This window comes from Amycolatopsis camponoti, assembly GCF_902497555.1.
Lineage (GTDB): Bacteria > Actinomycetota > Actinomycetes > Mycobacteriales > Pseudonocardiaceae > Amycolatopsis > Amycolatopsis camponoti.
On the sequence record NZ_CABVGP010000002.1, the window covers coordinates 867,927 to 980,906 of the forward strand.

Genomic DNA, 112,980 nt, shown 5'->3' on the forward strand with positions numbered 1-112,980 from the left:
CCGACGTGATGACCTCCCCGCAGACGGAGCTGCCCGCCCCACCCCGGCGGCGCAAAGCCGGCTGGCTGCGCGAACTCGCGCTGCTGCCCGCCCTGATCGTCGTGTTCGTCATCGGCGGCCTGGTCGACGACACGTTCGTCGGCTGGAGCAACATCGTCAGCATCCTGACCGCGTCGGCGGCGCTGTCGCTGGTCGTGCTCGGCGAGTCGCTGGTGCTGATCACCGGGAAGTTCGACCTGTCGCTGGAGTCGACGATGGGCCTGGCGCCCGCGCTGGGCGCGATGGTCGTGATCCCGGCGGCGTCGGCGGGCTTCGGCGTCGAGCTGCCCGCCGCGATCGGCCTGCTGGTGATCCCGCTGTGCGGCGCGCTCGTCGGGTTCGTCAACGGCTTCCTGATCGTGAAGCTCAAGCTGAACGCCTTCATCGTGACGCTGGCGATGCTCACCGTGCTGCGCGGCGTGCAGGTCGGGTCGACCAAGGGCAAGACGCTGTTCAACCTGCCGGACTCGTTCACGAACCTGGCGACCACGACGTTCGCCGGGCTGCCGATGTCGGTCTGGCTGGCGGCGGTGCTGTTCGCGATCGCCGGCTGGGTGCTGCGCTACCACCGCGTCGGCCGCGCGCTGTACGCGATCGGCGGGAACCGCGAAGCCGCGCGGGCGGCCGGTGTCCGCGTCGACCGGATCGCGTGGGCGGTGTTCGTCGTCGCCGGGATCCTCGCGGCGATCGGCGGGCTCGCGTACACGGGTTACGTCGGGGCGCTGGGCGCGAACCAGGGGTCCGGGCTGATCCTGCAGGTGTTCGCGGCGGCGGTGATCGGCGGCGTCTCGCTCGACGGCGGCAAGGGCACCCTGGTCGGCGCCCTCACCGGCGTCCTGCTGCTGTCGTCGGTGTCGAGCCTGCTCAACTACGCGCACGTGACGGCGGAGTGGCAGGGCGCGATCTACGGCGCCATCATCCTGGTCGCACTGATCATCGCTCGCTACGCGGGCGGAAAGCCGCAAACCTGACCAACGCGCTGTGATCATCCGACCACTGCGAGGAGAAAGAGCGTGTCAGGAGGCTTCCGCGGCCGGCTCGGCGTCCGAGTCGGGCACCGTCGGGTCGTCCGCGGTGCCCAGGGCGTTGCGCAGCCACTGCTCCACGCCCGCGACGTGCACGGTCGCCCACGAACGCGCCAGCTCCGGCTCGCGCGCCGCGATCGCCTCGTAGATCGCCGAGTGCTGTTCCCGGGTCTTCGCGACCGCGCCCTCCTGGGTGAGGCCGCGCCAGATCCGGGCGCGCGCGGTCGGCCCGGAGAGGCTGTCGAGCAGCGAGCAGAGCACCGGGTTGCCGGAGCCGTCGGCGATCTTGCGGTGGAACTGCAGATCGTTGGCGACCAGCGCCTCGACGGTCGGCGAGTCTTCCAGCTCGCCGAGCAGCTGGCCCAGCTCGGTGATGTCGTCGTCGCTCATGTGCAACGCGGCCAGCGCGGTCGCGGCCGGCTCGAGGATCCGCCGCACGGCGAGGAAGTCGAGCACGGTGTCGTCGCGGTGGAAGTCGACCACGAACGTCATCGCGTCGAGCAGCAGGTTCGGCTCGAGGCTGGTGACGTACGTGCCGTCGCCCTGCCGGACGTCGAGCACCCTGATCAGGCACAACGCCTTGACGGCCTCCCGCAGGGAGCTGCGCGAGAGCCCGAGCCGCTGGGCCAGCTCGGCCTCCTTCGGCAGCCGGTCTCCCGGCGCCAGCTCGCCGGAGATGATCATGTCCTTGATCTTGTCGATCGCGACATCGGTGACGGGCATCGCGTCCGCCCTCCCTGCAACAGACCTCGGATGTTTCGGTGTTGCTCCCCAGCGTGCCATGTCCCGGCGAAGGAGTGGTGATGACCCACCAGCCCGCACCACAAAGAGTGGCGCTCCATACCCGCCTGAAGCCGGGGAAGGAGGCCGAGTACGAGTCCGTCCACGCGGTCATCCCGCCCGAGCTGGACGTCGCGCTGCGCGAAGCCGGCGTCCGCACCTGGCGGATCTGGCGTAACGGTCTCGACCTCTTCCACGTCGTCGAAGTCGACGACTACGCGGCGATGCGCGCGGCGTTGCGGGACCACCCCGCGAACGTTCCGTGGCAGGCCCGGATGGCCGAGCTGCTGGCCGTCGAAGACGACTACTCCGGCGGTGACACCGGCATCGGGCTGGTCTGGGAACTGCCGGCGAAGGAGTGACGGCGTTGGAACTCTCCCTGTCCCCGCTGGGTCTCGGCTGCGCGCAGCTGGGCAACCTCTACCACGCGATCAGCGACGAAACGGCGGCCGCGACCGTCGGGCGCGCGTGGGACGAGGGCATCCGGTACTTCGACACCGCCCCGCACTACGGCCTCGGCCTGTCGGAGACCCGCCTCGGCGCGGCCCTGCGCGCGCACCCCCGCGACGAGTACGTGCTCTCGACGAAGGTCGGCCGCGTGCTCGAACCGAATCCGGACGGCGCCGGCGCGCGGGACGACGAGGGCTTCGCGGTCCCGGCCGCGTACCAGCGCCGCTGGGACTTCAGCCGCGACGGCGTCCTGCGGTCCCTCGAGGACAGCCTGACGCGGCTGGGACTCGACCGCGTCGACATCGTCTACGTGCACGATCCCGACGACCACTTCGAAGAAGCCCTGCGCGGCGCCTTCCCCGCGTTGCGCGAACTGCGCGAGCAGGGGGTGATCGGCGCGTTCGGCGCCGGGATGAACCAGGCGCCGATGCTCACGGAGTTCGTCCGCCGCACCGACCTCGACGTGCTGCTGGTGGCGGGGCGCTACACGCTGCTCGACCAGCCGGCGCTCGACGAGCTGCTGCCGCTCTGCGTCGACCGCGGCGTCTCCGTCGTGGCCGGCGGCGCGTTCAACGGCGGCATCCTGGCGACCGCGGAGCCGGGCGGCGTCTACGACTACGCGGAAGCCCCGCCGGAGCTGGTCGAGCGGGCCCGGCGGATCGCCGAGGTGTGCGCGCGGCACGGCGTCGAGCTACCGGAAGCCGCGCTGGCGCTGCCGATGGCCCATCCCGCGGTGGCGTCGGTGGTCGTCGGCGCGCATGATCCTTCGCAGGTCAGCGTGAACGCGCGGCGCGCGCGGGCCGTCGTGCCACCCGAGCTGTGGACCGACCTGGTCGACGCGGGCTTGCTGCGCGCCGACGTCGTCATCGCCGAAGGAGTCTCATGATCGACGCCCACCACCACCTGTGGGACCCGTCGCGGCGCGAGTACCCGTGGATGGCGGGGGCGGCGCTCGACCCGATCCGCCGTCCGTACACCGTGGACGACCTGCGCGCGGTCACCAAGGCGGCCGGCGTGCACGCGACGGTGCTGGTCCAGACGGTGTCGTCCGCCGAAGAGACGGCGGAGTTCCTCGCGACGGCGGCCGCGGAACCGGTGATCGCGGGCGTCGTCGGCTGGGTGGACCTGGCGGCCCCGGACGTCGTGGACCGGCTGGCCGCGTTGCGGGAGCAGGGCCCGCTGGCCGGGATCCGGCACCAGGTGGAGACCGAGCCGGACGACGACTGGCTGCTGCGCCCGGAGATCGTGGCCGGGCTGAGCGCGGTGGCGTCGGCCGAATTGGCGTTCGACCTGCTGGTCCGCCCGGCGCAGCTGCCCGCGGCCACCGAGCTGGCGTTGCGGCTGCCGGAGCTGCGGCTGGTGCTGGACCACGCGGCGAAGCCCCCGATCGCGGCGCGGGAGTGGGAGCCCTGGGCGTCCGGCGTGGCGGCGCTCGCCGCGCGGGAGAACGTCGTGTGCAAGCTCTCCGGGCTGGTCACGGAGGCGCACTGGACGGGCTGGGAGGTCGGGCACCTGCGCCGGTACGTCGAGCACGTGCTGGACGTGTTCGGGCCGGAGCGGCTGGTGTTCGGCTCGGACTGGCCGGTCTGCGAGCTGGCGGCGTCCTACGAGGTGGTCCTGGACGCGGCGATCGCGCTGACCGGCGGGCTTTCCGACGCCGAGCGGCTGGGCGTGTTCGAGTACAACGCCCGCCGCGTCTACGGCTTGGATGCGAGCGGGGAGACCTCCTCCAGGGGGTAGAGGAGGTTTCCCCGCTCGCGGCTGGGGAGGCTCAGAATTCTTCGTCGCGGATCATGCCGCGCAGCCGGGTCAGGGCGCGGTGCTGCGTCACGCGGACGTTGCCCGCGGAGATCCCGAGGGCTTCGGCGGTCTCCTGCGCGGAGAAGCCGACCGCGATGCGCAGGGTCAGGATTTCCTGCTGCACGCGCGGCAGCGAGGCGAGCAGCCGGCCGAGGCGGGCGCCGAGGTCGAGGTGCAGCGCGTGGGACTCGGGCTCGTTGCCGGCGACGAGCGGGCGCTCCGGGAGCTCGGGGACGGGCTCGGAGCGGTCGCGGGCGACGGCGCGGTAGGCGTCGGCGACCTTGTTGGCCGCGATCGCGTGGACGAGGTAGAGGAAGGAGCCGCCGCGGTCCTGGTAGTCCGGGAGGGCCTTCAGCACCGCGAGGCAGACCTCCTGGGCGACGTCGTCGGCCGAGAGGTAGGAGAGGTCGCGCCCGCCCATGCGCGCCCGGCAGTACCGCACCACGACCGGCTCGATCATCTGGAGCAGGCTGTGGATGGCGGCGGGGTTGCCCTCGCCCGCGTCCTTGACGAGCGGGTCGAGGTCCTCCTTGGTGAGCCGCCCGCTGGGGCGCGGCAATGACTCCGGAGTCCGATAATCGCGAACGCCGCTGTCCGATTGCCCGGTGGTCCTCGTCGGTGCTGTCATGAGTCGTCTCCCCGGCCGACCCTCGACCGCCGCTGCCGGTGATCAACGCTCTGTGATGTTCCGATCGCAGATACTCCGGGAGATCCGGGCTTACCTGCGTTCCGTGCGACGCTGGGTAATCGTAAGCACCTCATGGCGCATCAGTCCAGATTTCAACGACCAATACCCCGTTAGCAGCAGCGGTCGTGATGTTCCCGCGACCAGACCCTGCACATTGCGATTAATCGGTTTCAGGATGTGCCGACTTCACCCGTCAGTGGAGAACGGCCACGGAAGCGGCAGTCACGGTCACGGCCAGCGACACGACGGCGGGCAGGACCGGGCTCATGGTGGCCGGCCGGCCGGTCCGCAGCACCCGTTCGCGCCGCACGGCCACGCCCGCTAGCAGGGCGGATGTCACGGCGGCGAGCAGCGCGGGCACCAAAGAGACACCCCAATGGCGCTGGGAGGCGGCGTGCAGGAGAAGTACGGTGCAGGCGGCGGAGGCGAGGGCGGTCCGCCGCCAGGCGAGCCCGGTGCGCTCGGCCTGCGCGCCGTCGGGCGTGGTCACGGGATTACCGGCAGGGCGATGACGGTACTTCTGACGTCGTGATAATCGCGAAGCAGCGGTATTCGGGGGACGTGGTGAGGCCCGGCGGCGTTGCGTCGAATGGCTGGAACGGCTTCCGGCGGGGTCCGGCGGCCGTGTTCGGACGGCCTAGCGCCGTGTGCGGTCCGTGGCGAAGCGTGCGGCTTCGGTGGGGCCGGGGCGGGCGCGAGCGGCGATCGTGAGTCGGCGGCCGGCGGTATTCGGTTGCTCCGGTCGCAGGGGAGCTGTGTGGTCCGGGTGGCCTGCCCGGCCCGGGACGTGTCCCGCTCGCTCACGACACCACCAGCAACACCGCCGCCGCCACGGTCAGGGCCAGCAGGCCGCCCGTCAGGGCCACGATCATCAAGCTTCGCGGCAGCGGCTCCCCGGCTCGCATCGCGATCTGCACCCGGCGCCACCGCGGGTAGGCCGTCGCGGCCAGCGCTGCCGCCAGGACCACGCACAGCCCGGCCAGCACCGCGCCGGCCGTGGCCGAGGCCGGGACCAGCTGGTGCACCGCCACCCCGCCCGCCAGCAACCCCAGCGCCGTCCGGAGCCACGCGAGGAACGTCCGCTCGTTGGCGAGCGTGAAGCGATAATCCGGTTCGGTGCCGCCCGTGTGGGGCTTGATGTCGTCCGAGGCCACGTCTCCAGACGCTAGCCGCTGTGCGCCGGCGTGGCCGCTCGGTGCGCGAACACCCACCAGCGCAGCACCGCGAACCGCACGAACCCGCCGACCAGGCTGGCCAGCAGCAGCGTGCCGGTCTCCTCCCACGACGTCGGCCGGTCGACGACGGCGTCGAGGATCGCCAGCACCGCCGAGCCGTACCCGGCGTAGAAGGCGAACGTCAGCAGGTCCTGCAGGTGCCGCTTCCCGGCGTTGCTGGGCCGCCCGGCGAAGGTGACGCGGCGGTGGAACTCCGTGTTCCCGATCGTCGTCAGCGCGATCGCGACCAGGTTCGCCACCTGGGAACCGAGCTCGTCGCGCAGCAGGAGGAACAGCGCCGCCTGCACGCCCGTTGTCACGACACCGGCCACGACGTACCACGCGGCGTGCGTGCCGAGCTCGTGGTGCCGCTCCGGGTCGGTGGCGAGCAGCCGGTGTCCCGGTGCGCACCTGGTGGTGGCCATGATCCGAACCTACTCTGCGTTCACAAACTTGTGAATATGTTAAACCCGTTGAAGAAATGTGATCCCGGTGACACCGCCCGGGTTTGAAGTCCCCGACGCCCCGGGTAGGTCACCCGCGATGACGGGAGAGAACCAGTGAGTGAACCGGAGAGCTTGGAGCCCAGTGAAGCGCTGGACGAGGACGAGCTGCGCGTGGACCCCCTCGAAGCGGGCATCGACCCGCCCGAGCACTGGAGCGCCGCCGACCGCTTCGGCACCACGCCCAGAGAAGCGCGCGAAGGCGAGCCGATGGAGCAACGCCTCGCCGAAGAGGTTCCGGACACCGAGCCGGAGCCGGTCCCGGAGCGCCCGCTCGCGGTGACCCCGGCCGACCAGCTCGACGAGACCGTCGAAGACGCGCCGGCGGACTTCGAGCAGGTGACGCCGGACGACGAGGTCCCGCGCCGCCACGCCGACCCCGATCCGCGCGAACAAGCGGACTACGCGGGCGGGTCCGTGGCGGACGCCATCCGTGAGGCGCGGCAGGGCTGATCCGCTCAGACTGCGCGCCCGAACGGACGCCCCTAGCGTGGGGCACCACAGTGCATCGGACCGCGACGAAGGGAAGGCCGAAAGATGCTGACCGTGACCGAAGCCGCCGCCGAGGCGATCACCGCGTTGACCAGCCAAGGGGAAGGTGAAGCCGGGCTCCGCCTGGCGGTCCAGAACGCCGACGGCGAAAGCGCCCAGCTGGCGCTGTCCGTCGCCCCCGAACCCGCGGCGGGCGACAGCGTGCTGGGCGCCGAGGAAGGCCCGAAGGTCTTCCTGGAACCGCAGGCCGCGGCGTTGCTCGACGACAAGGTGCTCGACGTCCAAGAGGACGAAGCCGGCGGAGTCGCCTTCGCCGTGCTGCCGCAGCACACGAGCTGACCGCCGCGAACGGGCCTTTCGCAGCGCCGCGAGAGGTCCGTTCGTCAGCGGGGCCGCCAGCCGCGGACCAAATCCGCGGCGCGCTCCCGCAGCAGTTCCGCCGCGTGCGCCCGCGCGTGGTCCAGCGACGGCGCGTGGTCGATCAACGCGCTGCTCGCGACGACGCCGAGCCGGGCCAGCCCCGCGGCGTCGAGCTGGATCCGCCCGGCCAGCGCCATCAACGGCACCCCGCGCGGCCGCGCCCGGTCCGCGATCCCGGCCGGCGCCTTGCCGTTCAGGCTCTGCTCGTCGAGCGAACCCTCGCCGGTGATGACGAGATCGGCGCCCTCCAGGGCTTCGTCGACGCCGGTCAGCCCGGCGATGAGGTCGAACCCGGATTCGACGGTCGCACCGAGGGCGATCGCACCGGCGGCGACCCCGCCACCGGCCCCCGCGCCCGGAATCCCCGAGACGTCCGGAGCGCCGCCCACCCGCAGCGCGTGCGCCCACCGGCCGAGCGCCTCGTCGAGCAGCCGCACCTCCGACGGCCCCGCGCCCTTCTGCGGCCCGAACACGGCCGCCGCGCCCGAGGCGCCCAGCAACGGGTTCGTGACGTCGGTGGCGACCGAGACACGCACGCCGTCGAGACGCTCCCGCACCGGCGTCAGCTCGGTCGACGCCACCCGCGAAAGCGTGCCGCCGCCGAGGCCGACCGGCGCGCCGAACGCGTCGAGCACGCCGGCGCCGAGCGCGCTGAGCATCCCGGCACCGCCGTCGGTGCTGGCCGTGCCGCCGACCGTCAGGACGAGCCGGCGAGCGCCGTGCACCAGCGCGTCGGCGAGCAGTTCCCCGACGCCCCAGGTGTGCGCGCTCAGCGCGGTTTCCGGGCTGGGCTCGACGAATTCGATCCCGCACGCCCGCGCCGATTCGACGTAGGCGGTGCCGTCGAGCACCGCGTAAGAAGCCTTGACCGCCTCCTCCAGCGGCCCGCGGACCGTCAACCGGACGATGCGCGCGCCCGCCGCTTCGAGGACGTCGAGGGTGCCTTCGCCGCCGTCGGCGACCGGGCAGGTGACGATCTCGGCGTCCGGCAAGGCGTCTCGCACACCGAGGGCGATCGCTTCCGCGGCCTCGACCGCGGTGAGACTGCCCTTGAACTTGTCGGGCGCGATGACGACACGGGTCACGGCTTCACCTCCGTCAGCGGGGGACGCCCGGCGAGCACCGCCGCGACGTTGCGGGCCGCCAGCACGGCCATCGCGGTCCGGGTTTCGACCGTGGCCGACCCGAGGTGCGGGCTCAGCACGACGTCTTCGCGGCCGAGCAGCCGCGGTTCGACGTCGGGCTCCTTCTCGAACACGTCCAGCGCGGCGCCCGCGATCTCCCCGGCTTCGAGCGCGTCCGCCAGCGCGGCTTCGTCGACGACCGGGCCGCGCGTCGTGTTCACCAGGTACGCGCCGGGTTTCATGGCGCGCAACGCGGCCGCGTCGATGAGGTGCCGCGTCTCCGGCGTCAGCGGGCAGTGCAGCGAGACGACGTCCGAACGCGCCAGGAGCTCTTCGAAGGACACGTATTCCGCGTCGAAGTCCTGCTTCGACCGTCCTGAGTAGACGATCGACATCCCGAACGCCCGCGCGCGCCGGGCCATCGCCCGGCCGATCTGGCCGAGCCCGACGATGCCGAGCGTCTTGCCCTGCAGGCCCGAGCCGAGCAGGAAGCCGAGGTGGAACGACCACGGTGTGCGCGAACGCAGCAGCCGTTCCCCTTCGCCGATCCGCCGCGTGACGGCGAGCAGCAGGCCGAACGCGAGGTCGGCCGTGGCGTCGGTCAGCACCCCGGGCGTGTTCGTGACGACGACCCCGCGGGAGGCCAGCGCCGGGACGTCGACGTTGTCGTACCCGACGGCGACGTTCGCGACCACCTTCAACCCGGGCCCGGCGGCGTCGGCCAGCGCGCCGTCGAGCCGGTCGTGCAGCATCCCGACGACGGCCGAAGCGCCGGAGACGAACTCGTGCAGTTCGTCCGGCGCCAACGGCCGGTCGGCGGGCGACACCACCACGTCGCCCGCCTCGGCGAGGAGCTTCACCGCGTCGTCCGGAATCCATCGGGTCACCACGATCTTGGTCACCCCGACAGGCTAGTTCACCGCACCGACAGTTCAGCCCCGCTGAACGGCGTCGAGAACGATCTCCGACTGCGCGGCGGCCCCGGCGCCGTTGGGGTGGAAGGGGAACGCGAGCAGCAGCGGGTTGCTCGTGGAGATCGGGATCAGGCCCTCGACGTACCGCACAGTGGGCGCCTCGCACGCGTCGTGCCCGAGCGTGGGGGAGTAGGTGTCGACGAGTTCGACGCCGTTGTCCGCGGCCACGCGCGCGAGCATGGCGTTCATCGAGAGGAACTTCGCCTGCAGGTACGCGACGTCGCCATCGGCGATCGGGATGACCGGCCAGCAGCCCTTCCCGCTCGCGGGCAGCCCGGCGAGGTAGTTCACGAGCAGGATCCGCGCCTGCGGGGACCGCTCCTTGATCGCCTGCAGCGATGCCGCGATCTTCGGTTCCGTCGCCTTGACTGCGTTTTCCAGCTGGTCGACGCCGCCCGCGGTGAACTTCGCCTTGCACGTGCTCACCGGGAGGAGGGTGAGGCACTTGGTCACGGCGGAGGCGAGCCCGATGTCGTTGCCGCCGATCCCGACCGTGACCAGGTCCGTGGTCGCCGTGAGCCGGTCGAACTGCGGCGGGTTCGTCCCGCCCAGCGGCAGCTTCTGCGGCTGGGTGAAGTCCGTCGTCGTCGCGCCGCCGCAGCTCGCGTCCCGGAAGGTTTCGACGCCGAGCGCGCCGGCCACCTCGTGCGGGTAGTCCGAAGTGGACTGTGCGCAGTCGAGCGGGGTGAACCGCGTGGTGGGCGGGAAGGTGACGAAGACGTCGGCGGTCCAGGAGTCACCGAGGGCGACGTACTCCCGGTAGGGCGTGCTCGCCGCCGCCGGGGCGGCGAAGGCAAGCGCGGCGAGAACGGGCACGAGCAGGACGGTCAGGCGCTTGCGCATGCTGCCTCCGTTGGCAACTGAAGTGAAGGACTTTCACATTCGGCTCGTGTCCGGTGAAAAGTCAATCCACCTCACCCGTCCTGGTGACGCCGGTCGGCGTGGGTATTCAGACCCTGCTCAGCCGCACGACGGCGCTCGCGTAGCCACTCCCCGGCAGGTCGACGTCGAGGCCGTGGCTCAGCAGCACCGCGCCGTCGTGGACGACGCCGCCCGAGTCGCGGTACCGCGCGGACGGGTCGAGCCCCGCCAGCCGCGGCGGGGTGACCGGCCGCGCGAACTCCGCGGGCCGCCGCCAGAAGAACACGACCACGTCGTCGTCCAGGACGTACTGCACCGCGGTCAGCGCCGACTTCGCCGGGTCCGCCAGCCGGTACAGCTGGCCGTGCTGCACCACCGGCCGGATTTCCTTGTACAGCGCGACGAGCGACGCCGCCTCGTCGAGTTCGTCCGGGGACCACCGGGGCAGGTCGCCGCCCAGGCCGAGCACGCCCGCCATCGCGACGTGGAACCGGAAGCTCAGCGGCGCCTCGCGGCCCGTCGTCGGATTGGGGCTGTCGGTGACCCAGGCCGACATCGTGCCGGCCGGGTAGAGCTGGCCGTAGCCGTGCTGGATGGTGATCCGGTCGGCGGCGTCGGTGTTGTCCGACGCCCAGATCTCGTCGGTGCGCGCGAGGATCCCGAGGTCGGTGCGCCCGCCGCCGCCCGCGCAGCCCTGGATCCGCAGCGCGGGGTGGTCGGCGCGCAGCCGGTCCAGGATGGCGTGCACCGCGCGGACGTGCCCGACCCAGAGCCGTCCCGCGTCCTCGCCCGCCGCCGGCCACCCGGCCTCGGTGAACGCGCGGTTCATGTCCCACTTGAGGTAGTCGATCCCGTGCTCGCCGACCAGCCGGTCGAGCCACTTGTGCGCCCAGTCCGCGACGTCGGCACGTGCGAAGTTCAGCACGAGCTGGTTCCGCAGCGTGGTGCGCTCGCGATGAGCCATGTGCAGCACCCAGTCCGGGTGCGTGCGGTAGAGCTCGCTGTCCGGGTTGACCATCTCCGGCTCGACCCACAGCCCGAACTTCATCCCGTGCGCGTGGACGGCGTCGACCAAGGGGCGCAGCCCGGCCGGGAAGCGCTGTTCGTTGGCGGTCCAGTCGCCGAGGCCGGCGGTGTCGCCGGTGCGGGCGCCGAACCAGCCGTCGTCCATGACGAACAGCTCGGCTCCCAGGCGAGCCGCGGCGTCGGCGAGGGCCGTCTCGGTGGCTTCGTCGACGTCCCAGCCGGTCGCCTCCCAGGAGTTGTAGACGATCGGCCGCAGCTCCTCGGGGTGCGGCTGGACGAACTCGCGGACGTAGGCGTGCCACCGCCGGCTCGTGCCGCCGAAGCCGTCGGCCGCGTAGAGCCCGGCGAACACCGGCGTCTCCCAGGTTTCGCCGCGCAGCAGCCGCCAGCCGACGTGCTCGTGGCCGAACCCGCCGGTCCACGTGACGCGGCCGGTGTGCGTGTGCTCGACGGTGATCCGCCAGCTGCCGCTCCAGGCGAGTGCCGTCGACCAGACCTCGCCGGCTGTCTCGGTCGCGTCGCCGGCGTCGAGCATCACCCAGGGGTTGACCTGGTGGCTGGACACCCCGCGGCGGCTGGTCAGCGTGGTTTCGCCGACCGGCAGGGCTTCGCGCAGCACGCCGTACTCGGCGCTCCACGCGCCGGAGGTCCGGGTGAGCCGCGCGCCGTCGCGCCGGGGGAGCGTCCACGCCGCGGAATCCGTGCGCAGCAGGGAAATCGGTGCTTCACCGGTGTTGCGCACCGACGTCCAGCGTTCGACGACGTCGCCGCGGACGCGGTAGTGCAGCGAAAGTTCCAGCGGGTAGTGCCGATCCACGAGCCGCACGACCAGGGAGTCCTCGGTGCCGGTGTACCCGTCGTAGCGCCATTCGAGCGCCGACGTCCCGTCCTCGTAGCGCACGGCCAGCGCCGCGACGCCGAAGAACGCGCCGCCCTCGGCCGGCAGCTCCTGCCGCTCGTCGCCCGGCTCGTCGAAGCTGCTGTCGGCCGGGTTGCGGCGCGAGGCGACCTGCGTGGCCTGCGCCAACGTCAGCGGCGGGCCCCAGTGGACGTGGCGCGGCCGGTCGTCGGCGTCGAGGCGGAAGGCGTACGAGCTCTCGGGGGTGCGCAGCAGCCAGAGCCGGTGCGCGGGGTCGTGTTCGACGAGCGACATGATCCCGAGCGTAGGCATGACCAGCCGAAAAATAAATTCTTGACGAAGTTAATTAATCCTGCCTACCCTTCCGGCCATGCCTCGCAGTGCACCGGCAAGGGCGCCGATCACCAGTCCCGCGGCAGCGACCGTGTTCACCACGGTCCTGACCGAAGGGCCGGTTTCCCGCGTCGACGTCGCCCGCCGCACCGGTCTGTCCTCGGCCGCGGTCACCAAGGCGGCCCGGCCGTTCATCGAGGCCGGCTACCTCGAAGAGCTCGCCTCCGAAGGTCGCACGACGCCCGGCGCGGGGCGGCCCGCCAACCCCCTGGCCATCCGGCCCGACCGCGAGTACTTCGTCGGCGTCAAGATCACCGGCGACGACCTCATCGGCGTCGTCACCGACCTGCGTGCCGACGTCCGCGCCAGCGCCCACCACGCGCTGACGAGCCACGACGTCGAGCACGTCGTGCGGGCGCTGGCCGACCTCGTCGGCGAGCTGCTGGCCGGCCCGACCCCGGACGGCACCAGCAACCTCCGCGCCCGCGCCTATTGCCTGGGCGTCGCGGTCTCCGGCGACGTCGACCGCGCGTCCGGCGTCGTCCGGTACTCGCCGTTCCTCGGCTGGCGCGACGTGCCGCTGGCTTCCCTTTTGGAAGACGCCACCGGCCTCACCGTGACGCTGGAGAACGACGTCAAGGCGCTCGCTGTCGCCGAGCAGTGGTTCGGCGAAGGCGTCGGCGCGTCGTCGTTCGCGCTGGTCACGGTGGGTACGGGCATCGGCAGCGCGCTCGTGGTGAACGGCGACCTGGTCCGCGGCGCGCACGGGGTCGCGGGCGAGATCGGGCACGTCCCGGTCGCCGACGGCGGGCCGTCCTGCCACTGCGGCGGCCAGGGCTGCGTCGAGGCGATCGCGTCCACCGAAGCGATCCTGACCCGGGCCCGGCTCATCGCCGCGGAACCTGGCTTGACCATGGAAGACGCTGTGGCGCGCGCCCGCGGCGGTGACGAGCTGCTGCGGGACGTGTTCGCCGGGGCCGGGCACGCGATCGGGCTCGGCCTGGCCGCGCTGGTCAACCTGTTCGGCCCGGAGCGGGTGGTCGTCTCGGGGGAGGGCGTCGCGACCTACGACCTGTTCGAGGACCAGATCCGCCGGACCTTCGCGGTCCAGGCGTTCGGCAGCGCCGCCCGCTGCGGCCTGGTGATCCGGCCGCTGCCGTTCGAGGAATGGGCGCGGGGCGCGGCCGCCGTCGCCATCCAAAGTCTTTTCGTCGCCGAGAGCGTCTAAGGAGTCCCTGTGAGCCCCATGAACCGGAGAAGCTTCCTGGTCGGTTCCGTCCTCTTCGCCGGTGGCGCCGCCCTCGCGGGCTGCACCAGCGATCCGTTGAACAAGAACGCGGGCGCCGCTTCCGGCGCGAAAGTGACGCTGCAGCAGTGGTACCACGCGTACGGAGAATCCGGGACGCAGCAAGCGGTCCAGCGGTACGCGCAGGAGTTCACGAAGGCCAACCCGGACATCGCGATCAACGTCAGCTGGATCGCCGGCGACTACGAGACCAAGCTCAACTCGGCGATGCTCACGGCGCAGGCGCCCGACCTGTTCGAGCTGGGAGACTTCCGCTACCAGAACGTCAAGAACGGCCTGCTCGCGCCGCTCGACGACGTCATCGCGCCGGCCAAGGCCGACTTCAGCCCGGCCGCGCTGGACACCGTGACCGTCGACGGCAAGATCTACGGCGTCAAGATGATCGACGACGTCATGATGCTGTACTACCGCAAGTCCGCGCTGCAGGCGGCGGGCGTGCAGCCGCCGCAGACGTTCGCCGAACTCCTCGAGGCGACGCGGAAGCTGAACACCGGCAAGCAGAAGGGCCTCTACGTCGGCACCGACGGCGTCGGCGAAGCGGCGACGCTCCTGCTCTGGTCGTCCGGCGGGGACTTCTTCGACTCGAGCGGCAAGAAGGTCGCCTTCGCCTCACCCGAGGCCGTCGCCGCGATCGCCGGGCTCAAGCAGCTGCACGACACCGGCGGCCTGCTCCAGGGCTACCCGACCGACTGGTCCGACCCGGGCGCGTTCGCCAACGGCGCGACCGCGATGCAGTGGGGCGGCCTGTGGTCGCTGCCGGACATCAAGAAGGCGCTCGGTGACGACTTCGGCGTCGTCGCGTGGCCGAAGTTCGGCGACGCGGGCAAGCAGGTCGCGCGCGTCGGCGGCTGGTACCAGCTGGCGAATGCGAAGAGCCAGAACCTCGACGCCGTCAAGAAGTTCATCGACTGGCTGTGGATCAAGAACGCCGACCTGCAGAAGGACTGGTGCGTCAAGTACGGCTTCCACATCCCGGCCCGCAAGCCGGTCGCCGCGCAGACCACCGAGTTCTCCAGCGGCGCCGCGAAGGACGCCGTGACGATCTCGCAGCAGAACGGCAAGTCGTACTCGGGACTGTGGAACAAGGCGTCGGCGACGCTGTTCCTGCAGGCCGCGACGAAGATCGCGAACGGGGCGGACCCGGCCGCCGAGCTGGAGGACGCGGCGAAGAAGGCCCAGGCCGAAGTCGACAAGCAGCTGGCATGACCGCCTTGATGGAGGCTCCGGCTGTCGCGGTGGCGCCGAAGAAGCGCCGGCGTCGCCGGGACTGGCGGGCGATCGGCGCGTTCGCCGTGCTGACCGGCCCCGTGGTGATCGGGCTGGGGCTGTTCAAGTACGTCGCGATCGGGTGGAGCTTCCTGCTCAGCTTCAACGACGCGCGCGGCACGATCACCCTCGGGAACTGGATCGGCTTCGACAACTACGCGTTCCTGCTCGGCGACGACGCCTTCCTGACGTCGCTGTCGACGATCGCGCTGTTCACCGTGTTCATCGTGCCGATCACGTTCGTCGCGTCGCTCGGCCTCGCGGTGCTGATCAACAGCATCAAGCGCGGCAAGGCGTTCTTCCGGACGATCTTCCTCATCCCGGCGGCGGTGTCGTACGTCGTCGCCGCGCTGGTGTGGAAGATGGCGCTGTTCAACGGCCTCCCGTCCGGCGTCGCGAACGTGCTCGGCGGGCTGTTCGGCGCCGATCCGGTGCCGTGGCTGTCGGAGACGAGCCCGCCGGTGTACTGGGTCGCGGTGGTGACGCTGCGGCTGTGGCTGCAGGTCGGGCTGTACATGATCCTGTTCCTGGCCGGGCTGCAGGCGATCTCGCCGTCGCTGTACGAAGCCGGGGAACTGGACGGCACGACGAAGTGGCAGGCCTTCCGCTACATCACGCTGCCGCAGCTGCGGAACACGTCGGTGGCGGTGCTGCTGCTGATCCTGATCGCCGCGTTCCAGGCCTTCGACGAGTTCTACAACCTGTTCGGCACCGGGCTGTCGGGCACCGCGACGGCGCCGGTGAAGCCGCCGCTCGTCTATCTGTACGACTCCGCGCTCGGCGACCAGAACTACGGCGTCGGCTCGGCGGGCGCGTTCCTGCTGACCGTGCTCATCGTCGTGATCACGCTGCTGCAGGGCCGGTTCGTCGGCTTCGGGAAGAAGGACTGATGGCCGTCCTCGCCGCCCCTCGCGTTCGCAAGGCCCCGAAGTACGTCCTGGCGTCCGTGCTGTCGGTGATCTTCCTGCTGCCGTTCTACATCATGCTGCGCAACGCGTTGATGACGCGTCAGCAGGTCAGCTCGCCGGACTGGTCGTGGCTGCCGGACCCGCTGTCGTGGGTCAACTTCGGCGACCTGTTCGCCGACGCGTCGGTGCCGATGGCGCATGCGCTGTGGAACTCGTTCCTGGTCGCGATCATCACCGCGCCGGTCGGCACGCTGTTCGGTTCGATGGCGGGGTACGCGCTCGCCCGGATCAACGTCCCGGGACGCCGTGCGGTCTTCACGTACGTGCTGGTCACGCTGATGATCCCGCAGTCGGTGACGTTCGTGCCGACGTTCGTCGTCGTCGGATCCATGGGCGGGGTCAACACGGAGTGGGGGATCATCGCGCCGAACCTCTTCAGCGCGTTCACCGTGATCCTCTTCCGCAACTTCTACCTGCGGTTCCCCGTCGAACTGGAGGAGGCGGGCCGGCTCGACGGGCTCGGCTACCTCGGCGTCTACCGGCGGCTCGTGCTGCCGAACTCGGGGAGCATGATCGCGTCCCTGGGCGCGCTGATGTTCATCGAAAGCTGGAACGCGTTCCTGTGGCCGCTGGTGATCGGGCAAGACCCGTCTTCGTGGACCGCGCAGATCGCGCTTTCGACGTTCCTGACCGCGCAGTCGGTCAACCTGCCGGCGCTGTTCGCCGGCGCTCTGGTCACCATCGCGCCGCTGGTCGCGATGTTCCTGGTCGCCCAGCGGTTCATCGTCAGCGGAATCGCCGCGAGCGGGCTCAAGGAGTAGGTCCCCTACCGAGGAGTGTTCAGTGAAGCGCCTCCTTTCCGTGTTCCTCGCTGTCCTGGGTCTTTCGGCCTTCCTGGTACCGATGGCCGACGCGCGGACACCGTTCGTCCGGCCGTTCATGGGCTGGAGCAGCTGGAGCCTCGAGTCGTCGACCCGCGCGGGTTACGGCACTTCGTGGCTCAACGAGTCGCACGTCCGCGACGCGGCTTCGGCCATGGCGTCGAAGCTCAAGTCCGCGGGCTACACCTACGTCAACATCGATTCGGGCTGGAACGCTTCGCAGTCCTGGGTCTTCCACACCGACGTCAACGGCATCCCCGACCCCGATCCGACGCGGTTCCCCTCCGGGATCCCGGCGTTGGCTTCTTACGTGCACTCCCTCGGGCTGAAGCTGGGCCTGTACGCCGTGACCGGGCTCGAGAAGGAGGTCTACGACAAGAACGCGCCGATCGCCGGGACGTCGTGCCACGCGCAGGACATCGCGTACCGGCCGCTGACGCCGTCCAACGGCTGGGGCGGCAACTGGAAGGTCGACTTCACGAACCCGTGCGCGCAGAAGTACTACGACTCGATCGTGGCCCGCTTCGCTTCCTGGAGCGTCGACTTCGTCAAGGTCGACGGGACGACCGCGGACAACGTCGCCGACATCAAGTCGTGGTCCGCCGCTATCGACCACTCGCGGCGGCCGATGTGGCTGACCGCGAGCGCGTGGCCGGTGCCGCGGTCCATCGGTTCCTCGCTGGCGCCCTACGCGAACGGCGTCCGGATCGACACCGACATGGAGTGCTACTGCGAGACGGTTTCCTCGTGGGACAGCTCGGTGAAGGCGCGGTGGGCGGACCTGCCCGGCTGGCAAGGCGTGTTCGGCCCGCAGTACCGGCCGGACCTGGACTCCATGCCGATCAGCAACAACACGGGGTCCGGCATCCAGGACGGCATCTCCGACGTCGAGCGGCAGAGCGTGATGACGTTCTGGTCCATGGCGTCTTCGCCGCTGTACGTCGGGGGAGACATCTACTTCCTGGACGCTTCCGCCGTGGCGATCCTGACGAACCCCGAGGTCGTCGCGGTCGACCGGTCGGGGACGTACGCGACGCGGGTGACCGGCGGCGACCGCCAGGTGTGGACGAAGCGCGCGCCGGACGGCCGGACGTACGCGGCCGTCTACAACCTGGGCTCCACGCCCGCGGACATCACGGTGGACCTCGGCGGGCCGGTGCGTGACCTCGTCGCGCGGAAGGACCTGGGTCGGTTCCGGGGATCGTGGACGGCTTCCGCGGTGCCGCCGCACGGCTCCCGCCTGGTGCGGATCGGCTGACGATTCTCTCGAAGGGGACTTTTCTCGCTGCTCGCGCGAGGAAAGTCCCCTTCGTCGTGCCTGCGTCATCCATTGGGTGGAAGACGTCTGGTCGGACGCCCGGGAGCCGTGCTATGTTCGGTTTCAGAACGAGTGTGCGTGATGCGAACAGATCTCGGGAGCGTGAGATGGCGGAGCTGCTGTCACTGGAGGAGGCCGTGGGCCGGCTGGTGCGCGACGGCGACACCGTCGCGCTCGAAGGGTTCACGCACCTCATCCCGGTCGCGGCCGGGCAGGAGATCATCCGGCAGGGCCGGCGGGGTCTCACGCTGGTGCGGATGACCCCGGACATCGTGTACGACCAGCTGATCGGCGCGGGCTGCGCGAGCAAGCTGATCTTCTCCTGGGGCGGGAACCCGGGAGTCGGTTCGCTGCACCGCTTCCGCGACGCCGTCCAGCACGACTGGCCGGTACCGCTGGAGATCGAGGAGCACAGCCACGCGGGCATGGCGAACCGGTACGTCGCCGGCGCGTCCGGCCTGCCGTTCGCGGTGCTGCGCGGCTACACGGGCACGGACCTGCCCGCCCAGACCGACACGATCAAGCCGATCACGTGCCCCTTCACCGGCGAGCGGCTCACGGCGGTCCCAGCGCTGAACCCGGACGTCACGATCGTCCACGCGCAGCGTGCCGACCGGGCCGGCAACGTCCAGATGTGGGGCATCACCGGCGTCCAGAAGGAAGCGGTCCTGGCGGCGAAGCGCTCGCTGGTGACGGTGGAGGAAATCGTCGACGAGCTGGAGCCCCGGGTGGGCGCGGTGATCCTCCCGTCCTGGGTGGTCACCGCGGTGGCCGAGGTCCCGGGCGGCGCGAAGCCGTCGTACGCGGCGGGGTACTACGAACGTGACAACTCGGCGTACCAGGCGTGGGACGAGGTGGGCCGCGACCGCGAGGAGTTCACGAAGTGGCTGAACGAGCTGACCGGGGTGACGGCATGAGCGCGGTTCTCGCCCTGCCTGGTCGCACCGCGACGCCGAGCTGTTCCCCGACCCGGCGGGCCCGAGCGGCGCACCAGCTCGGCAGCGCCCCGACCGCGCGCCGTTCCCCGGTGCAGCAGGCCCGAGCCGCTCACCGGCCCGGTGGCGGCGCGACCCGGCGCCGGTCCCCGATGCGGCGAGCCAGAGCGGCCATCCCGCGCCCGATCCACCCCACCACCGGCAACGCCCGCAAGACCGCGGAGGTCCCGGCATGAGCACCGACTACACGGCCGACGAGATGATGAGCGTCGCGGCGGCCCGTGCCCTCGGCGACGGCATGTCCTGCTTCGTCGGCATCGGCCTCCCGAGCAAGGCGGCGAACCTCGCCCGCCGCGCCCACGCCCCGAACCTCACGTTGATCTACGAATCCGGCTGCCTGGGCGCGAAGCCGTCGAGGCTGCCGCTGTCCATCGGCGACGGCGAGCTGGCCGACACCGCCGACGCCGTGGTCAGCGTCCCGGAGGTGTTCAACTACTGGCTCCAGCCGGGCCGCATCGACGTCGGCTTCCTCGGCGCCGCCCAGCTCGACAAGTTCGGCAACATCAACACGACCGTGATCGGCTCGGACTACCACGACCCGAAGGTCCGGCTGCCGGGCGCGGGCGGCGCCCCGGAGATCGCGGCGTCGTGTGGTGAGGTGTTCATCGTGCTGCGCCAGAGCCCCCGCGCGTTCGTGGAGAAGGTCGACTTCGTCACGTCGTTCGGCCACGGCTCCGGCAAGGGCGACCGCGAGAAGCTCGGCCTCCCGGGCCGGGGCCCGACGCTGGTCGTCACCGACCTCGGCCTGATGCGCCCCGACCCGGAGACGGCCGAGCTGACCCTCACCGAGCTGCACCCGGGCGTGGAGCTGGACCAAGCGGTCAAGGCGACGGGGTGGAAACTGAAGGTCGCGGACGACCTGAAGGTCACCCCCGCCCCGACCGAGCAGGAGCTGACCGTGCTCCGAGAGCTGGAGAAGGCATGACCGACGTCTACGTCCTCGACGCGATCCGCACCCCGTTCGGCCGCTACGGCGGCGCACTGGCCGGCGTCCGCCCGGACGACCTGGCCGCCGGGGTCCTCAAGGCCCTGCAGGCGCGCAACGACCTCGACCCGTCCACAGTGGACGAAGTCACCCTCGGCGACGCGAACGGCGCGGGCGAGGACAACCGTAACGTCGCCCGCATGGCCGCGCTCCTGGCCGGCTGGCCCACGAGCGTCCCCGGCAACACCGTCAACCGCCTCTGCGGCTCCGGCCTCGACGCGGTGATGCAGGCCAGCCGCGCGATCCAGGTCGGCGACGCGTCCCTGGTCGTCGCCGGCGGCGTCGAGTCCATGACCCGCTCGCCGCTGGTCATGCAAAAGCCCGAAAAGGCCTTCCCCGCCGGCAACCAGACCCTCTACAACACCGCGCTCGGCTGGCGCATGGTCAACCCGGCGATGCCGTCGGAGTGGACGATCTCCCTCGGCGAGTCCACCGAGAAGCTCGCCGAGCGCTACGGCATCGGCCGCGACGAGCAGGACGCCTTCGCCGCCCGCAGCCACGTCAACGCCGCGAAGGCGTGGGACGAAGGCTTCTACGACGACCTCGTCGTCCCGGTCGAGGGCGTCGACCTGGCCCGCGACGAGGGCATCCGCCCGGATTCCAGCGCCGAGAAGCTCGCCAAGCTGAAGCCCGTCTTCCGCAAGGAAAACGGCACCGTCACGGCGGGCAACGCCTCCCCGCTGAACGACGGCGCGTCGGCGCTCCTCCTGGGCGACGAAGCGAGCGCGAGCCGGCTCGGCGCGACCCCGCTGGCCCGGATCGCCGGCCGGGGCGCGGCGGGCGTCGACCCGGACGTCTTCGGCATCGGCCCGGTGCGCGCGGCCGAGATCGCCCTCGAGCGCGCCGGCATCGGCTGGGACGACCTGGTCGCGGTCGAGCTCAACGAGGCATTCGCGGCCCAGTCGCTGGCCTGCCTGCGCGACTGGAAGAAGCTCGACCCGGAGATCGTCAACACCCACGGCGGCGCGATCGCGATCGGGCACCCGCTCGGCGCGTCCGGCGGCCGCATCCTCGGCACCCTGGCGCACGACCTGCACCGCCGCGGCGGTGGCTGGGGACTCGCCGCCATCTGCATCGGCGTCGGCCAGGGCCTGGCCGTCGTCCTCGAAGGCCGGTAAGGGAGAGAAGACGTGGCTACTCCGACCGAATTCAGGCTGCCGCGCTACGGCGAGGACCCCGAGGGCACGCACCCGCCGCTCGGCTACCCCGGCTACCGCTCCACGGCGCTGCGGCACCCCAAGCAGGACCTGGTGCTGCTCCCGCAGATGCTGACCGAGGTCACCGGCCCGCTGCTCGGCCCCGGCCGCCTGGGCGAGCTCGACAACGACCTCACCCGTCAGCACGCGGGGGAGCCACAGGGGCAGCGGATCATCGTCACCGGCCGGCTGCTCGACGGCGAGGGCCGCCCGGTGCGCGACTCCCTCGTCGAGATCTGGCAGGCGAACGCGGGCGGCCGCTACCGCCACACCGGCGACCGCTGGCCGTCGCCGCTCGACCCGAACTTCGACGGCGTCGGGCGTGCCCTGACCGACAGCGACGGCCGCTACACCTTCACCACCATCAAGCCGGGCGCGTACCCGTGGAAGAACCACGACAACGCCTGGCGCCCCGCGCACATCCACTTCTCGGTGTTCGGTTCGGCGTTCACGCAGCGCCTGGTCACCCAGATGTACTTCCCGGACGACCCGCTCTTCTCCCAGGACCCGATCTTCAACTCCATCCCGGACGAGAAGGCCCGGCAGCGCATGGTCTCGCGCTACGACCACGAGATCACCCAGTCGGAGTGGGCGCTGGGGTTCCAGTTCGACATCGTGCTGCGCGGGCGCGACGCGTCGGTGTTCGAAGAGGAAGAGGACGAAGACGAATGACCAGCCTGCTTCCCACCCCTTCGCAGACCGTCGGCCCGTACCTGTCGATCGGGCTGCCCTGGCCCGACGGCCCGCACGTCGTGCCCGAGGGCACGCCCGGAGCGTTCTGGATCCGCGGCACCGTCCGCGACGGCAACGGCGACCCGGTCCCGGACGCGATGATCGAGACGTGGCAGGCCGACCCGGACGGCGGGTTCCGCCACCCCGACGACCCGCGCGGCGAAGCGTCGGGCGACTTCCGCGGCTTCGGCCGCTGTCCGACCACGCCTGAGGGCACGTACGGCATCCTCACCCTGCTCCCGGGCGTGGTGCCCGGCGAGGGCGGCACCACGCAGGCCCGCCACATCGACGTGTCGGTGTTCGCCCGCGGCCTGCTCAACCGGGTCGTCACGCGGATCTACTTCGAAGACCAGGACAACTCCGCAGACCCGGTACTGGCGACGGTCCCGGAGGAGCGGCGTGGCACCTTGATCGCGGCGAAGACCGAGGACGGCTACCGGTTCGACGTGCGCCTCCAGGGCGACGGAGAGACGGTGTTCTTCCGGGTATGACGAACGCGAACGGAGGTGACGGCGTGGGCGCCGTGCGGCTGCACCGGGTCGTCGAAGGGCCTGAAGACGGTCCGGTGGTGGTGTTCGGCGGGTCGCTCGGCAGCGACCTGAGGATGTGGGAACCCCAGGTCGTGCCGCTGCTGGAGCGCGGCTTCCGGGTGGTCCGCTACGACACGCGCGGGCACGGCGCTTCGCCGGTGCCGCCGGGGCCGTACGACCTCGAAGACCTCGGCTTCGACTTCCTCCGGCTGCTCGAAGACCTCGGCGTCGCGAAAGCGCACTTCGTGGGCCTGTCGCTCGGGGCGATGACGGGCATGTGGCTCGGCGCCCACGCGCCGGACCGGATCGCGAGCCTGGTGCTCTGCTGCACGTCCGCGAAGCTCGGCCCGCCGGAGATGTGGGCAGACCGGGCGCGCACGGTGCTCGAGAAGGGCACCGGCGCGGTGGCCGCCGCCGGCGTCACCCGCTGGCTGACGCCGGCCTACGCCGAGCGGCACCCGGACCGGGCCGCGTACCTGCGCTCGATGATCGCCGCGGTCCCGGCCGAGGGCTACGCGGCCTGCTGCGGCGCGATCGAGCGGATGGACCTGCTCGACGTGCTGCCGAAGATCACCGCGCCGACCCTGGTCATCGCGGGCGCCGACGACCCGGCCACCCCACCGGAGGGCCACGCCGACCTGATCGCGGCGGGCATCCCGGGCGCGCGGCTGGAGGTCGTGCCGGACGCCGCGCACCTGGGCAGCTACGAGCGGCCCGAAGAATTCACGAGGCTGATCCTCGAGCACTTGGAGGCGCTGTGACACCGAAAGACATGAGCACAGACCGTCACGACCAGGGCATGAAGGTCCGGCGCGAGGTGCTCGGCGACGAGCACGTCGACCGCGCCGTCGCGGGCACCACGGAGTTCAGCCGCCCGTTCCAGGACTACATCACCGAAGGTGCGTGGGGCTCGGTCTGGGCCCGCGACGGCCTCGACCGCCGGACGCGCAGCTGCGTGACGCTCGCGGCGCTGACCGCGTTGCAGGCGCACAACGAGCTGGCGATGCACGTCCGCGCGGCGATCCGCAACGGTCTTACGGCGGCGGAGATCGGCGAGGTCCTGCTGCACACGGCGGTCTACGCGGGAGCCCCGGCGGCGAACGCGGCGTTCGCCATCGCCCAGCGCACCCTGGCCGAGCTCGGCGAGCCGACCGCCCTGCCGGCGGACGCCGGATAAGGTGCCGGGCATGGACACGGGGAGGCCCATCGAAGTCGAGCTGGCCAGCGAGCCGGCCCACCGCGGTGCCCACCACGTCCAGTCACTGGAGCGCGGCCTGGCCGTGATCAAGGCCTTCCACGCCGGCGCGGCGGAGCTGACCTTGAGCGACGTCGCCCGGGCGACGGGTCTGACCCGCGCCGCGGCCAGACGGTTCCTGCTGACCCTGACCGACCTGGGCTACGTCCGCACGGACGGCAAGTACTTCTCGTTGACGGCACGGGTACTGGAGCTGGGGTATTCGTACCTGTCGAGCATGACGCTGCCCGAGGTCGCCCAGCCCCACCTGGAGCACCTGTCGGCGGGAGTGCACGAGTCGAGCTCGGTGTCGGTCCTGGAGGGAACGGACATCGTCTACGTGGCGCGAGTGGCGGTCTCGCGCATCATGACGGTGAGCATCAACGTGGGAACCCGCTTCCCGGCGTACGCGACATCGATGGGTCACGTCCTGCTGTCCGGCCTGAGCAAGGCGGAGCTGGAGGCTTACTTCGTGGTAGCCAAGCTCAACCGCCTGACGGACCGCACGGTGACGGCCCCGGACCGCCTCCGCGAGGAGCTGGCCAAGGTGACGGAGCAGGGCTGGGCAATGGTGGACCAGGAGCTGGAGGAAGGCCTCCGCTCGGTGGCGGCCCCGATCCACGACCGCGGAGGCCGAGTGGCGGCGGCGGTCAACCTGTCGACCCACGCGAGCCGCACCACGGCCGAGTCGGTGGAGCGGGATTTGGTGCCCCCACTGCTGGAGACGGCCCGAGCAATAGAGGCCGACTTGGCAGTCGGCGCCCCAGGCCGAGCCCATGGCTGAGAACGCAAGCCGGGTGGCGGGGGCCGCCGAGTACCGAGGGTGGGGTGCATCGGCCGAGTCCGCGGACGGGGTGCCCACCGGGCGGTCGGTGCTCCGATGACCCCGCCCGTCGCCGGCTTGCTGCTCGCCGCCGGGGCCGGTCGGCGGTTCGGTGGCCCCAAAGCGCTCGCCGAACTCGAGGGGCGACCTCTCGTCCTCCGGGCGCTCTCCACCCTCTCCGCCGCCGGCTGCCACCCCGTCCGCGTCGTCGTCGGCGCCGCCGCCGAGCAAGTGCGGGCCCTCCTGCCCGACCCCACCCAAGCCGTGTTCGCCGAAGGCTGGGAGACCGGCATGGGCGCCTCCCTCAAAGCCGGCCTGGCCTCCCTCTCCGGCGACCCGGCTCCGGTCGCGGCCCTGGTCCACCTCGTCGACCTGCCGTGGGTCGGCGCCGACATCCTCACCCGCGTCGCCGCGGACGCCACCGCCGAGACCGTCGCCCGCGCGTCCTACGACGGCACCCCCGGCCACCCCGTCCTCCTCGGCCGCCGCTGGTGGTCCGAGATCGCCGGCTCCGCCCAGGGCGACCGCGGCGCCCGGGACTGGCTGGCGACCCGTCCCGATCTGAAGCTCGTCGAGTGCGGCGACCTCGGCAGCGGCCGCGACGTCGACCGCCGGGCCGATCTGCCCGGCCGGTGACCGGCACGCCGCCTACGATCGACAGCGTGACCGACTCGCCCGAAGAACTCGCCGCCGCGCTGGACGCGACCGGCTACCTCGCCGACGACGGGCTCGCCACCGCCGGCTTCCTCGCCCTCCGGATGGGCCGCCCCCTCTTCTGCGAAGGCGAACCCGGCACGGGCAAGACGTCGCTCGCCATCGCGCTGGCCACCGCGCTCGACCGCCCGCTCGTGCGCCTCCAGTGCCACGAAGGCATCGACGCCGCCCAAGCCCTCTACGAATGGGACTTCCCGCGCCAGCTCCTGCACCTGCGCGCCCTCGAAGCCGCCGGCGACGGACGCGTCGACGTCGAGACCGCCGAGCGTTCGCTCTACACCGAACGCTTCCTGCTCGCGCGCCCCCTGCTGCAGGCCCTCATCAGCTCGCCGTGCGTCCTGCTCATCGACGAGATCGACCGCGCCGACGACGAGTTCGAAGCCTTCCTCCTCCAGCTGCTCGACGAGCACGCCGTCACCATCCCCGAATACGGCGAAGTCCGCGCCGCGGAGCCGCCGCTCGTGGTGCTGACGTCGAACCGCACCCGCGAGGTGCACGATGCCCTCAAGCGCCGCTGCCTGTACCACTGGCTGGAACACCCCGACCTGGCGCGAGAGGTCACGATCCTGCGCCGTAGAATCCCCCTAATAGGGGAAGTGTTGGCTCGGCAGATCGCTGAAGCGGTGCATCGGCTCCGCGAAATGGACCTGCTGAAGCCACCAGGAGTAGCGGAGTCACTCGACTGGGCGAGAGCCCTCATGGCTCTGCAGCGGGACGAGCTGGATGCGGCGACGGCGGCGCGAACGCTCGGAGCTGTCCTGAAATACAGCGAAGACCTCGACCGGGTACGGGCCAAGCTCGACGCCTTGTTCGCCTGACCGGCTCGGGGCATCCGAAGGCACGGGAGGGCCGGAGGCATGAGCGTGGTGGCGACGACCGAAACGAGACCGTCGAGCAGGCGGGGAGCGGAACCCGCGGTGACCGCCCGGCGCCGGTGGCCGGCCCGGCTCGCGGCCGCGGCGGCCGTCCTGGGCGGCACCGCGCTGATCGCCGTGCACGCTTCGTTCTACGGCCACTGGCTGATCGACGACGCCGCCATCACCTTCGCCTACTCGCGCAACGTCGCCGACGGGCTCGGGCCGGTGCTCCAGCCCGGCGTGGCGCCCGTCGAGGGGTACTCCAACCCCACCTGGATGATCCTGCTCGCCCTCGGCAAGCTCGTCGGCCTGTTCGACCACGGGACGCTCTTCGGCGTCTCCGACCAGATCCTCTTCCCGAAGGCGCTGGCGCTGGCCTGCTGCGCCGGCGTCCTGGCGCTGTTCTACGCCGGCGCGAAGGCGCTCAGCAGCCGTCCGGCGCTCGTCACCTTCGTCGCCGGAGCCGCGCTCGCCGCCAACCCGTCGTTCGTGATCTGGTGCTTCTCCGGCTTGGAGAACTCCTTCTACGCGTTGACCGTCGCGGCGCTGGCCGTGCTCCTCCTGCGGTCGGTGCTGAGCGACAAACTGCTGACCCACCGCGTCGCGATCGGCGCCGGCGTGATCGCCGTGCTGGCCGCGCTCACCCGCCCCGACGGCATCATCTACGCGGGCGCGTACCCGATCGCCGTCGCCGTCTTCCTCAAGCGGGCCGCGCTCGCCCGCAGCGTCCGCGCGGTGGTCGTCTCGGTCGTGGCGTTCGTCCTGCCCTTCGGCGCGTACGTCGGCTACCGCTGGTTCGAGTTCGGCCGCCTGCTGCCCAACACCGCGATCGCGAAGGGCCAGGAACCGCCCGCCTTCGCCGACCTCGCGCGGCCGGGCGAGATCGTGTCCTACGCGGGCTGGCTGCTCGTCGCCGTCGTCGTGGGCTGCCTGGCCGTGCTGCTGGTCAAGCCCGGACGGCTGCGCATCGGGCTGATCGCGTTGATGGTTCCGCTCGGCTTGGCTTTCGCCGCGTTCATCGTGCTCGAGTACGACTGGATGGGGCACCTGCGGTTCGCGACGCCGGTCTGGACGGTCGGCGCCCTCCTCGGGGCGACCGCGGTCGTCGAGACGTTCGCCGTGGTCCGGGTGCGCGCCCGCGTCGTCCTGGCCTGCCTGCTCGTGGCCGCGTCGGTCAGCGCGGTCGGCGGCTACTACGAGCAAGGCACGAAGTACCGCGCCGACGTGAAGACGGCGATGTGCGCCGTCGCCGAGCGGGACGACACCGCGATCAACGGGTTCGCGGACATCCTGCGGCTGCCGGACACGGCGTCGGCCGGGGTGATCGACCTCGGCGGCACGGCGCTGGGCAGCCGGCTCCGGCTGCTCGACCTCGCCGGGCTCGGCGACGCCCCGATCGCGGATTACCTGCACGTCGCCGACTTCGCCGGCCTGCGGGACTACGTCTTCACGACGGCGAAGCCCGAACTGATCGTCTTCGTCGGCTCGTGGAGCAGCACCCTGCAGTTCGACCAGGACCCGCGGTTCGAGCGCGACTACGCGACGATCTTCGCCCGGAACGACGCGAAGAACCAGGCCACGTACCACGTTCGCCGCGATCTGGTGGACGACGCGAAGCTCGCCGAACTGCGGGCGTTCGCGCAGCGGGCACTGCCTCCGGTCCTGGCGGACAACGACGTGGCGCGGCGTCGCGGCTGCGCGAACATCGTGCCGGGCTTCACGGCCTGACAGTCCACAAAGGACGCCGATTAAATGCGTTGCCCGGCACGCCGGGCTCCGGCATGCTTTTTCCAGTACAGCAGGCAACACCACCGAGAGGAGGAGATCGTGAACCGGCAAGCGAACCGATGCGGCACGATCTCCCGTGCCGTTCGCTGAATCTTCCTGAAGGCTCTTCGCGCCCACCCCTCGCTACCTCGGGTCGGTCGCCGCGAAGAGCGCGGTCTGCGCCCGTCCGGGGAGGGACGTGCGCGCAGGCCGCCCCCGTCCCGGTAGCTCAGCAGGACAGAGCGCGGCGCTACGAACGCCGAGGTCCGAGGTTCGACTCCTCGCCGGGACACCAGAACCGCCGGCACGCGCAGCGGCACAACAGCGCCAAACCGCAGTCAGCAGCCCCCGTTTTCCACGCTAGCGGAGGGCACCGACAATCTCCGGTGCCCACCGTCGCCTTGTCCACAGGCGAGCCCTCCTCGCCGGGTGAGCGCACAATGGAGTCATGACCACCGCCGCCGATCCCGTCGCCGGGTACGCCGGGTTCGCCGCCGCCCTGCGGGAAGCCGGGGTTGCCTGCGATGCGCGTCGCGTGCAGGCCTACCTCGCCGCCGTCGGGGAGATCGATGTCGCCGAACCCACCCAGCTCTACTGGGCCGGCCGGCTCACCCTCTGCTCCAGCCCCGACGACCTCCCGTGCTACGAAGAGGCCTTCAGCCAGTGGTTCTCGATCGAAACCACCACCCCGCAACGCGCGAAAACCGCCGCGCCGAAGCAGGCCCGGATCGCCCCGCTCGTCGACGCCGACGGCGGGAACACCGACGGTGGCGAAGGCCCTGAGCAGCTGAAAGTCGCCGCGAGCACCCAGGAAGTCCTCCGCCACCGCGACCTCGCCGCGCTGACCACCGCCGAACGCGAACACCTCCGCGAGCTCCTCGCCACCCTGAGGCCCGCGCCGCCGAAGCGGCCGGCCTCGCGAAGGACCCCGTCGCACCGGGGGCGGCTCGATCCTTCCCGCACGCTGCGCGCCATGCTCGCCAGCGGCGGCGAGCCCGTGAAACTCGTCTACGCCCGGCGGGGCAGCCGCCCGCGGCGCGTCGTCCTGCTCATCGACGTCTCGGGGTCGATGAGCCCGTACGCCGACGCCCTGCTCCGCTTCGCCCACGTCCTCACGCGCAGCGCGCCCCAGTCCGTCGAGGTCTTCACCCTCGGCACGCGGCTGACCCGGGTCTCGCGCCAGCTGCGTCAACGCGATCCCGAACGCGCCATGCTCGCCGCCGGTTCGGCGGTGCCCGACTTCGCCGGCGGCACCCGCCTCGGCGAGACGCTGCGGGCCTTCCTCGACCGCTGGGGCCAGCGCGGCCTGGCACGGCGCGCCGTGGTCACCGTCTTCTCCGACGGCTGGGAACGCGGTGACACCGGCCTGCTCGGCGAGCAGCTCGCCCGCCTGCGCCGGCTCGCGCACGCCGTATTCTGGGTGAATCCGCACGCCGGCCGTGCGGGGTACGCTCCGGTCCAGTCGGGCATCGTGGCCGCCTTGCCCCACATCGACCGGCTGCTGGCCGGGCACACCCTGGCCACTTTGGAACGACTGCTCGGGGAGATTTCCGATGCGTGACGTACTGGACGACGTGTTCCGCCGCTGGGCCGACGGGGAAACGGTCGGGCTCGGCACCGTGGTCGCCACCTTCTCGTCGGCGCCGCGCGCGCCCGGCGCCGCGATGGTCGTCGCTCCCGACGGCACCGTCGCCGGCAGCGTGTCCGGCGGCTGCGTCGAAGGCGCCGTCTACGAGCTCGCGCAGGAGGTCGTCAGCGAGCGCAAGCCCGTGCTGCAGCGCTACGGCGTCACCGACGACGACGCGTTCGCCGTCGGCCTGACCTGCGGCGGGATCATCGACATCTACGTCGAGCACGTCGACCGCGAGTCGATGCCGGAGCTCGGCGACGTCGTCGCGTCCGTGCGCTCCGGCGAGCCGGTCGCGGTCGTCACGATCATCGAGCACGAGCGCGAGGGCCTGGTCGGCGAGCACATGATCGTGTGGCCGGACCGCACCGAGGGCTCTCTGGGATCGTCGCGGATGGACGACGCCGTGGCCGACGACGCGCGCGGCCTGCTGGCCAGCGGCCGCACCGGCACCCTGCACTACGGTCCCGACGGGCAGCGCCGCGGCGAAGGCATGGCGGTGTTCGTCAACTCCTTCGAGCCGCCGCCGCGGCTGCTCGTGTTCGGCGCGATCGACTTCGCCGCCGCGATGGCCCGCATGGGCGCCTACCTCGGGTACCAGGTCACGGTCTGCGACGCGCGACCGGTGTTCGCCACGAGCAGCCGCTTCCCGGACGCGCACGAGGTCGTCGTCGACTGGCCGCACCGCTACCTGGAGGCCGAAGCCGAGGCGGGCCGCATCGACCAGCGCACGGCCATCGCGGTGCTGACCCACGACCCGAAGTTCGACGTGCCGCTGCTGGAGGTCGCGCTGCGCCTGGACGTCGGCTACGTCGGCGCGATGGGCTCCCGCAAGACCCACGACGACCGCTTCGCCCGCCTGCGCGAAGCCGGGATCACCGAGGGGGAGCTGGACCGGCTGGCGTCGCCGATCGGCCTCGACCTCGGTGCCCGCACGCCGGAAGAGACGGCCGTGTCGATCGCCGCGGAAATCATCGCGTTGCGGTGGGGTGGCGGTGGGAAACGGCTCGCCGAGTTGTCGGGACGCATCCACAGCTGACTGCTGCTGTTCGGGGGTTCCGGGTGGCGGAGCCCCCGGGCTCGGGGCGACGCCCCGATTGCTACTGCTCCGGGTGGCCCACAAAAGTTCACCCATCCGGACTTCCGCACATACGGCGTTCCGCGGCGGATTCCCGTGTATCTGCGGAACAGGTAGTTGAACGTGTGACATCAGGACTTGTCCGCGCGAAGGTCGCGTAGCACGCTCGGGAGTCTGTGAGCCCGATCACGGTCGGGCGGGCCGTTCCCGAACCGGCTTTTGGAGGCCTGATGCGCATCACCGTCACCGTCGACGGGACGAAGTACACCGACGAAGTCGAGCCCCGCACCCTGCTCGTGCACCACCTGCGAGAGAAGCTGGGCAAGGTCGGCACCGTCGTCGGCTGCGACACCAGCAACTGCGGCGCCTGCACCGTCCACCTGGACGGGCACAGCGTGAAATCCTGCTCCGTGCTGGCCGTGCAAGCCGACGGCTGTGAGGTCACCACCATCGAAGGCCTCGCCCGCGACGGGCAGCTGCACCCGGTGCAGAAAGCGTTCCACGACAACCACGCCCTGCAGTGCGGGTTCTGCACGCCCGGCATGATCATGCAGTCGATCGACCTGCTGGCCGACAACCCCGACCCGGACGAACAGGCCGTCCGCGAAGGTCTCGAAGGCAACCTCTGCCGCTGCACCGGTTACCAGAACATCGTCCGCGCGGTCCGCGACGCGGCGCGGAACATGAGCCCCGGCGCCGGCCCCGAAGCCGAGCGGATCGCCGAGAACAAGCACGTCGGCGTGGGTGGTGACTGATGACCGCCACGATCGAACCGGAAGTCGGAAAGTCACGGCGCCGCAAGGAAGACGAGCGGCTCATCACCGGCCGCACCCGCTGGACCGACAACATCACGCTGCCGGGCCTGCTGCACATGGCGGTCCTGCGCAGCCCGTTCGCGCACGCCAAGATCGTCTCGATCGACACGTCGGCGGCGAAGGGCGCGTCCGGCGTCGTCGCCGTCTACACCGCGAAGGACCTCGACCCGGACAGCGCGATCGGCATGCCCTGCGCGTGGCCGATCACGCCGGACATGAAGGCGCCGCGCCGCCCGGTACTCGCCTCCGACACGGTCAACTTCGCCGGTGAAGGCGTCGCGGTCGTCGTCGCGCGCTCGTCGTCCGAAGCGCACGACGCGCTCGAGGAGATCGACGTCGAGTACGACGAGTTGCCGGTCATCCTCGACATGGAAGCCGCGATCGCCGACGGCGCCCCGCTGGTCCACGAAGACCTCGGCACCAACACGAGCGCGGTCTGGAAGTTCGACTCGGCCGAGGCCGGCACCGGCGGCAACGTCGAAGACGCGATCGGCTCGGCGGAAGTCGTCCTCAAACGGCGCTTCCGGCAGCAGCGCCTGGTCCCGGCGTTCATGGAGCCGCGCGCCTGCGTCGTCGACCCGACCGGCTCGCAGATCACCATGTGGGCGGCCACGCAGGTCCCGCACATCCTGCGGGTGATGTCGGCGCTGACGCTCGGCATCCCCGAGCACAAGCTGCGCGTGATCGCCCCGGACGTCGGCGGCGGCTTCGGCGGCAAGATCGGCGTGCTGCCCGAAGAGATGATGTCGCTGCTGGTCGCGCAGAAGCTCGGCAAACCGGTCAAGTGGAACGAGACGCGGTCGGAGACCATGCTGGCCGCGCACCACGGCCGCGACCAGATCCAGGACATCACGATCACCGCGTCGCGTGACGGCCAGGTGACCGGTCTCAAGGTCGAGCTGCTCGCCAACCTCGGCGCGTACAACGGCCTCGTCGGGCCGGGTGTGCCGATCCTCGGCGCGTTCATGTTCAACGCGATCTACAAGATCCCGGCGTACCACTTCGCTTGCACCAACGTGTACACGACGACGACGCTGACCGACGCCTACCGCGGCGCCGGCCGCCCGGAGGCGACGTTCGCGATCGAGCGGATCATGGACGAGCTCGCCGTCGAGCTCGGCATGGACCCGATGGAGCTGCGCGAGAAGAACTGGATCAAGCACGAGGAGTTCCCGTTCACCACGGTGTGCGGGCTGACCTACGACTCCGGCAACTACGAGGCCGCCACCGAAAAGGCCAAGCAGCTCTTCGACTACGACGGCCTGCGGGCCGAGCAGGCGAAGCGCCGCGAGTCGGGTGACAAGGTCCAGCTCGGCATCGGCATCTCGACGTTCACCGAGATGTGCGGGCTCGCGCCGTCGCGGGTGCTCGGCTCGCTGGACTACGGCGCCGGCGGCTGGGAGTACGCGTCGATCCGGATGCTGCCCACCGGCAAGGTCGAGGTCACCACCGGCGCGTCCGCGCACGGCCAGGGCCACGAGACGGCGTGGAGCCAGATCGTCGCCGATCAGCTCGGCGTCGCGTTCGAGGACGTCGAGATCCTGCACGGTGACACCCAGTCGTCGCACAAGGGCATGGACACCTACGGCTCGCGGTCGCTGGTGGTCGGCGGCATCGCCGTCATCAAGGCCGCCGAGAAGGTGGTCGCCAAGGCGAAGCCGATCGCGGCGCACCTGCTCGAATGCGCCGAGGACGACCTGGAGTTCGGCGGCGGCAAGTTCACCGTCAAGGGCACCGACACGTCCACGACCATGGGCGACATCGCGCTCGCGGTCTTCGCGGCGCACAACCTGCCCGACGGGGTCGAGCCGTCGCTCGACTCGGACGCCACGTTCGACCCCGAGAACTTCTCGTTCCCGCACGGCACGCACCTGTGCGCCGCCGAGGTGGACACCGAGACCGGGCGGATCAAGCTGCGTTCGTACGTCTGCGTCGACGACGTCGGGGTCGCGGTGAACCCGCTGATCGTCGAGGGGCAGGTGCACGGCGGGCTCGCGCAAGGCATCGCGCAGGCATTGTTCGAAGGCACCGAGCACGACGACAGCGGCACGCTCACCACCGGCACGTTCGCCGACTACCTGCTGCCGTCGGCGGCGGACTTGCCGTCGTTCACCACCGACCGCACGGAGACGCCGGCGACGTCGAACCCGCTCGGCGCCAAGGGCGTCGGCGAAGCGGGCACGATCGCGTCCACCCCGGCGGTGGTCAACGCGGTGATCGACGCGGTGCGCCACTACGGGGTGAACGACATCGAGATGCCGTTGACGCCGATGCGGGTGTGGCACGCCCTGCGGCACGGCACCACCGACGCGGGCGGCCCCGGTCGCGGCGAAGCCGGCGGCGGCCTCGGTTCCCTCGACGCCACCGGAGGTGCGCAGTGATCCCGGCTTCTTTCGACTACGTCCGCCCGTCCACAGTGGACGAAGCGGTGCAGGCCCTGGCGTCGGCGGGTGAGGACGCCAAGGTCATCGCGGGCGGGCAGAGCCTGCTGCCGGTGCTGCGGATGCGGCTGGCCGCGCCGACCACGCTGGTCGACCTCGGGCGCGTCGCGGAGCTGCGCGGCGTGCGCGAGGACGGTGACGACCTCGTGATCGGGGCGATGACCACGCACTACGACGTCCAGCGGGACGCACTGGTCGCTTCGCACGCGGCTCTGCTCAAGGAGGCGACCGACACGGTGGCCGACCCGCAGATCCGCCACCGGGGCACGCTGGGCGGCGCGATCGCCCACGCCGACCCGGCCGGGGACCTGCTGGCGCCGGTCCTGGCGCTGGACGCGTCGCTGGTGCTGGCCGGGCCCTCCGGTCGTCGTACGGTGCCGGCCGCGGAGTTCTTCCAGGACCTGTTCACCACGGCGCTGGCCGCGGACGAGCTGCTGGTCGAGGTCCGCATCCCCAAGCACACCGGGTGGCGGGCGCACTACGAGAAGTTCAACCGCGTCGCCCAGGCGTGGTCAATGGTCGCGGTCGCGGTCACCGTCCGTACCGAAGCGGGCGTCATCGAGGAGGCCCGGGTCGCGCTGACGAACATGGGCTCGACCCCGGTGCGCGCTTCGGGCGTCGAAGCGGCGCTGGTCGGCGTCCAGGCCTCGGCCGACTCGATCGCCGCGGCGGCCTCGCACGCGGCCGAGGGCACGAACCCGCCGGTCGACAGCAACGCCGACGTCGAATACCGCCGTCACCTGGCCCAGGTCCTGACGGGCCGGGCCATCGCGGCGGCGGCCGGGGCCTGAGGTTCCGTTCGTCCCCCTGGCCGCCGCTCCGGCGGCGGCTAGGGTGGGCACCGGAACACGTCAGGTCTGGCAGAGAGGAGGTCGGCCCGTGCGGCTCGACCACGAATTCACCGTCCCGGCTCCGATCGGCGAGGTCTGGCAGGCGGTCGTCGACCCCGAGCGCGTCGCCCCGTGCATGCCGGGCGCCACGCTGACGAAGGTCGAAGGGGACAAGTTCAGCGGGACGGTGAAGGTCAAGCTCGGGCCGATTTCCCTGCTGTACAAGGGGAACGGCGAGTTCCTGGAGAAGGACGAAGCCGCGCGCAAGGTCACGATCAAGGCCTCGGGCAAGGACTCACGCGGGTCGGGCACGGCGGCGGCGACGGTGACGCTGACCCTGACGGAGGCCGACGGCGGAACGCACGGCTCGGTGTCGACGGAGCTGTCGATCACGGGCAAGCCCGCCCAGTTCGGCCGCGGCCTGATCAGCGAGGTGGGCGGCAAGATCCTCGACACGTTCGCGGGGTGCCTGTCGGACAAGCTGGCGCCCTCGGCTTCGCCGGCGCCGGCCCCGGTGGCGGTGGCACCGACGCCCGAGCCGACGGAGACCGCGGAGCCGGTGGCCAAGCCGGCGGTCAAGCCCGCCCCGACGACGGCGGAGATCAACACGGACCCGAAGCCGTCGCCGGCACCGTCGGACCGTCCGCCGCTGCACAGCGTCCCGGCGGCCCCGGAGACGGAAGCGATCGACCTGCTCGATTACGCGGGACAGTCGGTGCTGAAGCGGCTGGCCCCGGTGGTGGCCGGAATCGCGGCGGTGATCGGCCTGGTGGCGATCATCCGGGCGCTGCGGAAGTAGCTTCTGGTTGGTGCTGGGCCTTTGAGGTGGCGGGCTCGCGCGGGTAGGTGAGCCGGTTCGCTCGCTGCCGCCGGCAACCGGTGTCGATCTGCGCTGGTGGCGGCGATGCGCTCCGGTGCGATAGCCGGATTCTCCTGTGCTGAACCTCGCTGGTCGTGGGGCCGAGCCTTTCCGCGTCCGGGATCGCGGGAGTGGGAATCTCCCTTCGGCGTTCCCGGATCCGGATTTCCGGGGCGATGATCCAGTGGTGGACCGCTGAGCTGGGCAGATCTACCCTGCGCGGGTCTTTGGGCAGGTGCGGTGCCCGCAATTCGCCCGGACTGGCGACGCGCGTCGTCGGAACGGCTACGCTGGGCTACCTGGTCGGCCGAACTTCGCGCAAGGGGTACGTCACGATGCCGGTCCGTCACTTCTGTGGCTTCGGCTCTTGAGAGCCCAGGCCGCCGTGCGCCGGGAAGCGCTTTCCGCCTGGCCGGGCTGGCCCGCGCGGTGGGAGATGTGGACAGGGGCGAAAGCCCGCTGGATCACCTACGCGCTCGGCTGCGAGCTGGTCGCGGTCGTGGCGACCGGGGGCGCGCTGGTCACCGGGTTCGGCGGGCCCGTGCGGCCGGTCTGGTTCGCGGTGCTGGTCGCGCTCGGCGTCGCGCAGGCCGAGATGTCGCGCCGCATCGAGCGGCTGCGGCGGTGGATGAGCGGGCAGACCCACATCAACGTCACGTCGGTCTGGTACCTCGCCGGCGTCGTCCTGCTGCCGCCGGCTTGGGTGGCGCTGCTGGCCGTCGTGCTCTACGCGCACCTGTGGGTGCGCGTGTGGCGTCAGGTTCGTACGCGGCCCGCGCACCGCTTCGTCGCCAGCACGGCTTGGGCGATGCTCTCGTGCTTCGCCGCTTCGTCCGTTCTCGCGGTGTCCGGGCTGCACGGGACGCCGTTGCAGACGACGCGCGGACTGTTCGCGCTCTGCTTGGCCGCCGCGGTGTTCGAGCTGGTGAACATCGGCCTGGTCGCGGCCGGGATCTACCTCTACACGAGCCAGCGCTCGGCGGCCGACCTGATCGGCACCTGGGAGGACAACGCTTTCGAGCTCGCGACCCTCTGCCTCGGTGGCCTCGCCGCGCTGGCGCTGGCCGAGCAGCCGGTGCTGGTGGTGTTCGTGGTCGCGCCGTTGCTGCTGCTGCACCGTTACCTGCTGCTGAAGCAGCAGTTGCAGGTCGCGGCGGTCACCGATGAGAAGACGGGACTGCTCAACACCGCCGGCTGGCACGATTCCGCGGTACGCGAACACACCCGCTCCCAGCGGCGCGGCCCCGCCGGCGGCGGTTTCGCGGTGCTGATGATCGATCTTGATCATTTCAAGCGCATCAACGACACGTACGGCCACCTCACCGGCGACGACGTGCTGGCGGCGGTCGCGGTCGCGATCTCCGGCGCGGTCCGCCAAGGCGACACGACCGGCCGATTCGGCGGCGAGGAGTTCGTGGTCCTGCTGCCGGGCGTCGGCCGCGCCGAAGTGCTCGGCATCGCCGAACGCGTGCGAGCGGCGGTGGGAGAGTTGAACGTGGTGATCTCGACCGGCGGCGGAACGGTCCGAGTGGGTGGGCTGTCGGTGTCGATCGGCGTGGCCCGCCACCCGGACGCGGGCCCAACACTCGACGACGTACTCCGCTCGGCGGATGCCGCGTTGTACCGCGCCAAGGAGGCCGGCCGGAACCGCGTTGCTGTGTGAGCGGCGGTGCTCGGTCGGTTGATCGGCTCGGGCGCGGCTGGGCTGCCGGGTGAGGTTGGCCGCGGCTCGGCTCGGGATGGGATGGCTCGGCGGGGTTGGCCTGGGGTTGGCTCGCTGGTTGTGGCGGATCGAGCGGGCGCGAGGTGGCTGGGGTTGGGATCGTCGACCAGATGCTGGCCGGGGTTGGGGTCGCCAGCTTGGCGCTGGCTTGGGTTGAGTTAGACGACAGCGGAGGATCGGGCGGGTTCGGTCGCGTGGGACGCTGCTGTCGCGGCTCGATTGGGTTGGGCTGGAGTCGGTTGGGTTTGGACACCGGTCGGGGCTGGCTCCGGTGGGGATGGTTGTGCGATCGCTGGATGGGTGGACGCGCGCGGTGTGGCTCCGGCAACCTCGCTATGACCGCCGCGGCGTGTGAGGTACGGCGCGAAATACCCTCGGCCCGTAGCCGTTGAACCCGACATGGGTGGTGCGGATCACGAGACCGATGTCGTGGTGATCGGGGCGGGGCAGGCCGGACTCTCGGCCGCCTATCATCTGCGGCGGGCCGGGTTTGGCAACCGGTCCGGGTTCGTTGTGCTCGATCATGGGAAACGGGCTGGGGGCGCGTGGCAGTACCGGTGGCCCTCCCTCGTGCTCGGGAAGGTGCACGGCATCTACGACCTGCCCGGCATGGCCTTCGGCAGCCCGGACGTGACGCGTCCCGCCTCCGAAGTCGTCTCGGAGTACTTCGCTCGCTTCGAAAGCGTCTATGACCTCCCGGTCTTCAGGCCCGTTGACGTCCAGTCCGTGACGCGCGCGGGGGAGCGGCTGGTGGTTTCGAGCCCGGCCGAGTCCTGGGCCGCTCGGGCCGTGATCAGTGCGACCGGTACCTGGGATCGGCCCTTCTGGCCGCGCTACCCCGGCCAAGAGACCTTCGCCGGGCGTCAGGTGCACACCGCGGACTACGCCGGCCCCGAAGACTTTCGTGGGCAGCGGGTTGTCGTGGTCGGGGGTGGGGCCTCCGCCGTTCAGTTACTCATGGAGTTCGCCCCGCTCGCTCGCGCGACGGCGTGGGTGACACGGCGCCCGCTCGTGTGGCGCGACGAGCCGTTCAGTGAGAACTGGGGACGCGACGCCGTCGCGAAGGTCGATGAGCGGGTGCGGGCCGGGCTGGCGCCGGAGAGCGTTGTGAGCGTGACCGATCTCGCCGTGACGCCGGAAGTGCGCGCCGCACGCGCCGCCGGGATCCTCGAGCGGCGGCCGATGTTCGAGCGCATCACGCCCGACGGGGTCGTCTGGGCGGACGGCTCTCGCTTCGACGCCGACGTCATCCTCTGGGCGACCGGGTTCCGCGCGGCGATCGACCACCTCGCGCCGCTGCACGTCCGCGAACCCGGGGGCGGGATCCGGATGGACGGGACTCGCGTGGTGCGTGAACCGCGGCTGCACCTCGTGGGGTACGGGCCCTCGGCGAGCACGGTCGGGGCGAACCGGGCGGGGCGCGCGGCGGTCGCCGAGATCAAGAAGCTGCTGGGTTGAGGTCATACATCCGAAGCTACCCGAACACCTGTGCGATGGTCATCGCTGGATCGGGTGAGATCAAGAGCCGGTGCGCGGCGAAATTTTCCTTGTGAAATAAAGGAAATTGACGCGCGGGGATGGGCGCTGCCCCCGGTTTCCACGCTACCCGAGACCACCGACAAAACCGGAGGAAGCCGGGAAAGGTCGGGGCTCTGCGGTACTCATCCCGGTGCACGGGGCAGTGCTCCGATCACCGGGAACCGCTCTGAGCAGCGAAGATCAGCGCAAACTCACCCTCTTGACCGATTCAACGGCAAGACACGTCTTGTCAGCCGAAACCGGTCACCGATACAGTCCGCTTAGTTAGGAAACTTTCCTAACAGTTCAACTCTCGTTCACCGACGCCGCAGCCCAGCCACCGCCAGGCCCAGAAGGAGCGCGACGTGCCGTCGACCCGCCTACGAACATTCACCCGCCTCACCCCCGTGGTGGCCGCGATCACGCTGCTGCCCGGCGCGATCGCCGCGGCCAGTACCCCGCAAGCCGATGTCCTGCTCTCCCAAGGGAAACCGGTCGCGACGTCCACCGTCGAGAGCTCGTCCTACGCCGGGACCAAAGCCGTCGACGGCAGTACCACCACCCGGTGGGCCAGCGTCGAAGGCGCCGATCCGCAGTGGCTGCGGATCGACCTCGGCCAGTCCGCCGCGATCCACCGCGTCCTCCTCAACTGGGAAGCCGCCTACGCCAAGAAGTACCGCATCGAAGTCTCCGACGACGGCACGAACTTCACCACCGCTAGCACCGTCGACGCCGGGGACGGCAAGACCGACGACCTCACCGTGAACGCCCACGGCCGGTACGTGCGCTTCGTCGGCGTCACCCGCGCGACGAGCTACGGCTACTCCCTCTGGGAGATGCAGGTCTTCGGCTCCACGGACTCCTCCGGCGACACCCAGGCCCCGACCACCCCGGCCGGCCTCACCGCGGGCACGACCACCGCCACCAGCGCCGCCCTGACGTGGAGCGCCGCCACGGACAACGTCGGCGTCGCCGGGTACGACATCCTGCGCGACGGGACCGCCGTCGCCACCAGCGCGACCCCGTCCTACACCGACAGCGGCCTCACGCCCGACACCAGCTACTCCTACGCCGTCCGCGCCCGCGACGCCGCCGGCAACGTCTCGGGCAGCAGCACCCCGGTCACCGTGAAGACCAAGGCGGGCAGCGGAACGAGCTTCGTCCTGGCCGCGGCCGGTGACATCGCCGAACGCTGCACCTCGAGCAGCTCGAGCTGCGCCCACGTGAAGACCGCGAAACTCGTCGACGCGATGAAGCCCGCGGCCGTGATCACCATGGGCGACAACCAGTACGACGACGCCCACCTCTCGGACTTCAAGTCCTACTACGACAAGACGTGGGGCAAGTTCAAGACCATCACCCACCCGATCCCGGGCAACCACGAGTCCTACGACGACACTCCGTTCAAGGGCTACGAGGACTACTTCGGCGCCATCGCCAAGCCGCAGGGAAAGCGGTACTACAGCTGGGAGATGGGCAACTGGCACTTCATCGCCCTCGACTCCAACGACTTCGTCACCCACGACGACTTCGCCGAGCCGCCCCAGATCACCTGGCTCAAGCAGGACCTGGCCAAGAACACCAAGGGCTGCGTCGCCGCCTACTACCACCACCCGCGGTGGAGCTCCGGTGACCACGGCGACAACCCCGACAGCACCGAGCTGTGGAACATCATGACCGCGAACAAGGTCGATCTCGTCCTCAACGGCCACGACCACGACTACGAGCGGTTCGTCCCGCAGAACGCCGACGGCAAGGCGGATGGAGGAGGCCCCGTCGAGATCGTCGGCGGCTCCGGGGGCGCGAACCTCTACGACCTGAGCCCGGCGCACCAGACGACCGCCAAGCTGCTCAAGACCTTCGGCGTCCTGAAGCTGTCGATGACGGACACGTCGTTCCAGTCGCAGCTCATCGGCGTCGACGGCAAGGTCCTCGACAGCAGCCCGACCTACACCTGCCACCGGTAGGAGCGGCATGTACATCGCGGCAAGCCGTACCTCGGACCTGGCGGCGGGCACCGACCGGAAACCGGCCCTGAAGAGAGTCTCCGCCAACGTGGTGGCGCTCGGCATGGTCAGCTTGGTCACCGATGTCTCCTCGGAGATGGTCACCGCCGTCCTCCCGCTCTACCTGGTGCTCGGCCTCGGCCTGAACCCGGTGCAGTTCGGGCTGCTCGACGGGCTCTACGCGGGCGCCACCGCCCTCGTGCGGGTGCTCGGCGGGCACCTGGCCGACCGGTGGCGGCGGCTCAAGGCCGTCGCCGGGTTCGGGTACGGCTTGTCCGCAGTGTGCAAGCTCGGCCTGGTCGCGGCCGGCTCGTCGGTCGCGGCGATCGGCGTAGTCCTCGCCGCCGACCGCACCGGCAAAGGGCTGCGCACCGCCCCGCGTGACGCCCTGATCTCGCTCAGCAGCACGCCGGACGCGCTCGGCCGGTCGTTCGGCGTGCACCGCGCCCTCGACACCGTCGGCGCGTTCCTCGGTCCCCTGGTCGCGATGGCCGTGCTCGCGCTGAGCCTGGGCAGCTACACGAGCGTGTTCTTCACCAGCTTCTGCGTCGCGGCGATCGCCGTGCTGCTGCTCGCCCTCTTCGTCCGGGACCACTCCGGGAACGTCGACCGCGCCGCGGTGTCGCTGCGCAGGGCGGCCGGTCTCCTCAGGCAGAACGACTTCCGGCGTGTGACGCTCTGGGCCGCGTTGCTGGGCCTGGTGACGGTCGGCGACTCGTTCGTCTACCTCGTCCTGCAGCGGCGCTGGGAGATCGCGGCGACGTTCTTCCCGCTGTTGCCGCTGGGCACCGCCGGGGTCTACCTCGTCCTGGCCGTGCCGCTCGGCAAGCTCGCCGACCGGGTCGGGCGGTGGCCGGTGTTCCTCGGCGGCCACGGCGCGTTGTGCCTGGCGCTGGTCCTGCTGTGCGGGCCGCAGGCGGGGATCTGGCTCGCCGTCGTCGCGCTCAGCCTGCACGGCGTCTTCTACGCGGCCACCGACGGCGTCCTCATGGCCGCCGCCGGCCCGCTCATCCCGCGTGACCTCCGGGCCACCGGGATGGCCGTCGTGCAGACCGGGCAGGCCGTGGCCCGCATGCTTTCGTCCGTCCTCTTCGGACTGGCCTGGACGCTCTGGGACCTGCGGCCCGCGGTGCTCGTCGCCGCGGTCTGCCTGGCCGTGGTCGCCCTCGCCGCCGCTCTCGTGAAACCGGTGCGCCCGTGAAGAAACTCGTCCTCGCCCTGCTCGGCACGGTGCTCCTGATCGCCGCGGCCGTCGTCTACACCGTCAGCGCCCGCCACGACACGGCGGACGCCGAACCCGCCGCCCAGCTCACGCTGAGCCCCGGTCAGCTGCTGTTCCGCGACACCGCCACCGGCCGCGTCGGCGCCGTCCCGCTCGCCGAAACCGGGAAGAAACCCGAGCTCAGCGGCCTGAAGTGCGATCGCTTCGCGGTGGCGAAGCAGACCGCGTTGTGCCTGGCCGTTCGGCCGGGGACGCTCCCGGCGGTGACCGACGTCCTCGTCCTCGACGACCACCTGGCCGTCCGCCACACCGAGTCCCTGCCCGGCACGCCGAGCCGCGCCCGGGTGTCCCCGGACGGCAAGCGCGTCTACTGGACGCTGTTCGTCACCGGCGACTCGTACGCGCAGACCGGCTTTTCGACGCGCGCCGGGCTGTACGAGGTCGACACCGGGCGGCTCGTCAAGACGATCGAAGAGCTGCCGGTCTTCAAGGACGACCAGCGGTACTTCGCCCCGGACGTCAACTACTGGGGCATCACGTTCGCCCCGGACGGCAACCGCTTCTACGCGACCCTCGGCAGCAAGGGACAGACCTACCTCGTCGAAGCCGACTACCGGCGCTACCGCGGGAAGACGCTCCGGGAGAACGTCGAATGCCCGTCGCTGTCCCCGGACGCCACCCGCGTCGCCTTCAAGAAGAAGGTGGGCGAAGGGGTCTGGCGGCTGTCGGTCCTCGACCTGAAGACGATGAAGGAAACCGAGCTGGCGGAACAGAAGAGCGTGGACGACCAGGCGCTGTGGCAGGACGACCACACGATCCTCTACGGGCTCGACAACGCCGTCTGGGCGGTCCCGGCGGACGGCTCCGGCGCGCCGCGGAAGCTGGCCGAGAACGCCGCGTCGCCGGCCGTCACGGGGTGACGCCGACCGCCGCGAACAACGTCCGCACGGCGAGGTCGCGCAGCTCTTCCTGGGTGACCGTCGGCTGGTCGAGCCACTCGAGGATCATCGTCGCGACGAAGGTGAGCCAGCCCCGCACGGCCAGGCGGGTGACCTCGGTGATGGGGGTCAGCACGCTCACCGCGTCCAGGATGCGGGCGGCGTTCGCGGCCATCCCGGACTCGCGGATCTCCTGGATCTCGCGGTCGGCGCCGCTCGCGGCGCGGTGCACGATCCGGTAGCCGTCGGGGTGCGTGCGCGCGAATTCGAGGTACACGTCGAGCCCGGCCCGCAGCTGCTCCGCCACGGGCAGCGCCGGGTCGGGCTCGCTCATCGCCAGCAGCTGGTCGCGTTGCGCGCGGACGATCGAAGCGAAGAAGTCCTTCTTCGTCGGGAAGTAGTGGTAGAGCAGGCCGCGGGAGACCTGCGCGATCTCGGCGACCTCTTCGATCCACACCTCGTCGTACGGCCGCTTCGCGAACAACCCGGCCCCGATCGCCAAGAGCTGCTCGCGCCGCTGCTCGGTGCTCAGCCTCGTCCGCATCCCCCGACCTTACTTGACACGGGTTCAGTAGCGGGGGATCGTGACCCTATTGGATACGGGTTCAATAAGGGGTGACGCCGTGGACACCACCGGGCTTCCGCACCGGCCGGGCCGCCTGCCGGTGATCGGCGACCTGATCGGCGCCAACCCGCGCACGCCGCTGCAGGACACGCTGCGCATCGGCCGGCGACTGGGCCCGATCTTCACGCGCAAGGTCTTCGGGTTCGAGATCGTCTTCGTCGGCGGCGTCGACCTGGTCACCGAGCTGAACGACGAGACGAAGTTCGGCAAGCACGTCGGCATGGGCATCGAGAACCTGCGCGCGCTCGCCGGTGACGGGCTGTTCACCGCCCACACCCACGAACCGAACTGGCGGCTCGCGCACGACATCCTGCAACCGGCGTTCTCCGCCGAGGCCATGCGCCGCTACCACCCGGTGATGCTGGACGTCGCCCGCGAGCTCATCGCGCGCTGGGACGCCGCGAGCGGACCGGTCGACGTCGCCGCCGACATGACGCGGCTGACGCTGGAGACGATCGGGCTCGCCGGCTTCGGCTACCGGTTCGGCTCGTTCGAGCGCAGCGAACCGCACCCGTTCGTCACGGCGATGATCCGCGCGCTGCGGTACGCGCAGCTGCAGAACGTCAAGCTCCCGTTCGTGCGACGCGCGTTCGCCGGGACGGCGGAGCGGAACCAGGCCGACATCGCGACCATGACCGGCCTGGTCGACGAGGTCATCGAAGCCCGTCGCCAGGACGGCGAGGAGAGCCGCGACCTGCTCGGCCTGATGCTCACCGAGGGCCACCCGGAGACGGGGGAACGCCTGGACCCGGTGAACATCCGCAACCAGGCCATCACGTTCGTCGTCGCGGGCCACGAGACGACGTCCGGCGCGCTGTCGTTCGCGTTGTACTACCTGACGCGCCACCCCGAGCTGCTGGCGAAGGCCCGCGCCGAGGTCGACGCGGTGTGGGGCGACCGCGAGCCGGCGTTCTCGGACGTCGCGAAGCTGCGTTACGTGCGTCGCTGCCTCGACGAGGCGATGCGGCTCTGGCCGACCGCGCCGGGTTACTCGCGCGAAGCACGCGAAGACGTCGTGCTCGGCGGGAAGTACGCGATGCGCAAAGGCGACTGGGTGATCGTGCCGCTGCCCCTGGTGCACCGCGATCCCGCGGTCTGGCCGGACCCGGAGAAGTTCGACCCGGACCGCTTCGAGCCCGCCGCGGTGCGGAAGCGGCCGGCGCAGGCGTACAAGCCGTTCGGGACGGGCGAGCGCGCCTGCATCGGCCGTCAGTTCGCGCTGCACGAAGCCGTGCTGGCGCTGGGAATGGTGCTGCAGCGCTACGACTTCGACGTCGATCCGGCGTACGAACTCGAGATCGTGGAGTCGCTGACGCTCAAGCCCAGCGGGTTCACGCTGCGGCCGCGCGTCCGGGCGAACCTAGGAACGCAGGTAGCGCACCTGACCTGACTTGGCCCGCTCGTACTCGTCCCGGCCCGCGAGGTGCTCGGGCACGCCGACCTCCCACCACGCGCCGGCCTCGGTCCACGACGACGGCCGCGTCTTCACCACGACCACCGCCGGACGCCGTTCCTCGACCGCCGCTTCGCGAGCCTGCGCATAGGCCGCCCGGAGGTCCTCGGCCGAAGAAGCCGTGAAGACCAGACAGCCCAATGATTCCGCGTGCCGCGCGAAGTCCACCCGCGGCGGCGAAGCGTGCGAAGTCGTGCAGTCGGCGTAGAAGTTGTTGAACGGCTTCCCGCCCTGCCCCTCCTGGAGCCGCGCGATCACCGCGTAGCCGTCGTTGTCGCAGACGACCGCGACGAACGGGTGACCCGCGAAGGCGGCCGAGAACAGCTCGGAGTTCAACATCAGGTACGAGCCGTCGCCCAGCAGGGTCGTCACCAGGCCCGGATGCGCGATCGCCGCGCCCCACGCGCCGGACAGCTCGTAGCCCATGCAGGAAAACCCGTACTCGACGTCCATCGAGATCGAGCCGGACCCGCGCCAGCCGCCGATCAGCTCGCCCGGCAGCCCGCCGGACGCCGTCATGACGTAGTCGTCCGCCGCCGACAGGTCGTTCACCACGCCCACGACCTGGGCGTAGGACGGAAGCTCGGAGCCGCCCGAGCGCAGCGAGTCGACGTGCGCGTCCCAGGAAGCCCGTTCGGCCGCGGCCCGCGAGGTCCACGACGGGTCGACCCGCCAGCTTTCCAGCTGCGCGCCCAGATCGACGAGCCCGGCGTCGGCGTCGCCGACCACCGACAGAGCACCGTGTTTCACCGCGTCGAACCGGGCCGCGTTCAGCGCGACCAGGCGGACATCGGGGGAGAAGACCGTCCAGGACGCCGTCGTGAAGTCCTGCAGCCGCGTCCCGACCGCGAGGACGACGTCGGCCTGAGCCGCGACGACGTTCGCCGACGTCGAGCCCGTGACGCCCAGCGGGCCGGCGTGCAGGGGATGCGTGTGCGGCACGAGCGTGCGGCCCGCGGTCGTCTCCACCAGCGGGATCCCGTGCCGCTCGGCGAAGTCGAGGACGCGTTGCCCGGCGCCGGAGTAGCGGACGCCGCCGCCGAGCACGAGCAACGGCCGTTTCGACGCGCGCAGGACTCCCGCCGCCTCGGTGACCGAGCGCCGGTCGGGCCGCGGCCGCGGCGGCCGGTGCGTCACCGGGGCGAACAGCTCTTCCGGGAAGTCGTACGTCTCGGCCTGGACGTCCTGCGGCAGCGCCAGGACCACGGGCCCGCTCTCCGCCGGGTCCGTGAGCACCCGTGCGGCCTGCGGCAACGTCGAGAGCAGCTGTTCGGGGCGGGTGATCCGGTCGAAGTAGCGGCTGACCGCGCGGAAGGCGTCGTTGACCGTCGCGGTCGCGTCGCCGAAGGGCTCGATCTGCTGCAGCACCGGGTCCGGCGCGCGGCTGGTGAACGTGTCGCCGGGCAGGAGCAGCACCGGCAGCCGGTTCGCGTGCGCGACCCCGGCGGCGGTGACCATGTTCAGCGCGCCCGGCCCGATCGACGACGTCACGACGCCGACCTGCCGCCGGTGCGTCGCCTTCGCGTAGCCGACCGCGGCCAGCGCCATGCCCTGCTCGGTGTGCCCGCGCCACACGGGGATGTCCCCGCGGTGTTCTTCCAGGGCGGTGCCGAGACCGAGGACGTTGCCGTGCCCGAAGATCGCGAAGACGCCGGGGAAGAGCGGGACTTCGCGCCCGTCCAGGGTTTCCGAGCGCTGGGCCAGGATCCAGCGGACCAGCGCCTGAGCCGTCGTCAGCTTCACCGCACACGTCCTTCGTGGCTCGTAACGGGACAGCGGGGGTCGAGGTCCTGCGACTCCCACGTGTCGCGGACCCAGCCGTGCGCGGGGTCGTCGCAGAACGCCATCGACCGCTCGGGCGCGGGCCCGGCCAGGACGTTCAGGTAGTACATCGGGTAGCCCGGCGCGGCCACGCAAGGACCGTGGAAGCCGCGCGGGATCAGGAAGACGTCGTGGTCGCGGACGGCGACGTCCTCGTCCAGGTCGCCGTCGAGCGTGTACGTCCGGTGCAGGCCGAACCCCTCGCGCGACGGCGTCACCCCGTCGCGGCCGGCGACGCGGAAGTAGTAGATCTCCTCGTTGACGACCTCGCACTCGCTCGCTTCGTCGTGCTTGTGCGGCGGGTAGGACGACCAGTTGCCGCCCGGCGTGATCAGCTCGCACGCGTTGAGCTTGTCGGCGTGGTCCCACACCCCGGGCACGCCGAAGTTGGTCACCTGCCGCGTCGCCTGCCCCGCGCCGCGGACCTCGACGGGGACGTCTTCGGCGGGGCCGTACTTCGCTTCGAGCCGCCGGGTGCAGCGCGCCATCGGCAGCGCCACCTGCGCGCCGGTCTCGGAAGTCAGCTCGACCTCGGCGTCGCGGGGGGCGTAGACGAAGTCCGTGACCCGGGTGAACACCGACTCACGCCCTTCCAGCTCGAACTCCTCGCCGTCGACGCGGACCGTGAGCGAGCCGGACAGCGGGAGCACGAACGCCTCGAACTCGCCGGTCTTGACCGTGCGCGGGAGCCGGGTGCCGATCCGGAGCACCCGCAACCCCGTGTACGTCCAGCCCGCCGAATCCGGGGTGAGCCGGACCGGGTCGGCGTCGTCGGACAGCGTCCCGAGTGGACGGTGCAGCTTGCTCATTTCACGGCCTCCAGTTCTTTGCACGTCCGTGGGGATCACAGCAGCTCCTCGATCTCCCCGGCGGTCGGCATGGCGTCGGCGCAGGCCAACCGGGACGCGACGAGCGCACCCGCGGCGTTCGCGTATCCCGCGAGGCGCACCGGGTCCCAGCCCGACAGCAGGCCGTGGATCAGGGCTCCGCCGAAGCCGTCGCCGGCGCCGAGCCCGCAGACGACCTCGACGCGTTGTGGCGGGACCGTCCACCGGCCTTCCGGCGTCGCCACGAGCACGCCGTCGGCGCCCTTCTTGATCACCGCCAGCCGCAGGCCGCGGTCGAGCATGCGGTCCGCGGCGGTGTCCGGGTCCGCCGTGCCGACCGCGACCTCCACCTCGGCGCGGTTGCCGACCGCGACCGTGACGTGGTCGAGCATCCCGCCGATCTCTTCCCGGGCCTGCTCGACCGAAGACCAGAACATCGGCCGGTAGTCGAGGTCCAGGACGGTGTGCTCGCGGCGACCCCGGGTTTCGAGGATCTTCCGCTGCGTGGCGCGGGCCGGCTCGGCGGAGACGCCGGTGCCGGTGACCCACAGCAGCGGCACCGACTCGACGACGTCCCACGGCACGTCGTCGTCGGTGAGCGTGAGGTCCGGGGCGATGGGTGAGCGGTAGAACAGCAGCGGCGGGTCCGCGGGCGGGTTCAGCTCGCAGAACACCACCGGCGTCTGGAGGTCCGGCGAAGTGCCCACGAAAGCGGGCGAGACGCCGAAGCCGTCGAGGGCCTGCCGGACGTAGTCGCCGAAGCCGTCCGGGCCGACCTTGGTCAGCACCGCCGTGCGCCGGCCGAGCCGCGCGGCGGCGACCGCGACGTTGGTCGCGGTCCCGCCGAGCGACTTGGCGAACGTGCTGACGCCGGCCAGAGGGACGCCGCTCTGCTCCGGGTACAGGTCCACCCCGACCCGGCCCACGGTGAGCGCTTCGAGACTCACGCCTTCTCCACCTGCCGCAGCTCGTGCTCCAGCGCTTCCAGTTCCGCACCGCCCGCCATCTGCCGGGTCAGCTCGTTGATGTCGATGTCCTCCTTCTCGTAGGACCCGAGCGGCGCACCCCGCTTGAGCAGCAGAAACCGGTCGGCGACCGGGTAGGCGTGGTGCGGGTTGTGCGTGATCAGCACGACGCCGAGCCCGCGGTCACGGGCCTGCGCGACGTACTTCAGCACCACCCCGGCCTGCTTGACGCCCAGCGCGGCGGTCGGCTCGTCGAGGATCAGCACCTTGGCGCCGAAGTAGACCGCCCGCGCGATCGCGACGCACTGGCGTTCACCGCCCGAGAGCGTCCCGACCGGCTGCTCGACGTCCCGCAGGTCGATGCCCATGTCGGACAGCGCCTGCTTGGTCGTCTCGCGGCCCTTCTTCCGGTCGAGCATCTTGAACGGGCCGAACCCGGTCGTCGGCTCGGAGCCGAGGAAGAAGTTCCGCCAGACGCTCATCAGCGGCACCACGGCGAGGTCCTGGTACACGGTCGCGATGCCGCGGTCGAGGGCCTCGCGCGGCGAGGCGAACCGGACCGGCTCGCCGTCCACGAAGAATTCGCCGCGGTCGTGCTGGTGCACCCCGGCGAGGATCTTGATGAGCGTGGACTTCCCGGCGCCGTTGTCGCCGAGCACGCAGGTCACCTCGCCCGCGTTGACCACAGTGGACACATCGCGCAGGGCGATGACGCTGCCATACGTCTTCCCGATGTCCTTGACCTCGATGAGACTCATCGCCGGACCCTTTCCGCGCGCCGCCGGAAGGCGTTGTTCACCAGGACCGCGGCCAGCAGCATGATGCCGAGGAACAGCATGAACCAGTCGCTGTTCCACTGCGCGAACACGATGCCCTGGCGCGCCATGCCGAAGATCAGCGCGCCGATCGCCGCGCCCACCGCCGAGCCGAACCCGCCGGTGAGCAGGCAGCCGCCGATCACCGCCGCGATGATGTACTGGAACTCCAGCCCGATGCCCTGGTTCGCCTGCACGCTGGCGAAGCGCAGGATGTTGATCGAGCCGACCAGCCACGCGCCGAGCGCGGTGCCCATGAACAGCAGGATCTTCGTGCGCACCACCGGCACGCCGACCGAGCGGGCCGACACCTGCGACCCGCCGACCGCGAAGATCCAGTTGCCGAACCGGGTCCGCACCAGCAGCCACGCGGCGATCGCCGTGACGACGACCCACCAGATGATCGACGACTGGAACTCGGTGCCGCCGATGCTGAACGTGGACGCGAACAGCCCGCCGGCCGACTCGTAGCCGCTGGTCGAGCGCATGCCGGAGATCTGGACGGTGTTGGTCACCCAGCGCGTCACGCCGAGGTTGAGCCCCTGCAGGGCGAGGAACGACCCCAGCGTGACGATGAAGCTGGGCAATCCGGTCTTCATGACCAGCCAGCCGTTGAACGCGCCGACGCCGAGCGCGAAGGCGAGCGAGGCCAGCAGCGCGAGCCAGACGTTCCACCCGGCCTGCGTGGCCAGGATCGCCGTGACCAGCGACGTCGACGCCGTCATCACGCCGGCCGAGAGGTCGAACTCGCCGCCGACCATGAGCAGGGCGACCACGACGGCCATGATGCCCAGGGTGGAGGAGTCGTCGAGCCAGGTCGCCACGCCCAGCGGGCTGAGGAACTGGCTGGTGACGACGGAGAAGAAGACGAACACGAGCACGGCGCCGAGCAGCGCGCCGATCTCCGGCCGGACCACCAGGCGGTCGGTCAGGCTCTTCTTCGCGACTCGCTCGTCAGGGCGTTCCTGGATGGCTGCGGTCATCAGCGCGTGCCGCGTTGCGCGTACGGGGCGATGGTGTCGATGTTGGTCTTGTCGACGAAGCCGGGGCCGGTCTGCACCGGGTGGCCGCCGCCGATGGTGTTGCCGTTCTCCTTGTACAGCTTGAGAAACACGATCGGCAGGTAGCCCTGCTCGTACTGCTGCTGGTCGACGGCGAACAGGATCGTGCCGGCCTTGATGGCCGCGACGACGTCGGCGTTCAGGTCGAACGTGGCGACCTGCGCCTTGGAGCTCGCCTCCTTGGCCGCGTCCACCGCGCGCGCCGCGACCTGCGAGTTCAGCGCCAGCACCGCGTCGATCGACGGGTCGGACTGCAGCGCGCCGCGGATCCGGGCCTGCGCGTCGGTCGGGTTGGAGATGTCGACCTGCAGCGTGGTGACGTTGCCGAAGGTCTGCTTCGCGCCGTCGCAACGCTGGTTCTGGCCGATGTTGCCGGCCTCGTGGAGGACGCACAGCAGCTTCGTCTTGCCGGCCGCCTTGAGCCGCTGGCCCGCGCCCTGGCCCGCGAGGCCCTCGCTCTGCCCGACGTGCGCGATCGCGCCGAACTGCGCGCTGGAGTCTTCGCCGGAGTTGATGGTGACGACCGGGATGCCGGCCTTGACCGCGTTCTGGATCGACGTCTGCAGGGCCTGCGGGTTCGCCATGGAGACGACCAGGCCACCGACCTTCTGCGCGACCGCGTTGTCGATCAGCTTGGCCTGGTTGCCCGGGTCGCCGTCGGAGTAGTAGTCGACCCCGACGTTCAGGTCCTTGCCCGCCTGCTCGGCGCCGTTCTTCACGACGTTCCAGAAGGCGTCGCCGGCGCTGCCGTGGGTGACCACGGCGACCTTCAGCGGACCGCCCGTGCTCGGGGCCGCGGCGGACGGGGCGCTCGAGCTGCTGCTCGAGTTGTCGGCGCTGGGACCACTGCAGGCGGACAGGACCAGCCCGGCCGCGGCGATCGCCGCCACGCCGGCCAGCTTCTTGACAGAGAACACAGTCACTCCTTTGGGACCAGTTACAGGGAGTCGATGATCTTCGCGAGGTGGGCCAGGCTGCGCTCGGTGTCCCGCCGGGGTAGGTCGTCGGGGCTCTCCGCGCCGAGGGCGGTGTCCTGTTCGAGGACGTACCAGCCGTCGTAGCCGGCCGCCTGGACGGAGCGCACCATCGCCGCCACGTCCACGTCCCCCTCGCCGAGCGGGGTGTAGATGCCCCGCCCGACCGCGTCGGTGTAGCCGAGCCGCCCCGCGCGGACCTCTGCCGCGAGGTCTTCTCGGACGTCCTTCAGATGCACGTGCCCCACCCGTTCGGGATACCGCTGCGCCAGCTCGACCGGATCCGTCCCGCCGATCATCAGGTGCCCGGTGTCGAGGCACAAGCCGAGATCGGAATCGGCGAGGAAGCGCTCGACCTCGGCCTGCTGCTCCACGTGCGTCCCGACGTGCGGGTGCAGCACGGTGCGCAGGCCGAAGGCGCCTGCAACATGGCGGATCTTCCCGGCGGTTTCGACGAGCGTCGCCCATTCGGCGTCGGTGAGCTTCGGGCGTTCGTCGTAGCCGTCGAGGCCGGTCGCGGCGGCGAGCACGAGGACGTCGCCTCCGCACGCGGCGAACAGTGCGGCGGACTCTTCGGCTTCCTTGAGCGCGTTTTCCTGGTCGGTGTGGAGGACGACGGCGAGGAAGCCGCCGACGAGCGTCAGGCCGTGCCTCCCGAGCAGCTCCCGCAGCTCGGCCGGATCGCGCGGGAGGTAATCGGGCGGCCCCAGCTCGGTCGCCTGGACGCCGAGGGCCGCCATCTCGCCGAGCACGGTCGCCGCGTCCAGCACCCGGCCCCAGCCCGGGACTTCGCAGACGCCCCAGGAGATCGGGGCGGCGGCCACGCGGATCGTCGCTGTCACAAGGGGCCTCCGTTGGTCCGTTGGAGCGCTCTATTGATTAGAGCGCTCTAATCTTGTAGCGTCCGTCACAGCAAGTCAAGGCTGAGTTTCCGGTGATCAGGGGAGGTGCGGCCATGCGTCCGACCATGGAGGACGTCGCCGCGCGGGCGGGGGTTTCCCGCGCACTGGTCTCCCTGGTGATGAGGAATTCACCGAAGGTCTCCGACGCGCGCCGCGCGGCTGTGCTGCGTGCGGCCGAAGAACTCGGCTACCAGCCGCACGTGATGGCGCGCTCCCTGGCCAGCCGGACGTCCACCGTGCTCGGCGTGATGGTCAACGACCTGCGCAACGCCTTCTTCGCCGACGTCGTCGAGGGGCTGGACGCGGCCGCGCAGGCCGCGGGCTTCGACCTCGTGCTCAACACCGGCGGCCGCAGTCCCGCGCGCGAGGGGAACGCCTTGCGCAGCCTGCTTTCCTTCCGGCCGGCGGGGGTCATCCTGCTCTCGCCGGTCGTGCCCGCGTCGGCCATCGAAGCCGCGGCCCGGCAGTGTCCGGTGGTGCTCGTCTCGCGGACGTCGCGAGCGTCCGGTGTGGACACCGTGAACGACGACGGCGAAGCGGGGTCCGCGCTGGCCGTCGACCACCTCGCCGGCCTCGGGCACCGGCGCATCGCCCACCTCGACGGCGGCGGCGCGGCGGGGGCGGCCCAGCGCCGTCGCGGGTTCCAGGCGGCGATGCGGCGCCACGGCCTGGACCCGATCGTGGTGCGCAGCGAGCACACCGACACCGCGGGGGAGAAGTCCGTACGGGAGCTGCTGGCGACGTACTCGCGGGCCGAGCTGCCGACGGGCTTGGTGGCGGGCAACGACTTCAACGCGGTCGGGGCGATCTCGGCTCTCGAAGAGGCGGGGCTGCGCGTGCCCGAGGACGTCTCGGTCGTCGGCTACGACAACACGTCTTTGGCGGCCCTGCGGCACCTCTCACTGACCACAGTGGACCAACCGCGCACCGAGATGGGCCGGCTGGCCTTCGAAGCGCTGGTCGAACGCGTCCGCGGGGAGCGCACGGAGCCGGTCCGGCACCTGCTGCACCCGTCTTTGGTGGTCCGGGCGACCACCGCCGAGGTTCTAGGCACAGGAGGAGCACCACGATGAGGTTGGGACTGGCGGGCACCGGCCGGATCGGCACCGCGCACGCGGAGACGCTGAAGGGGTTCGACGAGGTGGAGTCGGTCGTCGTGGCCGACGTCGACCCCGCGCGAGCCGCTGCCGCGGCCGCGAAGCTCGGCGTCGAATCGGTTTCCCTCGACGAGCTGTTCGCCGCCGGGCTGGACGGCCTGGTCGTCACGGCGGCCACCGACGCGCACCCGGGCCTGATCATCGCGGCGGTCGACGCGGGCATCCCGGTGTTCTGCGAAAAGCCGGTGGCGGCGGACATCCCCGGCACGCTGGCGGTGATCGACCGCATCGGCGCGTCGGACGTCCCGGTCCAGATCGGCTTCCAGCGCCGGTTCGACGCGGGCTACGCGGCGGCGCGGGCGGCGGTGGCGTCGGGCGAGCTGGGCTGGCTGCACACGCTGCGCGCGACGACGTTCGACCCGGCGCCCCCGCCGGCGGAGTACGTCGCCCATTCGGGTGGGCTGTTCCGCGACTGCGGCGTGCACGACTTCGACATCATCCGCTGGGTGAGCGGCCGCGAGGTGACCGAGGTGTACGCGATCGGCGCCAACCGCGGCGAGCGCTTCTTCGTGGATGCGGGCGACGTGGACACGGCGGCGGCGACGCTGACCCTGGACGACGCCACGCTGGCGACGGTCTCCCTGACCCGCTACAACGGCGCGGGCTACGACGTGCGGCTGGAGGCGCTGGGCTCGGTGTCCGGCGTGGTGGTCGGCCTGGACGACCGGGTGCCGCTGCGATCGGTGGAGCCGGGGGTGGCCCCGCTGCCGGGTCCGGCGTACCCGGGGTTCATGGAGCGGTTCCGTCCGGCGTACACGACCGAGCTGAGGGCGTTCCTGGACGTCGTCGCGGGGCGGGCGCCCTCGCCGTGCGGTGCGGCGGACGCGTTGGAGGCGTTCTACATCGCGGAGGCGTGCGAGGTCTCCCGCCGGGAACGGCGTCCGGTGCAGCTGGCGGAGGTCCGGCGCTGATCACGCTGGCACCCCTCGACGAGCGCGCACTGGCCCGGCTGCCGGACGCGGCCGGCGCGGACCCCCTCGAAGTGATGCCACCGGTGGTCGGCCCGCCCGGCTGGACATCGCCCCGCCGGGCGGCGTCCCTGGCCTTCCACCGCGGCCGTTCGCTGGATCCGGCGACGGCCTCGACGACGGCGGACAACGTCGGCGCCCGGTCGCTGCTGGCCGGACTCGGCGCGATGCTCACCACAGACGGCGACGAGGTGCGCGCGGAACTGCCCCTGCGCTGACCAGCCGCGGCAGGATCTCCGTCCGCACGTACTCGTGTGCGTCGCGGGAAGGCAGGATGTGCGGCCCCTGCACCCACACGACCCCGTGCCGCACAGCCGCCGCCGTGACGCGCTCGCGCAGCGGGCCCACCACCCCCGCACCCAGCACCAAGGCGTTCACCACCCCGAGCCGGGTCAGGACCGCCTCCTCCGAAACGGCGCCGTCCGCGGCGAGACCCGCCGCGGACAGCGCCGCCGTCACTCTCGAGACCGTGGCCGGGTTGCGGCCGAACAGGAGCACCTTCATGCCCCCAGCTTCATACCTCGAGGGCGGTTGAGGTCAAGACAGTTCGAGCGTCGGCTGGTACATCTCGATCCAGTGGTACAGGTCGAGCAGCCGGTCCAGCCCGACCCGCGCCGCCGGGTTCATGGTCGCCGGGTCCACTTCGGACACCCGGTGCGCCCAGTTCTTGTCCACCAGGCCGAACACCGAGTGACCCGGCTCCGCCAGGACCTCCTTGACCTGCTGCTGCAACGCCGCCGCGTAGCCCGGGTCCTGCGTCGACGGGTACGGGCTCTTCACCCGCTGGGCCACCGACTCCGGCAGGACATGAGACGTGGCGTGCCGAAGCAGGCTCTTCTCCCGGCCGTCGAACGTCTTCAGCGACCACGGCGTGTTGTACACGTACTCGACCAGCCGGTGGTCGCAGAACGGCACGCGGACCTCCAGGCCCACCGCCATCGACGCGCGGTCCTTGCGGTCGAGCAGCATCCGCACGAACCGGGTCAGGTGGAGGTTGCAGATCGTCCGCATCCGCGCCTCGCGCTCGGACTCGCCGTCCAGGTGGTCGACCGAAGAGACCGCGGTCGCGTACTGGTCCGCGATGTAGGACTCCAGGTCCAGCTTCTGCCGCAGCTCGGTCGTGTACAGCGACGACCGGTCGTCCATCATCGACGTCCGGAACGCCAGCCACGGGAACGTGTCCGCGTTGACGGCCTTCTCGTCGTGGAACCAGCGGTAGCCGCCGAACACCTCGTCGGCCGACTCGCCCGACAATGCCACCGTCGACTCGGCGCGGATCGCCTTGAACAGCAGGTAGAGCGACGTGTCCATGTCGCCGAGGCCGGCCGGGATGTCGCGGGCCTTCAGCACGGCGCGCCGCACCGCCGGGTCGCTCAGCTCGGCCGGGTTGAGCATGACGTTCTGGTGCGCGGACCCGACCAGCTCGGCGACGTCGCGGATGTACGGCGAGTCCGCGGTGTCGCGCATCTCGTCCGGCTTGAAGTTCTCCTCCTGGCCGAAGAAGTCGACGGAGAACGTCCGCAGCCGCTCGCCCTGCTCGGCGAGGTGGGGCGCGGCGAGGCCGGTGACGGCGCTGGAGTCGAGGCCGCCCGAAAGCAGCACGCAGCGCGGGACGTCCGCGACCAGCTGGCGGTGGACGATGTCGGTCATCAGCTCGCGCACGCGGGCGACCGTGGTCTCCTGGTCGTCGGTGTGCTGCTTCGCGTCCAGCTTCCAGTACGTGCGGGTGCGGACGCCCTCCCGGGACACGGTGACGATCGTGCCCGGCTGGACCTCCTCCATGCCCTTCCACAGCGACCAGCCGGGGCGCTTGGTGAACGCCATCAGCTCGCGCAGGCCGTCGGTGTCGACCACCTTGCTCGCCAGCGGGTTGGCCAGGATGGCCTTCGGCTCGGAGCCGAACAGGACGCCGTCGCGGGTCGGGTAGTAGTAGAACGGCTTGATGCCCATCCGGTCGCGGATCATGACGAGCCGGTCGTCGCGCTCGTCCCAGATCGCGAAGGCGTACATGCCGTTGAGGTGGTCGACGACCTCGTCGCCCCACTGCAGGTAGCCGTGCAGGACGACCTCGGTGTCGCTGTCGGTCTCCCACTGGTGCCCGAGCTTCGTCAGCTCTTCCTTCAGCTCGGTGAAGTTGTAGGTCTCACCGCTGTAGACCATCGCGACGTCGCCGTTCGGCGTGTGCACGGACATCGGCTGCCGGCCGCCGGGCAGGTCGATGATGGCCAGCCGCCGGTGGCCGAGTGCGACGTGCTTGCGCACCCACGTGCCGACGTCGTCCGGGCCGCGGCAGGACATGGTCTCCGTCATGGCGTCGACCACGTCCTGGCGGCGGGTGAGGTCGGCGTCGTAGGAAACCCAGCCGGCGATACCGCACATGTGTACCCCTCCCAAGATTTGCTTAGCCGATACAACTATCGGTAACACAGGTGTAACACGGGCTGAAGATCTTGTCTGCCCGAATTGCACGTTCCGCACTTGTTCGGTCACGCGTTGTGTTGTGAGTCACTAACCCACTGCATTCCGTGATTAATCGGCAAACGTTTGCGTGATGGCCGCCACCGGCCATAAAGACGGCGTAAATGGGTGTCAGGAACGCATCAAGAGGCCGTCAGCCGCAGGTCGGGACGGGGTCCCGCAGCCGCAGAGTGAACGCGTCCGGTCACCGAACCCGGTGACCCGTCTTGAGAGGTGCCTGTGGCCGACTTGCTCTACGCCGTCCTGATGATCGGCGTGTTCGTGGTGCTCGCGCTGGCGCTGCGCGGGCTGGAGAAGCTGTGAGCGGCGCGGGAACCGTGGCCAACGTCGTCGGCGGACTGCTGGCGCTGGGCCTCCTCGTCTACCTCTTCGTCGCGCTGATCAAGCCGGAGAAATTCTGATGTCCGACACGACGGCCGGGCTCATCCAGCTCGGCCTCCTCCTCGCCGCCCTCGCCGTGGTCTACAAACCGCTCGGCGACTACCTGGCGCGCGTCTTCTCCACCGAGAAGCACTGGAAGCTCGAAAAGGGCCTCTACAAGCTCTTCCGCGTCAACCCGGACTCCGAGCAGCGGTGGCCGACCTACGCCGCGGGCGTGCTCGGCTTCTCGTTCGTCTCGGTCGTCCTGCTCTACCTGCTGCAACGACTCCAGCCGCTGCTGCCGTGGAGCCTGGGCCGCGGCTCGGTGAGCCCCGGCGTCGCCTTCAACACGGCGGTTTCGTTCGTCACCAACACGAACTGGCAGTCCTACGTCCCCGAGACGACCATGGGCCACTTCGTGCAGATGGCCGGGCTGACCGTGCAGAACTTCCTGTCCGCCGGTGTCGGCCTCGCCGTGGCGATCGCGGTGACGCGCGGGTTCGTCCGGGCGAAGACCGACCGGCTCGGCAACTTCTGGGTGGACCTCACGCGCGGCACGGTCCGCGTCCTGCTGCCGATGGCGTTCGTCTTCGCGATCGTGCTGATCGCGCTCGGCGTGGTGCAGAGCCTCAAGGCCGGTGTCGCCGTGACGAACCCGGACGGCAGCCAGAGCACGATCGCCCTCGCCCCGGCCGCGAGCCAGGAGGCCATCAAGGAACTCGGCACCAACGGCGGCGGCATCCTCAACGCCAACTCCGCGCACCCCTTCGAGAACCCCACCGCCTGGACGAACCTGATCGAGCTGTTCCTGATCCTGGTGATCCCGGTCAGCCTGACCCGCACGTTCGGCAAGCTGGTCGGCAAGCCGAAGCAGGGGTACGTCCTGCTCGCCGTGATGAGCCTGCTGTGGGCCGCGTCGCTGGCGATCATCTGGTTCTCCGAAGCGAACGCGAACAACCCGGCGGCGCTGGCCGCGGGCGCGAGCATGGAAGGCAAGGAACAGCGGTTCGGCATCGGGTTGACGTCGATCTTCGCCGACACGACCACCGGCACGTCGACCGGCGCGATCAACGGCGCTCACGACAGCCTCTCGGGCCTCGGCGGCGGGGGACCGTTGCTGAACATGCTCTACGGCGAGATCTCGCCCGGCGGTGTCGGCACCGGCCTCTACGGCATCCTGGTCATGGCGATCATCGCGATGTTCCTGGCCGGCCTGATGGTCGGGCGTACGCCGGAGTACCTGGGCAAGAAGCTCGGCAAGCGCGAGGTCACCGCCGCGGCGATCGCGATGCTCGCGATGCCGACCGTGGTGCTCCTCGGCTCCGGGATTGCGCTGCTGCTGCCGGACACGGCGGGCGCGCTCGGCAACGGCGGCGCGCACGGCCTGTCCGAAATCCTCTACGGCTACGCGTCCACCGGCAACAACAACGGCAGCGCGTTCGGCGGCCTGACCGCGACGAGCGACTGGTTCCAGTCGTCGTTCGGCGTCGCCATGGCGATCGGCCGGTTCGTGCCGATCCTCGCCGTGCTCTGCCTGGCCGGTTCCCTGGCCGCGCAACGCAAGGTGCCCGAAACCGCGGGCACCCTGCCCACCACCGGGCCGCTGTTCGCCACCATGCTCACCGGCACGGTGGTGCTCGTCGCGGCCCTCACCTTCATCCCGGCGCTCGCGCTCGGGCCCATCGCGGAGGCACTCGCATGACCGTCACCGAAGAACGACCCCAGGTGACTCCCGCCACCGAGACCACGGGACGCGTCGGCGCCGGGGTGTTCAGCCCACGCCAGCTCTGGACGTCGCTGCCCGACGCCTTCCGGAAGCTCAACCCCAAGCACCAGCTCGGCAACCCGGTGATGTTCGTGGTGTGGGTGGGTTCCGCGCTCACCACCGTCTTCGCGGTCACCGACCCGAGCGTGTTCACCATCCTGATCGCCGTCTGGCTCTGGTTCACGGTCCTCTTCGCGAACCTCGCCGAAGCCGTCGCCGAAGGGCGGGGCAAGGCGCAGGCGGAAAGCCTGCGGAAGTCGAAGAAGGAGACCGTCGCCCGCCGCCTCACGGCGAGCGGCTCGGAAGAACAGGTACCGGGCGTCGAGCTGAAGATCGGCGACCTGGTCGTCGTCGAGGCCGGTCAGGTGATCCCGGGTGACGGCGACGTCGTCGAGGGCATCGCGACCGTCGACGAGTCGGCCATCACCGGCGAGTCGGCCCCGGTCATCCGCGAGTCCGGCGGCGACCGGTCGGCCGTCACCGGCGGCACGACCGTGCTGAGCGACCGGGTCGTCGTCAAGATCACGACCAAACCCGGCGAGTCCTTCGTGGACCGCATGATCGCGTTGGTGGAAGGCGCCTCGCGGCAGAAGACGCCGAACGAGATCGCGCTGACCATCCTGCTCTCGACGTTGACGATCATCTTCCTGCTCGCCGTCGTCGCGCTGCAGCCGATGGCCCGCTACTCCGGCAGCGAGCAGTCGGTGATCGTGCTGACCGCGCTCTTGGTCTGCCTGATCCCGACGACGATCGGCGCGCTGCTGTCCGCCATCGGCATCGCCGGGATGGACCGACTGGTGCAGCGCAACGTCCTCGCGACCAGCGGCCGTGCGGTGGAGGCCGCCGGCGACGTCTCGACGCTGCTGCTCGACAAGACCGGCACGATCACCTTCGGCAACCGCCGGGCCACCGAGCTGATCCCGGTCGGATCGTCCACTCCGGACGAACTCGCGCGCGCCGCCCGGCTGGCCAGCCTGGCCGACGAAACCCCCGAGGGACGCAGTGTCGTCGACCTGACGTCGGACCACGCCGGCCAGGACGAGCACGGCGAGTTCGTCCCCTTCACCGCGCAGACGCGGATGTCGGGGCTCGACGTCGGCAGCCGCCGGATCCGCAAGGGCGCCGCTTCCGCGGTCCGCGCGTGGGTGCGGGACAACGGCGGCGAGTTCCCCGACGAGACCGAGCGCGTGGTCGACGAGATCAGCGCCCAGGGCGGCACGCCGCTGGTCGTCGCCGAGGACACCGTGGTGCGCGGGGTGATCCGGCTGTCGGACGTCGTCAAGCCCGGCATGAAGGAGCGGTTCAAGGAACTGCGGGCGATGGGCATCAAGACGGTGATGATCACCGGCGACAACCCGCTCACCGCCAAGGCCATCGCCGCGGACGCGGGGGTCGACGACTACCTCGCCGAGGCCAAGCCCGAAGACAAGATGGCGCTCATCAAGCAGGAGCAGGAGGGCGGGCGCCTGGTCGCGATGACCGGCGACGGCACCAACGACGCGCCCGCGCTCGCGCAGTCCGACGTCGGTGTCGCGATGAACACCGGCACGTCGGCCGCGAAGGAGGCCGGCAACATGGTCGACCTCGACAGCGACCCGACGAAGCTGATCGAGATCGTCGAGATCGGCAAGCAGCTGCTGATCACCCGCGGCGCGCTGACCACGTTCAGCGTCGCCAACGACCTCGCGAAGTACTTCGCGATCCTGCCCGCGATGTTCACCGGCATCTTCGCCCAGCTCGGCGCGCTCAACATCATGCACCTGGCCACGCCGAAGTCGGCGATCCTCTCCGCGGTCATCTTCAACGCGCTGATCATCGTCGTGCTCATCCCGCTGGCCCTGCGCGGCGTGCGGTACAAGCCGTCGTCGGCCTCGGCCCTGCTGCGCCGCAACCTGCTCGTCTACGGCCTCGGCGGCATCGTCAGCCCCTTCCTCGGGATCTGGCTGATCGACCTGCTCGTGCGCCTCATCCCTGGAATCGGGTGAATGTCGTGAACACTCTCGTCAAGCAGACCTGGGCCGGGCTGCGCGTGCTGGTCGTGCTGACCGTCCTGCTCGGTGTGCTCTACCCCCTCGCGGTCTGGGCGATCGCCCGCATCCCCGGCCTGGAGGGCAACGCCGAAGGCTCGGTTGTCACGCAGAACGGCCAGGCCGTCGGGTCGTCGCTGATCGGCGTCGACCCGGTGCCCGCCGACCCCGCGCACGACCCGTGGTTCCACAACCGGCCCTCGGCGCTCTCGAAGGACGCGCTCGGCCCCGGCGACCCGTCGACGTCCGGCGCGTCCAACAAGGGCCCGTACAACGAGGACCTCGTGAAGACCATCGGCGAGCGCAAGGACGCCATCGCGAAGCGCGAAGGCGTGTCACCCGGCCAGGTACCGCCGGACGCCGTCACCGCGTCCGGTTCGGGCCTCGACCCGGCGATCAGCGTCGCCTACGCCGATCTTCAAGCACAGCGCGTCGCGCGCGTCACCGGCTTGCCGCTCGACCGGGTGAAGCAGCTGATCGAAGCGAACACGAGCGGCGCGGGAATCGGGGTCCCGGGCGTGAATGTGCTCCAGCTCAACTTGGCCGTGCAAGCCGCGGCCGGAGGGGCACACTGACAGCGTGACCACTGAAGACGCCCCGAAGCCGCGCCGCGGGGAGCTGAGGATCTACCTCGGCGCGGCTCCGGGGGTCGGCAAGACCTTCGCCATGCTCGGCGAAGCCCGGCGACGGCTCGACCGCGGCACCGACGTCGTCGTCGGGCTGGTCGAGACGCACGGCCGCGAGAAGACCGCGGTGCTCCTGGACGGCTTGGAGACGGTGCCGCGGCGGCACGCCGATCACCGCGGCCGCGAGTTCGACGAGATGGACCTCGACGCGATCCTCGCGCGGGCCCCGGAGGTCGCCGTCGTCGACGAGCTGGCCCACACGAACGTGCCGGGCTCGCGCAACGCCAAGCGCTGGCAGGACGTCGAGCAGCTCCTGGAGGCCGGGATCGACGTGCTGTCGACGGTCAACGTGCAGCACCTGCAGAGCCTCAACGACGTCGTCGAGCGCATCACCGGCGTCACCCAGCAGGAGACCGTGCCGGACGAGGTCGTCCGCCGCGCCGAGCAGCTCGAGCTGGTCGACATCACCCCGGAGGCGCTGCGGCGGCGGCTCGCCCACGGCAACGTCTACCCGGCCGAGCGGATCGACGCCGCGCTCGGCAACTACTTCCGCCCCGGCAACCTCACCGCGCTGCGCGAGCTGGCGCTGCTCTGGGTGGCAGACCAGGTCGACGTCGCCCTGCAGCGCTACCGCGCCGAGCAGCGGATCACCGACACGTGGGAGGCGCGCGAACGCGTCGTCGTCTCCATCACCGGCGGCGCGGAGAGCGAGACGCTCATCCGCCGCGCCAGCCGGATCGCCACCCGGGCCGGCGCCGAGCTGCAGGTCGTCCACATCCTGCGCGGCGACGGCCTGTCCGGGCTCGGCCCGGCCGCGATCGCCCGCTGCCGGACGCTGGCCGAAGAGGTCGGCGCGACCTTCCACACCGTCGTCGGCGACGACGTGCCGACCGCGCTGCTGGACTTCGCGCGCGGCGTGAACGCAACCCAGCTGGTGATCGGCACTTCGCGGCGCTCGCGCGTGGCGCGGCTGTTCGACGAGGGGATCGGGGCCGGCGTGGTCCGGCAGTCGGGGCCGATCGACGTCCACATGGTCACCCACGCCGAGGCTGGCGGGCGCTTGCGGGCGCGGCTGAGCGCGAGCCCGCTGGGGTTCTCGCGGCTGGTCGCGGGCTGGGTGCTCAGCGTCGTCCTGCCGGTGCTGGTGACCGTCGTCGGGTTCTTCATCCCGTCCGGGCTGGACTTCGCCACCGACGTCATCTCCTACGTGCTGGCGACCGTGGTCGTGGCGCTGGTCGGCGGCCTCGGACCGGCGCTGGTCGCGGCCGTGCTCGGCGCCGGGCTGCTCAACTTCTTCTTCACGCCGCCGCTGTACACGCTCAACGTGCACACCCCGCAGAACCTGGTGACGCTGATCGCGATGGTCGTGGTCGCGGTGCTCGTCGCGCTGGTCGTCGACCAGGCCGCGCGCCGGGCCACCCAGGCGGCGCGGGCGCGGACCGAGGCGGCGCTGCTCGCCTCCTACGCCCGGACCGTGCTCACCCACACCAACCCCATCGAACGGTTGTTGGAGAAGGTCCGCGAGAACTTCGCGCTGACGTCGGTGACGCTGCTGGAGAAGCAGGAAGGCGACTGGCATCGCGTGGCGGTCGCGGGGGAGCACCCGTGCGCCGACCCGGACGAGGCCGACGTGGACATCGCCGTCACCGCCGACGTCCACCTGACCCTGCGCGGGCGTGCTCTGCCGGCGGCCGACCGGCGGGTGCTGGAAGCCGTGGCCGGGCAGGCGTTGCTCGCCCTGCGCCAGCAGCGGGCGGCCGCCGCCGCGGCGCGCGCCGAGCGCAAGGCGGAGGCGACCGAGCTGCGCACGACGCTGCTGTCGGCCGTCGGACACGACCTGCGCACGCCGCTGACGTCGATCAAGGCGTCGATTGGCAGCCTGCGCGCGCCGGATCTGCGGCTGTCCGAAGAGGACACCGCCGAGCTGATGGAGGCCATCGAGCTGTCGGCCGACCGGCTGGCCGGGCTGATCGACAACCTCCTCGACTCGTCGCGCCTGGCCACCGGGGCGGTGCAGCCGCTCCTGCGTCCGGTCGGCTACGACGAGGTCGTCGCGCACGCTTTGTCCAATGTGGACTCCTCGGACGCGGTGCGGGTGGCCGTGGACGACCAGCTCCCGGCGGTCCTCGCCGACCCCGGCCTGCTGGAACGCGTGGTCGCGAACGTGCTGGACAACGCCCTGCGGCACGGCGGGGCGCCGGTGTCGGCGCGGGCCAGCGCGCACTCCGGGCACGTCGAGCTGCGGATCGTCGACCACGGCAAGGGCCTGCGCAAGGGGACCGCGGACTCGGCGTTCGCGCCCTTCCAGCGTCTCGGCGGTGACCGGGACACGACGCCGGGCGTCGGGCTCGGCCTGTCCGTGGCGAAGGGGTTCACCGAAGCGATGGGCGGGACGATCCGCGCCGAGGACACGCCGGGCGGCGGCCTCACGGTCGTGATCTCCTTGCCGGAGCACAGCGTCACGTTCGAGGAGGTGCGATGAACGACCTGGGCGCCACCGTGCTGGTGGTCGACGACGAGCCGCAGATCGTGCGGGCGCTGCGGATCAACCTGAACGCCCGCGGCTACAAGGTGATCACCGCGCACGACGGCACGGCCGCCTTGAAAGCGGTGGCCGAGACCAAGCCGGACGTCGTGGTGCTCGACCTGGGGCTGCCGGACCTGGACGGCACGGAGGTGATCGCCGGCTTGCGCGGCTGGACGACGGTCCCGATCATCGTGCTGTCCGCCCGCGGCGACTCGGCCGACAAGGTCCAGGCCCTGGACGCGGGCGCGGACGACTACGTCACCAAGCCGTTCGGCATGGACGAGCTGCTGGCCCGGTTGCGGGCGGCGGTCCGCCGCTCGGCGGTGACGGGCGCGGACGACGTGGACGCGGTGGTGGAGACGGCGTCGTTCAGTGTCGACCTGGCCGCGAAGAAGGTCCGCCTGAGCGACGGCGACGAAGTCCACCTGACGAAGACCGAGTGGGGCGTGCTGGAGCTGCTGGTGCGCAACCGCGGGCGGCTGGTGGCGCAGAAGCAGCTGCTGCACGAGGTGTGGGGGCCGTCCTACGAGCGGGAGTCCCACTACCTGCGGGTGTACCTGGCCCAGCTGCGGCGCAAGCTGGAGCCGGAGCCGTCGCGGCCCCGGCACCTGCTCACCGAACCGGGCATGGGTTACCGCTTCGAGGTCTGACCCGCTGGGTACCCCACGTCCATGGACGGGTCGAAGACGTGGCTGCTCGGCGGTGAGCGCATCCCGCCGGTGATCGTGCTGACGCTGGCGGTGGGGGCGACCTTCGGGGCGTTCGGCTGGATCCTCACGGCCTTCGACGGCGTCGAGGTGGGCTGGGCGAGGTGGTTGCGCATCGCGGCCGCGGGCGCCGGAGTCCTGTTGACGGTGTACCTGTGGAGGTTGTTCGCCCACCGCCTCCGGCGCGACGGCTAGTCCCGGTGACCGGGGGGAAGCGGCGAACCCCCGTGGCTAGAACCAGAAGGTGGGCTGCTCGATTCCGAACCGCAGCTTCGCGTACCGCTTCGAAGCCGCCGCCGAGAAGTAGATGTGCTGGGAAGCCGCGTGGAGGTCGCGGAAGCAGCGCTGCAGTGGCTGGTCCGCGTGCAGCGCCCCGCCCCCGCGAAACCGAACGCCGTGGTCACCGCGTTCAGCGACGCCTGCATCGCCTGCTGGGTCGCCAGCAGGAACTGCCCCCGCCGAGCCACGTCCGGGACGTCGCCGGCGCACGCCGTCTCCCACAGCTCGCCGAGCGCGTCGAAGACGAACGCCCGTGCGGAGCGCAGCTGGCCTTCGGCGCGGGTCAGGGCGATCTGGACGTCGCCGTCCTCGGCGATCGGGCCCGGGCCCGGCGGGCGGAACTTCGCCGGCGCGAACATCGTGAACTCGTCCAGCGCCCGGCGCGCGATGCCGAGCGGGACGCCCGCCATCATCGTGCCCACCAGGGTGAAGAACGGGAACCGCCACAGCGGCCCCTCGTGGCGCGCCGGGTTCGTGAACGGGGACGCGGTGTGCTCCGCGCGCACGACCGCCTCGATCTCGACGTCGTGGCTGCCGGTGCCGCGCAGGCCGGTTACGTCCCAGTTGTCGAGCACCCGCACCCCGGCGGCGGGGACGAAGGCCAGCCGCCAGTCGCGGGGGTCGCCGTCGGCGAAGGCGCCGCCGAAGAACAGGTCCGCGTGCGGGCTGCCACTGCAGAACGCCCAGCGCCCGGTGAGCCCGAACTTGCCGTCGCCGTCGCTGGTCAGCCGGCCCATCGGCGCGAACACGCCGCCGCCGATCGGGTCCGGGACGGCCGCGGTCAGCTCGGTCGCCGCGGCCGGATCGAGCCAGGCGAGGAACGCCGAGCCGTTGCCGATCATGATCGTCCAGCCGGCGGAGCCGTCCGCGCGGCAGAGCTCCTCGACCACCTCGACGATCTCGGCGGGCGGCAGCTCCAGCCCGCCGAGCGCCCGCGGTGTCGCGAGGCGGAAGAGCTCGGCGGCCCGCGCCCGCTCGACGAGGTCGCGCGGCAGCGTCCGCAGCTGTTCGGCTTCCACGGCCCGCGCGCTCAGCTCGGGCGCGAGCTCCCGCGCGGCGGTCACGGCGTCGGTGGTGGCTTGTCCCATCATGGTCAGCGCCCCCTCGGGGTGTCACGATAGATGGACGACTATTAGATAGAGGAGTCTCTACTCAAATGTCCGACCCTGTCAAGCGCCGGTACGACACGTCCCGGCGTCAGGAGCAGGCGCGGGAGAACCGCCGCCGGATCCTGACGGCGGCGTCGGGCCTCTTCCGCGAGAAGGGGTACGCGGGCACCGCGATGCCCGAGGTCGCGAAGGTCGCGGGGGTCGCGGTCCAGACCGTCTACAAGGCGTTCGCGAACAAGGCGACCCTGCTCAAGGCCGTCTTCGACGTCACCCTCGCCGGCGACGACGAGGACGTCCCCATAGCCGGCCGCGACTTCATCGCCGCGATCCAGGCCGAGCCGGACGCCGCCCGGAAGATCGGGATGTACCTCGAGCACCTCGCCGCGGTCGCCCCGGCGGTGACGCCGGTGCAGCTGCTCGCCCGCGACGCGGCCGCCGCCGACCCCGCGGCCGCCGAGGTCTGGAGGCAGATGCGCCGCGAAACGCTGACGGCGATGACGTACTTCGCGGCGGACCTGCTCGCCACCGGGCAGGTCAAGCCCGGCCTGGCCGCCGACGACGTCCGCGACGTCCTGTGGACCTACCACGGTCCGGAGCAGTACGAGCTGCTGTGCCTGGAGCGCGGGTGGCCGCCGGAGCGCTACGGCCAGTTCCTGCGCGACGCGATCGTCGCCGCGGTCCTGGTCTAGACATGCCGGAGGCCACCGCCGCGGCGGTGGCCTCCGGGGCTGCCCTTGTCGCTACTGCGCGTGCGTGGTGCTGCCGCCCGTCGTCGAGGACGTGCCGGTCCCGGTCGGCGACGGCGAACCCGCGGTGCTGGTCCCGCCTCCACCGGTCGGCGACGGCGTCGTCGTCGGGGGCGTGGTCGTGGGATCCGGTGTCGTGGTCGGCGGCGTCGTCTTGGGCGTCGTCGGGGGCGTGGTCTTCGGCGTCGTCACCGGGGGCGGGTTGCCCGTGTCGTCGCGGGGCGGCGGGGGCGGGTCGGCGTGGGTGACCACCGTGGTCGTGGTCTTGCCGTCCGGGCTGACCGACACGACCGTGCTCGGCGCGATCGACGGGGCGGCCGACGACGTCGGCGACGTCGGCGCGCCGACGGTCGACGGGCCCGCCGACGAGGGGGTGTTCGACGCCGTCTGCAGGCCGGCCTGCGAGGTGCCCTGGCCGCCGATGCCGCCGGGGCCGCCCGCGGTGGTGGCGGGGTCGGGGCCGGCGAGCTCGGCGACCGCGGCGAACGCGGTCGCGACGACCAGCCCGGCCACCCCGAGCACGACGTACCCGGTGCGGTTCGGTTTGCTGCTCTTCGGCGGGGCGGTGTCGATCCTGGTCACGTGCGAGCTCGATGCGGACCCGTCGGGGCGGGGCATTGCAGGCTCCTCGGGGGGTCGGGAGGCGCGGTGGGAGGTCGTGAATCGATCACTGCTTCCCCGGGCGGGGGAACCCGGGAGGACGACCTCGGCGGCGAGGCTATCACCGTCGGTGCCCTATTCGGCCAGGTAGTGAGCCTGCGTGATCACTGTGCGCAGTCGATGTGTCCGGAAAGGATGAAAGCGTGAGTGAGCAACAAACGAACACACGATTGACGGCGTGGGTGCGCGGCCGGGTCCAGGGGGTCGGTTTCCGCTGGTGGACCCGCAGCAGGGCGCTCGAGCTCGGCCTGGTGGGCAGTGCTCGCAACATGCCCGACGGGCGTGTCGAGGTCATAGCGGAGGGTGATCGAGACCACTGTGAGCGGTTGCTGGCCATCCTGCGGTCGGGAGAATCACCCGGAAGTGTGGAGACCGTTGTCGAGCGCTGGTCCGACCCGAAAGGGGGACTCAGCGGCTTCCTGGAACGCTGACGCGGGCCTTGGTACTTCCGGGGCGGGTGTGGCGCAGGAGGTTGCTGTGACCTCCGAGGATGTGCTAAGGCGCGCCGATGAGGGGGCGCGTCCGGCGGCCCGTGGGGACCCCCGGGTAGCCTGGGACGATTGAATCGCCAGTACCGGCAGCCAGAGGGGTCAGCACCCAGTGCACCTGAAAAGCCTGACGCTCAAGGGCTTCAAGTCCTTCGCCTCGGCCACCACGCTGCGCTTCGAGCCGGGCATCACCTGCGTTGTCGGGCCGAACGGCTCGGGCAAGTCCAACGTGCTGGACGCCCTGCGCTGGGTCATGGGCACCCAGGGCGCCAAGGACCTGCGCGGCGGCAAGATGGAGGACGTCATCTTCGCCGGCACCGCGGGCCGCGCCCCGCTCGGCCGCGCCGAGGTCACCCTCACCATCGACAACGCCGACGGCGCGCTCCCCATCGAGTACGCCGAGGTGTCGATCACCCGCCGGATGTTCCGCGACGGCGCCAGCGAGTACGAGATCAACGGCGACCGCTGCCGCCTGATGGACGTCCAGGAACTGCTGTCGGACTCCGGCATCGGCCGCGAGATGCACGTCATCGTCGGGCAGGGCCAGCTCTCGGCGATCCTTGAATCCAAGCCCGAAGAGCGCCGCGCCTTCATCGAAGAGGCCGCCGGCGTCCTCAAGCACCGCAAGCGCAAGGAACAGACCCTGCGCAAGCTGGCCAACATGCAGGGCAACCTCGACCGCCTCGGCGACCTCACCACCGAGCTGCGCCGCCAGCTCAAGCCGCTGGGCAAGCAGGCCGAGATCGCCCGGCGGGCCCAGGCCGTCCAGTCCGAGCTGCGCGACTCCCGCCTGCGCCTGCTCGCCGACGACCTGGTCACCCAGCGCAGCGCGATCTCCCGCGACGAGGCCGACGAGAAGACCGCCCGCCAGCGCCGCGCCGAGGTCGAGCAGACCCTCGAGATCGTCTCCGCCGAGGAGACCGAGCTGGAGTCGTCGCTCGCCGAGGACGCGCCGCTGCTGCAGACCGCCCAGGAAACCTGGTACAAGCTCTCCGCGCTGGCCGAGCGCCTGCGCGGCACCGTCCGGCTGGCCATCGAGCGGCAGCGCCACCTGTCGGCCGACGTCTCGACGTCGACCGGCGGCCGTGATCCCGAAGAGCTCCTCGAAGAGGCCGAGCGCGTCGCCGAGCAGGAAGAGGAGCTCAACGAGGCCGTCATGGAGGCCCGGGAGCTGCTCGCCCAGACCGTCCTCCGGCGCGAAGACCTCGAACAGCGCGTCCAGGCCGCCGAGCGCGCGCACTGGGCCGCCGTCCGCGCGATCGCCGACCGCCGCGAGGGCATGGCCAAGCTGACCGGCCAGGTCGAGGCGCTGCGCAGCAAGAACGGCGCCACCTCCGACGAGATCGACCGCCTCAGCGTCTCCCTCGAGGAGTCCGCGGAACGCGCCGAGATCGCCGTCGAAGAGCTCGAAGTAGCGAAGGCGGAAGGCGGCGTCGAGGAGTCCGACGACTCCGGCCTGATGGACCGCCACGACCGCGCGGTCGAGGCCAACAACGCGGCCAAGGCGCGCGTCGAAGAGCTGGTCAAGGCCGAACGCGCCGCCGAGCGCGAGATCGCGTCCGAGAAGGCGCGCGTCGAGGCGCTGTCGATGGGCCTGCGGCGCAAGGACGGCGCGGGCGCGCTGCTCGGCGCGTCCCACGAGCTGCCGGGCCTGCTCGGCTCGGTCGCCGCGCTGCTGACCGTCGAGCCGGGCTACGAGGTCGCGCTGGCCGCGGCACTCGGCCCGGTGGCCGACGCGGTCGCCGTCACCGGCGGCGAGGACGCCCTGCGCGCCCTGAAGTACTTGAAGGACACCGACTCCGGCCGCGCGGGCATCCTGCTCGGCGGGCCTGAGTCCACTGTGGACACGTACTCGTGGCCGTCGCTGCCGGACGGCGCGCGCTGGGCCCGCGAGGTCGTCACGGCGCCGGCGCAGCTGCGGCCCGCCGTCGAGCAGGCCCTCGACAAGCTCGCCCTGGTCCGCGACCTCGAGTCGGCGCGCCACCTGGTCGCCGTGCACCCGGAGGTCCGGGCGGTCACGGCCGAGGGCGACGTCTTCGGCGCCCGCTGGGCGATCGGCGGCTCGGGCAAGCGCGAGAGCGTCATCGAGGTCCAGGCGGCCGTCGACGAGGCCGGGGAGCGGCTGCGCACGGCCGAACGCTCGCTGGAGCGCTACGCGGCCGAGCTGGAAGGCGCCCGCGCCGAGCAGCAAGCGCGTCGCGAAGAGGTTTCCCAGGCCAAGGACGCCCTCGGCGAGGCCAAGGTGCGCAAGGCACGCTCGTCGGAGCGGCTCAGCCGGCTGCAGCAGGCGGCCCGCCAGGCCCAGGCCGAGGTCGAACGCTTCAGCGGCCAGCGCGCGAAGGTCGAGCAGAGCCGCGAGCAGGCCCTGGCCCAGCTCGCCGAGCTGGAGGAACGGCTCGCCGCCGTCGCCGAGCAGCCCGTCGAGGACGACCCGGACACCGCCGAGCGCGACGCCGCCGTCGAAGAGCTGGCCGTCGTCCGGCAGGAAGAGATGGAAGCGCGGCTCGCGCAGCGCACCGCCGAAGAGCGGGCGCGCAGCATCGCGGGCAAGGCCGAGGGCCTCCGCCGCGCCGCGCACGCCGAGCAGCAGGCCCGCGAACGCGCCGAGCGCGCGGCCGCGAACCGCAAGCGCGGCGCCGAGATCGCCAACGCCGTCGTCAACGGCGGCGAGATCGCCCTGGACCGCATCGAGCAGTCGGTCCAGCGCGCGGCTGCCGAGCGCGACCAGGTCCAGGCCCGCCGCCAGAGCCGCGAGGCCGCGCTGACCGGCGTCCGCGCCAAGGTCCGCGAGCTGACCGGCGAGCTGGAGAAGCTGACCGACGCCGTCCACCGCGACGAGGTCCTGCGCGCCGAGCAGCGGCTCCGGCTGGAGACCCTGGAAGCCAAGATCGCCGAGGACTTCGGCATCGGGCTCACGGAACTGGTGCAGGAGTACGGCCCGGACGTCCCGGTCCCGCCGAGCGCGGGCGAGATGGCCGAGTACGAGGCGGCCAAGGACCGCGGCGAGGACGTCACCCCGCCGCCGCCGATGCCCTACGACCGCGACACCCAGGCTCGCCGCGCCAAGCGCGCCGAGAAGGACTTGTCGTTGCTGGGCAAGGTGAACCCGCTGGCGCTCGAGGAGTTCGCGGCGCTGGAGGAGCGGTACAAGTTCCTCTCCACGCAGCTGGAGGACCTCAAGGACACGCGCAAGGACCTCGAGGCGGTCATCAAGCAGGTCGACGAGAAGATCCTCGAGGTCTTCGCCGGGGCCTACGCGGACGTGGCCCGCGAGTTCGAGACGGTGTTCAGCGTGCTGTTCCCCGGCGGCGAGGGCCGGATGGTCCTGACCGAGCCGGACGACCTGCTGAGCACCGGCGTCGACGTCGAAGCGCGCCCGCCGGGCAAGAAGGTCAAGCGGCTTTCGCTGCTGTCCGGTGGCGAGAAGTCGCTGGTCGCGGTGGGCATGCTGGTCGCGATCTTCCGCGCCCGGCCGTCACCCTTCTACGTGATGGACGAGGTCGAGGCCGCGCTGGACGACACCAACATGCGCCGGCTGATCGGGCTCCTGGAGCAGCTGCGCGACTCGTCGCAGCTGATCATCATCACCCACCAGAAGCCGACGATGGAGATCGCCGACGCGCTCTACGGCGTGAGCATGCAGGGCGACGGCATCACGAAGGTGATCTCGCAGCGCCTGCGCACGGCCGACGACGAGCCGGTCGCGGTCGGCTGACGCGTCACATGTCGTCTTCGCGCGGCGCGCGGCGGTCGTCGCCCCGCACGCGCGGCTCGTAGGTGCTCAGGTCGTTGCCGACGCTGCCGGCGTCGCCGATGTTCGGGCGCCGACCGCCGGGCCGGAGCATGCCGTGCTTGACCCCGCGCTTGCGGTCGAGCCGGTCCATGACCAGGCCGATGACGAGCAGCACGGCGAGGACCACGCCGATGCCGATGAAGAACCCCATGTGAGACCCCCTCTCCCGCTCCCAGGTTACGGGAGCGGGAGGGCGGTCACATCCCCTTAGTCGGCGACCCAGAAGGCGTAGTCGGCCGAGTAGCGGGCCGCCGTCTGCGCGCCGTCCGTGCAGGTCCCGGCCGGGGCGAGGCCGCCGCGCGTGTTCAGGCGCTGGACGTAGGTCACCTTGCCGAAGATCCCGTCACCCGTGTTGAGGTTCGCCTTGAGCAGCACCTCCGGGATCGCGCCGTCCCGCGGGGCGGTGGCCACCGCCGCCGCGCCGACCGTGCTGCCGTCCACAATGGACGTCCACACCGGACCCTTGCTGTGCAGTGCCACCGGCTTGCCGTGTTTCGACAGCACCGCCGCGGGCTGGATCAGCGTCCACGCGCCCGCGGTGCACCCGTAGATCTGCACGCCCTCGGCCGGGAACGTCGCCAGCGCGTGGTTGCCGGCCGGGACCTTGATCGCGGCCGGCACCTTCGGGCCCGCCGGGCTGGCCGAAGCCGTCGCCGCGCCGCCGACCAGCAGGGCGCCGATCGCGAGCGCCACCGTCATCCGCTTCATGAACCCACCTTCGATTCCTCCCGCCGCTTCTCGGCGGGCTCCCGCACCTCGACACGGGAGCCCGCCGGAAACGGTTCAAAAGGATCAGGCGGCGGGGACCTCTTCCGCTTCACCGACTGCGTTGGCCTCGGCCGCCTTCGGGTCCGGCGTCCGGTGCCGCAGCGAAAGCAACCCGCCCACGACCAGCGTGATCACCACGCCCAGCAGCGTGTACCAGGGGTAGGCGAGAGCCACGCGATCGCCGGCCGCCTTCGAGAAGTCGATCCCGATGAACCCGCCGGTCTTCGCGCTGAACTTCACCCCGAGGATCACGAACGCCATCACCACGACCGTGGCGACGAACGCGATGATCGCGTCCAGCTGCCGGGCCTTCTTGATCAGCAGGCCGAGCAGGAACGACCCGAGCAGTGCGCCGTAGGTGTACCCGGTGATGGCCAGGCCCAGCTCGATCACCGAGTTCTTCGTGGTGGAGAACAGCGACGCGAAGAGCGCGAACACGACCGCCCAGATCAGCGTCCACATGCGGCCGTGCTGGAGCAGCTTCGAATCCTCCGGCGAGCGCTTGGTGAACCGCTGGTAGAGGTCGGCCACGGTCGACGTCGAAAGGGCGTTGAGCGCCGAAGCCAACGCGCCCATGGTCGACGCGAGCACGCCCGCGATGAGCAGGCCCGAGACGCCGACCGGCAGGTCGTCGATGATGAACCGCGAGAACACGTCGTCCGGGCTCTGCAGGCCGAGCTGCGCGACCGACTTGCGGCCGTTGAACACCCACAGCATCGCCCCGACCAGCAGGAACAGCGCGAACTGGATGGTGACGATGATGCCACTGCCGATGAGCGCCTTCTGGCCGTCGCGCAGGCTGCGCGTGGCCATCAGCCGCTGCGCGATCAGCTGGTCGGCGCCGTGCGAGGCCATGGACAGCGCCGCGCCGCCGAGCACCGCCGTGATGAAGGCGTACGGGCTGGTCAGCAGGTTCTTAGAGAAGTCGACGAGCATGAACTTGCCGTCGTCGGACGCCTGGCTCATCCAGTCACCCGGCAGCTTGTTCAGCAGCACGATCGCGGCCACCGCCGCGCCGCCGAGGTAGAGCGTGAGCTGGATGACGTCGACCCACACGACGGCCTTGATCCCGCCGATGTAGGCGTAGATCAGCGTCAGCGCGGTCAGGATCACCACGATCACCCAGTAGTCCAGGTGGATGTTGTAGTGCCCGAGGATCACCTTGATCGGGATCGCGCCGGCGAACAGGCGGACACCTTCGGCGAGCAGCCGCGTGATCACGAACGTCACCGACGCCGTGCCCTGCAGCCCGGACCCGAACCGCTTGCCCAGGAACGCGTACGCGCTCACGAGGTTGCCCTTGAAGTACCGCGGCAGCAGCACGAACGCGGCGATCGTCCGGCCGATGATGTAGCCGAAGGCCAGCTGCAGGAACAGGAACGCGTTGCCGAAGACGAGACCCGGCGTGCTGATCACGGTGAGCGTCGAGGTCTCCGTGGCCACCACGGACAGCATCACCGCACCCCACGGGAGGCTGCGCTCGCCGACGAAGTAGTCGGCCGCCGACCGTTGCTTGCGGCCGACGAGCACGCCTATCAGCGGCATCGCCGCCAGGTAGACCACGATGATGGCGAGGTCAACACCGCGCATGGACTTCTCCTACTGTCATCTTCATCCGGCCTTCTCCGCGACTCGCAACCGCGTCACGGTGCCCCCCAGCGGGGCGGGAAGGTTCAGGGGCCCGGCGCCCGGGACGAGCGCGCCGAGCAGGCGCGGCCCGCGGGCACCGGTCGCGGACGGCACCGTACCGGGCACGCCGCACCAGGTGAGCCAGCCGAGCAGCGCGGTGAGGTACGCCTCCTTGCCGGCGCCGGGCAGGCCGAGGTCGTCGCTGGTCTTCAGCACGGCTTCCGGCAGGTTCCGCGCCAGCGCCGTCATCACGGCCGGGTTCGCGACGCCGCCACCGGAGGCGACGACCGTCGTGACGCCGTGGCGCCGGCACTCGCCGGCGACGCTCACCGCGGTGAGCTCCGTCAGCGTCGCCAGGAGGTCACCGGGGTCGACCGGCGGCAGCCCGGCGAGGGCGGCGTCGAGGTAGGGCGCGTTGAAGTACTCCTTGCCGGTGGACTTCGGCGGCGCGGCGGCGAAGTACGGGTCGTCGAGCAGCCGGGCGAGCAGGTCGGAGCGCACCGAACCGCCGAGCGCGAGCCGGCCGTCGACGTCGCTGCGCTGCCCGGTGACGCGGTGGGCCGCGACGTCGAGCAGCGCGTTGGCGGGCCCGGTGTCGTAGGCGATCGCCGGTTCGCCGTCGGTGACGACGGTGATGTTCGCGATGCCACCGAGGTTGAGCGCGGCGACCGGGCGCCCGGCGTCCTGGGCGAGACCGCGCAGCCACAGCTGGTCGAACGTGCTCGCCAGGGGCGCGCCGTGGCCGCCCGCGGCGACGTCCCGGGCCCGCAGGTCGGCCAGGACCGGCAGCCCGGTGCGCTCGGCGATCCAGGCGGGCTGGCCGAGCTGCAGCGTGCCGTGGACGTGGCCGTCCTCGACCCAGTGGAACACCGTCTGGCCCAGCGACGCGACGAGGTCCGCGGTGCCGCCGGCGAGTTCTTCGGCACCGCGCGCGGCCGCGTCGGCGAACGCCTGGCCGACGCCGGTGTCGAGCCGCGTCAGCTCGCCGGCGGTGCAGGGGTTCGGCGGCAACGCGGCGAGCAGGCCTTCGCGCAGCGGTTCGGGGTAGGGGACGTCGAGCTCGCCGAGCGGGGTGAGGACCACCGTGCCGTCCTCGGCGTGCAGGTCGGCGGCGGCCACGTCGATGCCGTCGACCGAGGTGCCCGAAATGAGCCCGATCACCCGGAAGCTGTGGCTCGCGCTTTTCCCCATCCGGAGGGGTTTAGTGCAGGGTCTCCGGTGGCGCAACCCCACATCGTGAAGTCTTGGCCCAATCGGGACCTACGTCGTTATGAATTGCCTGTGCGGGCGGGGTGTCCGGGACGCCGCGGTGCGGATGAAAGGATGGGGCGGTGTCGAGCACCTGGTTCCTGTTCGTAGTCCTCGCTGTCGTCGTGCTGGTCGCCCTCCTGGTGACCGGCCTGCTGGTCGCGCGCCGGCGCCGGATCACCTTGGAGAGCCGGCGCGAGGTCGAGGAGAAACCGAAGGGCGGCTCCTACGCGGCCAGCGGGGGCATCGCGCTCGCGCCCGGCGGGACCGAGGTCGAGCACCCCGTCGAAGACCGGCCCGAGACCGAGGGCCAGCCCGCGGTGGGCGACGACGCGGCGGTGCCGCGCGACTCGGCGCAGCGCACGGTGCGCGACGTCAAGCTCCCCGAAGAGCCCGCCCCGGTGGCCGAGGAGATCGACCCCGCGACCGGCCGCCTCGAGCGGCTGCGCGGCCGGCTGTCGAAGTCGCGGTCGGTGTTCGGGACGAGCCTGCTGGGCCTGCTCGGCGCCGGTGACCTGGACGAGGACTCCTGGCAGGACGTCGAAGACACGCTGCTGATGGCCGACCTCGGCGCGGCCACCACGACCCAGATCGTCGAGCGGCTGCGCGACGAACTGTCCCGGCGCGCGATCCGGTCGTCGGCCGAGGCGCGCGAGGTGCTGCACGAGGTGCTGACGGCGCAGCTGTCGACCGACAGCGAGCGCGCGGTGCGGGCGCTGCCGCACATCGTCGACGGCAAGAAGCAGCCCGCCGTGGTCCTGGTGGCGGGCGTCAACGGCACGGGCAAGACGACGACCACGGGCAAGCTCGCCAGGGTTCTCGTGGCCCAGGACAAGACGGTGGTGCTGGGCGCGGCGGACACGTTCCGCGCGGCGGCGGCCGACCAGCTCCAGACGTGGGCCGAGCGCGTGGGCGCGGAGGTCGTGCGCGGCAAGGAAGGCGCGGACCCGGCGGCGGTGGCGTTCGACGCGGTGAAGCGGGGCATCGACACCGGGGTCGACGCGGTCCTGGTCGACACGGCGGGCCGGCTCCACACGAAGACGGGCCTGATGGACGAGCTGGGCAAGGTCAAGCGCGTCGTCGAGAAGCAGGCGAAGGTCGACGAGGTCCTGCTGGTGCTGGACGCGACGACGGGCCAGAACGGCCTGATGCAGGCGCGCGTGTTCGCCGAGGTCATCGACGTCACGGGCATCGTCCTGACGAAGCTGGACGGCACCGCCAAGGGCGGCATCGTGTTCCAGGTCCAGCGCGAGCTGGGGGTGCCGGTGAAGCTGGTCGGCCTCGGCGAGGGCCCGGACGACCTGGCCCCGTTCGAGCCGGGTGCCTTCGTGGACGCCCTGCTCGGCTAAGTGATCGGTTTCCCGCTCGACCACTCGTACACGGTCTCGCCCAGTGTCACCGCGGAATGGTGGAACTGGCACAGCCCGTTCTTGCCGGGGACGCGGGCCCGGGAGGTGCAGCGGGGGCCGAAGTCGGAAGTCGCGGCTCGGCACTGCGGGGCCGCACCGGTTTTCGCCTGGGCGAGCAGTCGCGAAACCGCCTCCCGCCGCGCCTGGAGTCCGGGTGCGGCCGTGAGCTGTCGGGGTGGCGCGGCCGCCTTCGGTGGCCCCGGCCGGAAGGGGCCGGAGCCGTCGGGCATCTGCAGCCCGAGCCGCTCGAGCAGCTCCGTCGTCGGCTCGGTGGTCTCGATGGTCAGCTGGTCGGTGTCGGTGCCGGCCACCCAGTGGCGGACCGCGCCGACGTCGCGCAGCACCGGTTTGCCGCGGAGATCCTCCGGCGGATCGAGCACCAGGGCGCCGATCAGGTAGTCGCCGCGTGCAGCGTCAGATGCGCGGTCTCGCCGAGCACCATCGGCACCGTCGTGCCCGACGTCCGCTCGCCGGCCGGCGGGGTCGGCTGGAAGGTCAGCAGCACCCACTGCCTGCACGTGTCGCACGACGATGTCGCTGGTCACGTTCCCGCGCAGGTGCCGGGTGGGCGCGGCCGGCGTCTGGGGTACGACGACCGTCTTCCGCCGCGGGTCGGCGAACCGGTCGGTGAGCCGGTCCACGCCCTTCTCGACGAGCTGGCCGACGATGACGTCGGCCGCCTTCTGACCCAGCCAGGCGAGCGGCGCCACGAACAGTTCGGGCATTCCTCCCCCTCCGGAACCCGGACCCCGATTTTTACCGGTGTCAGAGCCGGAAGAGCGGTGTCCCGTCCGCCTTGCGCAGGCCCAGCTGCAGCAGCACCGGCGCCGTCGGGCGGTTCGCCGGGATGAGGCACGGGGACGTCCGGTGAGCCGCCACGGTCAGCCGCGACCAGCCGATGCCCTGCAGGGTGCGGCGGCGCGGGTCGACCACCATCGCGGCGCCGAAGTAGTCGCCGCCCGGGACCGCGATGCGGGCCGTGTTCCCCAGGACGACCGAGAACACCGTGCCCGTGCGGCTGCCGTTCTCCTGCAGCGTCAGGATCACCGGCGTGCGCCCCTTCGCGGCGGCGTGGTGCCGCACGGTGATTTCGACCGTCCCCGCCGCGGTCTTGGGCGGGCGTGGCCACGCGGGCGTCGGCGGCGAGCCGTCGAGCGCGCGGTCGACCAGGCGGTCCAGCAGGTTCGAAGCGGCACCCTGTGCGAGCCAGGTCAGAGCGCCGGTGTGCGTGTCCATGCGGCCTCCGGCGATATTCAGGTGACGGGCGCCCGCGCGCGGCGCACACTCCCGGCATGCCCGGTTGACGCAGCGCGCTTTTCGCCCGTGCCCCTCCTCGTAACAGACGCCCCGAAGCCGTCATTCGCTACGAGAGAGGACCCATCATGACCGTCATCACCGGCGAACGGGTGCGGTTGCGCCCGATCGTCGCAGCGGACCGCGCCCGTTTGCGCGAGATCCTAGCCACCCCGGAGGTCGCCCGCTGGTGGGGCGACCCCGACCACGAGACCGAAGGCCTGTACACCGTCGAGGACGGGTTCACGTGCTACGCCATCGAACTCGACGGCGTGGTCGTCGGGCTGATCCAGAGCTGCGAGGAACTCGACCCGCAGTACAAGCACGCGGGCATCGACATCTCGGTGCACCCGGGCTTCCACGGCCGCGGCGTCGGCACGGACGCCCTGCGCGCCCTGGCCCGCCACCTGCTGGAGCAGGGGCACCACCGCCTGACGATCGACCCGGCGGCGTCGAACGAGACGGCGATCCGGGTGTACACGAAGGTGGGGTTCCGCCCGGTCGGCCTGCTGCGCGACTACGAGCGCGCCCCGGACGGCACCTGGCACGACGGCCTGCTCATGGACCTGCTGAAGGGTGAGCTGACCTAGACCGTGACGGTCGCCTGGGAGAGGCTCGCGCCCAGGGCGTCCGCCACCCGCTGCACCGCCGGGGCGATGTGCGCCACCGCCTCGGCGGTCAGCCGCCCGGACGGCCCGGACACCGACACCGCGGCCGGTACCGGCGCCCCCGGCACCGCCACCGCGACGCACCGGACGCCCAGCTCCTGCTCCGCCTCGTCGAGCGCGTACCCCTGCGAAGCGATCCGGGCCAGCTCGACGGCCAGAGCGTCCGCGTCGGTGAACGTGTGCTCGGTGTAGGCCGGCATCCCGGTCCGCTCCAACAGCGAGCGCACGTCGGACGCCGGCAGGTGGGCCAGCATCGCCTTGCCCACCCCGGTGCCGTGCGGCAGCAGCCGCCGACCGACCTCGGTGAACATCCGCATCGAGTGCTTCGAGGGCACCTGGGCCACGTACACGACCTCGTCGCGCTCCAGGACCGCGAGGTTCGCCGTCTCGCCGACCTCCTCGACCAGCTCCGCCAGCAGCGGCCGGGCCCACGCGCCGAACTGCATGCTCGCGTTCTCGCCCAGCCGGATCAGCCGCGCGCCCAGCGCGTACCGGCGGTTCGTGTTCTGCCGCACGTACCCCAGGTCGACCAGGGTGCGGATGAGCCGGTGGATCGTCGGCATCGGCAGCCCGGACAGCGTCGCGAGCTCCGACAGGCTTGCCTCCCCGCCGGTGTCGGCGAGGTGTTCCAGCAGCTCGAAGGCGCGCTGCAGGGACTGGACGCCGCCGTCGCGCCCGTTCTTCTCCGCTGCCACCGGTGGCCCTCCTTACGTCGGCGTTGAGGTTCCGCTATGCAGAAACTATAGTCCGGCTGGTAGAAAACCGTAGGGCCGTTATCCAAAGATCCGAACCTTCGAGGTGTTTCCCCATGTCTTCTGAAGTCCAGGTGCTGGGCGAGCCGGTCGAGCGCGGCGACGAGATCCTCACCCCGGAAGCGCTCGACTTCCTCGCCGGCCTGCACGACGCGTTCGCCGGCCGTCGCGACGAGCTGCTCCAGGCGCGGAGCAAGCGTCGCGAGGAGGCCCGGACCACCGGCAGGCTCGACTTCCTGCCGGAGACGAAGGAGATCCGCGACGGCGACTGGCAGGTCGCCGCCGCCCCGCCCGCGCTGCGGGACCGCCGCGTCGAGATCACCGGGCCGACCAGCCGCAAGATGACCATCAACGCGCTCAACTCCGGCGCGAAGGTCTGGCTCGCCGACCTCGAGGACGCCAACACGCCGCACTGGGCGAACGTCGTGTCCGGGCAGGTCAACCTGTACGACGCCGTGCGCGAGACGATCTCGCTGGAGAGCGGCGGCAAGAGCTACGCGCTCAAGGACGACGTCGAGCACGCCACGATCGTGGTCCGCCCGCGTGGCTGGCACCTGCCCGAGCGCGGGCTGTCCTTCGGCGGCCGCGAAGCGGTCGGCGCGCTCGTCGACTTCGGCCTGTACTTCTTCCACAACGCGGCGGAGCTGCTGAAGCGCGGCAAGGGTCCGTACTTCTACCTGCCGAAGATGGAGAGCCACCTCGAAGCGCGGCTCTGGAACGACGTCTTCACCCACTCGGAGAAGGCGCTGGGCATCGAGCACGGCACCGTCCGCGCGACCGTGCTGATCGAGACCATCCCGGCCGCGTTCGAGATGGAGGAGATCCTCTACGAGCTGCGCGAGCACGCGTCGGGCCTCAACGCCGGCCGCTGGGACTACCTGTTCAGCGTGATCAAGTACTTCCGCGACGCGGGCGAGAAGTTCGTGCTGCCGGACCGCAACTCCGTCACCATGACCGCGCCGTTCATGCGCGCCTACACCGAGCTGCTGGTGCGCACCTGCCACAAGCGCGGCGCGTTCGCGATCGGCGGGATGGCCGCGTTCATCCCGAGCAAGGACCCCGAGGTCAACAAGGGCGCGTTCGACAAGGTGCACGCCGACAAGTCCCGCGAGGCCGGCGACGGCTTCGACGGCTCCTGGGTCGCGCACCCGGGCATGGTCGAGCTCTGCAAGGAGGAGTTCGACAAGGTCCTCGGCGACCGGCCGAACCAGCTCGAGCGCACCCGCGACGAGGTGAGCGTCACCGCCGACCAGCTGTTGGACGTCGCCTCGACGCCGGGCGGCGCGACGGCGGGCGGCCTGCGCGCCGCGGTCGACGTGGGCGTCCGCTACATCGCGTCCTGGCTGAGCGGCAACGGCGCGGCGGCGATCCACAACCTGATGGAGGACGCGGCCACGGCGGAGATCTCGCGGTCGCAGATCTGGCAGTGGGTCAAGAACGGGACCACGCTGGACACCGGCGACGTGGTGACGTCGGAGCTGGTGCGCGGCGTGCTGGCCGACGTCCGCGGCGAGCTCGCCCGCGAGCTGCCCGCCGACCGGCTGCTGCCGGCGATCGAGCTGTTCGAGCAGGTCGCGCTGGCCGACGAGTTCCCCGACTTCCTGACGCTGCCCGCCTACGAGCGGATCAAGTAGTGCGTCTTCCCGAAGACGTCTACGACGCCGCCGACGCGCGCTTGGCCGAGGCCGACGCGCGCGTCGCGGCGTCGTACCCGGGGGAGCGGCCGGGACGCCAGCCGGTGCACACGGTCTACGTCCCCGCGTCGCAGTACCGCACGCGCCTGGTCGCCGACTGGGGCAAGCGGGCGATGCGCGTCTTCATCGAGCACGCCGAGCTTCTGGGCGTCGAGGACGCCGTGTACGAACGCGTCCGCGCGAAGCTGCTGACGGAGCCGATCGAGGACCTGCGGATCGACTTCGAGGACGGCTTCGGCCGCGTGCCCGACGACGTCGAGGACGCGGCCGCGCGGGCGGCGGGCCAGACCCTGGCCACGACCGGCGGGACGCCGTTCTGCGGCATCCGCTTCAAGAGCTTCGAAGCGGCGACCCGCCGTCGTGGCATCCGCACGCTCGACTTGTTCCTGGGTTCGCTGCTCGAGAACGGGCCGCTGCCGCCCGGGTTTGTCGTCACGCTGCCGAAGGTGACGGCGGTCGAGCAGGTGGCGGTGACCGCGGAAGTCTTGGAGCGCCTGGAATCCGCGTACGGGCTTACCGCGGGGACGCTGCGGTTCGAGGTCCAGATCGAGACGGCCCAGTCCATTGTGGACCTCGACGGGACCCTCTCCGTGGCGCGGATCGTGCGCGCCGCGGCGGGCCGGTGCTCGGGCCTGCACTACGGAACGTACGACTACAGCGCGGGCCTGGGCATCGCGGCGGCGTACCAGAGCATGGAGCACCCGGCGGCCGACCTGGCCAAGGGCCTGATGCAGGTCGCGGCGGCGGGCACCGGCGTCCGGCTGTCGGACGGGTCGACCAACAAGCTCCCGATCGGGGACGCGCTCCCGGACGCGTGGGCCGAGCACCTCAGGCTGGTCCGCCGGTCGCTGGAACGGGGCTTCTACCAGGGCTGGGACCTGCACCCGCACCAGCTGCCGACGCGCTTCGCGGCGACGTACGCGTTCTACCGCTCGGGCTTTGCCACCGCCGGGGAGCGGCTGCGGGCGTACGCGGACAAGCAGGCCGGGGGAGTCCTGGACGAGCCGGCGACGGCGCAGGCGCTGGCGGTGTACCTGCTGCGGGGCCTCGACTGCGGGGCGCTGGACGAGAGTGAGCTGCCGTTCGGGCGGCCCGAGCTGGAGAAGTACGCGCTGCGGCTCGCGTGAGGGGTCACTCACCGAGCCGGGCGCGGTCGGCGGCCTCGCGGCCCGCGCCCCAGCCTTCGTGGCTGCGCACGGTCACCGATTTGTGCACCACCTCGGGGAAGAGCTTGGTGAAGGCCGACTCCACGGCCCGTTCGTGCGACGCCAGCACCGGCAGCAGCCGGTCCGGGTCCGCCGACTTCGCGATCGTCGCCGCGGCGGCCTGGTCGAGGCGCTCGCCGATCCGGGTCGCGTAGGAGACCAGGAACGACTTCCGGAACGCCCGGTCCCGGCCGGCCGGGTCGGCGATCATCGCCCGCGTCGCCTGGACGAGCAGGGACGTCGTCAGCAGCGCGACGGCGTCCAGGTCGTCCTCGTCGCCGACGACGGTGACGAAGTCCCAGCGCGAGTCGTAGACGGCCCGGCAGCGGTTCGCCGTCGCGACCACGTGGACCAGCAGCGACTTGGCGTCGGCGTACGGGGTGTCGAGCCAGATCCGGCGGGACGCGGGCACGTCGGGCCCGGCGTCGGCGGCCTCGACCAGCACGCGGTCGAGGGCGTACCGGGTCATGAGCTCCTGCGCCTTCGCCGAAAGGGCTTCGGCCTCCTCCGGGAACGAGCTGGACTCCGCCTTGGCCAGCAGCGCGCGGACCCGGCTCAGCTTCTTCTCGTCGACGTGGTGTGCCGGGCGGTCCGGCGTCGCGGTTCCGGGCGGGGTCAGGACCGGCAAGGTCATCAGGAAGCCGAGGGCCTCGATGACGGAGGTCAGCGCTTCGGCCGGGGTCAGGATGTGCTTCGCCGTCCACTGCGGCAGGTGCGGTTCGGACGCCGTCCACCAGCGGACGGCCCCGTCGTCGCGCTGCCCGTCGTACGCGGCCAGGGTGTCGAGCACGAAGGACCGGGCGAAGTCGTCGACCCGCCGCCGGGCCGCCTGGTCGAGGTCTTCGGGCAGCCAGCCGCTCCGGCAGGCGCGGGCGATCAGGAGGTGCCCGGCCCGGCGGGCACCTTCGGCCGCCTCGGCCGGCAGCTCGAAGTCCGGCGCCAGCCGGTGCGCACGCTTCCCGGCCGCGCCGCGGACTCCCCGCGCGGTCTCGGAGGCAGCGGCCAGCAGGGCATCGCCGAACTCTTCGGCGGTCCGGGGCCGCGCGGTCTCTTCGGCCGGAGCGCGGCGCTTCTGCTTGCCCACGGGGCGAGTGTGCCCCAGCCCGGTCACCTTCCCGGCGGCCGCCCCGTCGGGAAGGCATGCACACCGCCATCGTCCTCACCGTGATCGTCCTGAACGCCGGAATCGGCGTCGCCGACCTGCTCAAGGCGCCGTTCGTCCTGGCCACCTCGCAAGCGGTCGACGTCCCGCCGGGCCGGCTGCCCCTGCTGGGCACGCTCAAGCTCGCCGGCGCGGCGGGCCTGCTCGCCGGCCTGCTGGGGTTCGAGCCGCTGGGCGTGGCCGCCGCGATCGGCTTGGTCCTCTTCTACGTGGGTGCGATCGTCGCGCACCTGAAAGCCGGCAAGCTCGCCACCGGCGCCGCCCCGCTGGTCTTCCTCGGGCTGGCCGCGGCGACGCTGCTCTAACGCAGCCGCGGGAGGGCGTCGCGCGCGGAGTGGCTCAACGTCCGCAGGTCCTCGGCGAACCGGTCGCGGTGGTCCGGCGGCAACGGCCGGAAGAACAGCTGCTCGATGTTCTCGACGTGCAGCCGGCTCGCCCGCACCGTGGTCTCCTCGCCCAGCGGAGTCAGCCGCACGAGCTGGACGCGCCGGTCGTGCGGGGGCGCCGTCCGCGTCACCAGGCCGAGCGACTCCATCCGGTCGACCAGCCGGGTCGCCCCACCCGTCGTGAGCACCTGCTCCTGCGCGATCGCGCGCATGGTCAGCCCGTCCGTGCCGGTGCGGCCCACGATCAGCAGCACCTCGTACATCAGGTGCGTGATCCCGCATTCGCGTTCCAGGGCGCGCCCGAGCAGGTACTCCAGCCGGTTCGCCGCCCCCTGCAGCCGCCCGAAGGCCAGCACGCGCGGGTCGTACGCCGCCTGCCGGGCCGAAGTGATTTCGGGTTCCACGTCGCCCATCATCCTGCCTGGTCGCCGGCGCGCAACGCGAGGTAGACGTCGAGCTGGTCGGTGAACTCGGTCAGGTCCGCGCCGAGCAGCTCGCCCGCCCGGCCGATGCGGTAGCGCAGCGTGTTGACGTGGACGTGCAGCGCCTTCGCCGCCCGCGTCGGCGAGCCCGAGCACTCCAGGAACACCCGCACCGTGTGCACCAGGTCCGTGTGCTGCTCGGCGTCGTACTCGAGGAGCGGTCCGAGCACCCGGCGGCGAAGCGCCGCGCGGAGCCCGTCCGGGGCTCCGGCCAGCAGCAGTTCGTGCGCGTCCACCTCGCCGGCCGGCACGACCACGACGCGTCCCGTCCGCCGGGCCGCCACGGCCAGCGCGTAACCCGCGACGTCGCGCGCCTCCTCGCGGGGCGCGGGATCGCTGACGCCGCACAGGATCCGCGAGGCCCGCACCAGTGGTTCCACAGTGGACAGTTCGGCCGGTGACGGCGACGAGGTGGTCGCCGCGAAGGAAGTGTCCCCTGTGGACTTGAGCAGGAGCCCGTCCGGCAGCAGCTCGCGCAGGACGTCCCGGCTCTCGTCGCTGCCTTCGGTCCGCAACGCGACGACGCGCGCTTCGCCGGGCAAGTCGGGTTCGGGGTCGGCCATGCGGGCCCGGGTGACCCCCACGAGCCCGGAAAGCTCTTCGGCCAGCTCGGCCTGCGCCGTGCTCAGGGGGCCGCCGACGGCGATCAGCCACGGCACGGCGTGCCGCCCCTCGACCGGGACCACCGTCAGCGACCCGGACTCCTTCGCCGCGTACCGGCGGACGACGTCCGGCGCCGGCACCGGGAGCGGCGCCGCCCCGGCGACCACCCGGCCGAGCCCCGACAGCACCCAGCACGGCAGCCCGAGCTCCGCCGACGCGCTCTCGAGCAACGTCTCCACGGGCGCGTCCGCGGCGGCCTGCAAACGTTTGCGCGCGCTCTCCGACGCAGCCGCGAGCGCCAGCACCACCTGCTCGGTGATCACCGAGAACGACAGGTCGGTGGGCACTTCCAGCAGCGGGATCCGGTGCCGCTCGCAGGCCTCGACGACCTCGGCGGGGATGCCGCCGGAGTCGGCGCCGGACGCGGCCAGCGCCGCGGCGCCCGCCCTGGCCAGCGCGGCCACGAACGGCTCGGCGTCACCCGGGCGCCGCCACCAGAGCAGGCCGGACAGCACCAGCTCGCCCGCCGACAGGTAGCGTCCGGGATCGGGCAGCTCCGTGACGTAGATGCGCGTCACCGGCCGGTCGAGGAGGTCGGCCCCGGCCAGCGGGCGCAGCCGCAGCCCCGGCAGGCCCAGCAGAGTTTTCACGGTCGTCATGAGGGTTGTAGGAAAGCACAAACGCCCCGGGTTTCGCTCCTGTGCGTTTCATGGTCGGTGCCGTTGCCGCCCACCCCCGGTCCGGCGTCTACTGGTCTATCGCCCTTCACGAAGGAGCAAGAGTGGAGTTCCTGCGTCCCGCGACGCTCGCCGAGGCACTGGCCCTCAAAGCCGAGCGGCCCGCCGCCGTGCCGATCGCCGGCGGCACCGACGTCATGGTCGAGCTGAACTTCGACTACCGGCGTCCCGAGGCCCTGCTCGACCTGACCCGGGTGGCCGAGCTGACGAAGTGGTCCACATCGGACGGCACTGTCCAGCTCGGCGCCGGCGTCCCGTACGCCCGCGTCATCGCTGAACTGGGTGAATCCGTCCCGGCGCTGGCCATGGCGTCACGCACGGTCGGCTCGCCCCAGATCCGCAACCGCGGCACGGTCGGCGGCAACCTCGGCGCGGCGTCACCCGCCGGGGACACCCACCCGGTGCTGCTGGCCCTGGACGCGCGGGTCGAGGTGGCCTCCGTCCGGGGGACCCGGGTCCTCCGCGCGGAGGAGTTCTACGTCGGGGTGAAACGCCACGCGCTCGAGCCGGACGAGCTGATCACCGCCATTCACCTGCCCGCGCACGCCGGGCCGCAGCAGTTCGCCAAGGTCGGGACGCGCAACGCCATGGTCATCGCGGTCTGCTCGTTCGCACTGGCCCTGCGCGACGGCCAGGTCGGTGCCGCGATCGGATCCGCCGCGCCGACCCCACGCCACGCCCGTGACGCCGAGGCGTTCCTCGCCGCGGAGCTGCCGTGGGGCTCGTCCGAACCGCTGACGGACTCGCTGAAGCGCCGCTTCGGCGAGCTGGTCGCCGAAGCGGCGTCGCCGATCGACGACGTCCGCGGCAGCGCCGCGTATCGGAAGCACGCGTTGGGGGTACTAGCCCGGCGTACGTTGACTTGGGCCTGGGACGAACACCGGACGGGGGAGCGCGCATGCGCCTGAATGTCGAGATCAACGGCGAGCAACGGCAGGCGGACGACGTCTGGGAAGGGGAAAGCCTGCTCTACGTGCTGCGGGAGCGGCTCGGCCTGCCGGGCTCGAAGAACGCCTGTGAGCAGGGCGAATGCGGGTCCTGCACGGTCTACCTCGACAGCGTCCCGGTGTGCGCCTGCCTGGTCGCGGCCGGGCAGGCCGAGGGACGCGCGGTGCGCACGGTCGAGGGGCTGGCCGACGGCGACACGCTGGACCCCGTCCAGCAGTCCTTTGTGGACGCCGGCGCGGTCCAGTGTGGGTTCTGCACGCCTGGCCTGGTCGTCGCCGCGCACGACCTGCTGAACCGCGTGCCCGACCCGAGCGACGAGGAGATCCGCGAAGCCCTGGCCGGCAACCTGTGCCGCTGCACCGGCTATGAGAAGATCCTCGACGCGGTGCGCGCGGTCGCGAAGGGCCCTCTTGGAAAGGACACAGTCGCGTGAGGACGCTCATCTCCGGTGGCGCGGTCGCCACGGTCAGCGGTGAGGAATACGCGAGCGGTCACGTCGTCGTCGAGAACGACCGGATCGCCGAAGTCGGCGAAGGCGTCTACACCGGCGAGTTCGACGAGCGCGTCGACGCCTCGGGCTGCCTGGTCACGCCCGGCCTGATCAACACCCACCACCACCTCTACCAGTGGGCCACCCGCGGGATGGCCGCCGACCACACGCTGTTCGAGTGGCTGGTCGCCCTGTACCCGGTCTGGGGCCGGCTCGACGCGGAGATCACGCACGCCGCGGGCACCGCCGGGATGGCCCGGCTCGCCCTGACCGGGTGCACGACCGTCGCCGACCACCACTACGTCTTCCCCCGCGACGGCGGCGACCAGGTCGCCGCGCTGGCCGCGGCCCGGCAGCGGATCGGCGTCCGGCTGCACGTCGTGCGCGGGTCCATGGACCGCGGCGAGTCCGACGGCGGGCTGCCACCGGACAACCTCGTCGAGTCGACCGAAGAAGCGCTGACCGGCACCGAAGCCGCGATCGACCGCTTCCACGACTCCGCACCGGAAGCCCACCTGCAGATCGCCGCGGGCCCGTGCTCGCCGTTCTCGGTCACCGAGCGGCTGATGTCCGGCGCGGCCGAGCTGGCCCGCCACAAGGGCGTCCGCCTGCACACGCACCTCGCCGAGACCCTCGACGAGGAGAAGCAGTGCCTCGCCGAGGTCGGCTGCACGCCCGCCGAGTACGCCGACAAGCTGGGCTGGCTCGCGGAAGACGTCTGGCTCGCGCACACCATCCACCTCGCGCCCGAGGCGATCCGCCGCTTCGGCGCGACCCGCACCGGCTCGGCGCACTGCCCGACGTCCAACGGCCGCATCGGCGCCGGCATCGCCCCCGTCCGCGACCTGCTCGACGCGGGCGTGGCGGTCGGCCTCGGCGCCGACGGGGCCGCGTCCAACGAGTCCGGCGGCCTCGGCGAGGAGCTGCACCAGGCGTTGCTGCAGGCCCGCCAGCGCGGCGGCCCGCGCGGCCTCACCACGCGTGAGGCGTTGTGGATGGGCACCATGGGCGGTGCCCGCTGCCTGGGCCGGGCCGCCGACCTCGGGTCGATCGAACCCGGCAAGCTCGCCGACCTAGCCGTCTGGGACCTGACCGGCCTGAACTACGCGGGGATCACCGACCCGGTCGCGGCGCTCGTGCTCGGCACCACGCCGCCGGTGCGGCGCCTGTTCGTCGGCGGCAAGGCCGTCGTCGAGGACGGGACTCTGCGCGAGGCGGACGAAGCCGGGATCGCGTCGGAGCTCGCGGCCGCGAGCGCCCGGTTGAGGGAGGGCAGATGACCACCACGGTCAGCACGCAGGCGGTCAACGGCGTCGGCACGTCGCCGCAGCGCCCCGACGGCTCGGTCAAGGTCCGCGGCGAGTTCGCCTACTCCTCCGACCTGTGGCACGAGGACATGGTGTGGGGCGTGACCCTGCGCAGCCCGCACCCGTACGCGCGGATCACGGCGATCGACATCACCGACGCCCTCACCGTGCCCGGTGTGTACGCGGTGCTGACGCACGAGGACGTCCCCGGCGTCAACCACTACGGCCTGGAGCACTCCGACCAGCCGGTGCTCGCGTCCGACGTCGTGCGCTACCAGGGCGAGCCGGTGGCGCTGGTCGCCGCCGACCACCCGGAGACGGCGCGTCGCGCGATGAAGCGGATCGTCGTTTCCTACGAAGAGCTTGCTCCGGTGACGGACTCCGAAGCGGCTGTCGCGGGCGAAGGGCCTTCGCTGCACTCCGGGGGCAACGTCGTCCGGCACGTCAAGATCCGCCACGGTGCCCAGGACGTCTCGGCCGACGTCGTCGTCTCGGGCGTCTACGAGGTCGGCATGCAGGACCAGGCGTTCCTCGGCCCGGAGTCCGGGCTCGCCGTGCCGGACACCGAAGGCGGCGTCGACCTGTACGTCGCGACGCAGTGGCTGCACGTCGACCAGCAGCAGATCGTCGCCGCGCTGGGGCTGCCGGCCGAGAAGGTGCGGCTGACCCTCGGCGGCGTCGGCGGGGCGTTCGGCGGTCGCGAGGACCTGTCGATGCAGGTGCACGCGTGCTTGCTGGCCTTGCACACCGGCAAGCCGGTGAAGATGGTCTACAACCGCGAAGAGTCCTTCTACGGCCACGTGCACCGTCACCCGGCGAAGATGTACTACGAGCACGGCGCCACCCGCGACGGCCGTCTCGTGTACGTGCGGACGCGCCTGTACCTCGACGGCGGCGCGTACGCGTCTTCGACGGGTGCGGTCGTCGCGAACGCGGCCACGCTGGGCGTCGGACCGTACAAAGTGGACAGTGTGTCGGTCGACTGCTGGGGCACCTACACGAACAACCCGCCGTGCGGCGCGATGCGCGGGTTCGGCGCGGTGCAGGCCGCCTTCGGGTACGAGTCGCAGATGGACAAGCTCGCCGCGGCCTGCGGGCTGGACCCGGTCGAGATCCGCGTCCGCAACGCGATGAGCGAGGGCGACCTGATGCCGACCGGCCAGGTCGTCGACTCGGCCGCCCCGGTCGCGGAGCTGCTGGGGTTGGTGCGGGACAAGCCGATGCCGCCGGAGCGGCCGTTCGACCTGCGGCACATGCCCGGCGGGGTCTCGAACACGACGCACGGCGAAGGTGTCGTCCGCGGGGTCGGGTACGCCGTCGGGATCAAGAACGTCTGCTTCTCCGAAGGCTTCGACGACTACTCGACGGCCCGCGTGCGCCTGCAGGTCGTCGGCGGCGAACCGGCCGCCACGGTGCACACCGCGGCCTGCGAAGTCGGCCAGGGGCTCGTCACGATCATGCAGCAGATCGTCCGGACCGAGCTGGGCGTTGACCAGGTGACGATCCTGCCGATGGACACCTCGATCGGCAACGGCGGCTCGACGTCGGCGTCACGCCAGACCTACGTCACCGGCGGCGCGGTCCAGGCCGCCTGCGGCGCGGTGCGGTCGCGGCTGCTTTCCCGGTTCGGCCGGAAGGCGCGCATCGTCGGCGGCAAGCTCGTCGCGGAGGACGGTCAGGTGCTCGCCGACCTGGTGGACGTTCTCGGCGACGACGTCTACGACGAGACGACGGAATGGCGGCACCGGCCTACTTCTCCGTTGGATCCGGAGACGGGGCAGGGCACCGCGCACGTGCAGTACGCGTTCGCCGCGCACCGGGCGGTCGTGGACGTCGACACCGAGCTGGGCCTGGTGAAGGTGGTCGCGCTGGACTGCGCCCAGGACGTCGGCAAGGCGCTGAACCCCCAAGCCGTGCTGGGCCAGATCCAGGGCGGTTCGGCGCAGGGGCTCGGGCTCGCGGTGATGGAGGAGATCCAGACCTCCGGCGGGAAGATCCGGAACCCCTCCTTCACCGACTACCTGATCCCGACGGTCCTGGACATGCCGCCGATGAGCATCGACGTCCTGGAGCGCCCGGACCCGCACGCGCCGTACGGCCTGCGCGGGGTGGGGGAGCCGCCGACGATCTCGTCGACCCCGGCGATCGTGGCGGCGATCCGCGCCGCGACCGGGCTCGCGCTCGCGCGTGTCCCGGTGCGGCCGGAGCACCTGACCGCTACTTGAGCTGCCAGTTCTGGTTGGCGTCGTCGTTGCAGCCCCAGAGCTCGAGCTGAGTGCCGTTGACGTTGCCGGCGGGCTTGTCGCCGCCGGTGACGTCGACGCACAGGCCGGTCTGCGTGCCGGTGATCGAGCCGTCGGGGTTCAGCTTGAACTTCTGGTTCGCGCCGCCGTGACAGGTCCAGACGATCAGCTTGGTCCCGGCCGCCGTGCCGCCCTCGTTGGCGTCGAGGCAGAGGCCGTTGGCCTTCAGCTCGCCGGCACTCGTGAACGTCCAGGACTGGTTCGGGCCGCCGTCGCAGTCCCAGATGTCGACCTTGGTGCCGGGCGTGGTGACGTTGCCGTTGATGTCGACGCAGCGCGACGACGACGCGCCCTGCAGCGGCTGGGCGGTGGAGCTGCCGGTGGCACCGGCCTTGACGCGGTAGATGACGGTGCCGTGCGACGGCACGTCCGCGCTGATCGCGCCGGTGCTCGTGGTCTGCTCCTTCGTCCACAGGTTGGTCAGCCGGTAGCTCGACGCGGCGGGCAGCCCGGCCGCGGCGGCCGTCGTCGAGACGGTTTTTGTGGTGCCGTTTTCGTTGAACAGCACGACGGCTACGTCCCCGCCCTGGAGCGGTTTCGTGAGGACGTCGAGGCCGCCGCTCGACGAGATCCGCGTCGCCTGCTTGCCGAGTGGGTCCTGGTCGACGGCGATGACGTCGCCGTTGAGGTAGGTCGAGAAGGTGGCGACGCTGGCGGAGCGGAGGTCGGCGCCCGCGATCAGCGGCGCGGCCATCGCGGCCCAGAGCGTGAAGTGGGCGCGGTCCTCCTGGAAGTCCATGCCGTCGCCGACTTCGAGCATGTCGGGGTCGTTCCAGGCGCCGGGTTTCGCGGCGGAGGCGAGCCCGACGTTCTGGCGGTAGATCGAGTCGATGCTGCCCCAGTTGTTGGTGATGTCACCGGTGGTGCGCCACAGGTTGCCGACGTCCGGCGCCCAGGTCGACGGGCTGAAGTTGCCCCATTCGCAGATGCTGTAGGCGATCGGGCGGCCGGTGGCCTTCAGGGCGTCGCGCATCGCGGAGTAGCGGCGGACGTAGTCCTGCTGGGTTTCCCCGCCGGGGCTGCCGCAGTTGTCGTACTTGAGGTAGTCGACGCCCCAGCTCGCGAAGCTGTTCGCGTCGGTCTGCTCGTGGCCGAGGCTGCCGGGGTAGTGCTGGCAGGTCTCGCTGCCGGCGCTCTCGTAGATCCCGAACTTCATCCCGCGCGCGTGGATGTAGTCGCCGAGGGCCTTGAGGCCGCTGGGGAACTTCCCGGGGTCGGCGACGAGGTGGCCCGTGGCGTCACGGTTCTTGGTCATCCAGCAGTCGTCGAGGTTGACGTAGGTGTAGCCGCGGTCGCGCATGCCGGAGCTGACCATCAGGTCGGTGGTCTGCTTGACCAGGGTCTCGTTGATGTCGCATTCGAACGTGTTCCACGTGTTCCACCCCATCGGGGGTGTTCGGGCGAGCCCGTTCTCGAGGGCGCGGGCGGGTGTGCTGACGAGGGTCACCGCCGCGAGGGCGGTGGCGAGGACGGCGAGGACTCGGCGCATGGCGGCTCCAACCGGACGGCGTTGTAGGCAGGAGGACTAGACCACTGCGTAGCTTCGATGTCCGTTGCTGCGCGGTCAAGCGCCATGTTGAGTATTCTTGTTGGATTCCCGACTAAAGTTGCGTGTTTTCTTGAAGCAGTCGCCGGGCGACGTCCACGGTCGCGGCTCCGGCGACGGCCATGGCCTCGGTGTCCCGCAGCGAGCGGCAGAGGACGAAAGCGCCTTCGAGGTTGTTGACGGCGGTGATGGTGAGCGTCCGGGCGGCCTCGGTGCCGATGCCGAACTTGGCGAACCTCTCGGTCCCGGCGTCGATCCAGGCGGTGAAGACATCGGCGGTGGCCTGCCGCAGAGGTTCGTTGGTGGCGGCGACCTCCAGGGCGACGGTCGCGATCGGGCAGCCTTCGACGTAGTCGGTGGCTTCGAGCGTCGCGATCCCGGCGGCGAAGAAGGCCTCGACCCCGCTGACCAGATCGGGCGCGGGCGCGATGAAGAGGTCGAAGAGCTGGATGTAGGCGAGGCCGGAGGTCCGGATGACCTCCTGGCCGAGTTGCTCCTTGCCCCCGGGGAAGAAGTGGTAGAGCGACCCGAAGGGAGCGTTCGCCTCCGAGACGATCTGCTTCAGCCCGGTACCGCTGTAGCCGTTGCGCCGGAACAGCTCGGCGCCGGCGGCCATGATGCGTTCCTTGGTCCCTGCCACGGGTCCGAGGATACGCGCTCACTAGAGCGTTCTACCGACTCCGGCGGTTCGTGGGCCCGGGTTGTCCACAGGGGTTCGGTGATGTGGACAAGCTGGTGCCGACCACGGCTTTTCCCGGGTTCCGTCGGCGACCCCCGATACACTGGAGCGGGGCCGGTCCCCCAGGGAAGGGCGGGGGGTTCCGCCTCGGAGGGGCTTGGAGTGCACGTGCTCGCCGCGATCACCCACGAAACGGCAACAGTGCTCGGTCAACGCCAAGTCCCGGCCGGAAGCATCGATAACAAACTCCACTCGGTCCGCCACGTCACCAAGAGGACCAATTCCGGGCCCGCACCGGCACCGCACCCCGCGCCATGGCCAGCCTGCGCAACCTCGCCACCAGCGCACACCGCCACACCGGCGCCACCAACATCGCCCAAGCGCTTCGCTGCACCGCCCGCAACCCCACCCGAGCCCTCACCCTGCTCGGAATACCCACATGCCAGCACAAATACTTTGCCGGAACCCTGCCAGGGAAGGGCGGGGGCCGGCGAAGTCGTGTCGCCGCGGGCAGGCACGACCCCGGGGCTGATCATGTGGTCGTCGAAGCCGATGACCTGTGCGAAAGCCGTGCGGCACCGGTAAATCGAGAACCGGCCGACACCACCTGTCGTGAAGACACAACCCGCACCCCGTTTGCCGGAACCCTGCCGGAGGGAGAGCGGCAGCCGGGCCTCCGCTAGTGGATGTCCCAAGCCGGGCCCGGGTCCTCGGCGTCGTCGCGCAGGATCGTGCCCTCGATCAGGCCGTACGGCCTGTCCGCCGCGTAGAACACTTCGTTGTCGTTCTTCAGCCCGAACGGGCTCAGGTCCACCAGGAAGTGGTGCTTGTTCGGCAGCGACAGCCGCACCTCGGCTACCTCCGGCCGCGCCTCCAGTACCGCCGCTCCCATCGCGTAGAGCGTCTGCTGGAGCGAAAGGCTGTGCTTCGTCGCGAACGTCTCGAGCATCAGCCGCCGGATCTCGCGGTGGCTCTCGGCCCAGTCGATGCCCTCGCCCTCGTAGCGCCACTTCGCCGTGACAGCCGTCGCGAGAATCCGGTCGTCGGTCTCGGCGAGCGTCGTGTACTCGTCGCGCGGGAAGCCGTGGAACTCCGAGCCGGTCGACTTGAGCAGGGTCAGGCCGTCGATGCCGGACACCACCCACGCCCGGCCGTCGCGGATCGTCACCGCGGTCGTGCGCCGTTCGTCGCCGGAACGGCTGAACGCGTGGTCGTGCGGCTCGCCGCCGACGGCGATCCGGTCCCAGCCGTGCTCGTCGACCTTGACCCGCGCGCCGGTGATGTTCCCCTGCGTGCCGGTGAAGTGCCGCGCCAGGCGCAGCGCGAAGTCCTCGATCTCGCCGACCGGCGCCTCCTTCGCGAAGGCGTACACGGTGTTCTTCTGCGTGTCGGTCGCGAGCACGCCCGCGTTGTCGCCGGTGAGGTGCGTCGCGGCGAGCTCGCCGCGCAGCGACGTCGAGACGGTGAGGTCCTTCAGGTGGTGCACGGGGCCGTCGCGGCGCACCGTCACCAGGCGGACCTCCGCCTTGCCGTACTGGTTGGGGCCCAGGGTGATGGCCACGGTTCAGCTCCCTCGGTAGGTCGAATAGGCGAACGGGCTGAGCAGGAGCGGCACGTGGTGGTGCGCGGTGCCGTCGGAGATCCGGAAGGTGAGGGCCACCTCCGGGAAGAAGGCGTCCGGCCCCAGGTAGGCGCCGGTGTCGAAGACCAGCCGGTAGGCGCCGGGGTCCAGGGTTTCGGGGCCGAGGTCGCGGATGCGGCCGTCGTCGTCGGTGTGCCCGTCGGCGATCGGCTTCCCCTCGGCGGTCTCGAACCGGACGGCGATCCCCGGCGCGGGGCGCCCGCTCGCCGTGTCCAGGACATGGGTGGTCACGAGGCTCACGCGGTCACCGCTTTCGCGAGTCGGAGTTCGGCGATCTTCAGCAGCTCCCGACCGGCGACGGCCAGTTCGGTCGCGGGGTCGTTGTCCAGCCGGCTTTCGAGGATCTTCAACAGTTCTTCCCCGCTGCGGCCGCTCGCGCAGACGAGGTAGACGTGCCCGAACTTGGCTTCGTACTCGGCATTCGCGGCGGCGAAGGCATCGGCGTTGTCCACACCGGACTGTTCCGAGCGCGACCAGTCGCCCTCGGTGCCGTGCTGCTTCGGCTTTTCCCCGATCCGGGGGTGGGCGGCCATGGCCTGCCGGATTTCGTCGCTGCTCAGGGGCAGCTGGGCGGCAGCTCGCAGCGCATCGCGGCTTTCGTACGGCCGATGGCCGAGAATCGCGTCCACCCATCGGGGGACGGCGAGGCAGGCGGTCAACGCCGGACGCACGTCATCGGCGTCGGCGGCGTTGAAGTCGGTGAGGGTGAGCGGCACGGGGAACTCCTCGTGAGTGGCGTCCCGCTGACCGTACGTCGGCGCCGGAGTTCCGTCAACATTTTGTTGAAAGCGCTGGTCAGTCCACTTCCCGGTTGAGGTAGTTGTAGACGGTGAACCGCGTGACCCCCAGCGCGTCGGCCACCGACGAGACGGATTTCCGCAGGCCGAAGGCCCCGCGTTCACGCAGCAACCGGACGGCGCGCTGCTTGCCGGGCCGGTCGAGGTCGCCGAGCTTGGCGCCCACTTCGCGTTCGACATCGGCGATGAGCCGGGCGAGGGCGTCGGTCAGTTCGACCGGCGCGGCGCCCCCGGGTGCGGGCTTCGTGACGGCGGGTGCGTCGGTCCGCGGATCGGCTCGGCGTACCTGCAGGGTGACCTGCGTGGCACCCCCTTCCATCGCCGCCTTCGCGATCGCCGGGAGGGCCTCGAAAAGCTCCTTCGCCTCGCCCCGTGCGAGCGTCCCGAGCGGCCCGAAGTCCGTCTCCAGTCCCGCTTCCGCGGCGGCGTCCCGCGCGGCGAGCGCGTGCTCGGGCGGCGAACCCTCGCCGTGGAACGGTTCGCTCGTGAACTCCGCTTCAAGCCGCACGAGGATGACCGTACTGGGTCACGGGCGCCGATTCGACCGGCAGCCACAGCGGAACGGGCGTCGGTGCGCGGCCGGCTCCGGGCCGTTTCCGCCTGCTTTCGCTCGGATCGGCGACGTGCCGCGTCCGTCGTTGACGAGCGGCGCGCGCCGTGGTTACTGTCGTTGTGCGAAACCGTCTTTCCGTACTGTGAAATCGGCGGTGGTTCATTCCTCCCGGAGAAGGGCTTTCGGATGGAACTTGTGGTGCGCGCGGCCCGGGCTGTCACGGCCGAGGGCGAGGTTCCGGCGACTCTCGGCGTCGACGGCGGCCGGATCGTCGCTGTCGAACCCGGCGGCGCTTCGCTGTCCGGCGACCGCGAAATCGACCTCGGCGACGACGTCGTGCTGCTGCCGGGACTCGTCGACACGCACGTCCACGTCAACGATCCCGGCCGCGCCGAGTGGGAGGGCTTCGAGACGGCGACCCGCGCGGCGGCCGCGGGCGGGGTGACCACGATCGTGGACATGCCGCTCAACAGCCTGCCGCCGACGGTCGACGTCGCGGCGCTGGAGGTCAAGCGCAAGGCGGCGGCCGGCCGCGTGCACGTCGACGTCGGCTTCTGGGGCGGCGCGATCCCCGGCAACGTCGGGGATCTGCGTGGCCTGCACGACGCCGGAGTGTTCGGCTTCAAGTGCTTCCTGCTCCACTCGGGCGTCGACGAGTTCCCGCCGCTCGACCCGGCGGGACTCGACGAAGCGTTGCGGGAACTGAGTTCCTTCGACGCGCTGATGATCGTCCACGCCGAGGACGCGCACGAGATCGACGAAGCACCGGAGCCGCACGGCGGTCGCTATGTCGACTTCCTGCGGTCCCGGCCACGCGCGGCGGAGAACCTCGCGATCACGCACGTCATCGAAGCGGCCCGCCGCAACGACGCCCGCGCGCACATCCTGCACCTGTCCTCGGCGGAGGCTCTGCCGCTGGTCGCTTCGGCGCGCCGCGACGGGGTGGCGCTGACGGCCGAGACCTGCCCGCACTACCTGAGCTTCATCGCGGAGGAGATCCGCGACGGCGCGACGCAGTTCAAGTGCTGCCCGCCGATCCGGGAGGCGGCCAACCGCGAGCTGCTCTGGAGCGGGCTCGCCGACGGCGTGATCGACACCGTCGTCAGCGACCATTCACCGTGCACCCCGGAGCTGAAACGCTTCGACAGCGGCGATTTCGGGCTCGCCTGGGGCGGGATCTCCAGCTTGCAGCTGGGGCTGCCGGCGATCTGGACGCAGGCGCGGCAGCGCGGGTTCGCGCTCACCGACGTCGTCCGCTGGATGGCCGAGCGGACGGCCGCGCAGGCCGGGATGCGCCGCAAGGGCCACCTCGCGGTGGGCTACGACGCCGACTTCTGCGTGTTCGCGCCGGAGGAGGCGTTCGTGGTCGACGTCGCGAAGCTGAAGCACCGCAACCCGGTCAGCGCGTACGACCGGCGGCCGCTCGCCGGCGTCGTGCGCTCGACCTGGTTGCGGGGCACCGAAATCACCGGTGACGAGCCCCGCGGCGCGTTGCTGACCCGGGGGGACTGCTGAAATGGAGGCTGCCTTGTCCGACCGCCCTGACCGTCCTGTGTGGACGGATTTGCCCGACCTCGCGTCACGCCGCTTCGGCGGGACGGTGATGTGGGCGACCGACGAGCTGTTCGCCGAGAAGGAGAACCTGGTCAACCCGTGGACGCCGGCGCACCGCGCCGAGACGTTCGGCCCGAAGGGCCAGGTCTACGACGGCTGGGAGACCCGCCGCCACCGCGAGCCGGGCGACGACCAGGCCGTGGTCAGGCTCGGCCTGGCCGGCACGGTCACCGGCGTCGTCGTCGACACGGCGTTCTTCAAGGGCAACTACCCGCCGTTCGTCTCGGTCGAGGCGGCATCGGTACCGGGCTACCCGTCGGCGGCCGAACTGTCCGAAGCGGACTGGGACGTCCTGGTCGACCGCGCCCCCGCGGCGGGCCACACGGAGAACTTCTACGCGATCAACGGTTCGCGTCGCTACACGCACGTCAGGTTGACCCAGCACCCGGACGGCGGAGTGGCGCGCCTGCGCGTGCACGGCACCCCGATCCCGGACCCGGAACTGCTGGACCTGGACGCGCTCGACCTGGCGGCCCTGGAGAACGGTGCCCTGGTCACCGGCTGCAGCAACAAGTTCTATTCGTCGCCGAACAACGTGCTCTCACCGGGACTGGCAGCGCACCAGGCCGAAGGCTGGGAGACGGCCCGCCGCCGCGACGACGGTAACGACTGGCTGACGCTGCGCCTGGCGGGCGCGGGCATCGTCCGGTTCGCCGAGCTGGACACGAGCAACCTCAAGGGCAACGCCCCGGGCTGGGCGTCGGTCAGCGGCCGCGACACGTACGGCGAGTGGGTCACGCTGTTGCCGAAGACCCGCCTGCAGCCGGACACCCGCCACCGCTTCGCGCTGAAGGACGGCCCGGAGGTCACGGAGGCCCGTCTGGACATCTACCCGGACGGCGGGTTGGCCCGCCTCCGCCTGTTCGGCCGGCTCACCGAAGCGGGCCGGACGAACGTGAAGGCCCGGTTCGCCAAAACGCGGTGAGGGGTCGCGAGCCGCCGTCCGTGGCCGGCGGCTCGCGATCGACCCCTGGCCGGGTCGCGGTCAGCCTGCGGCCGATCCGCGATCAGCCGGCGTTCGGCCGGTTGAGGTAGGCGGAGGCCAGCGACAGGACACAAGCGCAGCCGATGATCGCGCTCACCCACCACTCCAGCCCGGCCACGACGCTCCAGACGAAGGCCGCCGCCGCCAGCACGGCGACGAGGATGTTCCGGAACTGCAGCGGGGTGGGTTTGGCCATGTCACCAGCCTCTCACGGGCGCGAAGGGAACCCCCGCGCGCCTCGAACTCGGTACTTTCGCGATCGAGTCAGCCGTCCGCCCGCAACCGGAGAGACGTCGACTGGCGATGCCTCCGGCGTCAGACCTCCGCGCGCTCGCCAGGCTCGAGCAGCACGAGCCGGTCGGCGAGGCCGGCCGCCTCGAACTCCTTCCGGAGCGCGTCCGGCCCTTCGCTGAAGTGCTGCCAGCCGCGGAAGTGCAGGGGCACCACCTTCGCCGCGCCGAGCACCTTCGCTGCCTCGGCGGCGTTCGCACTGGTCAACGTCAGCGGAGCGCCGTCGAAGAAAGCCGTCCGCGCCGCGCCGGCGAACAGCACCGCGATGTCGACCCGGAACCGCGACGCGATCTTCCGCACCAGTTCGACCGACGCGTTGTCCCCGCTGACGTACACCGTCGGCAGGCCGTCGCCGCCGAGCACGAACCCGGTGACCTCGCCGGTCGTCGCCTCGGCGCCCTCCGGCCCGTGCAACGCCGGGACTGCGGTCACGGTCAACCGTCCGACCTGAGCCTCCTCCCATGGCTCGAGCCCCCGCGCGGTCCCGCCCAGCCGCTCGGCCCCGCTGGGTGTGACCAGAGTCAGCGGCACCGTTCCGAGGTAGGCCCGGCCGCGATCGTCCAGGTTGTCGGGATGCTGGTCGTGCGACAGCAACACGGCGTCCACCACACCGACCGCGTCTTCGGTCAGCACCGAGTCCTCGGTTTTGACCAGCACGCGGTTGCCGACCGGGTGGTCGCCGGGTGCGTCGAAGGTCGGGTCGGTGAGCAGCCGGACACCGCCCAGCTCCAGGAGTGCGGTCGGGCCACCGGACAAGGTGATCGCCAGGTTCTCGGTCATACCCGGGCCAACAGCGGGGACGGACGTCCTCTTCCCCTAGGGCGCCGTCTGCCTCCGTGAGCTGATCACGCCGGTGTTGAACCCGGCCAGGTGGAGCCCGCCGGCGAAGCGCGCGTGTTCGATCTTGACGCACCGGTTCATGACGACGTCCAGCCCGGCCGCCCGCGCCCGGTCGGCCGCCGGCTCGTGCCAGAGCCCGAGCTGCAGCCACAGCGTCCGCGCGCCGGCGTCGATCACCTCTTCGGCCACCTGCGGCAGGTCATCGTGCTTCCGGAACACGCTGACCAGGTCCGGTTCTCCCGGTACGTCCTTGAGCGAGGCGTACACCGGTTTCCCGAACAACGTGTCCAGCCGCGGGTTCACGAAGTTGACCTCGTAGCGCGTCGACGAGAGCAGGTACGTCGCCACGAAGTAACTGGGCCGCGCCGGGTTCGCGGACGCGCCCACCAGTGTCACCGATTTCGTCCGGTCGAGGATCGCCCGCCGCTCGACGGCTCCCACCGCGTACGTCATCCGGCCACCGCCTTGCCCAGTGCCTGGTCGAGGTCCCAGAGGATGTCGTCGACGTCTTCCAGGCCGATCGACAGCCGGATGAGGTCGGGCCCGACCCCCGCGGCCGCGAGCTGGTCCTCCGACAGCTGCGCGTGCGTGGTCGACGCCGGGTGGATCACGAGGGTCCGCGCGTCCCCGACGTTCGCCAGGTGCGACAGCAGCTCCACCGACTCGACGAACGTCTCACCCGCCGCCCGGCCACCGTCGATGCCGAACGAGAACACCGCGCCCGGCCCGGCGGGCAGGTACTTCTTCGCCAGGTCGTGGTGCGGGTGGGCCGGCAGTCCGGCGTAGGACACCCAGGCCACCCGTGGGTCCGCTTCGAGGTACTCGGCGACCGCCCTGGCGTTGGCCACGTGCGCGTCCATCCGCTGCGGGAGCGTCTCGACCCCTTGCAGCAACAGGAAAGCCGAGTGCGGCGACAGGGCCGCGCCGATGTCCCGCAGCTGCTCGGCACGCAGCCGCGTGCAGAACGCGTACTCGCCGAAGTTCTCCCAGTACCTCAGGCCGCCGTAGCTCTCCACGGTCTCGGTCATCCGCGGGAACTTCCCGTTGCCCCAGTCGAACTTCCCGGACTCGACGACGATCCCGCCGAGCGTCGTCCCGTGACCGCCGAGGAACTTCGTCGCCGAGTGCAGCACGATGTCGGCGCCGTGCTCGATCGGACGGCACAGGTAAGGCGTCGCCAGCGTCGCGTCCACCACCAGCGGGATGTCGTGGGAGTGCGCGAGATCCGCGAGTGCCGCGAGGTCGGCGATGCCGCCACCGGGGTTGCCGATCACCTCGGTGTAGAGCAGCCGGGTCCGGTCGGTGATCGCGGCGGCGTAGTCGTCGATGCCGCCGCTGACGAAGGTCGTCTCCACGCCGAACCGCCGGAGCGTGCCGGTCAGCTGGGTCACCGTGCCGCCGTAGAGACCGCTCGCCGACACGATGTGCTCACCCGCCTCGGCGAGCGCGCTGAAGGTGAGGAACTCCGCGGCCTGCCCGCTCGCGGTGGCGACGCCGCCGATGGCGCCCTCGAGGCTGGCGATCCGCTCCTCGAACGCGGCGACGGTCGGGTTCCCGATGCGGCTGTAGATGTTGCCGTACTTCTGCAGCGCGAAGAGGTTCGCCGCGTCGGCGGCGTCCTCGAAGACGAAGCTCGTGGTCTGGTAGATCGGCACGGCCCGCGCGCCGGTCGCCGGATCGGGGGTGCCGCCCGCGTGCAGTGCTCGGGTGCGGAAACCCCAGGTGCGTTCACTCATCGGTTCTCACCGTAACCGTCCTCCCCATCGGATGGCCACGCCTCTCAGGTGATGGGCGGGACCATTTCGTGCTGCCGAGCGTAGCACGTAATAGGATTCCGTGCGCTACACTCGAAAGCATGAAATGCGCCGCGTGTGACAAGCCGCTGCCACCTCGCCAGGGATCAGGGCGAAATCGCCAGTATTGTGACGCCACTTGTCGGAGTGCTGCCCGCCGGCAGCGCGAACACGTAAAGAGTGACTTGACAAACCCGGGTCGTCAATTCATTCTTGACAGCGTGCCGAAGCACGGACCACTGGCCGAAGTCGGCGAGGCGTTGCGGAAAGTTCGCGCCGCCGAGGCGACGTTGCGGGAAGCCGTGGAAGCGGCCAGGGAGGCCGGGCACACCTGGCAAGAGATCGGCGATCTGCTGGGGACCAGCCGGCAGGCCGCCTTCCAGCGGTTCGGCCGGCCGGTCGATCCGGCGACGGGGGTGTCCATGGTGGAGCTGAACCCGCCCGACGCCATCCACCGCGCCGAAGAGCTCGTGGCGGAGCTCGTCAGTTGTCAGTGGCACGAAGTGCGCCGGGACTTCGACGACCGCATGCAGGCCGCGGTCGGCGAGGACGAGCTGCGGCTCGCCTGGGCTCAGCTGGCCGGGTCGGTCGGACGGTACGAGCGGATGGGGGAGCCGTATGCGCGGTCCACGGGTGACTACACGGTCGTCCACATGCCGCTGGCCTTCGAGGCCGGCGAGCGGACGGTGCAGGTGACTTACCGCGACGACGGCCAGGTAGCCGGGCTGTGGATCCGGCCGCCCGAAGAGTAGCCGGTGACCGAGGGGGAACGATGGAAACGCAGGGGGAGAGATGAAGACAGCGATAGCGGGCGTGCTCGCGGTCCTGGCGCCGCTGGTGGCCCCGGTGGCGCAGGCCGCCGAAGTACCCACGGCGACGCACCAGCTCGAGTGGGTGGTCGACGCGACCGGGCGAGTCCCGGTGTCCGACGCCGAGGTGCGCGAGCACGTCGCCGAAGCACTGCTGACCGCCGCGGGCGGCACGGCGGGCGTCAACGGCGCGTTCGCCCGGCTCGGCCCGATCGAGGTGAAACGGATCGTCACCGAGGCCCCGGACCACGTGGCGGCCGCGGTCCACGGGCCGGCCGACGACTACCTGCTCGACCTCCACGTCGACCCGGCCGGGCTGATCGACGGGCTGGCGGCGACCCCGGACGATCCGGTGCCGGCGTCCTGGCCGGAGGTCGACGCGCAGCTCGCGGCGCTCGGCGCCCGGGTGTCGTTCGGCGCGTCGGAGATCCTCCCGGACGGGCGTTGCCAGGTCGTGCACGGCGTGCGCGACGACGTGCAGCGGCCGCTGGGTTCGGCCTTCAAGCTCTACGTCCTGGGCGCACTCGGCAAGGCGGTCGCCGAGCACAAAGCGTCGTGGAGCGAGCAACTGGCGATCCGTGACGACTGGAAGAGCCTGCCGTCCGGGGTGCTGCAGAACGAACCGGCCGGCACACGGCTCCCGTTGTCCGCGTACGCCGACAAGATGATCTCGATCAGCGACAACACCGCGACCGACCACCTGATCCACCGGCTCGGCCGGGACGCCGTGCAACGGCAGGTCATCGCGTTCGGCAACCAGCGGCCGTCGGCGAACATCCCGTTCCTGACAACGAAGGCGCTGTTCGAGCTCAAGGCCACGCAGTACCCGGCCCGGGCGGACGCCTACCTGGCGCTGCCCCGTTGGGCGCGGCCCGCGGCGGTCGCCGGGCTGGAACGCCTCCCGCTCACCGGGCTCCAGGGCTGGCAGGCGCCCGAGAAGATCGACGACATCGAGTGGTTCGGTTCGCCGGGCGACATCTGCCGCGCGTTCTCGGGGCTGCGGAAGGAGAACCAGCCGGAGATCGGGCACGCGTTGTCGCTGAACGACGGTGGCCTGGGACTCGACCGGGCGAAGTTCCCGGAGGTCTGGTTCAAGGGCGGCAGCGAACCCGGCGTGCTCACCTTGAACTACCTTGCGCGCACGGCGGACGGCCGTTCGCTGGTCACCAGCGTCATGGTGTCGGACCCGGTCGCGCCGCTGGACGAAAACCACGTCGCGGCCCGGGGAATCGCCGTCGCGAAGGGTGCGGTAGCGCTTCTCGCGGCTACGCTTCGCCCGTGACGGTGCGGTGGACTCTGACGGTGGACTGCGCGGAGCCCCGCGTGCTGGCGAGGTTCTGGGCGGTGGCCCTCGGCTATATCGAGCGGCCGCCGCCGGCCGGGTTCGCCCGCTGGGAAGACTGGTTCTCCCACCACGGTGTGCCCGAGTCGGAATGGGACGACGGCGCGTACCTCAGCGATCCCGAAGGCGTGCTGCCGAACCTCAGCTTCCTGAAGGTGCCCGAGGGAAAGACCGTGAAGAACCGCTTGCACCTGGACATCCAGGCCGGCGGCGGGCGGGAGGTTCCGTGGGACACGCGGTGGGAGCGGGTCGTCGAAGCGGTCGCCCGGCTCACCGCGGCGGGCGCGACGGTGGTGCGGGAGTACGAGCTGGACGGCCGCCCGGACCACTTCCTGATGGCCGATCCGGAGGGCAACGAGTTCTGCGTGCTCTGAGCTGCCGATCCGGGTGACCGCCGGAGTGGCGACGATCGGCGCAAGAGCAGCCGCCGGAAGGTCGCCCTGCTGGTGGCCGACCTGGTGTCACTGCAGCCGTCCGGGATGACTCAGATCACTCACAGGGTCGTGCGTTCTCGTCACATCGGCCGCTGTCGCGGGGTCTACTCCTACGACGGCGACGCGGAAGGAACGGGACACGGTGGACACGCTGACCGAACGGTTCGAGCAGGAGCGGGCGCGGCTGCGGGCGGTCGCCTACCGGATGCTCGGTTCGGCGAGCGAAGCCGACGACGCCCTCCAGGAGGCCTGGCTGCGGTTCGACCGCACCGACACCGGCGAGGTCGAGAACATCGGGGCGTGGCTGACGACCGTCGTCGCGCGGGTGTGCCTGTCCATGCTTCGCACGCGTCGCAATCACCGTGAGGAGCCTCTGGACGGCCGGCCCGAGCCGGGCGAGGACCGCCGGGACCCCGAGCAGGAAGCGGAGCTGGCCGACACGGTCGGGCTGGCGCTGCTGGTGGTGCTCGACGCGCTGGCGCCCGCCGAGCGGGTCGCGTTCGTGCTGCACGACATGTTCGCCGTGCCGTTCGACGAGATCGCGCCGATGATCGACAAGACCCCGGCGGCTGCCCGGCAGCTCGCGAGCCGGGCCCGGCGGCGGGTCAAGGGCGGCACCGCGGCGGACGCGGGCCTGCCCCGGCGGCGCAAGGTCGTCGAGGCGTTCCTGGCCGCGTCGCGGGGTGGCGACTTCGACGCGTTGCTCGCGCTCCTCGACCCGGACGTGGTGCTGCACGCGGACCGGTTCGTCGGCCCGAGCCCGGCGCCGGTCGTGCTGCGCGGCGTCGAGAACGTGCGCAAGGGCGCGGTGCTGGCGTCCGAGCGGGCGCGCACCAGCGAGCTGGCCCTCGTCGACGGCTCGCCCGGGCTGCTGTGGGTGCGCGAGGGGCGGCTGTCGGTCGTCCTGGCGTTCCAGGTCGACGGCGACCGGATCACCGGCATCGAGGTCATCGCCGACCCGGAGCGGCTGCGCGGGCTGGAGCTGGCCGTCCTCGACTGAGGCGCGTCAGCCCAGGGCGGCGCGAAGCCGCGCGTCACGCTCGGACGGCGTCTGGCGCGGGCAGCTCACGCACTTCGGGTTGCCGACCTCGTAGATCAGGCAGCACGACGCACGACGCACGGCAGGGGTCCGGCCGACACGCACGAATCGCGGCTTCGGCAGGCCCAGGCCGAGCGCGGCCACGAGCGGCTCGGCCAGGGCCATCGCGCGCTCGGGATCGGGCGTCCACAGCAGCCGGTTGCCGATCGAGTCGGTGGCGATGGCCCCGAGGGCGCGCGCCCGGGCGCCGGTGACGGCGGCGATCGTGGCGATGGCGGTCCCGAGCGCCTCCCCGAACGCGGCGCCCAGTTCGGGCAGCCCGCCGGACAGGGAACGGGTGGACCGGGCGCCGAGGAACCGGCCGTCGGCGAGGAGGTCGATCTCCACGGCGTCGAGCGACGGGTCGGCCAGCGTGAGCCGAGGGGAACGGCCTTCGGGCGGTGCCGAGGCAGCCCGCACGCTCGTCGAGTGGTCCGCCCCGCCGGACGGCACCGGGCTCGCGACACTCTCCGTCGCGGCGACCAGGCTCTCGAGCGCCGGGGCTACCAGCACCGAGGAGAGCGAGTACCACCAGATCGTGCCGAGGATCTCCGGCGCGGCGCAGCCGTAGAGCTTGGCCGCGCCGCCGATGCGGGCGCGTACCCACTCGGCGTCCGCGAGCAGGGTCGCGGGCGCGGTCCAGTCGGGCTTCACGTCACCCAGCCTTCCAGACCTCGGCGACGCGGGCCGGTGGGATCGCTTCCGGGAGCCGAGCGCGGGCGATCACCGGGTTGGGCGGCGACGGCGGCCGGTTCCCGCCGGGAGCGTCTCACAGCCGCCGGTAGGTGGAGACCGTGAAGGACACCGTCACCGCCTGGGGCTCGGCCAGCGCGTCCAGGCGGGCGCGGCGGTCGCCACGGTCGAGGTGGAAGGCCGTCGGGCCCATCTCCACCGCCTGGCGGATCTGCCGCGGGGTCAGCCGCGCCGTCCGGTGGACCTCCGTCCGCCCGGTGCGGGCGAAGTACTCGCCGAGCGTGCCGTCCAGGCGCTCCTCCTTGCGGTCGTCCACCGACAGCACGAGGTCGCCCAGCTCGCGGAGGTGGTCCGGGGTCGGGGCCGCGACCGTCAGCAGACCCCCGGGCCGCAGGACGCGGTGGAACTCCGGCCCGTTGCGCGGCGCGAAGACGTTCAGCACCGCCGACGCCACCTCGTCGCCCACCGGCCACGGCTCCCACAGGTTCCACACCGCCGCACCCAGCCGGGTGTGGGCGCGGGCCGCGCGCCGCAGGGCCACCGCGGAAACGTCCAGCGCCAGGCCGAACGCCGCCGGTGCCGCCTCCAGGACGTGCGCCAGGTAGTAGCCCGTGCCGGCGCCCGCGTCGATCACGAGATCGCCGGCGCCTTCGCACACACGGGCCAGCTCGTCCGCGAGCGGCCGGTACGCGCCCGACGCCAGGAAGTCCGCGCGGGCCGCGACCATCGGTGCCGTGTCCGCCGTCCCCGCCGGGATTCGCGCGTGCAACAGGTTCACGTAACCCTGTCGAGCTAGATCGAATGAGTGACCGTCCTGGCAACGCAGTGTGCGATCTACGGCCCCCAACCGGGTTCCGCACACCGAACAGCGCAACGCTTCCACGACCCGAGGTGGCAGTGGGTCATTCTCGCGGTCGCTGGCAGTCATGGGGATATTCGACCACGACGTAACGCAAGCGGACACTCCAGGACACGTCCTGGGAAACCTGGCCGTAACAACCGGGCACGGACAGTTCACGCGGGCGAAACCTCTCGCGCCGCCCCGTGAAACACCGCGCGCCAAAACTGCCTTCGCAGAACACCCAGGGCACGGGAGGACGATGTGCTGAACGCAGGAGACACCGCATGGGTACTGGCCAGCGCCGCGCTGGTCATGCTCATGACCCCAGGATTGGCGTTCTTCTACGGCGGCATGGTCCGCGCGAAGAGCGTCTTGAACATGCTGATGATGAACTTCATCGCGCTGGCCGTGGTGGGGGTGCTCTGGGCCCTGTACGGCTTCTCGATGTCGTTCGGCGACGACGCCTTCGGCGGCTTCGTCGGTAACTTCCACTTCGCGGGCTTGGAGAACACCTTCGGGAAGCTGGCCGGCTTCGCGGTCGCCGCCACCGACTCGGCACCCGCCGTGGCCTGGCCCGGCACGGACGCGCTGCCGGTGCTCGCGTTCGTCATGTTCCAGCTGATGTTCGCCATCATCACGCCCGCGCTGATCTCCGGCGCCATCGCCGACCGCGCGAAGTTCTGGGGCTGGACGCTGTTCGTCGTCATCTGGGTGACGGTCGTGTACTTCCCGGTCGCGCACTGGGTGTTCTCGTTCAACGGCTTCGTCGGCGAGAACGCGGTCGGCGGCTGGATCGCCAACAACCTCAAGGCACTCGACTTCGCCGGTGGTACCGCGGTCCACATCAACGCCGGTGCCGCGGGTCTCGCGCTGGCGATCGTGCTCGGCAAGCGCAAGGGCTGGCCGAAGGACACCGGCCGCCCGCACAACGTGCCGTTCGTCCTGCTCGGCGCGAGCCTGCTGTGGTTCGGCTGGTACGGCTTCAACGCCGGTTCGGCGCTGGCCGCCAACGACCTCGCGGCCGTCGCGTTCACCAACACGACCGTCGCCACCGCCGCCGCCGTTCTCGGCTGGCTGATCGTGGAGCAGCTCAAGTTCGGCAAGCCGACCACACTCGGTGCGGCGTCCGGCGCGGTCGCCGGTCTGGTCGCCATCACCCCGGCGTGTGGTTTCGTGAGCCCGCTCGGGGCCATCGCGATCGGCCTGATCGCCGGTGTCCTCTGCGCGCTGGCCATCTCGCTCAAGTTCAAGTTCGGCTTCGACGACTCGCTCGACGTCGTGGGCGTCCACCTGGTCGGCGGCATCGTCGGCACGCTGCTGATCGGTTTCTTCGGCACCACGAGCGTCAACGCGCTCGGTGCTGACGGTCTCTTCTACGGCGGCGGGTTCACCCAGCTGGGTCGTCAGGCGGCGGCCGCCGGTGCGGTGCTCGCGTACTCCTTCGTCCTGTCCTTCATCATCGGTTTCGCGATCAAGAAGGCGGGCGGCTTCCGCGTCAGCACCGAGGACGAGGTCACCGGTATCGACGAGGCTCAGCACGCGGAGAGCGCGTACGACTTCACCGGGTTGTCCGGCGGTGGCGCACCGTCCACCATCCCGGTCAAGACCGCCCCGGCCGCGAAACTCGAGGAGAGCAAGGCATGAAGCTCATCACGGCGATTGTGAAGCCGTTCACGCTGGACGACGTCCGCTCCGCGCTGGAGCAGCTGGGCGTGCTGGGCATGACGGTCAGCGAGGTCCAGGGTTACGGCCGCCAGAAGGGCCACACCGAGGTCTACCGCGGCGCCGAGTACTCGGTGGACTTCGTGGCCAAGCTGAAGATCGAGGTCGTCACCGACGACACCAATGTGGAGAAGGTCCTCGAGGCCATCACCACGGCCGCCCACACCGGCAAGATCGGCGACGGCAAGCTGTGGGTGACCCCGGTCGAGACGGTGATCCGCGTACGGACCGGCGAGCGCGGCACGGACGCTCTCTAGGGCGTCCGGGATGGCCGACGGGGGCGAACTGGTCAAGGCCACCGAGCGTTTGCTCGAGGGCAGGCACGGGAGGCTGGGGGCGTCCGCACTGCGGGCGGCCCTGGTCGACCTCTACGAGTTCTGGCTGGGCAGGGGAGCCTCGGCGGCCGGCGTCGACACCGCGGAACCGGGTGTCGCGCTGGTCGCCGTGGGCGGGCTCGGCCGCCGGGAGCTGGTGCCGTTCTCCGATCTCGACCTGGTGCTGGTGCACAACGGCAACAGCAACGTCGGGGAGATCGCGGACGCGCTCTGGTATCCCTTGTGGGACGCGAAAGTCGGGTTGGACCACTCGGTCCGCACACCCGGCGAAGCGCTGAAGGTCGCTTCGGAGGACCTTCGGACGGCAATGGGCTTGCTCGACGCCCGGCACCTTTCCGGGGACGCCGAACTGACCGGCCGCCTGGTTTCCGCGGCGCGCGACCAGTGGCGCCGCACGGCGCGCAAGCAGATCCCGGACATGACGGCGTCGGTCCGGCAGCGCTGGGCCCGCAGCGGCGAGATCGCGCAGTCCGCCGAACCCGACCTCAAGCACGGGCGGGGCGGGCTGCGGGACTTCGCCGTCCTGGAAGCACTGGCCGCGGCGCAGCTCACCGCGCGGCCCGGCGAAGAACTCCTGGCCGCCAAGGAGTTGCTGCTCGACGTCCGCACCGAGCTGCGTCGCGAGATCCGGCGCGAACGGGACGTCCTGTCCGCGCCGGAGGCCGAGCTGGTGGCCGCCGAGCTCGGCTTCGGCGACCGTTTCACATTGGCCCGCAAGCTTTCCGGTGCGGGCCGCACGATCGCGTACGCGCTGGACGTCGCGCTCCGGTCCACTGTGGAGCCGCCGAAGCAGCGCTTCGGACGGCGTCCGGCACGGACCCCGCTGGCCGAAAACGTCGTCCTGCACGGGAACGAGGTCGCGCTGGCTCGCGACGCCGTCCCGGCGAAGGACCCGGCGTTGCTGCTGCGGGTCGCCGCGGCGTCGGCGCGCACGGGCAAGCCCATCGCGCTCGGCACGCTCAAGGCGCTGGCGGAGTCGGCGCCGGAACTGCGGGCGCCGTGGCCACCCGAGGCGTTGAACGCCCTGGTGGAGCTGCTCGGCGCGGGGGAGGGCCTGGTCGACGCGGTCGAGTCGCTCGACCGGACCGGCCTGTGGGCCCGGCTGTTCCCCGAGTGGGGCGCGGTCCGCGACCTGCCGCCGCGCTCGCCGGTGCACCAGTGGACGGTCGACCGGCACCTCGTGCGCACCTGCGTCGAGGCCGCCAAGCTGACCACCACGGTGCCGCGGCCCGACCTGCTGCTGATCGGCGCGCTGCTGCACGACATCGGCAAGGGCCGCGACGCCGACCACTCGGAGCTGGGCGCCAAGATCTCCGCCCAGGTCGCGACGCGGCTCGGGCTGAGCCCGGCGGACGCGGCGACGGTGTCGGCGATGGTCCGCCACCACCTGCTGCTGCCGCACACCGCGACGCGCCGTGACATCAGCGAGCCGGACACGGTCTCGCGAGTGGTGAAGACCCTGGACGGCGACATCGTCCTGGTCGAGCTGCTGCACGCGCTGACCCAGGCCGACTCGCTGGCGACCGGTCCCGGCGTCTGGACGGACTGGAAGGCGCGGCTGCTCGCCGAGCTCGTCACGGGTTGCGAGGAAGTGTTGCGCGGCAAGGGATTCACCGCGCCCGAGCCGATGGACGGCGAACAGCGCGAGCTCGTCGCCCTGGCCGTGGCTTCGGGCACCGGCGAGATCCGGGTCAGCGCGCACGGCAAGGTCGTCACGGTGCTGCTGGCCGTCCCGGCCCGCGCGGAGCTGCTGGCGCCGGCCGCGGGTGTGCTGGCGCTGAACTCGATGGAGGTGCATTCGGCGGTCCTGCGCGGCCATGACGGCGGGCGCGCGGGTGTGTTCACGGCGTCCCCGAAGTTCGGTTCCCTGCCGGACCCGACGCTGCTGCGCGAGCAGTTCGCCCGCGCGGTCGCCGGCACCCTCCCGCTCACCCAGCGCCTGGCGGCGAAGGAACGCGACTACGGGTCGCCGGACGCGGCCCCGGTCGCGCCGAAGGTGCTCTGGTTCGACGACGAGACGAGCGGCCCCGACACGGTGGTCCTCGAGCTGCGCGCCGCCGACCGGATCGGCCTGCTGTTCCGGGTCGCGGGCGCCCTGCGCCGCTGCGACGCGGAGGTCCGCTGGGCGAAGGTCTCGACCCTGGGCGGTGCGGTGGTGGACTCGTTCGCGGTGACGCCTCGCAGCGGCCGCATCGAGCCGGGCTGGCGGCGCGAGGTGGAGCAGGCGATCCTGGCGGCGGCTTCCTGAGCGGACCCCGGCCGGCCGGCGCGACGTGACCGGGCCCGCGGTTCGGGTGACCCGACTCGCGGGCCCGCGTCAGATCGCCGGGCGAGCCGTGCCGGCGACGGTCGCGGAGGCCGTCCGGCCGGCCTCGGGCGGCCCGAACCAGCGGTGCAGTGCGTCTTCCAGGCCCGGGCCGCCGGACCACACCACGTAGCCGTCGGGCCGGACGAGCCGTGGCTCGGCGCCGGACCGCTGCTCGACCCGGCCGGACCACCCCTCCGGCAGCGTCGCACCGAGCAGCACCGCACGGCCGTCGGGTGCCGCCGGGACTTGCGCGCGGCCGGAGACCCCCGGGTACGTCACCCCGATGCCCGAAAGCTCCAGGGCGACGGCGTGGCGGGCCTCGGGGACGGCCAGCAGCCCCGTGACGACCTCGCGCACGGCGGCCGCGTCCGGGTCGGGCACGCCGAGTACCGCCTGGGCGCGGGTGCTGACCAGCACGCGGGCCGCGATCGGGTGGCGTTCGTCGTGGTAGCTGTCGATCAACGCGGAAGGCGCCGTGCCGCGGACCGCCGCGGCCAGCTTCCAGCCGAGGTTCGCCGCGTCCTGCAGACCGAGGTTGAGGCCCTGGCCGCCGACCGGGAGGTGGACGTGCGCGGCGTCGCCGGCGAACAGCACCCGGCCGTGGCGGTACCGCTCCAGCTGCCGGGCCGCGTCGCCGAAGCGCGACGCCCACAGCACCTCGCCGACGAGGATCCCCGGTCCGTGGGCGGCGGTCAGCGCCCGCTGCACCTCCTCGGCCGTGACCGGTTCACCGCGGCCGAGCCGCTGCTGCTCCTCGCCGAAGACGATCGTGCGGTAGCGGCCGCCCGACAGCGGGACCAGGTAGCCCGACGCGCCGGCCGGCAGTGCCCAGGCGTCGGCCAGGCCGGCGGGCTTGGCCGCCAGCAGGATGTCGGCGACGACCAGCGAGATCCGCGCCGGGCTGCCGGGGAACGCGACGTCCAGCAGCGTGCGCACCGTGCTGTGCCCGCCGTCGGCGGCGACGAGCCAGCCGGCCCGGTGCTCGCGTCCGCCCGCCGTGACGGTGACGCCGTCGTCGTCCTGCCGCACGGCGGTGACGGCCGCGTCGCGCAGCACCGGGGTGCGCAGCCGCGCCTCGATCGCCGCCGTGACGTGGGCCTGTTCGACGCCGAGCTGGTACGGGAAGCGCGTCGGCAGGTCGGTGTAGTCGATCGGAAGACCCGAGAAGTGCCCGGCAGGCAGCTTCGCCCGCACGTGCGGCTCGATCGCCGCGAGCAGGCCCCGGTCGGCCAGCACCTCGACCGACCGGGGCTGCAGGCCGAGGGCTTTCGACTGCGAGGTGGGCCGGGCGTCCCGTTCGAGGA

109 protein-coding genes, 1 tRNA gene and 1 pseudogene (2 of these 111 running past the window's edge) are annotated in these 112,980 nt (G+C 71.4%); 67 read left to right on the forward strand and 44 right to left on the reverse strand.

The window, feature by feature from the left end; translation table 11 throughout:
- Nucleotides 1–1,010, forward strand: partial view of an ABC transporter permease gene (locus AA23TX_RS24585; RefSeq protein ID WP_155545210.1) — the 3' portion only. It extends 4 nt beyond the left edge of the window; 1,010 of the gene's 1,014 nt are visible here — the last part of the coding sequence; its start codon lies off the left edge, out of view; its stop codon occupies nt 1,008–1,010.
- Nucleotides 1,011–1,055: 45 nt separating this feature from the next.
- Here AA23TX_RS24585 and AA23TX_RS24590 read toward each other — a convergent pair whose 3' ends face one another.
- Nucleotides 1,056–1,787, reverse strand: a complete 732-nt coding sequence (locus AA23TX_RS24590; protein ID WP_155545211.1) for a FadR/GntR family transcriptional regulator — start codon at nt 1,785–1,787, stop codon at nt 1,056–1,058.
- 80 nt (nt 1,788–1,867) lie between these two features.
- Between AA23TX_RS24590 and AA23TX_RS24595 the strand changes: the two genes are divergently transcribed.
- Genes AA23TX_RS24595 through AA23TX_RS24605 form a run of 3 tightly spaced genes read left to right on the forward strand, consistent with a single transcriptional unit; the run spans nt 1,868 to nt 4,034 of the window.
- Nucleotides 1,868–2,206, forward strand: a complete 339-nt coding sequence (locus tag AA23TX_RS24595; protein WP_155545212.1) for an L-rhamnose mutarotase — start codon at nt 1,868–1,870, stop codon at nt 2,204–2,206.
- A 5-nt stretch (nt 2,207–2,211) separates the two neighbouring features.
- Nucleotides 2,212–3,180, forward strand: coding sequence for an aldo/keto reductase (locus tag AA23TX_RS24600; protein WP_155545213.1), 969 nt, complete (start codon nt 2,212–2,214; stop codon nt 3,178–3,180).
- Nucleotides 3,177–4,034 carry an amidohydrolase family protein gene (locus tag AA23TX_RS24605; protein WP_155545214.1) on the forward strand — a complete coding sequence of 286 codons (858 nt, stop codon included), beginning with the start codon at nt 3,177–3,179 and terminating at the stop codon, nt 4,032–4,034. Before AA23TX_RS24600 ends, AA23TX_RS24605 begins: the two co-directional genes overlap by 4 nt.
- 31 nt (nt 4,035–4,065) lie before the next feature.
- On the opposite strand, the gene shbA is transcribed toward AA23TX_RS24605, so the two are convergent.
- From shbA to AA23TX_RS24625, 4 genes are all read right to left on the reverse strand, one after another.
- The gene (shbA, locus tag AA23TX_RS24610) at nt 4,066–4,722 is read right to left on the reverse strand and encodes an RNA polymerase sigma factor ShbA (RefSeq protein WP_230862690.1); all 657 of its coding nucleotides are present in this window, start codon (nt 4,720–4,722) and stop codon (nt 4,066–4,068) included.
- Nucleotides 4,723–4,975: 253 nt separating this feature from the next.
- Complete coding sequence (locus tag AA23TX_RS24615; RefSeq protein WP_155545215.1) at nt 4,976–5,272, reverse strand: DUF202 domain-containing protein; 297 nt, start codon at nt 5,270–5,272, stop codon at nt 4,976–4,978.
- Between the two features lie 310 nt (nt 5,273–5,582).
- Nucleotides 5,583–5,936, reverse strand: coding sequence for a YidH family protein (locus tag AA23TX_RS24620; protein ID WP_155545216.1), 354 nt, complete (start codon nt 5,934–5,936; stop codon nt 5,583–5,585).
- An 11-nt stretch (nt 5,937–5,947) separates the two neighbouring features.
- Nucleotides 5,948–6,421, reverse strand: a complete 474-nt coding sequence (locus AA23TX_RS24625; RefSeq protein WP_155545217.1) for a GtrA family protein — start codon at nt 6,419–6,421, stop codon at nt 5,948–5,950.
- 135 nt (nt 6,422–6,556) lie between these two features.
- On the opposite strand from AA23TX_RS24625, the gene AA23TX_RS24630 reads away from it, so the two are divergent.
- Together AA23TX_RS24630 and AA23TX_RS24635 are read left to right on the forward strand one after the other, a co-directional pair.
- The gene (locus AA23TX_RS24630) at nt 6,557–6,952 is read left to right on the forward strand and encodes a hypothetical protein (RefSeq protein WP_155545218.1); all 396 of its coding nucleotides are present in this window, start codon (nt 6,557–6,559) and stop codon (nt 6,950–6,952) included.
- A gap of 84 nt (nt 6,953–7,036) precedes the next feature.
- The gene (locus AA23TX_RS24635) at nt 7,037–7,330 is read left to right on the forward strand and encodes an iron-sulfur cluster biosynthesis family protein (protein ID WP_155545219.1); all 294 of its coding nucleotides are present in this window, start codon (nt 7,037–7,039) and stop codon (nt 7,328–7,330) included.
- A 44-nt stretch (nt 7,331–7,374) separates the two neighbouring features.
- Here AA23TX_RS24635 and AA23TX_RS24640 read toward each other — a convergent pair whose 3' ends face one another.
- From AA23TX_RS24640 to AA23TX_RS24655, 4 genes are all read right to left on the reverse strand, one after another.
- On the reverse strand, nt 7,375–8,496 hold the full coding sequence (locus AA23TX_RS24640) for a glycerate kinase (RefSeq protein WP_155545220.1): 1,122 nt from the start codon (nt 8,494–8,496) through the stop codon (nt 7,375–7,377).
- Nucleotides 8,493–9,437, reverse strand: a complete 945-nt coding sequence (locus AA23TX_RS24645) for a 2-hydroxyacid dehydrogenase (RefSeq protein WP_155545221.1) — start codon at nt 9,435–9,437, stop codon at nt 8,493–8,495. The genes AA23TX_RS24640 and AA23TX_RS24645 overlap by 4 nt, the downstream gene beginning before the upstream one ends.
- Before the next feature lie 30 nt (nt 9,438–9,467).
- Nucleotides 9,468–10,352, reverse strand: coding sequence for an SGNH/GDSL hydrolase family protein (locus AA23TX_RS24650; RefSeq protein WP_155545222.1), 885 nt, complete (start codon nt 10,350–10,352; stop codon nt 9,468–9,470).
- A 106-nt stretch (nt 10,353–10,458) separates the two neighbouring features.
- Nucleotides 10,459–12,549 (reverse strand): alpha-galactosidase, encoded by a 2,091-nt coding sequence (locus AA23TX_RS24655; RefSeq protein ID WP_155545223.1) that lies wholly within the window; start codon nt 12,547–12,549, stop codon nt 10,459–10,461.
- Between the two features lie 76 nt (nt 12,550–12,625).
- Between AA23TX_RS24655 and AA23TX_RS24660 the strand changes: the two genes are divergently transcribed.
- The 29 genes from AA23TX_RS24660 (at nt 12,626) to AA23TX_RS24800 (ending at nt 43,139) form a co-directional block, all read left to right on the forward strand.
- Nucleotides 12,626–13,816, forward strand: a complete 1,191-nt coding sequence (locus AA23TX_RS24660; protein WP_230862691.1) for an ROK family transcriptional regulator — start codon at nt 12,626–12,628, stop codon at nt 13,814–13,816.
- An 18-nt stretch (nt 13,817–13,834) separates the two neighbouring features.
- Nucleotides 13,835–15,100 (forward strand): ABC transporter substrate-binding protein, encoded by a 1,266-nt coding sequence (locus AA23TX_RS24665; RefSeq protein WP_155545224.1) that lies wholly within the window; start codon nt 13,835–13,837, stop codon nt 15,098–15,100.
- The gene (locus tag AA23TX_RS24670) at nt 15,097–16,050 is read left to right on the forward strand and encodes a carbohydrate ABC transporter permease (protein WP_155545225.1); all 954 of its coding nucleotides are present in this window, start codon (nt 15,097–15,099) and stop codon (nt 16,048–16,050) included. The genes AA23TX_RS24665 and AA23TX_RS24670 overlap by 4 nt, the downstream gene beginning before the upstream one ends.
- Nucleotides 16,050–16,889, forward strand: coding sequence for a carbohydrate ABC transporter permease (locus AA23TX_RS24675; protein WP_155545226.1), 840 nt, complete (start codon nt 16,050–16,052; stop codon nt 16,887–16,889). The genes AA23TX_RS24670 and AA23TX_RS24675 overlap by 1 nt, the downstream gene beginning before the upstream one ends.
- Nucleotides 16,890–16,911: 22 nt before the next feature.
- Entirely contained in the window at nt 16,912–18,207 is a 1,296-nt protein-coding gene (locus tag AA23TX_RS24680; protein WP_230862692.1) for a glycoside hydrolase family 27 protein, read from the forward strand.
- 167 nt (nt 18,208–18,374) lie between these two features.
- Nucleotides 18,375–19,184 (forward strand): CoA transferase subunit A, encoded by an 810-nt coding sequence (locus AA23TX_RS24685; protein WP_155545227.1) that lies wholly within the window; start codon nt 18,375–18,377, stop codon nt 19,182–19,184.
- On the forward strand, nt 19,181–19,438 hold the full coding sequence (locus tag AA23TX_RS24690) for a hypothetical protein (protein ID WP_155545228.1): 258 nt from the start codon (nt 19,181–19,183) through the stop codon (nt 19,436–19,438). The genes AA23TX_RS24685 and AA23TX_RS24690 overlap by 4 nt, the downstream gene beginning before the upstream one ends.
- Nucleotides 19,435–20,187 (forward strand): CoA-transferase subunit beta, encoded by a 753-nt coding sequence (locus AA23TX_RS24695; RefSeq protein WP_155545229.1) that lies wholly within the window; start codon nt 19,435–19,437, stop codon nt 20,185–20,187. Before AA23TX_RS24690 ends, AA23TX_RS24695 begins: the two co-directional genes overlap by 4 nt.
- Entirely contained in the window at nt 20,184–21,365 is a 1,182-nt protein-coding gene (locus AA23TX_RS24700) for a thiolase family protein (RefSeq protein ID WP_155545230.1), read from the forward strand. Before AA23TX_RS24695 ends, AA23TX_RS24700 begins: the two co-directional genes overlap by 4 nt.
- A gap of 12 nt (nt 21,366–21,377) precedes the next feature.
- A complete protein-coding gene (gene pcaH, locus AA23TX_RS24705; RefSeq protein WP_155545231.1) occupies nt 21,378–22,115 on the forward strand; it encodes a protocatechuate 3,4-dioxygenase subunit beta in 738 nt (245 codons plus the stop codon).
- Nucleotides 22,112–22,666: a protocatechuate 3,4-dioxygenase subunit alpha gene (gene pcaG, locus AA23TX_RS24710; protein ID WP_155545232.1), complete on the forward strand. Its 555-nt coding sequence runs from the start codon at nt 22,112–22,114 to the stop codon at nt 22,664–22,666. The genes pcaH and pcaG overlap by 4 nt, the downstream gene beginning before the upstream one ends.
- Nucleotides 22,663–23,466, forward strand: coding sequence for a 3-oxoadipate enol-lactonase (pcaD, locus tag AA23TX_RS24715; RefSeq protein ID WP_155545233.1), 804 nt, complete (start codon nt 22,663–22,665; stop codon nt 23,464–23,466). Before pcaG ends, pcaD begins: the two co-directional genes overlap by 4 nt.
- Nucleotides 23,467–23,477: 11 nt before the next feature.
- Nucleotides 23,478–23,882, forward strand: a complete 405-nt coding sequence (pcaC, locus tag AA23TX_RS24720; protein WP_155545234.1) for a 4-carboxymuconolactone decarboxylase — start codon at nt 23,478–23,480, stop codon at nt 23,880–23,882.
- A gap of 10 nt (nt 23,883–23,892) precedes the next feature.
- Nucleotides 23,893–24,723 carry an IclR family transcriptional regulator domain-containing protein gene (locus AA23TX_RS24725; protein ID WP_155545235.1) on the forward strand — a complete coding sequence of 277 codons (831 nt, stop codon included), beginning with the start codon at nt 23,893–23,895 and terminating at the stop codon, nt 24,721–24,723.
- A 96-nt stretch (nt 24,724–24,819) separates the two neighbouring features.
- Nucleotides 24,820–25,398 carry a nucleotidyltransferase family protein gene (locus AA23TX_RS24730; RefSeq protein ID WP_155545236.1) on the forward strand — a complete coding sequence of 193 codons (579 nt, stop codon included), beginning with the start codon at nt 24,820–24,822 and terminating at the stop codon, nt 25,396–25,398.
- 26 nt (nt 25,399–25,424) lie between these two features.
- Complete coding sequence (locus AA23TX_RS24735; RefSeq protein WP_155545237.1) at nt 25,425–26,294, forward strand: AAA family ATPase; 870 nt, start codon at nt 25,425–25,427, stop codon at nt 26,292–26,294.
- A gap of 99 nt (nt 26,295–26,393) precedes the next feature.
- Nucleotides 26,394–28,061 (forward strand): hypothetical protein, encoded by a 1,668-nt coding sequence (locus AA23TX_RS24740; protein ID WP_230862693.1) that lies wholly within the window; start codon nt 26,394–26,396, stop codon nt 28,059–28,061.
- A 257-nt stretch (nt 28,062–28,318) separates the two neighbouring features.
- Nucleotides 28,319–28,395: transfer RNA gene (locus tag AA23TX_RS24745), tRNA-Arg, on the forward strand.
- Between the two features lie 153 nt (nt 28,396–28,548).
- On the forward strand, nt 28,549–29,661 hold the full coding sequence (locus AA23TX_RS24750) for a vWA domain-containing protein (protein WP_155545239.1): 1,113 nt from the start codon (nt 28,549–28,551) through the stop codon (nt 29,659–29,661).
- On the forward strand, nt 29,654–30,766 hold the full coding sequence (locus AA23TX_RS24755) for an XdhC family protein (protein WP_155545240.1): 1,113 nt from the start codon (nt 29,654–29,656) through the stop codon (nt 30,764–30,766). The genes AA23TX_RS24750 and AA23TX_RS24755 overlap by 8 nt, the downstream gene beginning before the upstream one ends.
- 269 nt (nt 30,767–31,035) lie before the next feature.
- Entirely contained in the window at nt 31,036–31,560 is a 525-nt protein-coding gene (locus AA23TX_RS24760) for a (2Fe-2S)-binding protein (protein ID WP_155545241.1), read from the forward strand.
- A complete protein-coding gene (locus AA23TX_RS24765) occupies nt 31,560–34,001 on the forward strand; it encodes a xanthine dehydrogenase family protein molybdopterin-binding subunit (protein ID WP_155545242.1) in 2,442 nt (813 codons plus the stop codon). Before AA23TX_RS24760 ends, AA23TX_RS24765 begins: the two co-directional genes overlap by 1 nt.
- A complete protein-coding gene (locus AA23TX_RS24770; RefSeq protein WP_155545243.1) occupies nt 33,998–34,852 on the forward strand; it encodes an FAD binding domain-containing protein in 855 nt (284 codons plus the stop codon). The genes AA23TX_RS24765 and AA23TX_RS24770 overlap by 4 nt, the downstream gene beginning before the upstream one ends.
- An 88-nt stretch (nt 34,853–34,940) precedes the next feature.
- Nucleotides 34,941–35,690: an SRPBCC family protein gene (locus AA23TX_RS24775; RefSeq protein WP_155545244.1), complete on the forward strand. Its 750-nt coding sequence runs from the start codon at nt 34,941–34,943 to the stop codon at nt 35,688–35,690.
- Between the two features lie 496 nt (nt 35,691–36,186).
- Nucleotides 36,187–37,413 (forward strand): GGDEF domain-containing protein, encoded by a 1,227-nt coding sequence (locus tag AA23TX_RS24780; protein WP_155547280.1) that lies wholly within the window; start codon nt 36,187–36,189, stop codon nt 37,411–37,413.
- A 459-nt stretch (nt 37,414–37,872) separates the two neighbouring features.
- Nucleotides 37,873–38,931, forward strand: coding sequence for an NAD(P)-binding domain-containing protein (locus tag AA23TX_RS24785; protein ID WP_155547281.1), 1,059 nt, complete (start codon nt 37,873–37,875; stop codon nt 38,929–38,931).
- A gap of 467 nt (nt 38,932–39,398) precedes the next feature.
- Nucleotides 39,399–40,958 (forward strand): discoidin domain-containing protein, encoded by a 1,560-nt coding sequence (locus tag AA23TX_RS24790; RefSeq protein ID WP_155547282.1) that lies wholly within the window; start codon nt 39,399–39,401, stop codon nt 40,956–40,958.
- 7 nt (nt 40,959–40,965) lie between these two features.
- On the forward strand, nt 40,966–42,198 hold the full coding sequence (locus AA23TX_RS24795; protein WP_155545245.1) for an MFS transporter: 1,233 nt from the start codon (nt 40,966–40,968) through the stop codon (nt 42,196–42,198).
- Nucleotides 42,195–43,139 (forward strand): TolB family protein, encoded by a 945-nt coding sequence (locus AA23TX_RS24800; RefSeq protein WP_155545246.1) that lies wholly within the window; start codon nt 42,195–42,197, stop codon nt 43,137–43,139. The genes AA23TX_RS24795 and AA23TX_RS24800 overlap by 4 nt, the downstream gene beginning before the upstream one ends.
- Here AA23TX_RS24800 and AA23TX_RS24805 read toward each other — a convergent pair.
- A complete protein-coding gene (locus AA23TX_RS24805; RefSeq protein ID WP_155545247.1) occupies nt 43,129–43,701 on the reverse strand; it encodes a TetR/AcrR family transcriptional regulator in 573 nt (190 codons plus the stop codon). The genes AA23TX_RS24800 and AA23TX_RS24805 overlap by 11 nt on opposite strands.
- Nucleotides 43,702–43,780: 79 nt before the next feature.
- Here AA23TX_RS24805 and AA23TX_RS24810 point away from each other — a divergent pair, with 79 nt between their 5' ends.
- Nucleotides 43,781–45,172, forward strand: coding sequence for a cytochrome P450 (locus tag AA23TX_RS24810; RefSeq protein ID WP_155545248.1), 1,392 nt, complete (start codon nt 43,781–43,783; stop codon nt 45,170–45,172).
- Here the strand turns inward: AA23TX_RS24810 and iolD are convergent.
- The 7 genes from iolD to AA23TX_RS24845 are packed head-to-tail and all read right to left on the reverse strand — an operon-like array spanning nt 45,143 to nt 52,540.
- Nucleotides 45,143–46,978: a 3D-(3,5/4)-trihydroxycyclohexane-1,2-dione acylhydrolase (decyclizing) gene (gene iolD / locus AA23TX_RS24815; RefSeq protein ID WP_196425516.1), complete on the reverse strand. Its 1,836-nt coding sequence runs from the start codon at nt 46,976–46,978 to the stop codon at nt 45,143–45,145. The two genes, AA23TX_RS24810 and iolD, sit on opposite strands and share 30 nt — an antisense overlap.
- The gene (gene iolB, locus AA23TX_RS24820) at nt 46,975–47,865 is read right to left on the reverse strand and encodes a 5-deoxy-glucuronate isomerase (protein ID WP_155545249.1); all 891 of its coding nucleotides are present in this window, start codon (nt 47,863–47,865) and stop codon (nt 46,975–46,977) included. Before iolB ends, iolD begins: the two co-directional genes overlap by 4 nt.
- Nucleotides 47,866–47,900: 35 nt before the next feature.
- Complete coding sequence (gene iolC / locus AA23TX_RS24825) at nt 47,901–48,830, reverse strand: 5-dehydro-2-deoxygluconokinase (RefSeq protein WP_155545250.1); 930 nt, start codon at nt 48,828–48,830, stop codon at nt 47,901–47,903.
- Nucleotides 48,827–49,606, reverse strand: a complete 780-nt coding sequence (locus AA23TX_RS24830) for an ATP-binding cassette domain-containing protein (RefSeq protein ID WP_155545251.1) — start codon at nt 49,604–49,606, stop codon at nt 48,827–48,829. The genes iolC and AA23TX_RS24830 overlap by 4 nt, the downstream gene beginning before the upstream one ends.
- Nucleotides 49,603–50,646: an ABC transporter permease gene (locus AA23TX_RS24835; RefSeq protein WP_155545252.1), complete on the reverse strand. Its 1,044-nt coding sequence runs from the start codon at nt 50,644–50,646 to the stop codon at nt 49,603–49,605. The genes AA23TX_RS24830 and AA23TX_RS24835 overlap by 4 nt, the downstream gene beginning before the upstream one ends.
- Complete coding sequence (locus AA23TX_RS24840) at nt 50,646–51,641, reverse strand: sugar ABC transporter substrate-binding protein (RefSeq protein ID WP_155545253.1); 996 nt, start codon at nt 51,639–51,641, stop codon at nt 50,646–50,648. Before AA23TX_RS24840 ends, AA23TX_RS24835 begins: the two co-directional genes overlap by 1 nt.
- Before the next feature lie 20 nt (nt 51,642–51,661).
- On the reverse strand, nt 51,662–52,540 hold the full coding sequence (locus AA23TX_RS24845) for a TIM barrel protein (RefSeq protein ID WP_155545254.1): 879 nt from the start codon (nt 52,538–52,540) through the stop codon (nt 51,662–51,664).
- A gap of 113 nt (nt 52,541–52,653) precedes the next feature.
- Here AA23TX_RS24845 and AA23TX_RS24850 point away from each other — a divergent pair, with 113 nt between their 5' ends.
- From AA23TX_RS24850 to AA23TX_RS24860, 3 genes are read left to right on the forward strand one after another with little or no spacing between them, the layout of a single operon-like run.
- Nucleotides 52,654–53,673 (forward strand): LacI family DNA-binding transcriptional regulator, encoded by a 1,020-nt coding sequence (locus tag AA23TX_RS24850; protein WP_155545255.1) that lies wholly within the window; start codon nt 52,654–52,656, stop codon nt 53,671–53,673.
- The gene (locus AA23TX_RS24855) at nt 53,670–54,668 is read left to right on the forward strand and encodes a Gfo/Idh/MocA family protein (RefSeq protein WP_196425517.1); all 999 of its coding nucleotides are present in this window, start codon (nt 53,670–53,672) and stop codon (nt 54,666–54,668) included. The genes AA23TX_RS24850 and AA23TX_RS24855 overlap by 4 nt, the downstream gene beginning before the upstream one ends.
- Entirely contained in the window at nt 54,611–54,943 is a 333-nt protein-coding gene (locus AA23TX_RS24860) for a hypothetical protein (RefSeq protein WP_155545256.1), read from the forward strand. Before AA23TX_RS24855 ends, AA23TX_RS24860 begins: the two co-directional genes overlap by 58 nt.
- Here the strand turns inward: AA23TX_RS24860 and AA23TX_RS24865 are convergent.
- Together AA23TX_RS24865 and asnB are read right to left on the reverse strand one after the other, a co-directional pair.
- A complete protein-coding gene (locus tag AA23TX_RS24865) occupies nt 54,897–55,229 on the reverse strand; it encodes a hypothetical protein (protein ID WP_155545257.1) in 333 nt (110 codons plus the stop codon). The genes AA23TX_RS24860 and AA23TX_RS24865 overlap by 47 nt on opposite strands.
- A 33-nt stretch (nt 55,230–55,262) precedes the next feature.
- A complete protein-coding gene (gene asnB / locus AA23TX_RS24870; protein WP_155545258.1) occupies nt 55,263–57,104 on the reverse strand; it encodes an asparagine synthase (glutamine-hydrolyzing) in 1,842 nt (613 codons plus the stop codon).
- 398 nt (nt 57,105–57,502) lie between these two features.
- Here asnB and kdpF point away from each other — a divergent pair, with 398 nt between their 5' ends.
- Genes kdpF through AA23TX_RS24905 form a run of 7 tightly spaced genes read left to right on the forward strand, consistent with a single transcriptional unit; the run spans nt 57,503 to nt 65,410 of the window.
- A complete protein-coding gene (kdpF, locus tag AA23TX_RS24875; protein ID WP_155545259.1) occupies nt 57,503–57,604 on the forward strand; it encodes a K(+)-transporting ATPase subunit F in 102 nt (33 codons plus the stop codon).
- The gene (gene kdpA, locus AA23TX_RS24880; protein ID WP_155545260.1) at nt 57,604–59,265 is read left to right on the forward strand and encodes a potassium-transporting ATPase subunit KdpA; all 1,662 of its coding nucleotides are present in this window, start codon (nt 57,604–57,606) and stop codon (nt 59,263–59,265) included. Before kdpF ends, kdpA begins: the two co-directional genes overlap by 1 nt.
- Complete coding sequence (gene kdpB, locus AA23TX_RS24885) at nt 59,262–61,313, forward strand: potassium-transporting ATPase subunit KdpB (protein ID WP_155545261.1); 2,052 nt, start codon at nt 59,262–59,264, stop codon at nt 61,311–61,313. The genes kdpA and kdpB overlap by 4 nt, the downstream gene beginning before the upstream one ends.
- Nucleotides 61,314–61,318: 5 nt before the next feature.
- Nucleotides 61,319–61,930, forward strand: a complete 612-nt coding sequence (locus AA23TX_RS24890; protein ID WP_155545262.1) for a potassium-transporting ATPase subunit C — start codon at nt 61,319–61,321, stop codon at nt 61,928–61,930.
- A gap of 4 nt (nt 61,931–61,934) precedes the next feature.
- Nucleotides 61,935–64,463, forward strand: coding sequence for a sensor histidine kinase (locus AA23TX_RS24895; RefSeq protein WP_155545263.1), 2,529 nt, complete (start codon nt 61,935–61,937; stop codon nt 64,461–64,463).
- Entirely contained in the window at nt 64,460–65,158 is a 699-nt protein-coding gene (locus tag AA23TX_RS24900; RefSeq protein ID WP_155545264.1) for a response regulator, read from the forward strand. The genes AA23TX_RS24895 and AA23TX_RS24900 overlap by 4 nt, the downstream gene beginning before the upstream one ends.
- Nucleotides 65,159–65,179: 21 nt before the next feature.
- A complete protein-coding gene (locus AA23TX_RS24905; protein ID WP_155545265.1) occupies nt 65,180–65,410 on the forward strand; it encodes a hypothetical protein in 231 nt (76 codons plus the stop codon).
- Nucleotides 65,411–65,446: 36 nt separating this feature from the next.
- Here the strand turns inward: AA23TX_RS24905 and AA23TX_RS24910 are convergent.
- Nucleotides 65,447–66,585 (reverse strand): annotated as a pseudogene (locus AA23TX_RS24910) (acyl-CoA dehydrogenase family protein).
- A 65-nt stretch (nt 66,586–66,650) separates the two neighbouring features.
- Here AA23TX_RS24910 and AA23TX_RS24915 point away from each other — a divergent pair.
- The gene (locus AA23TX_RS24915) at nt 66,651–67,292 is read left to right on the forward strand and encodes a TetR/AcrR family transcriptional regulator (protein ID WP_155545266.1); all 642 of its coding nucleotides are present in this window, start codon (nt 66,651–66,653) and stop codon (nt 67,290–67,292) included.
- A 51-nt stretch (nt 67,293–67,343) separates the two neighbouring features.
- Here AA23TX_RS24915 and AA23TX_RS24920 read toward each other — a convergent pair whose 3' ends face one another.
- Nucleotides 67,344–67,931 (reverse strand): hypothetical protein, encoded by a 588-nt coding sequence (locus AA23TX_RS24920; protein WP_155545267.1) that lies wholly within the window; start codon nt 67,929–67,931, stop codon nt 67,344–67,346.
- A gap of 221 nt (nt 67,932–68,152) precedes the next feature.
- On the opposite strand from AA23TX_RS24920, the gene AA23TX_RS24925 reads away from it, so the two are divergent.
- Both AA23TX_RS24925 and smc read left to right on the forward strand, forming a co-directional pair.
- On the forward strand, nt 68,153–68,440 hold the full coding sequence (locus AA23TX_RS24925; protein WP_155545268.1) for an acylphosphatase: 288 nt from the start codon (nt 68,153–68,155) through the stop codon (nt 68,438–68,440).
- Between the two features lie 169 nt (nt 68,441–68,609).
- Entirely contained in the window at nt 68,610–72,212 is a 3,603-nt protein-coding gene (gene smc / locus AA23TX_RS24930) for a chromosome segregation protein SMC (RefSeq protein WP_155545269.1), read from the forward strand.
- A 4-nt stretch (nt 72,213–72,216) separates the two neighbouring features.
- On the opposite strand, the gene AA23TX_RS24935 is transcribed toward smc, so the two are convergent.
- The 4 genes from AA23TX_RS24935 to AA23TX_RS24950 form a co-directional block, all read right to left on the reverse strand.
- A complete protein-coding gene (locus tag AA23TX_RS24935) occupies nt 72,217–72,441 on the reverse strand; it encodes a hypothetical protein (RefSeq protein WP_155545270.1) in 225 nt (74 codons plus the stop codon).
- Nucleotides 72,442–72,497: 56 nt separating this feature from the next.
- A complete protein-coding gene (locus AA23TX_RS24940) occupies nt 72,498–72,998 on the reverse strand; it encodes a DUF3455 domain-containing protein (RefSeq protein ID WP_155545271.1) in 501 nt (166 codons plus the stop codon).
- 84 nt (nt 72,999–73,082) lie between these two features.
- Nucleotides 73,083–74,648, reverse strand: a complete 1,566-nt coding sequence (locus AA23TX_RS24945) for a sodium:solute symporter (RefSeq protein ID WP_155545272.1) — start codon at nt 74,646–74,648, stop codon at nt 73,083–73,085.
- Nucleotides 74,649–74,669: 21 nt separating this feature from the next.
- Nucleotides 74,670–75,878: an anhydro-N-acetylmuramic acid kinase gene (locus tag AA23TX_RS24950; protein ID WP_196425518.1), complete on the reverse strand. Its 1,209-nt coding sequence runs from the start codon at nt 75,876–75,878 to the stop codon at nt 74,670–74,672.
- Nucleotides 75,879–76,018: 140 nt separating this feature from the next.
- Here AA23TX_RS24950 and ftsY point away from each other — a divergent pair, with 140 nt between their 5' ends.
- Entirely contained in the window at nt 76,019–77,284 is a 1,266-nt protein-coding gene (ftsY, locus tag AA23TX_RS24955) for a signal recognition particle-docking protein FtsY (protein WP_155545273.1), read from the forward strand.
- On the opposite strand, the gene AA23TX_RS24960 is transcribed toward ftsY, so the two are convergent.
- Both AA23TX_RS24960 and AA23TX_RS24965 read right to left on the reverse strand, forming a co-directional pair.
- A complete protein-coding gene (locus AA23TX_RS24960; protein WP_155545274.1) occupies nt 77,281–78,069 on the reverse strand; it encodes a hypothetical protein in 789 nt (262 codons plus the stop codon). The two genes, ftsY and AA23TX_RS24960, sit on opposite strands and share 4 nt — an antisense overlap.
- 40 nt (nt 78,070–78,109) lie before the next feature.
- Complete coding sequence (locus AA23TX_RS24965) at nt 78,110–78,580, reverse strand: hypothetical protein (protein ID WP_155545275.1); 471 nt, start codon at nt 78,578–78,580, stop codon at nt 78,110–78,112.
- Between the two features lie 146 nt (nt 78,581–78,726).
- On the opposite strand from AA23TX_RS24965, the gene AA23TX_RS24970 reads away from it, so the two are divergent.
- On the forward strand, nt 78,727–79,227 hold the full coding sequence (locus tag AA23TX_RS24970; RefSeq protein ID WP_155545276.1) for a GNAT family N-acetyltransferase: 501 nt from the start codon (nt 78,727–78,729) through the stop codon (nt 79,225–79,227).
- Here AA23TX_RS24970 and AA23TX_RS24975 read toward each other — a convergent pair.
- Nucleotides 79,224–80,000 carry an IclR family transcriptional regulator gene (locus AA23TX_RS24975; RefSeq protein WP_155545277.1) on the reverse strand — a complete coding sequence of 259 codons (777 nt, stop codon included), beginning with the start codon at nt 79,998–80,000 and terminating at the stop codon, nt 79,224–79,226. The genes AA23TX_RS24970 and AA23TX_RS24975 overlap by 4 nt on opposite strands.
- A gap of 113 nt (nt 80,001–80,113) precedes the next feature.
- Here AA23TX_RS24975 and aceB point away from each other — a divergent pair, with 113 nt between their 5' ends.
- On the forward strand, nt 80,114–81,691 hold the full coding sequence (gene aceB / locus AA23TX_RS24980; RefSeq protein ID WP_155545278.1) for a malate synthase A: 1,578 nt from the start codon (nt 80,114–80,116) through the stop codon (nt 81,689–81,691).
- Complete coding sequence (locus tag AA23TX_RS24985) at nt 81,691–82,878, forward strand: DUF6986 family protein (RefSeq protein ID WP_155545279.1); 1,188 nt, start codon at nt 81,691–81,693, stop codon at nt 82,876–82,878. Before aceB ends, AA23TX_RS24985 begins: the two co-directional genes overlap by 1 nt.
- Nucleotides 82,879–82,882: 4 nt before the next feature.
- Here the strand turns inward: AA23TX_RS24985 and AA23TX_RS24990 are convergent, their stop codons facing one another.
- Nucleotides 82,883–84,040: a DUF2786 domain-containing protein gene (locus AA23TX_RS24990; protein ID WP_155545280.1), complete on the reverse strand. Its 1,158-nt coding sequence runs from the start codon at nt 84,038–84,040 to the stop codon at nt 82,883–82,885.
- Between the two features lie 56 nt (nt 84,041–84,096).
- Here AA23TX_RS24990 and AA23TX_RS24995 point away from each other — a divergent pair, with 56 nt between their 5' ends.
- On the forward strand, nt 84,097–84,423 hold the full coding sequence (locus AA23TX_RS24995; RefSeq protein ID WP_155545281.1) for a DoxX family protein: 327 nt from the start codon (nt 84,097–84,099) through the stop codon (nt 84,421–84,423).
- Here AA23TX_RS24995 and AA23TX_RS25000 read toward each other — a convergent pair.
- Together AA23TX_RS25000 and AA23TX_RS25005 are read right to left on the reverse strand one after the other, a co-directional pair.
- Complete coding sequence (locus tag AA23TX_RS25000) at nt 84,420–84,908, reverse strand: MarR family winged helix-turn-helix transcriptional regulator (RefSeq protein ID WP_155545282.1); 489 nt, start codon at nt 84,906–84,908, stop codon at nt 84,420–84,422. The two genes, AA23TX_RS24995 and AA23TX_RS25000, sit on opposite strands and share 4 nt — an antisense overlap.
- An 8-nt stretch (nt 84,909–84,916) precedes the next feature.
- The gene (locus tag AA23TX_RS25005; protein ID WP_155545283.1) at nt 84,917–86,248 is read right to left on the reverse strand and encodes a PucR family transcriptional regulator; all 1,332 of its coding nucleotides are present in this window, start codon (nt 86,246–86,248) and stop codon (nt 84,917–84,919) included.
- A gap of 122 nt (nt 86,249–86,370) precedes the next feature.
- Here AA23TX_RS25005 and AA23TX_RS25010 point away from each other — a divergent pair, with 122 nt between their 5' ends.
- The 4 genes from AA23TX_RS25010 to pucD are packed head-to-tail and all read left to right on the forward strand — an operon-like array spanning nt 86,371 to nt 91,296.
- The gene (locus AA23TX_RS25010; RefSeq protein ID WP_155545284.1) at nt 86,371–87,234 is read left to right on the forward strand and encodes an FAD binding domain-containing protein; all 864 of its coding nucleotides are present in this window, start codon (nt 86,371–86,373) and stop codon (nt 87,232–87,234) included.
- Nucleotides 87,225–87,707, forward strand: a complete 483-nt coding sequence (locus AA23TX_RS25015; protein WP_155545285.1) for a (2Fe-2S)-binding protein — start codon at nt 87,225–87,227, stop codon at nt 87,705–87,707. Before AA23TX_RS25010 ends, AA23TX_RS25015 begins: the two co-directional genes overlap by 10 nt.
- Nucleotides 87,704–89,044: an 8-oxoguanine deaminase gene (locus tag AA23TX_RS25020; protein ID WP_155545286.1), complete on the forward strand. Its 1,341-nt coding sequence runs from the start codon at nt 87,704–87,706 to the stop codon at nt 89,042–89,044. The genes AA23TX_RS25015 and AA23TX_RS25020 overlap by 4 nt, the downstream gene beginning before the upstream one ends.
- Nucleotides 89,041–91,296: a xanthine dehydrogenase subunit D gene (gene pucD / locus AA23TX_RS25025; protein WP_155545287.1), complete on the forward strand. Its 2,256-nt coding sequence runs from the start codon at nt 89,041–89,043 to the stop codon at nt 91,294–91,296. Before AA23TX_RS25020 ends, pucD begins: the two co-directional genes overlap by 4 nt.
- On the opposite strand, the gene AA23TX_RS25030 is transcribed toward pucD, so the two are convergent.
- The 6 genes from AA23TX_RS25030 to AA23TX_RS25060 all read right to left on the reverse strand — a co-directional run bounded on the left by AA23TX_RS25030 (nt 91,289) and on the right by AA23TX_RS25060 (nt 96,546).
- The gene (locus AA23TX_RS25030) at nt 91,289–92,863 is read right to left on the reverse strand and encodes a glycoside hydrolase family 27 protein (RefSeq protein ID WP_155545288.1); all 1,575 of its coding nucleotides are present in this window, start codon (nt 92,861–92,863) and stop codon (nt 91,289–91,291) included. The genes pucD and AA23TX_RS25030 overlap by 8 nt on opposite strands.
- A gap of 112 nt (nt 92,864–92,975) precedes the next feature.
- Complete coding sequence (locus AA23TX_RS25035) at nt 92,976–93,560, reverse strand: TetR/AcrR family transcriptional regulator (RefSeq protein WP_439328777.1); 585 nt, start codon at nt 93,558–93,560, stop codon at nt 92,976–92,978.
- A 718-nt stretch (nt 93,561–94,278) separates the two neighbouring features.
- Complete coding sequence (gene pucL / locus AA23TX_RS25045) at nt 94,279–95,160, reverse strand: factor-independent urate hydroxylase (protein WP_155545289.1); 882 nt, start codon at nt 95,158–95,160, stop codon at nt 94,279–94,281.
- A gap of 3 nt (nt 95,161–95,163) precedes the next feature.
- A complete protein-coding gene (gene uraH, locus AA23TX_RS25050) occupies nt 95,164–95,481 on the reverse strand; it encodes a hydroxyisourate hydrolase (RefSeq protein WP_155545290.1) in 318 nt (105 codons plus the stop codon).
- Nucleotides 95,478–95,957 (reverse strand): 2-oxo-4-hydroxy-4-carboxy-5-ureidoimidazoline decarboxylase, encoded by a 480-nt coding sequence (gene uraD, locus AA23TX_RS25055; RefSeq protein ID WP_155545291.1) that lies wholly within the window; start codon nt 95,955–95,957, stop codon nt 95,478–95,480. Before uraD ends, uraH begins: the two co-directional genes overlap by 4 nt.
- A 79-nt stretch (nt 95,958–96,036) precedes the next feature.
- Nucleotides 96,037–96,546 (reverse strand): helix-turn-helix domain-containing protein, encoded by a 510-nt coding sequence (locus AA23TX_RS25060; protein WP_155545292.1) that lies wholly within the window; start codon nt 96,544–96,546, stop codon nt 96,037–96,039.
- A 231-nt stretch (nt 96,547–96,777) separates the two neighbouring features.
- On the opposite strand from AA23TX_RS25060, the gene allB reads away from it, so the two are divergent.
- Nucleotides 96,778–98,106, forward strand: coding sequence for an allantoinase AllB (allB, locus tag AA23TX_RS25065; protein ID WP_155545293.1), 1,329 nt, complete (start codon nt 96,778–96,780; stop codon nt 98,104–98,106).
- A 1-nt stretch (nt 98,107) separates the two neighbouring features.
- On the forward strand, nt 98,108–99,130 hold the full coding sequence (gene alc / locus AA23TX_RS25070) for an allantoicase (RefSeq protein WP_155545294.1): 1,023 nt from the start codon (nt 98,108–98,110) through the stop codon (nt 99,128–99,130).
- Between the two features lie 82 nt (nt 99,131–99,212).
- On the opposite strand, the gene AA23TX_RS49675 is transcribed toward alc, so the two are convergent.
- The 4 genes from AA23TX_RS49675 to AA23TX_RS25085 all read right to left on the reverse strand — a co-directional run bounded on the left by AA23TX_RS49675 (nt 99,213) and on the right by AA23TX_RS25085 (nt 102,057).
- Nucleotides 99,213–99,386 (reverse strand): hypothetical protein, encoded by a 174-nt coding sequence (locus AA23TX_RS49675; protein WP_196425520.1) that lies wholly within the window; start codon nt 99,384–99,386, stop codon nt 99,213–99,215.
- Between the two features lie 119 nt (nt 99,387–99,505).
- Nucleotides 99,506–100,261: an MBL fold metallo-hydrolase gene (locus AA23TX_RS25075; RefSeq protein ID WP_155545295.1), complete on the reverse strand. Its 756-nt coding sequence runs from the start codon at nt 100,259–100,261 to the stop codon at nt 99,506–99,508.
- A gap of 36 nt (nt 100,262–100,297) precedes the next feature.
- Nucleotides 100,298–100,774: a CoA-binding protein gene (locus AA23TX_RS25080; protein WP_155545296.1), complete on the reverse strand. Its 477-nt coding sequence runs from the start codon at nt 100,772–100,774 to the stop codon at nt 100,298–100,300.
- The gene (locus tag AA23TX_RS25085) at nt 100,771–102,057 is read right to left on the reverse strand and encodes an O-acetylhomoserine aminocarboxypropyltransferase/cysteine synthase family protein (RefSeq protein WP_155545297.1); all 1,287 of its coding nucleotides are present in this window, start codon (nt 102,055–102,057) and stop codon (nt 100,771–100,773) included. Before AA23TX_RS25085 ends, AA23TX_RS25080 begins: the two co-directional genes overlap by 4 nt.
- 278 nt (nt 102,058–102,335) lie before the next feature.
- On the opposite strand from AA23TX_RS25085, the gene AA23TX_RS25090 reads away from it, so the two are divergent.
- The 4 genes from AA23TX_RS25090 to AA23TX_RS25105 all read left to right on the forward strand — a co-directional run bounded on the left by AA23TX_RS25090 (nt 102,336) and on the right by AA23TX_RS25105 (nt 105,699).
- Nucleotides 102,336–102,866: a DUF3887 domain-containing protein gene (locus tag AA23TX_RS25090; RefSeq protein WP_196425521.1), complete on the forward strand. Its 531-nt coding sequence runs from the start codon at nt 102,336–102,338 to the stop codon at nt 102,864–102,866.
- Between the two features lie 40 nt (nt 102,867–102,906).
- Complete coding sequence (locus AA23TX_RS25095) at nt 102,907–104,205, forward strand: serine hydrolase (RefSeq protein ID WP_155545299.1); 1,299 nt, start codon at nt 102,907–102,909, stop codon at nt 104,203–104,205.
- The gene (locus AA23TX_RS25100; RefSeq protein ID WP_196425522.1) at nt 104,202–104,639 is read left to right on the forward strand and encodes a VOC family protein; all 438 of its coding nucleotides are present in this window, start codon (nt 104,202–104,204) and stop codon (nt 104,637–104,639) included. The genes AA23TX_RS25095 and AA23TX_RS25100 overlap by 4 nt, the downstream gene beginning before the upstream one ends.
- A 202-nt stretch (nt 104,640–104,841) precedes the next feature.
- A complete protein-coding gene (locus tag AA23TX_RS25105) occupies nt 104,842–105,699 on the forward strand; it encodes a sigma-70 family RNA polymerase sigma factor (protein ID WP_155545300.1) in 858 nt (285 codons plus the stop codon).
- 6 nt (nt 105,700–105,705) lie between these two features.
- Here AA23TX_RS25105 and AA23TX_RS25110 read toward each other — a convergent pair whose 3' ends face one another.
- Nucleotides 105,706–106,431 carry a (2Fe-2S)-binding protein gene (locus AA23TX_RS25110; RefSeq protein ID WP_155545301.1) on the reverse strand — a complete coding sequence of 242 codons (726 nt, stop codon included), beginning with the start codon at nt 106,429–106,431 and terminating at the stop codon, nt 105,706–105,708.
- 115 nt (nt 106,432–106,546) lie between these two features.
- Nucleotides 106,547–107,398: a putative RNA methyltransferase gene (locus AA23TX_RS25115; RefSeq protein ID WP_338422509.1), complete on the reverse strand. Its 852-nt coding sequence runs from the start codon at nt 107,396–107,398 to the stop codon at nt 106,547–106,549.
- A gap of 174 nt (nt 107,399–107,572) precedes the next feature.
- Here AA23TX_RS25115 and AA23TX_RS25120 point away from each other — a divergent pair, with 174 nt between their 5' ends.
- The 3 genes from AA23TX_RS25120 to AA23TX_RS25130 are packed head-to-tail and all read left to right on the forward strand — an operon-like array spanning nt 107,573 to nt 111,616.
- A complete protein-coding gene (locus AA23TX_RS25120) occupies nt 107,573–108,955 on the forward strand; it encodes an ammonium transporter (protein WP_196425523.1) in 1,383 nt (460 codons plus the stop codon).
- Nucleotides 108,952–109,290: a P-II family nitrogen regulator gene (locus AA23TX_RS25125; protein ID WP_086855863.1), complete on the forward strand. Its 339-nt coding sequence runs from the start codon at nt 108,952–108,954 to the stop codon at nt 109,288–109,290. The genes AA23TX_RS25120 and AA23TX_RS25125 overlap by 4 nt, the downstream gene beginning before the upstream one ends.
- Nucleotides 109,291–109,300: 10 nt before the next feature.
- The gene (locus AA23TX_RS25130; protein ID WP_155545303.1) at nt 109,301–111,616 is read left to right on the forward strand and encodes a [protein-PII] uridylyltransferase; all 2,316 of its coding nucleotides are present in this window, start codon (nt 109,301–109,303) and stop codon (nt 111,614–111,616) included.
- 69 nt (nt 111,617–111,685) lie between these two features.
- On the opposite strand, the gene AA23TX_RS25135 is transcribed toward AA23TX_RS25130, so the two are convergent.
- Nucleotides 111,686–112,980 carry the 3' portion of an FAD-dependent oxidoreductase gene (locus AA23TX_RS25135; protein ID WP_155545304.1) on the reverse strand. The gene runs 85 nt beyond the window's last position, so the window shows 1,295 of its 1,380 coding nt (coding positions 86–1,380); the start codon falls outside the window, past its right edge; the stop codon is at nt 111,686–111,688.

Bases quoted from the DNA above. Each gene is read 5' to 3' on its own strand.
- AA23TX_RS24590 (WP_155545211.1), bottom strand. From the start codon at position 1,787: ATGCCCGTCACCGATGTCGCGATCGACAAGATCAAGGACATGATCATC.
- AA23TX_RS24595 (WP_155545212.1), top strand. From the start codon at position 1,868: ATGACCCACCAGCCCGCACCACAAAGAGTGGCGCTCCATACCCGCCTG.
- AA23TX_RS24605 (WP_155545214.1), top strand. From the start codon at position 3,177: ATGATCGACGCCCACCACCACCTGTGGGACCCGTCGCGGCGCGAGTAC.
- shbA (WP_230862690.1), bottom strand. From the start codon at position 4,722: ATGACAGCACCGACGAGGACCACCGGGCAATCGGACAGCGGCGTTCGC.
- AA23TX_RS24625 (WP_155545217.1), bottom strand. From the start codon at position 6,421: ATGGCCACCACCAGGTGCGCACCGGGACACCGGCTGCTCGCCACCGAC.
- AA23TX_RS24635 (WP_155545219.1), top strand. From the start codon at position 7,037: ATGCTGACCGTGACCGAAGCCGCCGCCGAGGCGATCACCGCGTTGACC.
- AA23TX_RS24650 (WP_155545222.1), bottom strand. From the start codon at position 10,352: ATGCGCAAGCGCCTGACCGTCCTGCTCGTGCCCGTTCTCGCCGCGCTT.
- AA23TX_RS24655 (WP_155545223.1), bottom strand. From the start codon at position 12,549: ATGTCGCTCGTCGAACACGACCCCGCGCACCGGCTCTGGCTGCTGCGC.
- AA23TX_RS24660 (WP_230862691.1), top strand. From the start codon at position 12,626: ATGCCTCGCAGTGCACCGGCAAGGGCGCCGATCACCAGTCCCGCGGCA.
- AA23TX_RS24665 (WP_155545224.1), top strand. From the start codon at position 13,835: ATGAACCGGAGAAGCTTCCTGGTCGGTTCCGTCCTCTTCGCCGGTGGC.
- AA23TX_RS24670 (WP_155545225.1), top strand. From the start codon at position 15,097: ATGACCGCCTTGATGGAGGCTCCGGCTGTCGCGGTGGCGCCGAAGAAG.
- AA23TX_RS24675 (WP_155545226.1), top strand. From the start codon at position 16,050: ATGGCCGTCCTCGCCGCCCCTCGCGTTCGCAAGGCCCCGAAGTACGTC.
- AA23TX_RS24685 (WP_155545227.1), top strand. From the start codon at position 18,375: ATGGCGGAGCTGCTGTCACTGGAGGAGGCCGTGGGCCGGCTGGTGCGC.
- AA23TX_RS24690 (WP_155545228.1), top strand. From the start codon at position 19,181: ATGAGCGCGGTTCTCGCCCTGCCTGGTCGCACCGCGACGCCGAGCTGT.
- AA23TX_RS24695 (WP_155545229.1), top strand. From the start codon at position 19,435: ATGAGCACCGACTACACGGCCGACGAGATGATGAGCGTCGCGGCGGCC.
- AA23TX_RS24700 (WP_155545230.1), top strand. From the start codon at position 20,184: ATGACCGACGTCTACGTCCTCGACGCGATCCGCACCCCGTTCGGCCGC.
- pcaG (WP_155545232.1), top strand. From the start codon at position 22,112: ATGACCAGCCTGCTTCCCACCCCTTCGCAGACCGTCGGCCCGTACCTG.
- pcaD (WP_155545233.1), top strand. From the start codon at position 22,663: ATGACGAACGCGAACGGAGGTGACGGCGTGGGCGCCGTGCGGCTGCAC.
- pcaC (WP_155545234.1), top strand. From the start codon at position 23,478: ATGAGCACAGACCGTCACGACCAGGGCATGAAGGTCCGGCGCGAGGTG.
- AA23TX_RS24725 (WP_155545235.1), top strand. From the start codon at position 23,893: ATGGACACGGGGAGGCCCATCGAAGTCGAGCTGGCCAGCGAGCCGGCC.
- AA23TX_RS24730 (WP_155545236.1), top strand. From the start codon at position 24,820: ATGACCCCGCCCGTCGCCGGCTTGCTGCTCGCCGCCGGGGCCGGTCGG.
- AA23TX_RS24750 (WP_155545239.1), top strand. From the start codon at position 28,549: ATGACCACCGCCGCCGATCCCGTCGCCGGGTACGCCGGGTTCGCCGCC.
- AA23TX_RS24755 (WP_155545240.1), top strand. From the start codon at position 29,654: ATGCGTGACGTACTGGACGACGTGTTCCGCCGCTGGGCCGACGGGGAA.
- AA23TX_RS24760 (WP_155545241.1), top strand. From the start codon at position 31,036: ATGCGCATCACCGTCACCGTCGACGGGACGAAGTACACCGACGAAGTC.
- AA23TX_RS24765 (WP_155545242.1), top strand. From the start codon at position 31,560: ATGACCGCCACGATCGAACCGGAAGTCGGAAAGTCACGGCGCCGCAAG.
- AA23TX_RS24780 (WP_155547280.1), top strand. From the start codon at position 36,187: ATGTGGACAGGGGCGAAAGCCCGCTGGATCACCTACGCGCTCGGCTGC.
- AA23TX_RS24785 (WP_155547281.1), top strand. From the start codon at position 37,873: ATGGGTGGTGCGGATCACGAGACCGATGTCGTGGTGATCGGGGCGGGG.
- AA23TX_RS24795 (WP_155545245.1), top strand. From the start codon at position 40,966: ATGTACATCGCGGCAAGCCGTACCTCGGACCTGGCGGCGGGCACCGAC.
- AA23TX_RS24805 (WP_155545247.1), bottom strand. From the start codon at position 43,701: ATGCGGACGAGGCTGAGCACCGAGCAGCGGCGCGAGCAGCTCTTGGCG.
- iolB (WP_155545249.1), bottom strand. From the start codon at position 47,865: ATGAGCAAGCTGCACCGTCCACTCGGGACGCTGTCCGACGACGCCGAC.
- AA23TX_RS24830 (WP_155545251.1), bottom strand. From the start codon at position 49,606: ATGAGTCTCATCGAGGTCAAGGACATCGGGAAGACGTATGGCAGCGTC.
- AA23TX_RS24835 (WP_155545252.1), bottom strand. From the start codon at position 50,646: ATGACCGCAGCCATCCAGGAACGCCCTGACGAGCGAGTCGCGAAGAAG.
- AA23TX_RS24850 (WP_155545255.1), top strand. From the start codon at position 52,654: ATGCGTCCGACCATGGAGGACGTCGCCGCGCGGGCGGGGGTTTCCCGC.
- AA23TX_RS24855 (WP_196425517.1), top strand. From the start codon at position 53,670: ATGAGGTTGGGACTGGCGGGCACCGGCCGGATCGGCACCGCGCACGCG.
- AA23TX_RS24865 (WP_155545257.1), bottom strand. From the start codon at position 55,229: ATGAAGGTGCTCCTGTTCGGCCGCAACCCGGCCACGGTCTCGAGAGTG.
- asnB (WP_155545258.1), bottom strand. From the start codon at position 57,104: ATGTGCGGTATCGCCGGCTGGGTTTCCTACGACGCCGACCTCACCCGC.
- kdpA (WP_155545260.1), top strand. From the start codon at position 57,604: ATGTCCGACACGACGGCCGGGCTCATCCAGCTCGGCCTCCTCCTCGCC.
- kdpB (WP_155545261.1), top strand. From the start codon at position 59,262: ATGACCGTCACCGAAGAACGACCCCAGGTGACTCCCGCCACCGAGACC.
- AA23TX_RS24900 (WP_155545264.1), top strand. From the start codon at position 64,460: ATGAACGACCTGGGCGCCACCGTGCTGGTGGTCGACGACGAGCCGCAG.
- AA23TX_RS24905 (WP_155545265.1), top strand. From the start codon at position 65,180: ATGGACGGGTCGAAGACGTGGCTGCTCGGCGGTGAGCGCATCCCGCCG.
- AA23TX_RS24915 (WP_155545266.1), top strand. From the start codon at position 66,651: ATGTCCGACCCTGTCAAGCGCCGGTACGACACGTCCCGGCGTCAGGAG.
- AA23TX_RS24935 (WP_155545270.1), bottom strand. From the start codon at position 72,441: ATGGGGTTCTTCATCGGCATCGGCGTGGTCCTCGCCGTGCTGCTCGTC.
- AA23TX_RS24940 (WP_155545271.1), bottom strand. From the start codon at position 72,998: ATGAAGCGGATGACGGTGGCGCTCGCGATCGGCGCCCTGCTGGTCGGC.
- AA23TX_RS24945 (WP_155545272.1), bottom strand. From the start codon at position 74,648: ATGCGCGGTGTTGACCTCGCCATCATCGTGGTCTACCTGGCGGCGATG.
- AA23TX_RS24950 (WP_196425518.1), bottom strand. From the start codon at position 75,878: ATGGGGAAAAGCGCGAGCCACAGCTTCCGGGTGATCGGGCTCATTTCG.
- AA23TX_RS24960 (WP_155545274.1), bottom strand. From the start codon at position 78,069: ATGCCCGAACTGTTCGTGGCGCCGCTCGCCTGGCTGGGTCAGAAGGCG.
- AA23TX_RS24965 (WP_155545275.1), bottom strand. From the start codon at position 78,580: ATGGACACGCACACCGGCGCTCTGACCTGGCTCGCACAGGGTGCCGCT.
- AA23TX_RS24970 (WP_155545276.1), top strand. From the start codon at position 78,727: ATGACCGTCATCACCGGCGAACGGGTGCGGTTGCGCCCGATCGTCGCA.
- aceB (WP_155545278.1), top strand. From the start codon at position 80,114: ATGTCTTCTGAAGTCCAGGTGCTGGGCGAGCCGGTCGAGCGCGGCGAC.
- AA23TX_RS24995 (WP_155545281.1), top strand. From the start codon at position 84,097: ATGCACACCGCCATCGTCCTCACCGTGATCGTCCTGAACGCCGGAATC.
- AA23TX_RS25005 (WP_155545283.1), bottom strand. From the start codon at position 86,248: ATGACGACCGTGAAAACTCTGCTGGGCCTGCCGGGGCTGCGGCTGCGC.
- AA23TX_RS25015 (WP_155545285.1), top strand. From the start codon at position 87,225: ATGCGCCTGAATGTCGAGATCAACGGCGAGCAACGGCAGGCGGACGAC.
- pucD (WP_155545287.1), top strand. From the start codon at position 89,041: ATGACCACCACGGTCAGCACGCAGGCGGTCAACGGCGTCGGCACGTCG.
- AA23TX_RS25030 (WP_155545288.1), bottom strand. From the start codon at position 92,863: ATGCGCCGAGTCCTCGCCGTCCTCGCCACCGCCCTCGCGGCGGTGACC.
- allB (WP_155545293.1), top strand. From the start codon at position 96,778: ATGGAACTTGTGGTGCGCGCGGCCCGGGCTGTCACGGCCGAGGGCGAG.
- alc (WP_155545294.1), top strand. From the start codon at position 98,108: ATGGAGGCTGCCTTGTCCGACCGCCCTGACCGTCCTGTGTGGACGGAT.
- AA23TX_RS49675 (WP_196425520.1), bottom strand. From the start codon at position 99,386: ATGGCCAAACCCACCCCGCTGCAGTTCCGGAACATCCTCGTCGCCGTG.
- AA23TX_RS25075 (WP_155545295.1), bottom strand. From the start codon at position 100,261: ATGACCGAGAACCTGGCGATCACCTTGTCCGGTGGCCCGACCGCACTC.
- AA23TX_RS25080 (WP_155545296.1), bottom strand. From the start codon at position 100,774: ATGACGTACGCGGTGGGAGCCGTCGAGCGGCGGGCGATCCTCGACCGG.
- AA23TX_RS25085 (WP_155545297.1), bottom strand. From the start codon at position 102,057: ATGAGTGAACGCACCTGGGGTTTCCGCACCCGAGCACTGCACGCGGGC.
- AA23TX_RS25095 (WP_155545299.1), top strand. From the start codon at position 102,907: ATGAAGACAGCGATAGCGGGCGTGCTCGCGGTCCTGGCGCCGCTGGTG.
- AA23TX_RS25115 (WP_338422509.1), bottom strand. From the start codon at position 107,398: ATGACTGCCAGCGACCGCGAGAATGACCCACTGCCACCTCGGGTCGTG.
- AA23TX_RS25125 (WP_086855863.1), top strand. From the start codon at position 108,952: ATGAAGCTCATCACGGCGATTGTGAAGCCGTTCACGCTGGACGACGTC.
- AA23TX_RS25130 (WP_155545303.1), top strand. From the start codon at position 109,301: ATGGCCGACGGGGGCGAACTGGTCAAGGCCACCGAGCGTTTGCTCGAG.